Source organism: Pseudomonas fluorescens HK44 (assembly GCF_000217955.3).
Lineage (GTDB): Bacteria > Pseudomonadota > Gammaproteobacteria > Pseudomonadales > Pseudomonadaceae > Aquipseudomonas > Aquipseudomonas fluorescens_AQ.
Genome location: NZ_AFOY02000015.1, coordinates 1380758 through 1494489, shown reverse-complemented (window position 1 = coordinate 1494489; position 113732 = coordinate 1380758). Strand labels below are relative to the sequence as shown.

Here is a 113732-nt window from a genome sequence, read left to right as displayed (position 1 = left end):
TCAGCCCTAAAGGACTGGGTGAATGGTTTTGGGGCCGCTTCGCCCGAGCGCGGACCGACCCGCGGGAGCAAGCTCCCTTGCCACAGTGATTTTGATGAATTCGGTAACAGATCTTTGCCTTTTGAGGCGAGCATTGCGTAAGACTTCGGACTACTATCTGTATGAAGCGTCTATAGAACCCGGTCGCTCAGCACTACCCTGAAGGGGGGGCACCATGAAAGAGAAACTGCAAAACTGGCTCCATGACCTCGGTGTCGCGCTTGGTTTGATCGAACCACCTCTGCAACCCGTGCCAATCCGCACCGACGATGAGCAACGTCGCCGTCAGCAACGCCGCCGGTAAACGAGGTAAGGCGTGAATCGATCGCAGCCTTCGACCACCGCGTCGGAGGCGCGGCGGCGCTAGCGCATTCGCCTCAAGCGTGCTGTTGCAGCCACTGGTCAATCATCGTGTGCAACTTCTCCCCGGAAAAACTCCCGAAATGTCCGCCATGCACGGTGCGAATCGGCAACGAGCGCAAGCGTTGCAGGCTGCGGGCGTAATCCTCAAGGTTGGAATGATAGGCGTCTTCGACCAACGGTCCGTCGTAGATGATGTCGCCGCTGAACAGTGTGCCGGTGGCAACTTCAAAAAGGCTGATACCACCCGGTGAATGGCCGGGAGTGTGCAGCACCTGCAAGGTTCGATTACCCAGATCCAGCACGTCACCTTCTTCGATCAGTCCCGTGGCGGGTGCGGCTTTGACCCGGTATTCGGCGTAGCACAGCGGGCAATCGGGGTGGGCTTCGAACATCTCGTCGCCGACAAACGCTCTGGAAAGGGTGTTGTCGCCGTCGGGTTCGGCGAGGATCTGCGCTTCGGCCGGATGCACCAGCCGCTCGGGGAATTCGTGATGGCCGGCGATGTGGTCGAAATGGCAATGGCTCGCCACGGCCACCAGCGGCCGTTCGGTCAGCCATGGCAGTTGCTCGCGCAGGCTGACCAGGCCCGAGCCGCTATCGAGCAGCAGGTCTTTGTCGCGGCCCTGAATGTGCCACAGGTTGCAGCGGTAGAACGGTCGAATGTACGGCTCGTGAATCAGCCGAATGCCGTCGCTCAGGTGTTTGACTTCGAACCATTGGTCGCGACTGACGATTTTCATGGTGCTTTCCTCCAAGCGAAAAAAACGGGTGCAGCAACCGACGCTGCACCCGCCGAAGAAAAGTGTATGGCGTCTAACCTGAGGTTAGATCGCGTTCGCCACGGCAACCGGGCGAGGGGACAGCAGGCTGACCATGACGAAGCTCACCAGGCCGATCGCCAGGCTGTAGTAGATCGGGGTGTTGGCATCCAGGCCATCCTTGAACATGAATACCAGAGCCGTCACAAAGCCTAGGCCCATGCTGGCGATAGCGCCGGAGGTGGTTGCACGTTTCCAGAAAATGGCCCCGATCAGCGGAACCAGCATGCCGCCCACCAACAGGTTGTAGGCCAGGGTCAGGGCACTGATCACGTCACTCACCACCAGGGCGATGCCCAGCACGACAATACCGGTCAGCAGGGTGAACAGGCGGTTGATTTTCAGGCTCGACTGTTTGCCACCGCGCAGTTTTGGCAGCAGGTCTTCGGTCAGGGTAGTGGACGCGGCGAGCAGGCCGGCGCTGGCGGTGGACATCATGGCTGCCAGGGCAGCAGCGATGACCAGGCCACGAATACCATCCGGCAACGATGCTTTGACGATCGCGGCGAAGGCGTTGTTGACGTTGCCCAGGTCCGGGATCAACACATGAGCAGCCATGCCGATCAGGGCACAAGCCAGCCCGTAGAAAATGCAGTAGATGCCGGCGACGGTGCCTGCGTATTGAGCGACTTTTTCATTCTTGGCGGTGAACACCCGTTGCCAGATGTCCTGGCCGATCAGGATGCCGAAGAAGTAGATCATGAAGTAGGTGATGATGGTGTCCCAGCCAATGGTGGTGAAGCTGAAGCTGGACGCTGGCAGTTTCGACACCAGCTCATCCCAGCCGCCCACGCGGTACAGGCAGATCGGCAACAGGATGAACATCAGGCCAACGGTCTTGATCACGAACTGAACGATGTCGGTCAGGGTCAGCGACCACATGCCGCCGATGGTCGAATACACCACCACCACGCCTCCGCCGAGCATCACCGAGATCCAGAACGGCAGGCCGAACAGCACTTGCAGCACGGTACCGATCGCGAGGATCGAGGTCACGCCGATCATCAGTGCGTAGGCCAGCATGATCACCGCACTGGCCTGGCGGGCCATTGGGTTGTAACGCTTTTCGAGGATTTGGGTAACGGTGAAGATCTTCAGTTTGAGCAGCGGCTTGGCCAGGAACAGGTTCAGCGCAATGATCCCGCAACCCAGTGCGGCGCAGAGCCAGAAACCGGAAATACCGTGTACGTAGCCCAGGCGAACGGTGCCGACAGTCGATGCGCCGCCCAATACGGTCGCGGCCATGGTGCCCATGTACAGGGTTGGACCGAGGTTGCGACCGGCCACGAGGTAGTCCTCGTGGGTCTTGGCCTTGCGCATGCCGTAATAGCCCAGCACGAGCATGCCGGCGGCATAGATGAGTACAACGAATAAATCCAAAGCCATGAAGCGTGTCTCCGATTGTCTTTCTTATAAGAGTCTCGTAAGAGCAAGGCTTGCTGTGGCGAGGGAGCTTGCTCCCGCTGGGTTGCGTAGCGGCCCCAAAAATGCGACTGCTGCACAGTCGAGCGGGAGCGAGCTCCCTCGCCACAAACGTCCTGTCCCTACGAGTAATGCTTGAATCAGGCGGTTTTGCACATGACCGCTTTAGCGAGCGAATCCGTGCCCGTACTGCCCGAACACTGCCACTGGTGTGGGGATCAGGCTCGACAACGTCGGCTGTCGCACAACGCCTGATTGGCATTGCGCGATAGCTGCGGTTGTCCGAGGGTGCAGAAAGCGAAACCGTTAGCGGTGCTGAAGCAAGCTGGAGATCGCTGCCTCAGCGGTGAGCCACACCCGGCAGTACGCAGAGCATTTCGTACAGCAGGTTGGCGCCCAGTAGCGAGGTGTTGCCGGTGGTGTCGTACGGCGGCGAGACTTCTACCAGGTCGCAGCCCACCAGGTCGAGGCCTTGGCAGCCGCGAACGATTTCAATCGCCTGAATGGTCGTCAGACCGCCGATTTCCGGAGTGCCGGTGCCGGGTGCCCAGGCCGGGTCGATGCCGTCGATGTCGAAGCTCAGGTACACCGGACCACCGCCGACTTTTTCGCGGACTTCAGCCATCAGAGGTTCCAGCGACTTGTGCCAGCACTCTTCTGCCTGAACCACGCGGAAACCCTGTTTGCGGCTCCAGTTGAAGTCTTCAGCGGTGTAGCCCTGCGCGCGCAGACCAATTTGCACAACACGGTCGCAGTCCAGAAGGCCTTCTTCAACGGCGCGACGGAAGGTGGTGCCGTGGGCGATCTTCTCGCCGAACATGTGATCGTTCACATCGGCGTGGGCATCGATGTGGACCAGGCCGACCTTGCCGTGCTTTTTATGGATGGCACGCAGGATCGGCAGAGTGATGGTGTGGTCACCACCGAGGGTCAGCGGGATCGCGTCGTGTTCGAGGATCTCGTTGTAGGACTCTTCGATGATCCGGACGGCGTCCAGCAGGTTGAAGGTGTTGATCGCCACGTCACCGATGTCGGCAACCGACAGCGAGTCGAACGGCGCCGCGCCGGTGGCCATGTTGTACGGACGGATCATTACCGATTCAGCACGAATCTCGCGCGGTCCGAAGCGGGTGCCGGCGCGCAGCGAAGTGCCGATGTCCAGCGGGATGCCAATGAAGGCAGCGTCCAGGCCGGCGGCGGATTGCAAATGGGGAAGTCGCATCATGGTGGCGATGCCGCCGAAGCGCGGCATTTCATTGCCGCCCAGTGGTTGGTGAAGGATCTTGTCCACGGGTATGGCCTCATCATCATTGTTTTATTTATGGGGTTGCACCGCGCAAAGGGATCGCACAGGCACCTGTTGAGCCGATTCTGCGAAATGCGGTGCGAGAGAAGAATCGCTGCCGGCAAATACTTAGTTCAGATTTTTCTAAACTAATGGCTTCGACGACGATAGACTTCCGACAAGCCCCCTCGCCACAAGAGCATCGCGTTTCTTTGCAACTGGAGACCCCCCATGGCCAACGCTTTACCCGACCTGAAACTGTTGCGCATCTTCGTCAGCGTGGTGCGCCATCAGGGGTTTGCCAATGCGCAGCACGAGCTCAACCTTTCGACATCGGCCATCAGCACCTATATGAGCCAGCTCGAGGCGGCGTTGGGACTGGTGCTCTGCCATCGTGGGCGTGGCGGTTTCAGCCTGACCAGCAAGGGTGAGCTGTTCCATCAGGAGACGTTGCGCCTGTTCGGTGAACTTGAAGGTTTCGAGCAATACGCCGCGGCGCTCAAGGGCGAGTTGCGCGGTACGCTCAACCTCGGGGTGATCGACTCGACCGTCAGCGACAAGGCCTTGCCGTTCGCCGAAGCCATTGGTGCCTACAGCCAGGAGCACCCGGCGGTGCATTTGCATTTGTCGGTGATGAGCCCTTACGAGCTGCAGCTCGGCGTGCAGGACAACCGACTCGATCTGGCCATCGGTGCGTTCTCCACGCGCATGAGCGGGCTGGTCTACATGCCGCTGTACCGTGAGCAACATTGGCTGTATTGCAGCAATCGTCATCCCTTGTTCAGCGAGCGACGCATTCCCGAACAAGTCATCACCCAGCAGCGCATGGTCGGTCGCGGTTACTGGAGCCAGGCCGAACTGGCGCGCCACGGCTTCAAACACAGTGCGGCGACCGTGGAGAGTATGGAAGCGCAGCTGATTCTGGTGTTGTCCGGCGCCTACATTGGCTACCTGCCGGAGCACTACGCTCAAGCCTGGGCCGACAAGGGCGATTTGCGGGTGCTGCTGCCGGCCACTTTCGGCTACCAGGCACCATTTTCGATGATCGTGCGTCGTGGGCGCAGCCGTGAGCCGTTGATCCAGACATTCCGCGACTTGCTCAAAGCGCAGCTCAACCAGGTCTGATCGGGGGAAATCGTATGTCCAGAGTCCAATGCGCCCGTTGCCTGCGCCCGCAAACCCATTGCCTGTGTGCGTTGATTCCGAGCCTCGACAGTCGCACCCGAGTGCTGCTGTTGCAACATCCAGGCGAGGTGAACCATGCGTTGAACACCGCGCGGTTGGCGGCGTTGGGGCTGAACAATGCCGAGTTGATCGTCGGCGAAGTGTTCGAGGATTTACCGCGTCTGCTGAATCAACCGGGTTATCAGGCCCGCTTGTTGTTCCCGGCCGACGATGCGCAACCGTTGCAGGCCTATAGGCCCGCCGATCAGCCGTTGTTGCTGGTGGTGCCGGACGGCACCTGGCGCAAGGCGCGCAAGATGCTGCACCTCAATCCATTGCTGGCGGCGTTGCCCCGAGTGACGCTGGCCGAAGGCGCGGTCTCGCGTTATCGGTTGCGCAAGGCACCGGGGCCTGGGGCGTTGTCAACGGTGGAGGCGATCGTACAGGCGTTGCAGGTGCTTGAGGCACCGACGACCTTCGAGCCGTTATTGCGACCGTTTGAAGCGCTGATCGAAGGGCAGATCGCGGCGATGGGGGAGGAGACGTACCAGCGTAATCATGGTGGCAAAGTCTAGAGGCCACGACGCAAGCTGGCGTAGCCTGCCACTGGGCGGCCACACCTGCGTACTACATGGGTTCAGGTGGTCCGATCAGCCGGCCCATGACGCCGAACAGTCCCAGCGACCTGATTGCCTCCAGTTCCCCCTGCGTTTCTATCTGCTCGGCAATCAATGGCAAATCAATGCTGTTGGTTGCGCGGAAAATGGCTTCGATGAACAGGCGTTTGTCGCTTTGCTGGTCGATGGCGCGAATGTAGCTGCCATCGATTTTCAGGTAGGCCAAACCGAGTTGGGTGAGGTTGCCAATCTGGCTGAAGCTGCCACCGAAGTGCTGCAGGCCGATCCCGTAGCCAGTGCTGTGCAGGCTAAAGCACAGTTGACGCAACTCTTCGGGGGACGGCAGTTGGCGTTCGTCGAGCTCAAGGGTCAGCAAGGGGGCGAGGCTGGGCAGGCCGTCGAGCATATCGAGGATCAGGCGCTGCTGCGTGGCATCGCGCAGGGTGCTGCCGGACACGCTCAGGGCCAGCGGCCAGCGGTGTTCGGCAAGGTAGTCGAAGGTGTGTTCGAGCATTGCCACGTCGAATCGCGCTGACCAGCCCAGACGTTCTATCCAGGGTAGAAAATGTCCGGCGCAAATGGCTTTGCCCTGTGGATCGAGCAGTCGCGCCAGCACCTTGTGGTGCAGCACCTGGCGGGTGTCGGCGCATTGCACCACGGGTTGGAAGTACAGCTGCATTTTGCCGTGAGTCAGGGCGTCGTCGATCCAGGTACGCCAGTCGTGCTGCGTCTGGTGCGGTGTGTTATCGGACTGCTCCAGATGCACCCACGGCCGTTCTGGATGCTGCTGCGCTTGAGTCAGTGCCTGATCGAGGCGCAGCAGAATGTCGGTGGAGACTTCGCCAGGTGTGTAGGCGACGATTCCCAGATGCGCCACTGGCATGCAGTCGCTGGCGCCGGTCAGGCGCAGGTTTTCCAGGGCGGCGCTGATCTCTGCAGCCAGGCGCGCTGCGTCCTTGCTGTCCAGGCCTGGGGTCAGCAGGCTGAACTCACCACCACGATTACGTGCAGCCAGCCAGGCATGGCGATCCGGCTGTTGAACCAGGCGTTTGAGTAACTGACCGACGGCGGTAACCAGTGCGTCGGTGCGCTGGCCACCCAGTCGCTGGTTGAGCCCGGTCAGGTCATTGATCCGCAGCATCAGCAGGTGTCCGGCGCTGCTCTGCTCGGTCACCAGCAACTGATCGGTGAGCTGCTCGTTGAGCAATCGTCGGTTGGCCAGCCCCGTGAGACTGTCCTGAAACGACTCGGCGCGCAGTTGTTCGCTACGTGCAGCTTCTTTGGCAAACAGCCCTTTGAGCTTTTCGACCATTTGGTTCATCGCCAGCACCACGCGTTTGAGTTCCGGGGTTCGGGGCACCTTCGGCAGGCTGAGAAACTCGCGTTTGTTGATGGCTTCGGCCTGTTTGACCATGGCGTCCAGCGGGCGCAGTTGCCGACGCAGTAACCAGCCGCCGAACATCGCACTGAGCAACCCGCACAGCAATAACCAGATCAGACTGCCGAGGGCACTGTCCCACAGTTTGGCCAGGGCGAACTGTGGGCTGCTTACCACTTCAACGCGCGCGGCTTGCTCCCAACCACGCATCACCAAGGCATCCCCGCCTTGCGGATGCAGGTTCACCAGATCGACGAACCAACCCGGTACGCGTTCGGTGGCGGTGGCCGCGTTGCGCTCGACCAGGACGCGCTCGTCCTCGATATTGATGACCCGGATACTGGAAAAGTAGCCACTGTCGAAGACCGAGCCGACCATCAATTCAATCATCGCCAGGTCGTCGATCTGTGCGGTCAACGACAGCCCCAGTGCGGTGGCAGTGTCCTGGGCATGGGAGCGCAATTGGCTGAGCATCTGCGCACGCGAGCTTTCCAGGCTGACAAAGAAACTGCCGCTGAAGGCGACCAGCAAGAACAGGCAAATGGCCAAAAACAACTGTTTGAGTAGCGACATGAGACGCTCCGGAGCGTTGACCTTCCTGGACGACGGGATATGTCTGGCCGCAGACGTGCAGATGCCTGGAGTTTAGGCGCAGTTTTGCAGGAGGCAGGGCAGATTGTCGGGGGCGGGGGGATCGATGAGCTTATGTGGCGAGGCGTATTCAGGGTTTGATCAGGGTTTTCTGCCGCAGGATATACACCGTCACCAGCACTGCGCTGGTCAGCATGAAGCCACGTGCCCAGGGCAGTGGGACGAGGATGCAGGACAGGCCGATGCTCAGCCACATCAGGCCAATGGCGTAGACCTTGCCCTTGAGCGGGATGCCATTGCCGTCCAGATAGTCGCGAATCCATGGGCCGAGTCGTGGATGCTCGACCAGCCATTGATAAAAGCGCGGTGAACTGCGGGCGAAGCAGGCGGCCGCCAACAGCAGGAAAGGGGTGGTGGGCAGTACAGGCAGGAAGATCCCGATCACCCCCAACGCTACGCTCAGCCAGCCGATGGCCAGCAGCACGTAGCGCAAGATCAGGGGGCGATTGCCTATGGGGTCAGCCACAGGCAAGGACTTAGTGGTGACGAGGCTTGAGGATCGCCGGTTTTTCGTCTGGCGCGTTGCACAGCAGGTACAGCGCGGTCAGGGCTTCCGGGATCTGTACGATCATGTCGTCCATCAGGTTGGCGTCGGCCGCGATGTCGGAGAACTCGGGCTGTTCATCGAACAGGCCGGAACCGACCATGATCGGCAGCAGCATTTCGCTGACTTCGTCTTCGGCGGTTTCGAACCAGGCTTCTTCACGCAGGAATACGCCTTCCATGAAACCGATGCACCAGCCGCGCAGGTCGGAATCATCCGGCTCTTCGCCCAGGTCCAGGTCGCATGGCAGCTCGAACTCTTCATCGGACGCCAGTTGGCGAGCAATGTGAGCCTTGAGGGCCAACAGGGTCGATTCGATTTCCTGACGCTCGGCGTCGTCGCGATAATGCGGCTCTTCGGCGAACAGCGCGTCGATCCACTCACGATCAGGCACTGTCTCGGAACAGATTGACAGGGCCGTCAGGTAGCCGTGGGCGGCCACATAGTCCAGCGCCTCGTCATGCAGCTCGTCGGCGTCGAGGAAGGCTTGCAGGCGGGTTAGTTGCTCAGCGAAGGACATTGAAGGGCTACCTTGGGAATATACGATGCCCAATTCTAGGCGTTCTTGAGCGGTCCGGCCAGCCGCACGGCAGATTTGCCAGCATTGTGTGTTGTTGCGGCTATTCGTCAGTGACGCCCTTTGCCCGGTATCGCTCGGGTATACTCGCGCGTTTTGCAAAGCCCTGCAGGTGTCGCGACGGTCCAGGACAAATCCGCTTACGGATCTGTCCGTGAACAATGCGGTTTTTTGATCCAGCCTGCACACAGGGATATTCAGCACCATTTGGAGTTTTTCATGCTCGAACAGGCTCAGCGCGTCCTCAAGGACATCTTCGGCTACGACAGTTTTCGTGGCCGTCAGGGTGCCATCATTGAGCGCGTGGCCAGCGGCGGTGACGCTCTGGTGCTGATGCCGACCGGCGGCGGCAAATCATTGTGCTTCCAGGTCCCGGCACTGTTGCGCGATGGCCTGGCGGTGGTGGTTTCACCGCTGATCGCCTTGATGGACGATCAGGTCGCGACCCTCGAAGAGCTCGGTGTGGCCGCGGCGGCGCTCAATTCGACCTTGAGCGCCGAGCAACAGCGCGATCTGGCGGCGCGGATCAAACGAGGTGAAGTGAAGATGCTGTACCTGGCGCCTGAGCGTCTGGTCCAGCCACGGATGCTGGCGTTTCTGCAAAGTCTTGAAATCGCTCTGTTTGCCATCGACGAAGCTCACTGCGTGTCGCAATGGGGTCACGATTTCCGCCGGGAATACCTGCAACTGGGCCAGTTGGCGGAACTGTTTCCCAACGTCCCGCGCATCGCCCTGACCGCCACGGCCGACAAGCGCACCCGGGAAGAAATCGTCGAGCGCCTGCATCTGCAGAATGCCGAGCGCTTTCTGTCGAGTTTCGATCGGCCGAACATTTTCTACCGCATCGTGCCCAAGGAGCAGCCGCGCAAGCAGTTGCTGGCGTTCCTTGCGGAGCGGCGCAGCGATGCCGGCATTGTTTATTGCCTGTCGCGCAAGAAGGTCGACGAAGTAGCGGTGTTCCTCAGCGAGCAAGGTTTCCCGGCGTTGCCGTACCACGCTGGCCTGCCCAACGATACGCGGGCCCACCACCAGAAGCGCTTTCTCAACGAGGAAGGCCTGATCATGGTCGCCACCGTGGCGTTCGGTATGGGCATCGACAAGCCTAACGTGCGCTTCGTCGCGCATCTGGACTTGCCGAAATCCCTTGAGGCCTATTACCAGGAAACCGGTCGGGGTGGCCGTGATGGTCTGCCGGCGGATGCCTGGATGGCTTACGGCCTGCAAGACGTGGTGATGCTCAAGCAGATGCTGCAGAACTCCGAAGGCGATGAGCGCCACAAGCGTCTGGAGCAGCACAAACTCGACGCCATGCTCTCGCTGTGTGAAGAGACCCGCTGCCGCCGTCAGACGCTTCTGGCCTACTTTGACGAAGATATGCCGCAACCCTGCGGGCATTGCGACAACTGTGTCGACGGCGTGCAGACCTGGGACGCCACCGAACCGGCTCGTCAGGCTCTTTCGGCGATCTACCGCACTGGCCAGCGCTACGGCGTCGGGCATCTGGTGGACGTGTTGCTGGGCAAGGACAACGAAAAGGTCCGCAGCTTCGGCCATCAGCATCTGTCGGTGTACGGTGTCGGCAAGGCGCGGGCTGAAGGCGAATGGCGTTCATTGTTCCGACAACTGGTGGCGCGCGGTCTGGCGGACATTGATCTGGAAGGTTACGGCGGCTTGCGCTTGAGCGACAGCTGCCGGCCACTGCTCAAGGGGGAAGTGACCCTGGAGCTGCGCCGCGACCTCAAACCGCAAACCACCGCGAAAAGCAGCAGCACCAGCCAGGCCAGCCAGTTGGTGCGAGGCGAAGAGCGCGAGCAGTGGGAAGCCTTGCGCGCCCTGCGACGCAAGCTCGCCGGAGAGCATGGCGTGCCGCCGTACGTCATCTTCCCGGATTCGACCTTGCTCGAAATGCTCCGCAGCCAGCCAAGCTCCTTGCCGGAAATGGCCAAGGTCAGCGGCGTCGGTGCACGCAAGCTGGAGCGCTATGGCGAGGCCTTCCTCGAAGTGCTGGGCGGCCAGGCCGAGGCGCCGAAAGTGGTTGCCGATTTGCGCCACGAATTGATCACACTGGCGCGCGCCGGTATGACGCCGATGCAGATTGCCGGTCAGTTGCAGTGTTCGGAAAAGAACGTCTACACGATGCTCGCCGAAGCCATCGGCAAGCAGCAACTGTCGCTGGAGCAGGCACTGGACCTTCCGGAAGACCTGATGGGTGAAGTCCAGGACGCATTCCTGGATGGCGAGGGCGAGTTGCCGCCGGTGTCGGAGATTTCCGCGTTGTTTGCCGGCCGTGTTCCTGAGGGCGTTTTGTACTGTGTGAGAGCGGCATTGCAGTCGGAGTTTGAAATTTAAGTGCCGAAGATCAAGATGTAACGATTCAGTGCAGAGCGAGCCTTGCCTAGAGCTGAGGGTCATGCTTAGCTGACTAATAATTAGTATCAGCCTATTTCAGTCTAACCATGAGTTTTTTATGCCGTTAACCGATCAACACCGTTTTGGCATGCAGTTGGCGCAGATGTCTCGCGGCTGGCGCGCCGAACTGGATCGCCGACTCGCCGGCCTCGGCCTGTCCCAGGCCCGCTGGCTGGTGCTGTTGCACCTGGCGCGTTTCACAGAAGCCCCGACTCAGCGTGAGTTGGCACAAAGCGTCGGTGTTGAAGGACCGACGCTGGCACGCCTGCTCGATAGCCTGGAAACCCAAGGGCTGGTGCTGCGTCAGGCCGTGGTGGAAGACCGCCGGGCGAAAAAGATAGTGCTGTGTGCGTCCGCCCGTCCCTTGATCGAACAAATTGAAACCATTGCCACCGAGTTGCGCCACGAGCTGTTCGAGGGCGTCGACGAGGAAGATTTGCGGGTGTGCATGCGGGTTCATGGGCACATTCTGGCCAATCTGGAAAAATCTTGAGGCATAACCACACCGCAGACTTTTGAGAACTGGCGCAGAGCAGACTATAAGAACTGTAGGGTCTGTTGACGTTTGGTGACGAACCGCGTTTCTGGGCCAACGTGTGCGAGGCAAGGCGCGGGATGCCGCCAATGGTTGTTCCCTTGGCAAATCCCGCAACGCAGCCTCGCGCACGTTGGCACGCAACCCGAAGGGACGGGGCCCACTTGATGCAGGGCTGCGTTGCTCGGAACTTATTTGGAACAACCAAACTGCGTTCCTCGCGCCTTGCCCTGCATCAAGTGGGCATCCGTCGCGGCCGTCACCAAACGTCAACAGACCCTAGGCAATAACGTGTTCGTACTGGACGTGCGAATGCGCACAGGTTGATTCTGGTTAGCTAAGGGATGCTCATGCTCAAGAGTTTGCAGTCTGTGTTACGGCGCTCCGTCAGCCTGTTGTCGGTCGCTGGTGCCTTGAGTTACTCCGCCTTGGCACCCGCGCTGGGGTTGGGCGACATCACGTTGCACTCAGCCTTGAACCAGCCGTTGAATGCCGAAATCGCCTTGGTCGATCCCGGCGCCCTGAGTGACGGTGAGCTTTCGATCAGCCTGGCGACGGCGGACGAGTTCGCCCGCGCCGGTGTCGAGCGAGTATTTTTTCTCAACGACCTGCGTTTTACCGTCGTTCTGCAGGGTGATCGCAGCGTGATTCGGGTGGTGTCCAGCAAGCCGGTCAATGAACCGTTCCTGAATTTTCTGGTGCAGGCGAACCAGCCCAATGGGCATCTGCTGCGCGAATACACATTGCTGATCGATCCACCGGGTTCACCGGGGATCGTACCGGCGAGTGACGTCGAGCCGGTCCCGACGACCAGCCAGCAACCCACTGCCGCCGTACCCGCCAAAACGCCAGCAGCGACCCCGGTGAGCACGGCGCCTGCGGTTACCGACCGCACTTCCGAGTTGCTGGCAGCCAGCGTCCTGGAAAACCAGCAGCTGAAACAAACGGTCGATCAATTGAACGCCCGGCTACAAGCCCAGGATGAGCAGCTTGCCAGCCAGCGCAAGCAAGTCAGCGATCTGCAAACCGAGTTGGCCGAAGCCAAAAAAACCTTGCCCGCCCCCGCCATTGCTGCAGCGCCAATTCCGGTGCCCGTTGCCCCCGTGGATGAGGCGAGCAGTTGATGGGCGTTGTGGGTGATCGGCGGCCTGCTGGCGCTTGGCGTGCTGTTGCTGCTGGGCCTGTTTGCGCTCCGTCAGCGACGGGTACGGCCTGTGTCAGAGTCTGCGCCGCGGCATGAACCGATGGGCGTTCGGGGAGCGCCCGATGCTGCACAGAAACCATCGATTGAGCTCTCTACGACGCAGGCCGCCCCTGCGAACCGCGAAACCGTTCGTGGGGCAGAAGTGCTTGAGGGCGTCGGAATCTATCTGACCTATGACCGCTTCGCCGAGGCGGTCAGTCTATTGCGCGAAGCCTTGCTCAAAGAGCCGCAGCGCAGCGATTTGAACCTGAAGTTGTTGGAGGTACTGGGGCTGCAGGGCGACAGCGCAGCTTATTCGGACCACGAAAACAGCTTGCTTGAAGCGGGTTACAGTGCCGAAGTGCTGGAGCAGATTCGCGCACGGTCGCCGAAACTGGCCAGTGCACAATCGTTGGCGACTCTTGAGTCGACGGCTGAAACGACGGCTGAACCTGCTGCCTCGGTAGGGGATGAGTTCCAGTTGAATCTGGATGACTTGTCGATGGATTCGAGCTGGGATCTGGCCAGTCCGTCCGACACAACAGCGGCAATGGCTAAACCCGTGGATCAGCTGGAACCGCTGGACGATGGCTTTCTCGACCATTTCGCCGATGCATCACCGACCCTGGCACTTGAGCCGTTGTCGGGCGAATTCGCAGTGCCTGTGCACGAAGAGATCCACCCCGGCAAACTGGAAGAGGCGCAGAACTGCATTGACGACGGTGATCTGGACAGCGCCATTGCGCTATTGAACGAGTTGCTCAAGGACAGTGACGAATCCTTGAAGCAAACCGCCCGCAGCCTGTTAGCCAGCATACGCTGAGCTCCTGTAGGAGCATGGCTTGCCAGCGATGGCGTCCGTGAGATCGCTATCGCCAGCAAGCTGTGCTCCTACAGGTCTCGCGCAGCCATCAATTTTCGCAATACCTGCGATCAGTACGTCTGCCCAAGGCTCAGGAAAATCGAGCGGCAAAGGCGGCTATTATAGCGGCGCCATCTAGCTCAAGAGTCCAGAACGCCATGACCACACTCAAACCGGAAATTGTCATCACTTACTGCACGCAATGCCAGTGGCTGTTGCGCGCCGCCTGGCTGGCCCAGGAGCTGCTCAGTACCTTCAGTGACGACCTGGGCAAAGTTTCTCTGGTGCCGGGAACCGGCGGGGTGTTTTTCATTACCTGCGACGGGGTACAGATCTGGGAACGCAAGGCCGATGGCGGCTTCCCGGAAGCCAAGGTGCTCAAGCAGCGGGTCCGGGATCAGATCGATCCCGACCGCGATCTCGGACACAACGATAGAACTCAGTGAGAGGCGGCTTCGGCCGTCATGCTTTTCTTGCTTGAACCACCAGACAGGCTGCTGGACACCACGATCGCTATGATAATCAGCGCACCACCGATCAACATCCGCAGTGTCGGATTCTCACCGAACAGCAGCCAGGCGACGGTGATGCCGTAAACCGGCTCCAGGGCAAACACCACCGCGGCGGTGCGAGCCTTGATCACCGCCAGGCTGGCAACGAACAGGCTGTGGGCGACGCCGGTGCAGAACACCCCGAGCAGACCGATCCATAGCCAGTCGATGGCGCGCACCTCACTCAAGCCCGGTGCCGCCATAGGCAGCAGGCAGAGTGCGACGACTACGTTCTGACACAGCGCTGCCTGCACGGCGGGAATACGCCCGGAGCTGGCACGGTTGGTCAGTGACAGCAAGGCGAACAGCAGGCCCGAGCCTACCGCCCAGAGCAGGCCGCTGGTGGCTTCACTGGCGAGGTCGAAATCCGGGGTGACCAGCACCAGGCCGACGCTCACCAGCGTCACCAGTAGTATTTCATTGGCGCGGATTCGCTCGCGGAAGATCAGGCCTTCGAGGATCACCGTGAACGCCGGGAAACTGGCAAAGCCCAGGGTCGCAATCGCCACGCCGGCGACTTTCACCGCAATGAAAAAGCTCACCCAATGCCCGGCCAGCAACAGACCGCTGAGCAGCAGACGACGCCAGTCCACTGCCTCGAGTTTCTGCCAGCCAGTGTTGCTGGCGAAACGGGCAAAGAACGCCAGAGCGATCACCGCGAATGCCGCACGGCCAAAGACAATGATGGCAGGGGAGGCCGCGGCGAGTTTTCCGAACACACCCGTCAGGCCAAACATCAATGCGCCGATATGCAGGGCGCCAAGGGCGGTTCGCGGAGTCATTTCAATCCTTAATCCATAGAGGCAGTTACGACATTGAACCGCGTGACGGTCTGATCTGTCTGTCGCCAGACTCGCGTTTTTTATCGTCAGCCTAGCGCTTGCTCGCTGTACGACGCAGCGCGCCCGGCGAGGCGCCGAATTCGCGCATCACCGCTGCGGCGAAGGCACTCTGGGAGCCATAGCCGACGCGGCTGGCCACTTCGCCGATGGGCAGCGCGGAGTCACGCAGCAACTTCACCGCAATGTGCAGACGGCGACTGCGGATGTAATCCATCGGCGTCTGCCCGCATTCAGCGACAAAGCGTGCGTGCAGGCGCGCGCTGGACAGCCCGGCGATGCGCGCCAGATCGGCGACTTGCAGCGGATAGGCGGCGTATTGGTCGATGTGCGCGTTGAGCGCGGCGTAAGGCAAACGGCGCCCGGCGATGCTGTTCGGCGCGGCATTGTTGAGGCTGGCGAGCAACAACACGGCACCTTGCTGGGCGATCAGCGGGTCAGTGACCGGGCTGCTCGCCAGCCAGCTCACCAGTTGACTTTGCCCGGCATCCAGCGGCAAGCGCCCAGGGTTGTCGATCAAGCGCCGACTGGCATCGGCATGCTCGCCCAATGATTGCGAAATCCATTGATCGCTCGGCACATCGAGCACCAGGCAGCGGCTGCCATTCGGGCTGCCGCAGGCGTGATGAGCGCCTGACGGTACGACCACAAAACTCTGCTGCACCACCTGGCTGCCATGACCGCCGACCTCGAAGTCGAGCGCGCCCGACAGACCGAACACCAGTTGCGCGTGGTCATGGCTGTGGACGATCAGGTCGTGAGTGTATTGGCGTAGCGTGAGGATCGGTCTCATCGCAGTCTCCTGGGCAGACTCGCAGTCTACACCGGCCGCGCCTCGGTTCGGGTTGTCATCAGACTGCCGTATTTGTGTCATGGGCTATTAATCGCTGCGGTGCAAGCTTGCGAAAAATCCCGCAGAGGTTACCCATGACCAGCGCCGAACGTGCCAAGCCCAGCCGTAAACAACGCGTGCGCACCTTGTGGATTTCCGATGTGCACCTCGGTACCCGGGATTGCCAGGCTGAGCATTTGTCTCAGTTTCTCAAGGGCTATCAGGCTGACAAGATCTATCTGGTCGGCGACATCATCGATGGCTGGAAGCTGCGCAGCGGCATGTACTGGCCACAGGCTCACACCAACGTCATCCGCCGTCTGCTGACCATGAGCAAGCGCGGCACCGAGGTGATTTACGTCACCGGCAATCACGACGAGTTTCTGCGGCGTTATTCGAAGCTGATCCTGGGCAATATTCAGCTGGTGGACGAGGCGGTCCACATCACAGCGGATGGCCGGCACCTGTTGGTGATTCACGGCGACCAGTTCGACGTGATCACGCGTTATCACCGCTGGCTGGCGTTTCTCGGCGACTCGGCCTACGAGTTCACCCTGACCCTCAACCGCTGGCTCAATCACTGGCGTGCACGGTACGGCTACGGTTACTGGTCGTTGTCGGCGTACCTCAAGCACAAAGTCAAAACCGCGGTCAGCTTCATCAGCGATTTCGAAGAGGCCATCGCCCACGAGTGTGTCAAACGCGAGCTGCACGGGGTGGTTTGCGGGCACATCCACCATGCGGAAATTCGCAAGGTCGGTGAGGTGGACTACCTCAATTGCGGAGATTGGGTGGAGTCGTGCACGGCCTTGATCGAGCATTGGGATGGCACGATCGAGTTGTACCGGTTGGCGGATGCGCAGGCGCGTGAAGCTGAGTTGAAAGCCTTGAAGGTTGCAGAGCCTGCTTGATCCGACAGGTTTAACTTTTGTGGCGAGGGAGCTTGCTCCCGCTCGACCGCGAAGCGGTCGTAATCCGGCAATCGCGATCCATCCGAATACTCGCGGCGGCTGACATCAGGGTCGCTTTGCAACCCAGCGGGAGCAAGCTCCCTCGCCACAGGTCCGCGGAGTTTCAGACCGGCGCGTGTTCTTCCATTGCCGCCGTGTAGATCGAATTTTTCGGCTGGGCAAACAGGCGTTCCATCATCGGTTCGAAGAAACTCAGTGGCAGGCTCTCGTAGTCCGGATCAAAGGCTGCAGCGTCATACCTGGCGCAGAACTCGATGGTTTGCCGGTACTGCGGGTGTTCGCGAAATTGCTCGCACAGGTGCCGGTCCATACCCAGGTAATGGAAGAAGTAATAGCCCTGGAAAATCCCGTGTTTTTCCAGCATCCACAGGTTTTCAGCGCTGACGAATGGCTTGAGGATCGCCGTCGCAATGTCCGGGTGGTTGTAGGAGCCCAGGGTATCGCCAATGTCGTGGAGCAGCGCACACACCACATATTCCTCATCCCGGCCATCGTGCCAGGCGCGGGTGGCGGTTTGCAGTGAGTGGGTCAGTCGATCGACCGGGAAACCGCCAAAATCACCCTCCAGCAGTTTCAGGTGCGCCACAATCCGTGTCGGTAATTGTTTGGCGTAGGCACTGAAGTCCGCGGCGATGATCGCCCAGTCTTCCTGCGTACTATCCTTCATATGGGTGAAACGGGCGTGCGCATTCATCAGCTATCCTCTTATTGTTTTCAAAGGGACGTTGTGCAGTGTAGATCCTGGATCCAATGCTGCGCTGGCCATGTGGGACGGCTTGATGGCCCGACGAGCCTAGAAAGGCACTTTGCCGAGGATCATGTCGCGATACATGACGAAGTCGCCGAGCAGGCTGTAAAGCGGATGCTGGAATGTCGCCGGGCGATTCCTTTCGAAGAAGAAGTGGCCGACCCAGGCGAAGCTGTAGCCGGCCAGAGGCAGGGCCAGCAACAACATCCAGGTCCCTTTGCCGATAGCGAAGGCGAGGATGAAAATCACCAGGCTGGTGCCGACAAAGTGCAGGCGTCGGCAGGCACTGTTGCTGTGTTCGCCGAGGTAATACGGGTAAAACTCGGCGAAGCTGCTGAAACGTTTGATGTTTTCCACGACTGCGTTCTCTGTGGTTATTGTGCTGCCGAGCGGATGTTCTGCGGGTAGCTTATTTAAGTCTAGAGTCATCGGTGGCAACAGCCAGTGACCTTGGGCGCCACATTAGTATCCTTTTGAAATTGGCCGTGACACGCGGCTCATCAAGTAAGAAAACGCCATGAGCGAACGAACGACTTCTGCAAGCTGGGCGATGGGGATTGTCAAGGCACTGGAGATGGACGGCCTGGATTGCCGGGTGTTGTTCAAACAGTTGGGGCTCGACTACGCGGCGCTGGATGATCCGGATGCGCGCTTTCCTCAAGATTCGATGACGCGGCTCTGGCAGCGCGCGGTAGAGCTGTCCGGCAACCCGGCGATCGGTCTGAACATGGGCAAGCTGGTCCGCCCGGCATCGTTTAATGTGGTCGGTTATGCCTTGATGTCGAGCCAGACCCTGGCTGAAGGTTTTCAGCGCCTGGTGCGCTATCAGCGGATCATCGCCGAAAGCGCCGACCTGAGTTTTCGCCTGTTACCCGAAGGTTATGCACTGATTCTGACGGTGCATGGTGACCACCTGCCGCCCACCCGGCAAAGTGCCGAGGCGTCACTCGCCTGTGCGCTGGGCTTGTGTGGCTGGCTGACCGGGCGCACCTTGCAGCCACGCAAAGTGTTGATGCAGGGTGATCAACCCGAAGACCTCGCACCGTACAAATTTGCCTTTCATGCGCCGCTGGAATTCAACGCGCCCTATGACGCGCTGATTTTCGAACGGGCAGACATGGAAGCGCCGTTGCCGACTGCCAATGAGGCCATGGCGTTGTTGCATGACCGGTTTGCCGGCGAGTATCTGGCGCGGTTTGCTGAAAGCCGGGTCACCCACAAGGCACGGCAAGTGCTCTGTCGCCTGCTGCCGCAAGGCGAGCCCAAGCGCGATACGGTGGCGCAAACCCTGCACTTGTCCCAGCGCACCTTGCAGCGACGCTTGCAGGAAGAAGGCACGAGTTTTCAGACGCTGCTCGACGACACGCGCCGTGAGTTGGCCGAGCAGTACCTGGCGCAACCGAGCATGACCCTGCTGGAAATCGCTTACCTGTTGGGGTTCGCCGATCCGAGCAATTTCTTCCGGGCCTTTCGACGCTGGTTCGATACCACGCCCGGCGAATACCGGATGCGGTTGATGGACGCGCCCAAAGAACTCAGTGACGCCAGAACGCCGGGATACACAGCACAAACACGGTAATGATCTCCAGTCGGCCGAGCAGCATGCCGAGGGACAGAATCCACTTGGCGGCGTCGGGCAGGCTGGCGAAGTTACCGGCCGGGCCGATGGTTTCACCCAGCCCCGGACCCACGCCGGAAACCGTACTGGCGGCACCGGTCAGGGCGGTCATCCAGTCCACGCCCAGCAGTGATAGCGCCAGGGCGATGGCGCAGATGGTGATCGCAAAGAAGAACGAAAACGTCAGGATCGAGCGAACGATTTCTTCGTCGAGACGATGACCGTTGTACTTCTGCTTGATCACCGCACGCGGGTGGATCAGTTGGTTAAGGTTGGCCTTGAGCAGGATAAAGGCCACCTGGAAACGGAAGATCTTGATCCCGCCAGCGGTCGACCCCGAGCAACCACCGACAAAGCCCAGATAGAAGAACAGCATCAATGAGAAGTTGCCCCACAAGCTGTAGTCCCCCAGCGCAAAACCGGTGGTGGTGACCACCGAGGTGACGTTCAGCGCAACGTGGCGCAGTGCGTCCAGCCAATGCAGGTTGGTGGTCCACCAGTACCAGGTGCCGAGCACCAGCCAGGTCACCAGCAGCATGCCGAGCAATCCCTGCACTTGTTGATCCTTGATCAACGCCCGCCGATTGCCGCGCAAGGTCGCCACGTACAAGGTAAACGGCAGGCTGCCGAGAATCATGATCACCACCGCGACCCAGTGCACGGCCGGTTGCGTCCACTTGGCCAGGGACTGGTCGGAGGTGGAGAAACCGCCGGTGGATATTGCCGACATCGCATGGTTGACGGCGTCGAATGGGCTCATGCCCGCCCACCAGAACGCCAGGCTGCCAAGGATGGTGATGCCGACGTAGGCGGCGACGATCAGCCGGGCCACCATGTGCGAACGCGGCATGACTTTTTCGGAACGGTCCGACGACTCGGTCTGAAACAGCCGCATGCCGCCGATGCGTAGCAGTGGCAGAATCGCGACCGCCATGCCGATAAAGCCGATACCGCCCAGCCAGTGCAGCAACGAACGCCACATCAGGATGCCCGGAGACATGCTGTCCAGGCCGCTGAGCACAGTAGAGCCGGTGGCGGTGATACCCGACATGCTTTCGAAAAACGAGTCGGTGTAACTGATGCGCTGGGTCAGCAGAAACGGCAATGCCGCGAATATGCAGACCACCACCCAGCTCGAAACAGTCAGCAGGTACATGTCCCGCGGGCGCAGGTGTATATGCTCTGGTCGCCCGGGAATGACCAGCGCCAGACCGGCGACAAAGGTAATCATGCTGGCCCAGAGGAACGACGGCAGGTCGCTGGTGCGGTCGTAAATCAGCAGGGTTGCCATCGGCACAACCATGCTGATGGCCAGAGTGATCAGGAAGATGCCGATGATGAAACCAATAGTCCGTAAGGTCGGCAACGCCATGAAGTCCGCTCGGGCTGATAGGGAAGGGCGCCATTCTACCCGCGAGGCAGGGCATGTAAACCGGCACCCCGGCGGCAGTTGCCGCTAGAATAGCCAGACATTTTTTTCAGGAGGTGGCCGATGCAGGCTCTCGACGCTTTGCTCAACCGTGTATCCGTTCCGCGTTTGCTCGACCCGGCGCCCACCGCAGCACAACGGGAAGTGTTGTTTACCGCAGCCATGCGTGCACCGGATCACGGGCATTTGCAGCCGTGGCGTTTTTTGACAGTCGAAGGTGCGGCGCGTGAGCAATTGGGCGAGTTGCTGGCTGAGGCTGCACGCCTGCAAGACGCCGATGTGCCTCAGGCCCTGGTGGACAAGGCACGTAACGGCCCGCTGCGCGCGCCGTTGGTTGTCATTGTGGTCGCACGTCTGCAAGACCACATCAAAGTGCCGAAGTCCGAGCAGTTGCTGGCGGCAGGGTGTGCGGCCCACGGTATCTTGCTGGCGGCTTATGCTCAGGGTATCGGCGCGGTGTGGCGTACCGGCGAGTTGGTCTATTCGGCGCATGTGGCCCAAGGGTTGGGCCTGGCGGAAGGTGAAGAAGTCATTGCATTCCTTTACCTGGGCACACCGCAGAACGAACCGCGCGTGGCCGGTAAAGTCGATCTCGCCGAGTTTGTCAGCGCCTGGCCTGCCAAGCCCTGAATCATTGGCAGATTGATTTAATGTGGGAGCGAGCCGGCTCCCACAGGTTTTTAGGGTTGTACGGCTGCGCCGGGTTCCAACGGCAGATCCAGGCTGGCAATGAATCCACCCTCCGGGTGATTGGCCAGAATCAGGCTACCGCCGTGGCGCTCCGCTGCACGCCGGGCGATGGCCAGCCCCAGGCCATGTCCGGCGGCCGTCTGCCCGGGCGCCCGAAAAAACGGCTCCCCCAGTTGCTTCAAATGCTCGGCCTCTACACCAGGGCCATGGTCGTGCACGCTGATCACAATCCGATCCCCCTGACGCACTGCCAGCACTTCAATCGGTTGTCCGGCCGGATTGAAGCGTTGGGCGTTGCGCAACAGGTTGTCCAGCGCCCGCTCGATCATGGTCGGCCAGCCCTTGAGGGTTAATTGCTGTTCGGCTTCGATACGGATGCTTTGCTCTGGCGCGCCAAGCTGAGCGTCTTTTTGCACAGTATTGAGTAGTGCATTGAGGTCGACCTCTTCGGCACTCGCGTTGTCGGCGTCAACCCGTGCCAGCACCAGAATTTCACTGATCAGTGCTTCCAGGCGATCACATTCGCGGGTCAATCGTGGCCAGAGCTTTTCGCGTTCTTCGGGGCCGGCCCGTTCCGCAAGCGCCAGGGCGATACGCAACCGGGCCAACGGCGAACGCAGCTCGTGAGACACGTCGCGCAGCAGTTGCCGCTGGCTGCCGATCAGGCTTTGCAGGCGTGCGCCCATGCGGTTGAAGTCGTTGGCCAGCACGCCAAACTCGTCACGCCGATTGGCCAGCCGCGCCAGGCTGTTTTGCTGATAGGTCGTCTGACCGAGGTCGTGCACCGCGCCGCGCAAACGGCTCAACGGGCGGGTGATGGACAGCGTCACCAGCAGGCTGAACAGCGTCAGCACCACCAGGGCAATCGATAGCGCACTGAGGGGCCAAAGCAGGCTGTTACGGTGCCAGGCGTTGAGCTCTGGATGCGGAATACGGTAGATCAGCAAGTAAGTTTCGGCGGTTTTCGGGCTGGTGTACTCGACGGTCAGACGCCGCCAGGGCAGGTGGCGGCCGCTGTCGTCGGGGTTGTCGTTCTGCCGTGCTTCCAAGGCCGCCGCGCGGCGAGGGAAGGTCCCGCGCACCACCGGGTCACCACTTTCGTTCAGTACCTGAACATCGATGTGGTAACGCCGTTTGCGTTGTTCGAGCAAGGCTTGCGCCGCGTCCTCGCCTTTTTCTTCGTAGAGCTGCGTCCACTCTTGCGCCAGGGTATTGAGACCCGGGTGGCGACTGAGAATCCAGGCGTCCTGGTTCAGCATGTGCCCGAGCAGGATCGACAACCCTGCAACCAGAGCGATGGCCAGCCAAAAACTGGCCAGGATGCGCCAGAACAATGAACGCACGGGAAGTCCTCAAACAAAGAAAGCCCAATGGCGATTGACCATTGGGCTGGGAAGTAACGCTAGAACATTATTGCGTTTTTTTCGGTTGCTGGGCTTTCCACGCCTGAAACTCGGCCCATTCGGCTTTGCGTTCGGCCTGCTTCTTTTGGATAGCATCGAACTTCTGCTGTTGGTCCGGCTTGAGAAGGGCACGAATGTCCTTCTCGGTTTTCTGGCGGCCGGCCGCCATTTGGTCTTTCATGGCCTGCTGATCGGCTGGCGAGAGTTTTTGCAGGTACTGCTCTACCAACTGTTTACGCGCATGCATCTGTTCGCCAATCAGTTTGCGGATCTGCTCGCGTTGTTCATGGCTCAGATCCAGTTCTCTGTACATGCCTTTGCCGCCGTGCATGTGCTCGCTGTATCCGTGGCCATCCATTGGGCCCATCGGGCCTTGGCCTTCTGGTGCAGCCATGGCAATGGTTGGCAGTGCAGCGGCGAACATCAAAGCGATAAGGGTCTTGCGCATGGTGTGTCTCCTTGTCTCGTTCCCGGTGTGTTCCGGATGAGTACAGATTACGCAGATCAAGGTCAGCGGCGGTCAGCGGAGCGTAAAGCTTGAGTAAAGACGGTTTTGTGCTGCCCTGACAAAACAGAGCCCCCGTAGCAGCTGGCGAGCCCGCGAGCCTGCTGCTACGGGGGGCGCATCGGGTTCAGAGGCTGTAGTAATAACCGCGGCTGCGCAGGGCAACGATGCGCGGGCGGCCGTCGGGGTGTGGGCCGATCTTTTTGCGCAGGTTGCTGACGTGCATGTCCAGGCTTCGGTCGTACAGGGTCAGCTTGCGCCCGAGGGCGATCTGCGCCAGTTCCTGCTTGTCCAGCGGTTCGCCGGGTTGCTTGAGCAGGGCTTCGAGCAGGCGACTTTCAGAGACGGTCAGGGTGAATTCCTGTTCGTCGATGCTGACCACGCCACGGACCGGGCTGAAGCACAGGTCGCCGAGCTCCATCTGGCTGGACACCGCCGCCGGATGACTGCGCCGCAGCACCGCACGCAGGCGCGCGGTCAGCTCACGGGGATCACAAGGCTTGGCCAGGTAATCGTCGGCGCCCAGTTCCAGGCCGAGGATCCGGTCCAGCGGTTCGCCACGGGCCGAGAGCATCACCACCGGCAGGTCCGGGTGGTCATTGCGCAACTGCTTGAGCAGCTCCAGACCGCTGCCGTCGGGCAGCATCACATCCAGCACCACTGCTGCCGGCGCAGACTCCGCCAAGGCGCGGCGCGCACTCAGACCGTCGTGGCAAGCGCGCACGACAAAGCCTTCCTGGCTCAGCCAACTGCTCAGGAGCTCACACAGCTCCTGGTCATCATCAATTAGTAACAGCTCGCTCATGACTCACTCAATTTAGCCATTGCCGACGTTTTCTACGTCCACCACTGGCGAAGATACCGCAGAGCAGGGCCAATAGCGCTACTCCGGCGCCAGTGACGAACCACTGCTGTTGATCGGTCAGCAGGCGCGGCAGCGGGTTTGCCTGGGCTTCCTTGAGTTGCAGCTTGAGGCGCTGATTCTCTTGGCGTAACTGGCCCAGCAAGGCGCTTTCGCGTTCGTTGTCGGCATTTTGCAGTTGTTTGTTCAGCTCTTCCCGTTGCCGCTCGCTTTCTTTCAAGCGCTGCTGCAATTCGGTGATCTGGCTTGCGGCGCTTAACGACAGAGGCGTTGAATAGCCTGAGTCCGAGTGCTCTTCGGCGTGGGCGAAGGCCCCGATCGATAACGTGACCAACAGCAGACACAGCGGACCTTGGCGCATCGAAACTCCTGATTCCAATCGAGTGTTGGGCAGGTTGTCGGCCGTTGAACGCGAATAATGAGCAATTGAACACGCGATGAACCGAAGGTTCATCGCGCATAGGCTGGGTTATGGCAGGACTTGCTTGAACGGTTTGACCAGAACGTTGGCGTAGACGCCTGCGGCAATATACGGATCGGCGTCGGCCCAGGCCTTGGCGGCTTCCAGGGAGGCGAACTCGGCGACGATCAGGCTGCCAGTGAAACCTGCTGCGCCCGGATCATTGCTGTCGATGGCAGGGAGCGGGCCTGCCAGAATCACGCGGCCCTCGGCCTTGAGCTGTTGCAGCCGCTCAAGGTGGGCAGGACGCGCAGCCAGGCGGTTTTCCAGGGAGTTGGCGACGTCTGTAGCAATGATTGCGTAAAGCATGTCAGTCCTCGGTTTTTGGCGTAGAAGTGTCGGCGTCGTGCAGGTGGCGGGACAGGTAAATGCCCTGGCCGACCAGGAACAGCAGGGTCATGCCCAGGCTGCCGAAGACTTTGAAGTCGACCCAATAGTCCTGGAAGGTGAATGCAACGAACAGGTTGGCCGCGCCGCAAAACAGAAAAAAGCCGATCCAGGCGATGTTCAAACGGGTCCAGACCAGGTCCGGCAGGGTCAGCGCGTGGCCCATGATGCGTTTGATCAGCAACTGCTCGCCGATGAAGTGGCTGCCGATAAAGGCCAGGGCGAACAGCCAGTTGACCACCGGCGCTTTCCATTTAAGGAAGGTTTCGCTGTGGAAGGCCAGGGTCAGGCTACCGAAGACCAGGCAGGCGATCAGGGTCAGCCACTGGCTCTTCTCCAGCTTGCGCTGTTTGATGAAAAGCGTGCCGTAGACCACCAGGGAGCTGGTGATCAGCATTGCAGTGGCGCTGTAAATACCGCCTACCGTCAGTGGGTAACCGGCGATGTCGACGACCCGTGGATCGATTTTGAAGACGATGAAAAACAGCAGAAGCGGGATGAAGTCGATGAATTGTTTCACAGTGGCAGCCAGAAGCAGGATGTGGCGGCATAATAACAAACATATTGAGTCGCGAAAGCGCCAGCTGATTTGAGGTTACACAGTCCTGTGAATGTTGATTTGCACTGCCATAGCACAGCCTCCGATGGCGCCCTGGCGCCTGCGGTACTGGTTGCGCGTGCGTTCGAGAAAGGCGTGCGAGTCCTGGCCTTGACCGACCACGATACCCTCGAAGGCCTCGACGAGGCCCGCAGCGCTGCGGTAGGGCTGGGGATGCAACTGATCAACGGCGTCGAATTGTCCTGCACCTGGGGGGGCGCGACCATTCATGTGCTCGGTTACGGGTTCGACGTCAATGCCCCGACGCTGGTCGAGGCAATTGCCAAATTGCGTGACGGACGCTGGCTGAGGTCCGAAGAAATCAGCCGCAAGCTCGAACTCAAGGGCATGCCCGGCGCGCTGGAAGGCGCGCGGGCGATCCAGCAGGAGCTTGGTGACAGCGGCAATGCGCCGGCCCGACCGCACTTTGCCGACTATCTGGTCCGTGCAGGCTTCGTCAAGGACCGTGCCGAAGCCTTCCGCAAGTGGCTGGGCGCCGGCAAGCTGGGGGACGTCAAGCAACACTGGCCGACCCTCGAAGAAACCGTTGAAACCCTGCGCGCTGCCGGGGCCTGGGTCAGCCTGGCGCACCCTTGGCACTATGATTTCACTCGCAGCAAACGCCGTCGCCTGATTGCCGACTATATTCAAGCAGGCGGCCACGCAATTGAAGTGGTCAATGGCCATCAGCCAGCCGAGCAGGTTGGCAGCCTGGCTATTCTTGCGCGTGAGTTCGGTCTGCTGGTCAGTGCCGGCAGTGATTTCCATGGACCCGGAGGCTGGTCCGAGATCGGCGAGTACCGCCCACTCCCGGAGGACCTGCCACCGCTTTGGTGTCGGTTCAAACATGACCCAGCCGTTATTGCCGTCTGAACAGGTAGACAATGTGAGTCAATTTTTCCAGATTCATCCGGAAAACCCGCAAGCGCGCCTGATCAAACAGGCTGTCGAGATCATCCGCAATGGCGGGGTGGTGATTTATCCCACTGACTCGTCCTACGCCATTGGTTGCCAGATCGGTGACAAGACTGCCGTGGAGCGCGTGCGCCGGCTGCGTCAGCTGGATGAAAAGCACAATTTCGCGCTGATTTGCAGCGACCTGTCACAACTGGGGCTGTTTGCCAAGATCGACACCGGCACCTTCCGCTTGCTCAAGGCCCACTTGCCGGGGCCTTATACGTTTATTCTCAACGCCACCCGCGAAGTGCCGCGTCTGCTGCTGCACCCGAAGAAGCGCACCATCGGTCTGCGGGTGCCGAGCCATCCGATTGCCCTGGCGTTGCTCGAGGAACTGGGCGAGCCGCTGATGAGCGTGACCCTGATCATGCCCGGTGACACCGACCCGTTGAGCGACCCTTATGAAATGCGTCAGTTGCTTGAGCATCAGGTCGACCTGATCATCGATGGCGGTTTTGGTGGTATCAAAGCCTCCACGGTGATCAACCTGGCCGACGGCGAACCCGAAGTGATTCGCGTCGGTTGCGGTGACCCCGCGCCGTTTACGGTTGAGGCCTAGATGTCCGCAGTAGAGCCCGTCGATAGCCAGGCCGGGGCACAGCAAGAGCTGCCGTTCGCCATGGTCTATGGCCAGGCGGTCATGGAAATGCCGCTGGACCTGTACATTCCGCCGGACGCGCTGGAAGTTTTCCTTGAGGCCTTCGAAGGCCCGCTCGACTTGCTGCTGTACCTGATCCGCAAGCAGAACATCAATATCCTCGACATTCCGGTGGCGGAAATTACCCGGCAATACATGGGCTATGTCGAGTTGATGCAGTCGGTGCGGCTGGAGCTGGCCGCCGAGTATCTGGTGATGGCGGCGATGCTCGCCGAGATCAAGTCGCGCATGCTGCTGCCGCGCTCGGCCGAGATCGAGGAGGAAGAGGACGATCCGCGTGCCGAGCTGATCCGTCGCTTGCAGGAGTACGAACGCTTCAAGGCCGCGGCTGAAGGCATCGACGGCCTGAGCCGGGTTGGCCGCGATGTGGTAGTGCCCAAGCTCGATGCCCCGCAGGCCCGGGCGCGCAAGTTGCTGCCGGAGGTGAGTCTGGAAGAATTGCTGATGTCCATGGCCGAGGTGCTGCGCCGTGGCGATATGTTCGAAAGCCATCAGGTCAGCCGCGAGGCGTTGTCAACGCGCGAGCGTATGAGCGATGTGCTGGAACGGCTCAAGGGCGGCGGTTTTGTGCCTTTTGTCGAGCTGTTCACCGCTGAAGAAGGACGCTTGGGTGTGGTCGTGACCTTTATGGCGATCCTCGAACTGGTCAAGGAATCCTTGGTCGAGCTGGTGCAGAATGAGCCGTTTGCGGCTATCCATGTGCGGGCGCGAGCCGAATAACGAGCAAAATCAATGAATCTGAGTGAACCCCGCGAGCTGGCGCCACTGCTTGAAGCCTTTCTGTTGGCCTCGGGAAAGCCGCAGTCGATGGAGCGTCTGTTCGAGCTCTTCGAAGAGGGTGAGCGCCCGGAGCCGCCGGTCTTCAAGAAGGCCTTGGCAATTCTCGCGAAATCCTGCGACGGCCGGGCTTTTGAACTGAAGGAAGTCGCCTCGGGCTACCGTCTGCAAATTCGCGAGAAGTTCGCGCCCTGGGTCGGACGTCTGTGGGAAGAACGCCCGCAGCGCTATTCCCGGGCGATGCTGGAGACCATGGCGTTGATCGCCTACCGCCAGCCGATCACCCGTGGCGAGATCGAGGATGTGCGCGGTGTGGCGGTCAACAGCCACATCGTCAAGACCCTGCTGGAGCGTGAGTGGATCAGGATCGTCGGTTATCGCGACGTACCGGGCAAGCCGGCAATGTTCGCCACCACCAAGGCGTTTCTCGATCATTTCAACCTGAAGAACCTCGACGACCTGCCACCGCTGGCCGAACTGCGCGAGCTGGAGCCCGAGCCGATGCTCGAGTTCGACGACGCGCCGGTGCCGCTGAGCCTGCAAGAACTGGCCGATGCCAGCGCCGAGCCGGAAGAACCGAAAGACGAGACCAGTTTCCATACCTTGTTGCTCGAACTGGATTCGATGGAAGAGGGGATCAAGACCGATTTTGACGACTTGCTGCGTGATGGCGCGGTCAGCGACAGCGAGCCGCAGATGCCAGACGATGTGCCTGTCGAGGTTGCGGTAGAGGCCGGGCTTCAAGTCGAAGCCGAGGCCGAAACTGAAGAAGTTGAGGAGGCTGAAGACGACATTCTCGGCGTTGCCGAAGCTCGCGAGAAACTGCTGGCTGCCGTCGCCGCGCTGGAACAGCCCAAGCCAAAACCCGAGCTGAGCGAAGAAGAAGCCGAAGCCCAGGCCCTCGCCGAAGCAATCGAGAACGAACGCCGCTCGCTCGAAGATTGACGCAAACCCTGTGGGAGCGAGCCTGCTCGCGATAGCGGTATATCAGACAACATTGATGTCGACTGACACTCCCTCATCGCGAGCAGGCTCGCTCCCACACTGGTTCAGTGTTGTGATTGATCGAACTCTGTGTCACCGGTCGGCGGAAAAACAATTATCCGACCGTTTATCCGCTAGTCTCTGATGCGCGAGCGGCGTCATGCGCGTATGATTCGCGACCCTTCGGCGATCCTTTCGCCCAAAGACCAGATTTCAACTCTTCAGGCCAGGCCTGAACAGACCACACCGGGAGGTGCCCAGATGAGTATCAACGATCAGAAAGACGACCAGGAAATCGGCCCAGCAGGCGAAAAACTGCAGAAAGTCCTCGCCCGTATCGGCGTCGGCTCGCGCCGCGACGTAGAAGCCTGGATCAGTCATGGCCGGATCAAGGTCAACGGCAAAGATGCCACCCTTGGCCTGCGAGTCGACCTGCACGACGCCATCACCATCGATGGCAAGGTGATCAAGCGTGAAGAAGCGGCCGAATCGGTCCGCCGCGTGATCATGTACAACAAGCCCGACGGCGAAATCTGCACCCGTGACGACCCTGAAGGCCGTCCGACCGTATTCGACAAGATGCCGAAACCAAAAGAAGGCCGCTGGATCAACATCGGTCGTCTGGACATCAACACCACCGGTTTGCTGATGTTCACCACCGACGGTGAGCTGGCCAACCGCCTGATGCACCCTTCCTACGAAATGGACCGCGAGTATGCGGTACGTGTGCGTGGTGAAGTCGACGACGAAATGATCGAACGCCTGAAGGCCGGCGTTGTTCTCGAAGATGGCCCGGCGAAGTTTACCGACATCAAGCAGGCGCCAGGTGGCGAAGGTTTCAACCACTGGTACCACTGCGTGGTGATGGAAGGTCGTAACCGTGAAGTTCGACGTCTGTGGGAATCCCAGGGTCTGGTGGTCAGCCGTCTGAAGCGCGTGCGTTTCGGTCCGGTGTTCCTCAACTCTGACCTGCCGATGGGCCGCTGGCGCGAAATGAGCCAGTACGAAGTCGACGTACTGAGTGCTGAAGTCGGTTTGACCCCGGTGGCCATGCCGCAAATGAACGCCAAGAGCAAAGACAAGCTGGAGCGTATGCAGCGCAAGTCGTCCCGCCCGGTCGGCAAGAGCGAGCGCGTGCGGACCCTGCGTCCAGCGACCGGTGCTCCAGCGGCTGCTGGCCCGCGTCCAGTGCGCGAGCCGCAGATCGAAGGCGAACGTCCAGCCCGCAAACCTGCGCCACGCCAGGACGGCGAGCGCGGTCCACGCACTCCGCGTCCGGCCAACGGTCGCACTGAACGTGGCGAAGGCCGCGGTGCTCCGTCCGGTGGTCGCAGCGATCGCGGTGCGCCAGCAGGTCGCGGTGAGTCGGGTCGCGGTACGCCAGTGGCAGACCGTCCGTCCGACACCAAGCGCCCGGCCAAGCCGGCGCCGAAAAAGCGTCCGGGCATCGTCCTGGTCGACCGTGATGCGCCATCGGGCAAGCGTCGCGGCGCACCGGCAGGCTCCGGTCAGCGTCCTGGCTTTGGTCGTCGCAAGCCGGAATAATCGGTCAGCGCCCATAAAAACGCCAACCCGCGGGTTGGCGTTTTTTTTGCCCTGGCTTTAGTGATGCAGTGTTTTTGAGTCTGTCATCGCGAGCAAGCTCGCGAAGGCGTCAGCCGCATCACCCTGAAAAATCAGGCTAAAACACAAACCGCCCATCAAACACCGGCTTGTCATCCAGCGCCAACACGCCGCTGGCGAAGATCAGGTCCAGGCGCATGGTGTCGATTTTTTCAATTAAAAACAAAAAGCCAACTCGACCTTATCTCTAGGAATGGGACTACCGTCAATTTGCGCTCAGCTTACAAAAAGATCTGTGGTGGAAAAAATACGTTACGCCACGTAAAGGAGGTTTTACGAAAAGCCGCGTTCTGCACCATGGATTCGGGTTGACATGAGGACTGTAAGGAAATGCTTCCGGTTGGCGCTCGACCGTGCGGTTTACAGGGCTCTGGTCGGCTTGTTTCAAGACGGTTTCAGCGGTGAGATGCGCCCATGCCTGTCGTGCAGGTGCATAACAAGAAGGAGGCGCAATGAACGCCGTGAGTCATTTTTATCTCTCTTCGGGGGGCGATTTTTCCATCGCACCCGTCAACGACCCGCAAAGGTCTGAGCCTTTTTTTGCAGCCGCCCGAGCCACTCGAGGCGGACACAGGCAATCCCGGCAAACGACGCGCTGATTCGGCGGTGTCTGGCAGCAGGGGGTTACAGGTGTACAATGCGCCGCGTTTTAACTGTGACCTCCCTGCGTAACTGCACAAAACTCAAGGCTATCCGCCTTGTTAACTCCGCCGCGCCACAAGCGTGTCGGGTTCGATTTCGTCACAGATAAAAACAAACAGGTGACGCATGACCGGTAAAAAAATGCTGAACTCCTGGTGCCTGCGCTGGGGTTTGATCCGCGCTGCTTGATCCTGATCAGAGCGGCAACGTCTTAACGAACATTATCAAACCTTGCGTGAGACCCTTTTAATGAGTGGACAAAACTCGCATTCAGGTACGCTTCAACGCGGCCTGAAAAATCGCCATATTCAACTGATCGCCCTCGGCGGCGCGATCGGTACCGGATTGTTCCTGGGCTCTGCCGGTGTGCTGAAATCGGCCGGCCCGTCGATGATCCTCGGTTACGCAATCTGTGGCTTCATCGCTTTCATGATCATGCGCCAACTGGGCGAAATGATTGTTGAAGAGCCGGTGGCCGGCTCGTTCAGCCACTTTGCGCACAAGTACTGGGGTGGTTTCGCCGGCTTCCTGTCGGGCTGGAACTGCTGGATTCTGTACATCCTGGTGGGCATGTCGGAGCTGACGGCGGTCGGCAAATACGTGCACTACTGGTGGCCGGATGTTCCGACCTGGGCCTCGGCAGCGGTGTTCTTCGTGATGATCAACGCGATCAACCTGGCTAACGTCAAAGTCTTTGGCGAAGCAGAGTTCTGGTTCGCGATCATCAAGGTCGTGGCGATTGTCGGCATGATTGCCCTGGGCAGCTACCTGCTGGTCAGCGGCCATGGCGGCCCGCAAGCCTCGGTGACCAACCTGTGGGAACACGGAGGGTTCTTCCCGAACGGCGTCAGTGGTCTGGTGATGGCCATGGCGATCATCATGTTCTCCTTCGGCGGCCTGGAAATGCTCGGTTTCACCGCAGCAGAAGCCGACAAGCCGAAAACCGTGATTCCGAAAGCCATCAATCAGGTGATCTACCGGATCCTGATTTTCTACATCGGCGCACTGGTGGTTCTGCTGTCGCTGACTCCGTGGGACAGCTTGCTGGCAAGCCTGAACGCGTCCGGCGATGCCTATAGCGGCAGCCCGTTCGTTCAGGTGTTCTCGATGCTGGGCAGCAACACCGCGGCGCACATCCTCAACTTCGTGGTGCTGACGGCGGCATTGTCGGTGTACAACAGCGGCACCTACTGCAACAGCCGCATGTTGCTGGGCATGGCTGAACAGGGCGACGCCCCGAAAGGTCTGGCGAAGATCGACAAGCGCGGCGTGCCGGTGCGTTCGATCCTGGCCTCGGCCGCGGTAACCTTCGTCGCCGTGGTGATGAACTACCTGATGCCGCAGCATGCGCTGGAACTGCTGATGTCGCTGGTGGTTGCAACGCTGGTGATCAACTGGGCGATGATCAGCTTCTCGCACTTCAAGTTTCGTCAGCACATGAACCGTACCCGGCAAACCCCGCTGTTCAAGGCGCTGTGGTACCCGTACGGCAACTATATCTGCCTGGCGTTCGTGGTCTTCATCCTGTGCATCATGCTGATGATCCCGGGTATCCAGGTCTCGGTGTACGCGATTCCGGTGTGGGTCGTGTTCATGTGGGTCTGCTACAACATCAAGAACAAGCGCAGTGCTCAGCACGCGTTGAATGCTGCGGCTTCTGCAGTGAAGTAACGCAGAAAACAGAAACGACAAACCCGGCCATGTGCCGGGTTTGTTGTTTTCAGGGTTCATACAAAAACCTGTGGGAGCGAGCCTGCTCGCCATGACGACGGCACATGCAACATCAATGTGACTGGCAAACCGCTATCGTCGGATCGCCGCCCGGAGCCGGCTCGCTGCCACAATGGCCTGTAATCTCCTTCAGGCTATTCGGGTATCCTGATGCACCCCTAATGCGGACACGCTTTTCCATGCTGGTGATTTCCAACAACGTGCATCTGCCGGATGCCGAGATCGAATTGACCGCCATTCGCGCGCAAGGCGCGGGTGGGCAGAACGTCAACAAGGTCTCCAGCGCGGTGCACCTGCGCTTTGATATTCCAGCGTCATCCTTGCCAGAGTTCTACAAGGAACGCTTGCTGGCGCTGCGTGACAGTCGGATCACCAGCGACGGCGTGATCATCATCAAGGCCCAGCAATACCGCACTCAGGAAGCCAACCGCGCCGATGCGTTGGCGCGTCTGACCGAGTTGATCCTCAGCGCCACCAAGGTTGAAAAAAAGCGTCGTCCGACCAAGCCGACCCTGGGCTCGAAGAAGCGTCGGCTGGAGTCAAAAACCAAGCGCGGCTCGATCAAGGCCGGGCGTGGTAAAGTCGACTTCTAGCGCGCTTCGCGTTCCTCACGATACTTTGGTGACTGTCGGTACAGATAGAAGCTGAGCATCAAGCCGCTCAAGGCGGCGAGGGCGGCGAACAGGAAGATCGAGGCAAAGCCGAATCCGGCCGCGATGGCGCCCGCCAGCGGCCCGGTGATCCCCAGTGACAAGTCGATGAACAACGAGTAAGCCCCGACTGCTGCACCACGGCTGGAGGCGGGCACCAGATTCACCGCTTCCACACCCAGCGCCGGGAACACCAGCGAGAAGCCGAACCCGCTCAACGCCGCGCCCGCCAGTGCCCAGTGTGCGTCCGGGGCCATCCACAACAACAGCAGGCCGAGGGTTTCGACCGACAGGCAGGCAATCGCCACGCGAAAGCCACCGAGGCGATTGATCAGGTTGCCGAACAGCAGACGCGCGCCAATGAAACAGGCGCCGAACAGGCTCAGGCAGAGGACGGCGTTGTCCCAGTGTCGGGTGGCGTAATACAGGGTGATGAAAGTGGCGATGGTGCCGAAGCCGATCGAGCCCAGCGCCAGCCCACAGCCGTGGGGTAGCACCCGACCCAGGACATGCATGAACGGCAGGCGTTCACCGGCAACGATCGGCGCCGCGGTTTTCGGCCAGGCCAACAGCAGCCCCAGCGCTGCCAGCAACAGAATGCTCACGCCCATGCTCCAAAGCCCCAAGTGATGCACCAGCAGCACGCCGAGCGGCGCGCCGACAGCCAGTGCGCCGTAACTGGCGATGCCGTTCCAGGAGATGACCTTGGCGGTATTCGCTGCGCCGACCCGGCCGATGCCCCAACCAATCGATCCTGAACCGACCAGGCTTTCGGCGCTGCCCAGTACCAGTCTGCCGATCAGCAAGCTGATCAGGCTCAAGGTCGGCAAACTCTGCGTCCAGGCCGACAGCAGCATGAACACGCCGCTCAAGCCGCACCCAGCCAGGCCGATCATTACCGCGCGTTTGCTGCCCTGGTTGTCGATGATCCTTCCTGCGTACGGGCGGCTGAGCAGGGTGGCGAGGTATTGCACACTGATCACCAAGCCCGCAATCACCGCGCCAAAACCCAGGTCGCTGTGTACATAACCCGGCAAAACGGCCAAGGGGATGCCGATATTCAGATAGCCGATGAAGGTAAACAGGACGATGGAAACGACTTGCAGCGTGACCGCCATGGGGCGCTGAGGATCTGGCATGGGAATGGGTCCACGGGACAGCAGGATAGATAGGCTGCTTATGATACCGATGGTTGGATGCGCGGAGGGGAGAAATTGGCGCCAGGTGTCGGCCGTTGTGTTGCCTGGCCGGTATCAGGATTTGGCGGGTGCGACCAGTTGCGTGGTCACCAGTGCGGCGAGGGCGTTTTCCTGGCTGCCGAAGCGGGTCAGGAGCAGGGCTTGTTTCTCGGGTGTCAGGCGGTTCCAGACATCGATCATCTTTTCGGCAGTGCCGATCAGTACGCTGGCCTGGCTTTCGGTGAAGGTGTCGCTCATGTACGGGTCCTTGGTTCAGGCTGTGTGGAAAGCGCATGAATTAGCGCTTTCCACACGGTCTGGGTAGTGCTTTTTCAGTCTTCGCTGTCGGCCTTGCGGCTGCCAGTGGCTTCTTTCGGCTCGGGCTGATGGGCACCGGCTTGTTGCGGGGTTGTCTGCGCAGTTTCGTGCAGGCTTGGGAAGGGGAGATTAGGAATCTCGTGCATGTTGGTTGCTCCTCGCAAGGTCTGTTTTTAAATCGCTGTGTAGATCCGCGCTTTTAAAAAGCCTGGGCAGGATACAGCAGGGGAGATGACAGAGAGACTTTTATCTCCCTTTGTTGCGACGGATGGCCGCATGCGGTACTCGTGCTTTGAAGCAATTGTGGCGAGGGAGCTTGCTCCCGCTGGGCTGCGGAGCAGCCCCAAAAGTCAGGCAATGAGTTCGTTCAGTTAAAACTCGAATGCAGGCTTTGCGACCACTGCGTGCTCGAGCGGGAGCAAGCTCCCTCGCCACAAGGGGCCTGCCAGGAATTTACTTGCAGACGTCAGCGATAGCTTGCGCCAGCAAATCCAGGCGTGTGGCATCGATCCCGGCGACGTTGGCGCGACCGGAGCTGACCATGTACACGCTGTGGTGGTCGCGCAGGTTTTTCACCTGGGCCGGCGTTAAACCGGTGTAGGAAAACATCCCGCGTTGCACGCCGATATGCGCGAAGCGTTCACCCAAGCCGTGCGGCTCCAATGCGTCCACCAGGCCCGAGCGCAACTGCGCGATGCGCAAACGCATGGCTTCCACTTCATCGGCCCACAACTGCTTCAGCTCCGGGTCGCCGAGGATGGTAGCCACCACGGCCGCGCCGTGATCCGGTGGTGTCGACCACAGGTTGCGGGCGATGTTGGCCAATTGGCTGCGGATATCCACCAGCTTTTCGGCATCCTTCGCGCAGACGATCAACGCGCCGGTGCGGTCGCGGTACAGGCCGAAGTTTTTCGAGCAGGAACTGGTGATCAGCAGCTCAGGCAGTTCAGCGGCAAACAACCGCACGGCCCAGGCGTCTTGTTCCAGGCCATCGCCAAAACCCTGATAAGCGAAGTCGATCAGCGGCAGCAGTTCGCGGCTGCGAACCACCTCCAGCACGCGACGCCAGTCATCGTGAGACAGGTCGAAACCGGTCGGGTTGTGGCAGCAGGCGTGCAGCAGTACCACATCGCCCTTGGGAATCAGGTTCAGGGTCGCCAGCATGGCTTCGACGTCGAGGCGATTGTCGCTGCCCACGTACGGGTAGTGGCTGACCTTGAGGCCGGCGGTGGCGTAGATGGTTTCGTGAATCGGCCACGTCGGGTTGCTCAGCCAGATACCACGGCCCGGCAGGCATTGCGCGATGAAGTCGGCGCTCAAGCGCAAGGCGCCGGTGCCGCCCGGGGTTTGGGTTGCGCCGGCTCGCTGCTCGGCGATCAGCGCAGAATCGGCGCCGAGCACCAGCTCATTGATCACTTTGCCAAATGCCGCGTCACCGTGACCGCCGATGTAGGTCTTGGTGGTCTGACGATCGACCAGGCGCAGTTCGGCGAGTTTCACCGACTGCGGAATCGGGGTCAGGCCCTGGGCATCCTTGTAGACGCCCACGCCAAGGTCGAACTTGCACGGATTGCTGTCCTGCGCATAGGCCTCCATCAGGCCGAGAATCGGGTCGCCGGGTACTCGGCCGATGGCGTCGAAATGCATTATTTTCGGCCCTCGGCGTCTTTCGCCACTTCGTCAGTGCGCGCGGCCATGATGAAGTCGTTGCGGTGCAGGCCTTTGATCGAGTGGCTCCACCAGGTCACGGTGACTTTGCCCCACTCGGTGAGCAGGCCTGGGTGGTGACCTTCGGCCTCGGAGATTTCACCCACGGCGTTGGTAAAGGCCAGGGCGAATTTGAAATTCTTGAACAGGAAGACTTTTTCCAGCTGCATCACGCCGTCGCGAACTTCGATGTTCCAGTCAGGGATCTGCTTGATCAGTACCGGCAGTTCTTCGTCGCTGACTTGTGGGGCATCGGCACGGCAGGCTTCGCAATGGGCTTGGTTCAGAGCGTTCATGGTGGGTTCCCAAATCAATTCTTGTTAGACGTTACTATTTTTTGAGGGGCGCCGCGACTGCGGCGCTTTCAGGCTGCCTTGGGTTTAGGCGCAAACTTCGGTGCGTGCAGACCCAGCTGCATGCCTTGGTGGACCATGCCCATGATGTCCTCGTGGGCCAGATCGAACAGGCGCTTGAGGTTTGGCAGGACAAAGTACAGGGGTTGCAGGATGTCGATGCGATACGGCGTGCGCATCGCTTCCAGCGGATCAAAGGCTTGATGCTCCGGTTCGCCGGACAGGCTGTACACGGTTTCTTTCGGCGAGGAGAGGATGCCGCCGCCGTAGATGCGTTTGCCGTCCGGGGTGTCGACCAGGCCAAACTCGATGGTCATCCAGTACAGGCGCGCCAGATAGACGCGTTCTTCCTTGGAAGCCTGTAGGCCGAGTTTGCCGTAAGTGTGGGTGAACTCGGCGAACCACGGGTTGGTCAGCAGCGGACAGTGGCCAAAGATCTCGTGGAAAATGTCCGGCTCTTGCAGGTAATCCAGTTCTTCGCGAGTACGAATAAAGGTCGCGACCGGAAACTGCTTGTTGGCCAGCAATTCAAAGAAGGTCTGGAACGGAATCAGCGCCGGTACCCGGGCGACTTGCCAACCGGTGGTCTCGCCGAGGACTTTGTTGATTTCGTCGAGTTGCGGAATGCGGTCATGGGGCAAGCCGAGTTTTTCGATGCCGTCCATGTATTCCTGGCATGCACGACCCTCGAGCACTTTCAGCTGGCGAGTGATCAGCGTATTCCACACTGCATGTTCTTCAGCGGTGTAGTGGATAAAACCTTGCGCATCGGGCTCGCGAGCCACGTATTGCGTCTGCTTCATGCTGCTCTCCTGCAAAGGGATACATTCTTGTTATGTCGTGTTGCCTATGGACTTAGAGATACGCCTAAGTGTGCGACCTTGCAGCAGGGTTTGAGCGTTGCGGGTAGGAGAATTCCCTGTTTTTCGTAAAGTATTCGTTACGGATGGGCGGCTGTGGCGTAGGTACTGAGATTTTCGGGTTTGAAAAGGCCTTGAGCTGTCACATAATCTTGACGACAAACTTCGCGCCTTGGCAGAAAAATTCTTGCCATGCGCCTCATTTACCACCGTTCGGGCCTTTATATGCGTATCAAAGTCCACTGCCAGAACCGCATCGGTATCCTGCGCGACATTCTCAACTTGCTGGTGGAGTACGGGATCAACGTTGCCCGGGGGGAGGTCGGCGGCGAGCATGGCAATGCGATCTACCTGCATTGCCCGAACCTGATCAACCTTCAGTTTCAGGCACTGCGTCCGAAGTTCGAGGCGATTACCGGTGTGTTCGGCGTCAAGCGCGTTGGGCTGATGCCCAGCGAGCGTCGGCATATGGAGCTGAATGCCTTGCTCGGCGCGCTGGAGTTTCCGGTGCTGTCGATCGACATGGGCGGTTCTATCGTTGCGGCCAACCGCGCCGCCGCGCAATTGCTCGGTGTGCGGGTGGACGAGGTGCCGGGCATTCCCTTGTCGCGGTATGCCGAGGACTTCGATCTGCCGGAGCTGGTACGCGCCAACAAATCGCGGATCAATGGCTTGCGGGTCAAGGTCAAGGGCGATGTGTTCCTGGCCGATATCGCGCCGTTGCAATCGGAGCATGACGACAGCGAGGCCATGGCCGGTGCGGTGCTGACGCTGCACCGGGCGGACCGGGTCGGCGAACGCATCTATAACGTGCGCAAGCAGGAGTTGCGCGGTTTCGACAGCATTTTCCAAAGCTCCAAAGTCATGGCCGCGGTGGTGCGTGAAGCGCGGCGTATGGCGCCACTGGATGCGCCGCTGCTGATCGAAGGCGAGACCGGCACCGGTAAAGAGCTGTTGGCGCGCGCCTGCCACCTGGCCAGCCCACGTGGGCAGTCGCCGTTGATGGCGCTCAATTGCGCCGGGCTGCCGGAATCGATGGCCGAAACCGAGCTGTTCGGTTATGGCCCGGGGGCGTTCGAAGGGGCGCGGGCCGAAGGCAAGCTCGGGCTGCTGGAGCTGACGGCGGGCGGCACGCTGTTTCTCGACGGCGTCGGGGAAATGAGTCCGCGCTTGCAAGTGAAACTGCTGCGGTTTTTGCAAGACGGTTGCTTCCGCCGGGTGGGCAGTGATGAAGAGGTTTACCTGGATGTGCGGGTGATCTGCGCCACTCAGGTCGATCTGTCTGAGCTGTGTGCCCGCGGTGAATTCCGTCAGGATCTTTACCATCGCTTGAATGTGCTTTCACTGCACATCCCGCCGCTGCGCGAATGCCTCGACGGTCTGACGCCGCTGGTCGAGCACTTCCTTGATCAGGCCAGTCGGCAGATCGGTTGTCCGCTACCGAAGCTGGCGCCGGCGGCGATGGAGCGACTCAGTCATTACCACTGGCCGGGCAATGTCCGGCAGTTGGAAAACGTGTTGTTTCAGGCGGTTTCGTTATGTGACGGCGGCACGGTCAAGGCAGAGCATATTCGCCTGCCGGATTACGGCGTGCGCCAGCCTCTGGGGGATTTCTCGCTGGAAGGCGGGCTGGACGAGATTGTCGGGCGCTTCGAAAAGGCGGTGCTGGAGCGGCTGTATTCCGAGTACCCGAGCAGTCGCCTGCTGGGCAAGCGCCTTGGCGTGTCCCACACCACCATTGCCAACAAACTGCGTGAATACGAAGTTGGTAAAGAACCTAGCGCATAACCTGTGGCGGGCGGGCTCTTTGTGGCGAGGGAGCTTGCTCCCGCTCGGGCGCGAAGCGGTCGCAACTTCCGTCGGCTGGTAATGCCTGCTGGAACTTCATTGTTGTTTTTGGGGCTGCTTTGCAGCCCAGCGGGAGCAAGCTCCCTCGCCACGGTGAATGTGTCGCGTGTAAAAGGCCGACACTTGCCGTAAGCGGCATAACCGCGCCGGTTTTTCGTCTTTGACACCATTGCCCATTCCCCTCCAATTCCTCTCAAGTCCTTTGTTTATAGGGCTTCGAATCCCTGCGTGAAAGTTGGTCTGCAAATTGCTTGAGGCTCAGGCAGTACAGCGGTGGGCGGCAAACGTCCGACATGCAGAGGAAAGACTGTGGACAAGTACCTTTATGTGGCAATGACCGGTGCCAGCCAGAACGCACTGGCGCAAAAGGCTCATGCCAACAACCTGGCGAACATCTCCACCAACGGTTTTCAGAAAGACCTGGAGCAGGCGCGGTCGATGCCGGTGTTTGGCGACAGCTTTCCGGCACGAGCGTTTGCCCTGTCCGAACGTCCGGCCACCGACTTCTCTCCTGGCGCAATGATTGAAACCGGTCGCGATCTCGATGTAGCGGTCCAGGGTAATGGCTGGATTGCCGTACAGAATCCGAACGGTGGTGAAAGCTATGTGCGCACCGGCAGCCTGAATGTCGACGCCTTGGGCGTGCTGCGCGCCGGCAACGGTATGCCGGTCATGGGCAACGGTGGTCCGATTGCCGTGCCGCCCGAGCAGAAAATCGAAGTCGGCCAGGACGGCACCATCAGCATTCGGTCAATGGGTGAAGGCCCGCGCGTCATGGCCGTGGTTGACCGCATCAAGCTGGTCAACCCGGACATCAAGAACATGACCAAAGGTCTGGACGGTTCGATCCACACCGCAGACGGCAAGCCGGCACCGGCCGATGCCAACGTGCAGCTGGTGTCGGGCTTCCTTGAGTCGAGCAACGTCAACGCCGTTGAGGAGATGACCTCGGTATTGGCCCTGTCCAAGCAATTCGAGCTGCACGTCAAGATGATGAACACCGCCAAAGACGACGACCAGGCCATGGCTCGGGTCTTGCAGATCAGCTAATTATCAGAACGTCGCGCCGTAAAACAGGCGCACGAGGAGAATTGAATGCTTCCGGCTCTATGGGTTGCCAAAACAGGTCTGTCCGCCCAGGACACCAACCTGACGACTATTTCCAACAACCTGGCGAACGTATCGACCACGGGTTTCAAGCGTGATCGTGCCGAGTTCCAGGACTTGTTGTACCAGATCAAGCGTCAGCCAGGCGCCCAGTCGACCCAGGACAGCGCGCTGCCGTCGGGTCTGCAATTGGGTACCGGTGTGCGCATTGTCGGCACTCAGAAAAACTTCACCGCCGGTAGCCTGCAAACCACCGACCAACCGCTGGACATGGCGGTCGACGGTCGCGGTTTCTTCCAGATCCTGCAGCCGGACGGCACGACCGCCTACACCCGTGACGGTACGTTCCACCTGGACTCCAATGGCCAGATCGTCAACGCCAGCGGCTTTGCCCTGGAACCGGCCATCGTCATTCCGAACAACGCACAGACCTTCACGGTCGGTCGTGACGGCACCGTGTCGATCACCATTCCAGGCGCCGCCGCCGCGCAAGTGATCGGCAACCTGCAAACCGCCGACTTCATCAACCCGGCCGGTCTGCAGGCCATGGGTAACAACCTGTTCCAGGAAACCGCCGCCAGTGGTGCGCCGCAAATCGGTACGCCGGGCCTGAACGGTTTTGGTACCACGCTGCAGAACACCCTGGAAACCTCCAACGTCAGCACCGTTGAAGAGATGGTCAACATGATCACCACTCAACGCGCTTACGAGATGAACTCCAAGGTGATTTCCACCGCCGACCAGATGCTCTCGTTCGTAACGCAGAATCTGTAATCAAGTCTATGAGGCGGCGTGAAGCCGCCTGCAACACCGTGAGGTAGGGTCATGAATCGCTTTGTATCTGTTCTCGCATTGAGTGGGATCGCCGTGCTCGCGGGCTGCGTCGGCCCGACGCCGAAGCCCAATGACCCGTACTACGCGCCCGTGTTGCCTCGTACACCGCTGCCGGCAGCGGCGAACAACGGCTCGATCTATCAGGCCGGTTTCGAGCAGAACCTGTACAGCGACCGCAAGGCGTTCCGGGTCGGTGACATCATCACCATCACCCTGAACGAAAAGACCCAGGCCAGTAAAAACGCCAACTCCCAGGTGGACAAGACCAGCAAGGCCGGAATCGGTCTGACCTCACTGTTCGGTGGCACCCCGGCCGCCAACAGTCCTCTGAGTCTGGGTGCCAATTACAGCGGTGACCGCGCCACCAAGGGCGACAGCAAGGCAGGGCAGGGCAACAGCCTGGTCGGTTCGATCACCGTTACCGTTGCCGACGTGCTGCCCAACGGCATCATTGCCGTGCGTGGCGAGAAGTGGATGACCCTCAATACCGGTGATGAGCTGGTGCGTATTGCCGGTCTGGTCCGGGCGGACGATATCGCTACCGATAACACGGTGCCGTCGACTCGTATCGCTGATGCACGGATCACCTACTCGGGTACCGGTTCGTTTGCCGACGCGAGTCAGCCAGGCTGGTTCGACCGTTTCTTCTTAAGCCCGCTGTTCCCTTTCTAGGTGATGAAACGACTCATGTTTAATTTCAAGCACCTGATGGCGGCCATGTTGTTGCTGTCCACCTCCCTCGGCGTTCAGGCCGAGCGGTTGAAGGACATCGCCAGTATTTCGGGCGTGCGTTCCAACCAGTTGATCGGCTACGGCCTGGTCGTCGGGCTTAACGGCACGGGTGACCAGACCACGCAAACCCCGTTCACCCTGCAGACCTTCAACAACATGCTTTCGCAGTTCGGCATCAAGGTGCCGGCCGGCTCCGGCAACGTGCAGTTGAAGAACGTCGCGGCGGTGTCGGTCAGTGCCGACTTGCCGGCGTTCGCCAAGCCGGGTCAGCAGGTCGACATCACCGTGTCCTCGATCGGTAACTCCAAGAGCCTGCGCGGCGGCACCCTGCTGCTGACGCCGCTCAAGGGGATCGACGGTAACGTCTATGCGATCGCCCAGGGCAACCTGGTGGTCGGTGGTTTTGATGCTGAAGGTCGCGACGGTTCGAAGATCACCGTCAACGTTCCGTCGGCGGGCCGTATTCCGGGTGGTGCTTCGGTCGAGCGTTCGGTGCCGAGCGGTTTCAATCAGGGCAACAGCCTGACCCTGAACCTCAATCGCTCCGACTTCACCACCGCCAAGCGCGTGGTCGACAAGATCAACAACATGCTCGGCCCAGGTGTTGCACAGGCGATTGACGGCGGTTCGATCCGCGTCACCGCGCCGCTCGATCCGAGCCAGCGTGTCGACTACCTGTCGATCCTGGAAAACCTCGAAGTCGATCCGGGGCAGGCGGTGGCCAAGGTCATCATCAATTCGCGGACCGGCACCATCGTGATCGGTCAGAACGTCAAGGTTTCACCGGCCGCCGTGACTCACGGCAGCCTGACCGTGACCATCACCGAAGACCCGATCGTCAGTCAGCCAGGACCTTTGTCCAACGGTCAGACGGCAGTCGTGCCGCGTTCCCGGGTCAATGCTCAACAAGAAGCCAAGCCGATGTTCAAGTTTGGCCCTGGCACCACGCTGGACGAGATTGTCCGTGCGGTGAATCAGGTCGGCGCGGCGCCGGGTGACTTGATGGCGATCCTTGAAGCGTTGAAACAGGCTGGCGCACTGCAAGCCGACCTGATCGTGATTTGATATGGCAAACATGGATCTTCACAAGAGCGGGTTGGTCAGCAGCGGCGATTCGGGTTCGTACTCGGACCTGAACCGGCTTAACCAGCTCAAGGTCGGTGACAAGAACAGCGATGCGAACATGCGCAAGGTGGCGCAGGAGTTCGAGTCGCTGTTCCTCAGCGAGATGCTCAAGTCCATGCGCTCGGCCACCGAGACACTGGGCAAGGACAATCCGCTCAACACGCCTGCGGCCAAGCAGTACCAGGAAATGTACGACCAGCAACTGGCGGTTTCCATGTCCCGCCAGGGTCATGGTATCGGCCTGGCCGACGTGCTGATGCGCCAGATGTCGAAGAACAAACCGCTGGCGCCGGGTGAGGCGGCGGCGATGTCTGCAGCCAAGCAGGAAGCGGCGAAAGCGGCAGTATCAACGCCAGTGGCTGCCGGTACTGTGGGTACCGATGGGCCGTTGTCGCGGCTCAATGGCCAGCGGCCGTTGTGGGCTTCGCGTGCGGTCAACCCGCCGCAACAATCGCTCGATGGTCACCGCAATGACGTGGCGATGCTCAACCAGCGTCGTCTGGCGCTGCCGCCGAAACTTGCGGACCGCTTGCTCGCGGGCCTGGTGCCGTCGGCATCGACGACTGCCGCAACGGCGCTCAACAACATCCAATCGCCTCAAGGCACGAAGACCGGTTCCGGTCCTCTGTTCAATGGCGATTGGCTCGCCTCGCAAGCGGATTCGGGATCAAGCGGGCGGATGCAGATTTATGGTCGTGCCATGGCTCAAATACCGCTGGCACCGGCGAAGAAAGCCTTCGGTTCTGCCGACGAATTCGTCAATACGATGATGCCGATGGCCAAGGAAGCCGCCGACCGCATCGGCGTCGATCCGCGTTATCTGGTGGCCCAGGCGGCCCTGGAAACCGGATGGGGTAAATCGGTCATGCGCGCCCAGGATGGCAGCAGCAGTCACAACCTGTTCGGTATCAAGGCCGGCAGCAGCTGGAAGGGCGATTCGGCGCGGGCGATCACCAGCGAATTCAGGAATGGCGAGATGGTCAAGGAGACGGCCGAGTTCCGTTCCTACGGCTCTTACAAGGACAGCTTCCATGACCTTGTGACATTGCTGCAAACCAATGATCGCTATCAAGATGTTGTGAAGTCGGCCGATAACCCGGAACAGTTTGTACGCGAGTTGCAAAAGGCCGGGTATGCAACCGACCCTGGCTACGCCAGCAAGATTTCGCAGATTGCCAAACAGATGAAGAGTTACCAGAACTACGCTGCGGCGGGCTCTTCCACGACGCCTTTATAGGCATAAGGTATAAGGTCTGAATCATGAGTTTGCTCAATATCGGGATGTCGGGGTTGAATGCGGCCTCATCGTCTTTGGCGGTGACCGGCAACAACATTGCCAACGTTGACACAGCCGGCTATTCGCGTCAGCAAACCGTGCAGAACAGCAAATCCTCGATTCAGTACGGCAGCAACGTATTCATCGGCACGGGTACGACCCTGGCGGACGTGCGTCGGGTGTATAGCGCTTACCTCGACACCCAGTTGCAGACCACCACTTCGCTCAATAGCGATGCCCAGGCCTATTTGAGTCAGGTGACGCAGGTCGACAAGTTGTTGTCCGATAGCGGGACCGGCATCACCAAAGTGATGCAGTCGTTCTTTTCGTCCTTGCAGACACTGTCTTCGACGCCGAACGATGCCGCTGCGCGTCAGTCCCTGCTGACCAACTCCCAGAGTCTGAGCAGCCGCTTCAACGCCATGTCCGATCAGCTCAAGCAGCAGAGCTCCTACATCAATGCTCAGATGGGCTCGGTAGCGGATCAGGTCAATAAACTGGCTTCAACCATTGCGACCTACAACCAGAAGATCACTGAAGTCAGTGGTACTGGCAGCACACCAAACGACCTGATGGATCAGCGCAACGAAACGGTTCGCCAGCTCTCTCAGTTAGTGGGCACGCAAGTTGTCGAGCGCAATGGCAGCTACGATATCTATATGACGGGCGGTCAGCCGCTGGTCATAGGCAATACCGCCAACTCGCTTCAGGTTTCTACAGACAAGAGCGACCCGACCCGCAGTTCGATCATCATGAATCGCGGCTTCTCGACGCTGGATATCACTTCCGCCGTGACCGGCGGCGAGATGGGGGGGATGCTGCGTTACCGCGACGACGTGCTGGCGCCAGCGACCAATGAGCTGGGGCGTATCGCCATGGTCGTTTCCGACCAGGTGAACCAGCAGTTGGGGCAGGGGCTGGACCAGAACGGTGAGTTCGGTGCTGCCCTGTTCAATAATATCAACAGTGCAACGGCCATCAGTCAGCGCAGCATTGCCAGTGGCAACAACAATCCTGTGTCGGGCAACCTGAATGTCACGATTCAGGACACCAGCAAGTTAAGTACCAGCGATTACCAGGTGACCTTCGCCAGCGCCACGGGTTATAGCGTCAAGCGTCTGTCGGATAACACCGACATGGGCAGCTTTACCCTTGGGGCCTCTCCGGCACCGGTGATTGACGGCTTCTCCCTGAGCCTGAACAGTGCGGCCGGGGTGAGCGCCGGTGACAACTTCAAGATCACCCCGACCCGCAGCGGCGCCGGGGACCTTTTGACGGTGATGACCGACGCCAAACGTCTGTCGACTTCCGCGCCGTTGACCTCGACTCTTGCCCAGGGCAACAAAGGCACGGGCTCGGTCAGTCAGCCGACGTTGACCTCCACTCTGGATATCTACAACCCTGTCCAGAACCAGGATATGCAGAACGCTATCAAGACTGCGATGCCAGTGCGCATGCTCATGACGTCTGCCAACGCCTACCAGGTGCTGGACGCCAAGGGCAACAGTCTTGGGACGGGCAGTATCGTGCCTGGGCAAAGCAACAAGCTGAGCATTCAGGTGCCTTACACCGATTCGCTGGGGGCAGCCCAGAACTTCAATTTTGAAATGACGGTCAGCGGTACTCCGGTTTCGGGCGACAGTTTCAATGTCTCGATGACTGCGGCCAGCAGTACTGACAACCGTAACGCGCAGGCATTGCTTGGTCTTCAGTCGAAGGCCACTGTGGGCGCAACCACGACCAGTCCGGGGGTCAGCTTCTCGGATGCCTACGGCGGTCTGGTTTCCGGGGTCGGCGCGAAGGCCAAGCAAGGCCAGATGGATGGCACCGCCAACGACACGCTCCTCAAGGGGGCGGCGGCGGCCCGCGACTCCTTGTCCGGTGTCGACCTCGATGAGGAGACCGGCAGCCTGGTCAAATATCAGCAGTACTACAGCGCTTCTTCGCAGATCATCAAGGCTGCGCAGGAAACTTTCAGCACTCTGATCAACAGTCTTTAAGGAGCCGTAGATCATGCGTATTTCTACTGCACAGTTTTACCAAAATAGCGCGGCCAACTATCAACGAAACTTCTCCAACCTGATCAAGACCGGTGATCAGGCCAGCAGTGGCGTCAAACTCGAGACGGCGGGCGATGACCCGGTGGGGGCTGCGCGCTTGCTGCAGCTGGATCAGCAGAGCGCAATGCTGGGCCAGTACACCAACAACATCACCGCGCTGAAGACTGCTCAGGCTCAGGAAGAAAGCGTGCTCGACAGCGTCAACAACGTGCTGCAGAAAGTCAGTGAGCTGGCAGTGCGTGCCGGTGGCGGTTCGTTGAACGACGATGACCGCAAGTCCATCGCCGCAGAACTCGATCAGTCCGAGCAGCAGCTTCTGAGTCTGATGAACAGCAAGGATGCCAGCGGCAACTACCTGTTTTCCGGAGCCAGTAATGATACTGCCCCCTTTGCGCGCAACGCGGACGGCACCTATAGCTACAAGGGCGACCAGACTCAGCTCCAGCTGAAAGTCGGTGATTCGATGTCGTTGGGGCTCAATGATTCTGGCTGGAGTGTTTTCCAGCAGGCAGTCAACGCGAGCCGCAGCCAGACCACCATGACCGTGCCTGCTGTCGACGACGGGCGCGTGGCGTTGTCGCCCGGGTTGGTGAACTCCGGCCCGACCTTCAACTCCAGCTTCCGCAGTGGCGAGCCTTACACAATGTCGTTTCTGAGCAGCACCCAGTTTCAGATCAAGGACGTGGCAGGTAATGACGTCACGGCCGAGGCGACTCAGGGTGGCACCTTTGATCCGAACGCCAAAGGTGGTTCCAATATCAATTTTCGTGGCGTGACATTCGCCCTGAATGTCACCTTTCAAAGCACCGACACGGCCGTCAACGCGGACGCGGTGATCGCGGGCCACAGTTTTCAGCTGGCAACCAAGCCGGACACCATTACCAGTACACGCAATCCAGGCAACCCATCTACCGCGCTGGTCAGTCAGAGTAAGGTCACCAACCCGGCGGACTATGCGGGTTTCTTCCCGGACGGCGGTGCGGTACTCAAGTTCACCAGTGCAACCACGTTTGACCTGTACGCTCGTCCATTGACGAGCAGCAGTCAGGCGGTGTCGTCGGGTACGGTGACGGCGGGTGTCGCGACGGCGGCCGGCATCAGTTTCACCATGAGCGGTACGCCTGCGGCCAACGATCAGTTCGACGTATCGGTCAATGCTCACCAGACCCAGAATGTGCTCGATACCGTTAGCCAGTTGCGTCAGGCGCTCGAAACGCCAACGCAGGGCAACCCGGCGGCGCAACGTCATCTTGAGGAGTCGATAGCCTCGGCGATTGCCAACCTGGGCAACGCCAAGAATCAGGTCGACCTTACTCGGGGAGCCATCGGTGCCCGGGGTAATGTGATGGATCTGCAGAGCGAGCAGAATCAGAGTGCCGGCTTGATCAACGCCTCTACGCAATCGGATATCAAGAACACGGATCCGGCGGAAGTGCTGACCCGCCTGACCTTGCAGCAAACCATGTTGCAGGCGGCGCAACTGGCGTTCTCGAAAATTTCCCAGTTGGGCCTGTTCAACAAGCTTTGATCGGGCGTCAAGCCCTGGCGGTCAGTCCTTTCAATCGAGGGCTGGCCGTTTTTTTTTGCTCTGCTGTCAGGCCGAAAATGAATTTTCAGGGTGGCTTTAGTCGCAAAAATACATAAAGCTTCGCACTCTGAGTGACCCGTCAGTCAAAACGCGCATCTTCACTGTATCCTGACTGCGGGCGGTGAAGGTTGCGGGCTTGTACAATGGCGTCATCGACTCCTGCCATTGCCCCCGGTTTTTTTGGGCGGGGGGCAGCCCCCTGACTGTCGACACCCTCGACCCTCTGAGTGGTGATTTTTCAGCTGTTTATTATTGGGAAGCCATAATGATTGGCATAAAAAGTATAGCGAGTTACGTGCCTGCAGCCGGGGTTGACAACTACGCCCAGGGTGCAAAATTCGACAAGGATGAAACCTTCATTCTCGGCAAGATTGGCTCGGCCTTTTTGCCGCGCAAAGGCGCTGATCAGGAAACTTCCGATCTGTGCGTCGAAGCAGTCAATGCGCTGTTTGCAGCCAACCCTGCACTCAAGCGTGAATCCATTGATGCCTTGATCGTTGTCACCCAGAACGGTGATGAGGAAGGTCTGCCGCACACTGCGGCAATCGTTCAGGACAAGTTGGGTCTGCCGACCAGCGTTGCCGCCTTCGATATTTCCCTCGGTTGTTCCGGTTATGTCTACGGCATCTATGCGCTCAAGGGCTTTATGGAGGCGACAGGGCTGAAAAATGGCCTGTTGGTGACCGCCGATCCCTATTCGAAAATCGTTGACCCGCAAGACCGCAACACCACCATGCTGTTCGGTGATGCCGCGACGGCAACCTGGATGGGCGAAGACCCGACCTGGCGCCTCGGCAAGGCGAAGTTCGGCACAGACGGTTCGGGCGCTCCGCACCTGAAGGTCACGGATGGCGTGTTCTTCATGAACGGTCGTCAGGTGTTCAACTTCGCACTGCTGAAAGTCCCGGCGCATTTGCATGAGTTGCTCGATGAGTCTGACCTGCAAGCCAGCGATATCGATGCCTTCTGCATTCACCAGGGCAGTGCGGCCATCGTCGATGCCGTTGCGCGCCGCTTTGAAGAGGCTGAGCCGGAGAAGTTCATCAAGGACATGCTTGAAACCGGTAATACCGTTTCGTCGAGCATTCCGCTGCTGCTGCAGAACCATGTGTTCGATTCCAAGTGGAAACGCGTGGCGCTCAGCGGTTTTGGCGTGGGCTTGTCGTGGGGCTCGGCGATTATCTATCGTCCTTGATTACCCGCCCTTGCAGCGATCGTGAAAACGCCCGGGAACGAAAGTTCTCGGGCGTTTTGCGTTTCGCTGGTGCCATGTTTTTGGCTGCAAAGCCTTGAAAATAAAGGGCTGGCACGCTGCCACTAACAATTTTCAAAAAAACCCTCAAGCAAAGTGTTTTCACGACGATAACTATTACGAAGGTTCTCTAGGCCACACCCGACGGATGTCAGGGCCGGAAGCCGCAGTATCCATCCAACGAGGATTTCGTCATGTTAACCGTAAACACCAACCTTGCATCGCTGACCGTTCAGAACAACCTGAACAAGGCTTCCAATAGCCTGCAAGCTTCGATGCAACGCCTGTCTTCCGGCCTGCGTATCAACAGTGCAAAAGACGACGCGGCTGGCCTGCAGATCGCCAACCGTCTGACCAGCCAGATCAACGGCTTGGGTACTGCGATCAAGAACGCCGGTGACGGTATCTCCATCGCGCAAACCGCTGAAGGCGCCATGCAGGAATCCACCAACATCCTGCAGAAAATGCGTACCCTGGCCCTGGCTTCCGCGAACGGCTCGCCAAGCGCAGAAGACCGTAAATCGAACAACGCCGAGTACTCGGCTCTGACCTCCGAGCTGACCCGTATCGCTACCACCACGACCTTCGGTGGTCGTAACCTGCTGGATGGTACTTTCGGTACTACCGCTTTCCAGGTTGGTGCTAACGCCAACCAGACCATCAATATGACCCTGGGTGACGTTGGAGCTGGCAATATCGGTTCGCAGCAAGTGAAGAGCACAAGCGTCACACCAGCTGCAGCTCCTGTTGCCGCTGGTGCGATCACCATCAATGGTAGTGGTGGCACCGCTACCGTGAACACTGTCGCTACTGACTCGGCCAAAACCATTGCCGCCAAGATGGACGGTGCTGTAAGCGGTTTGTCTGCCACTGCCAGCACTGAAGCCACGTTCACTCTCCCCGGCGCTTCCATTGCCGCCAGTAACTTCGATTTAACGGTTGGGGGGCAGACGGTCAGCATGGTGGGCGTGACCACTCTCTCCGATATGGCCGATCAGCTGAAGTCCGGCGCTGCAAAATTGGGTATCAGCGTTAACTTTGATCCCAAAGCCAATACCCTGTCGGTGAAATCCGACACCGGCGAAAACTTGATATTCAATAACCTCGCCGGTGCTGCGAACACTATCTCGGTTGCAACCAAGAACGCTTCTGGTGTCCTTGGTGGTTCTGCTGTGCTTGCAGCTGGATTGACCGCCGTTGGCGCGATCTCACTGAACTCCACTAACAGCTACTCGATGACCGAGGCAGCCGCCGGTGCTTTGACCGGTTTGTTCGGCGCCGCTTCTGTAAGCTCCACCAAAACCACCGTTTCCAATACTGATGTGACCACTGCCGCCCACGCGCAGAACGCGATTGACGTGATCACCAAGGCGATTGGCAATATCGACTCCCAGCGTGCTGACCTCGGTGCGGTACAAAACCGTTTCGACAGCACCGTGTCCAACCTGCGCAGTATCTCGGACAACTCCACCGCTGCCCGTGGCGTGATCCAGGACGTTGACTTCGCATCTGAAAGTGCTCAGATGACCAAGCAAAACACCCTGCAACAGGCTTCGACCGCAATCCTGGCTCAAGCCAACCAGCAGCCAGCCGCTGTACTGAAGCTGCTTCAGTAATATCGGCGCTTGGTAACTGACGGAAGGGCGCGCTACGTGCCCTTTCGTCTTTTTCGTGATGAGGAGATCAGCATGGACATGAGCGTCAAGTTGAACCTGTCTTATCCAGCGGTTGCCCCTCAGGGCGCAACACCGCCAGTTGCTGGCTCCCCGGACAAGCCCAAGGCTGGCGCCAGCGTGTCTGCGGTATCGGAGCCCAAGCGCGCCGATTTGGAAAAGGCTGTCACCGATATTCGGGATTTCGTCCAGGCTACTCAGCGCAAACTGGATTTTTCCATTGATGATTCTACCCATCAGATCGTGGTCAAGGTCATTGCCACCGAAACCGGTGAAGTGATTCGCCAGATACCTTCGGAAACTGCTCTAAAGTTGGCACAAAGCCTACATGACGCCAGCAGCCTGCTATTTGACGGCAAGGCCTGAGCTGGCATGAATTTTGTTGCTGTCGATGCTTGAGGCGCTCTTCGTCAAAAAAGCGGCAGCCACTGGATAAGGAGAGAAACGATGGCGGGTACAACGGTTAGCGGTATTGGTTCGAACATCGATACCCAGGCGATTGTGAAGTCTTTGGTGGATGCTGAACGAGCACCCAAGCAGACACAGATCAACAGCCAGACGCTGAAAGCCACCACCTCGCTGTCGTCCATCGGCAAGATCCAGGCGGCGCTGGATGCCTTTCGTGGCGCCATGACAACGATGAGTACGACGGCCAGTTTCAGCGGGCTGGCCGGTTCTTCTTCAGACGAAAAGGTCGCCACGGTCACGACCGGCAATGGTGCTGCTGCCGGCAACTTCTCGCTGGTGGTCACTCAGTTGGCAGCGGCTTCGAAGATATCCACACCGGTTTTTGCCGGTGGTGCGTCCTCTGTTGTCAACAGCGGCGCAACCCCGACAACCCTGACCATCGTGCAGTCGGGCACCAACTATGATGTCAGCATTCCTGCAGGTGCCACGTTGCAGCAGGTGCGTGACTCGATCAACTCGCAATACACCAACCAAGGACTGAGCGCCAACATTTTGAGCGATGCCAACGGCTCTCGGTTGGTATTGACGTCGAGCACTACCGGGGTGGGAACGGATTTGACCCTGTCGGGCAATTCCGGGCTGGAAGTCGGCACTTCGGTCATCACTCCACCGGACAATGCGAAATACACCATCGATGGCATTTCGATGACGTCCAAGAGCAACACCGTTTCCGATGCGGTGAGTGGTGTCAGCATCAAACTGCTGTCGACCTCGACAGTGCCGACAGCGGCAAACGGTACCCCTCTGCCTCCTGTGCCGACCACCATTGCGGTGACTGCCAGCAGCACGAATCTGAAGTCCTCGGTCAAGGGGTTTGTCGATACCTACAACGCTTTGATCAAGGCGGTCAATACTGAAACCCAGGTGACCACAAACCCTGATGGTTCTCTCACCTCTGGCGCACTGACCGGCGATGCTTCGCTGCGTTCGCTACTGTCTTCGGTGCGTAACGAGTTGAACGCGATGTCGGGCACCGGCTCGTTGAAGGCGCTGGCACAGTTCGGTGTCACGACGGATCAGAAAACCGGCATGCTGTCGATCGATGACAAGAAGTGGGACGCGGCAGTGCTCACCAATGCCGCGGACATCAACGGTATTTTCACCGGTAGCAACGGTTTGCTGGCGCGGATGACTGCGGCAACCGATACCTTCGCGCAGAGCAAGACCGGGACCTTTGCGAGCCGTGCGGCGAGCCTGGCTGACAGCCTGACCGACTTGAAGAAACAACAGGATTCTTTGGACTCGCGCATGACGGATCTGCAGGCCAGTTTGAGCGCCAAGTACAATGCCATGGACGCTCTGGTGGCCAAGCTTAAGGCGCAGGGTGATAGCATCATGAGTACGCTCAATGCGCTCAATAATCCGAAATCCAGTAACTGATTCGGATTGAAATGCGAAGAACCCAAGCACGCTGCAAGGCGGTGCCTGGGTTTTTTCTTGATCTGCGAGAGGGTGTTAAAGTTTTTTACGCCGACGTCGACATAAAGATCAGAGCAAATCCTTTTTAGTTATTGCCCGATACGAGGTACAAGCATGAATCCCATGAGAGCCCTTCGTCAGTATCAGAAGGTCAATTCCCATGCGCAGGTCTCTGAAGCCAGCCCCCATCGTTTGGTGCAAATGCTGATGGAGGGCGGGTTGGACCGCATGGCTCAGGCCAAGGGCGCTATGGCTCGTGGCGATATCGCGCTCAAGGGGTTGATGATGGGCAAGGCGGTCGACATTATCATCGGCCTGCGTGATGGCCTGAATCCCGAAAGAACCGATGATCCGGCTTCGCTCCAGCAACTGGATAACTTGTACGCTTACATGATGACCCGGCTGATGGAGGCTAATCGCCTGAACAGCGCCGAGATGATCGATGAGGTGTCAGGTTTGCTAACCACCCTGAAAAGTGGCTGGGATGAAATTGCACCGCAATAGGCCTGCCGGTCTGAGGAAGACATCATGAACCATGCACTGCAACGGATTGAAGAAACTCGTGATGCTCTCGTTGATGCGTTGGCTGCGCGCAATTGGGACGCCATCGGCAAACTGGACGCTGCTTGCCGCGCCTGTGTTGACGATGTGCTCAGTGAGGTCCCGGTAGATGAACAGGCTCTGCGCGAGAACCTGGAGAGTCTGCTGGCGGTGTACAGGCAGTTGCTGGAAGTGACAACGGGCGAGCGTCAGGCGATAGTCGATGAGATGTCGCAGATCCATCAAGCGCAGAACGCGGCAAAGGTTTACCATCTGTTCGGTTAATCCCCAGTTAATCCGAACTTTGTGCGCCATAAATTTGACTATGCACGGTTTTTTGACTTAACTAGTGGCTGTTTGAAGATTTCAGACGTCTATCAGGCTCAACGTGTCTGCAGGCGTCTAGCTTGCCCACTCATTTCGGGCATCGAGTTGACTAGGGAAGTTGCTATTGCATGTGGCGTGAAACCAAAATTCTGCTGATTGATGACGATAGCGTCCGGCGCCGTGATTTGGCGGTGATTTTAAATTTTCTTGGCGAAGAAAATTTACCCTGTGGTAGCCATGACTGGCAGCAGGCAGTCGGCTCTTTGTCATCAAGTCGTGAAGTCATTTGCGTCCTTATCGGGACGGTAAATGCTCCTGGCTCACTTCCGGGCCTGTTAAAGACACTCGCTATCTGGGATGAGTTCCTTCCGGTGTTGTTAATGGGCGATAATTCTTCCATTGACCTGCAGGAAGACCAGCGTCGCCGGGTACTTTCCACTCTGGAAATGCCCCCCAGCTACAGCAAGTTGCTCGACTCCCTGCACCGCGCCCAGGTTTATCGCGAGATGTATGACCAGGCCCGTGAGCGCGGTCGTCACCGCGAACCCAATCTTTTCCGTAGCCTTGTCGGCACCAGTCGGGCGATTCAGCACGTTCGGCAGATGATGCAGCAAGTGGCCGACACCGATGCCAGCGTGCTGATCCTCGGTGAGTCCGGTACAGGCAAGGAAGTGGTCGCGCGCAACCTGCACTATCACTCCAAGCGGCGCGACGCGCCGTTCGTTCCGGTCAACTGTGGCGCGATCCCGGCCGAGCTGCTGGAAAGCGAACTGTTCGGCCATGAGAAAGGTGCGTTTACCGGGGCCATCACCAGCCGCGCCGGGCGTTTTGAACTGGCCAACGGCGGTACGTTGTTTCTCGACGAGATTGGCGACATGCCATTGCCGATGCAGGTCAAGCTGCTGCGGGTATTGCAGGAGCGTACTTTCGAGCGCGTGGGGAGCAACAAGACCCAGAGCGTCGACGTTCGGATCATCGCTGCGACCCACAAAAATCTCGAAAGCATGATCGAGGTCGGCAGCTTCCGTGAGGATCTGTACTACCGCCTCAATGTCTTCCCGATCGAGATGGCACCGCTGCGTGAGCGTGTCGAAGATATTCCGTTGCTGATGAATGAGTTGATCTCGCGCATGGAGCACGAAAAGCGCGGTTCCATTCGCTTCAACTCGGCAGCGATCATGTCGCTGTGTCGTCATGGCTGGCCGGGCAATGTCCGTGAGCTGGCCAACCTGGTCGAGCGCATGGCGATCATGCACCCGTACGGCGTGATCGGTGTGGTCGAATTGCCGAAGAAATTTCGTTATGTCGATGACGAAGACGAGCAATTGGTCGATAGCTTGCGCAGCGATCTTGAAGAACGGGTAGCCATCAATGGCCATACCCCGGACTTCACTGCTAACGCCATGCTGCCGCCAGAAGGGCTGGACCTCAAAGACTACCTCGGTGGCCTGGAGCAGGGCCTGATTCAGCAGGCGCTGGATGATGCCAATGGCATCGTGGCGCGTGCGGCCGAACGCCTGCGCATTCGCCGTACCACCCTGGTCGAGAAGATGCGCAAGTACGGCATGAGCCGTCGCGAGGGTGATGAGCAGGCGGATGATTGACGCCTGTTTTTCAACTTGCTGAATAATAGGTGGTTTTTTTAGGCACGGGTATTGCTACGTCCCTCGCAACGTTCCGTTTAACTGACGGTCAGCCTAGCGAGAGAGCACGATGCCCCACGCCGCCCCAATGTCTCCTGTCTCCGAAGCCTCGGGGCTATCGTTCTCTGTAGAGCAGGCAAGTCGGCTTGGCCTTGAGCAGGCATTCGCGCTGTTCAGTCAGATGTCGAGCCAACTGACCGACTCCTACAGCATGCTTGAAGCCCGGGTCACCGAGCTCAAAGGCGAACTGGCAGTGGTCAGTGCTCAGCGCATGCAAGAGCTGGCTGAAAAAGAGCGCCTGGCCAACCGTCTGCAAAACCTTCTCGACTTGTTGCCCGGTGGCGTCATCGTCATTGATGCTCAGGGTATGGTGCGCGAAGCCAATCCGGCGGCCAGCGAGCTGCTGAGTCTGCCGCTTGAAGGTGAGTTGTGGCGTCATGTCATTGCCCGCTGCTTTGCTCCACGTGAAGACGACGGTCATGAAATTTCCCTGAAGGATGGTCGGCGCCTGTCGATTGCCACGCGTTCGCTGGATGCCGAGCCGGGTCAGTTGGTGTTGCTCAACGACCTGACCGAAACCCGACACTTGCAGGATCAACTGGCTCGCCATGAGCGCTTGTCGTCCCTCGGACGGATGGTCGCTTCCCTGGCGCATCAGATTCGCACGCCGCTGTCTGCGGCATTGCTGTACGCCAGTCATTTGACTGAGCAAGCGCTTCCGGTCGCTACCCAGCAACGATTTGCCGGGCGTTTGAAGGAGCGTCTGCATGAGCTCGAACATCAGGTGCGGGACATGCTGGTGTTTGCTCGCGGCGAGCTGCCATTGACTGATCGTGTGACGCCCGCGGCGCTCCTGCAATCGCTGCAAGCGGCGGCATTGACGCATGTTCAGGATTATCCGGTGCGTTGGCAGTGCGACAGTCATGCCGGGGAGTTGCTGTGCAATCGTGACACGCTGGTCGGCGCACTGCTGAACCTGATTGAAAATGCGATTCAGGCCAGTGCCGGCGAAGTCCGTCTGAAAGTTCATCTGTACACCCGTGAAAACACCCTTCGGCTGTGCGTCAGCGACAACGGCGGCGGTATCGCCCCCACCGTGCTGGCGCGCCTGGGGGAGCCGTTTTTTACGACTAAAACCACCGGCACCGGCCTTGGCTTGACCGTAGTCAAGGCGGTGGCCCGTGCTCATCAGGGAGAATTGCAGCTGCGCTCGCGGCCGGGCCGCGGTACGTGTGCGGTGGTGGTCTTGCCGTTGTTTTCCAGCGCTCAAGGAGTGGAAAGAGGCTGATGGCAATCAAGGTTTTACTGGTCGAAGATGACCGCGCGCTGCGCGAAGCGTTGACGGATACGCTGCTGCTGGCCGGTCACGACTACACCGCGGTGGGCTCGGCCGAAGATGCGCTGCAAGCTGTGGCGAGTGAGTCATTCAATCTGGTGATCAGTGACGTCAACATGCCGGGCATGGATGGTCATCAGTTGTTGGGTTTGTTGCGAATTCGTCATCCGCAGTTGCCGGTGTTGCTGATGACCGCTCATGGCGCGGTTGAGCGTGCTGTCGATGCGATGCGTCAGGGGGCGGCAGACTATCTGGTCAAGCCGTTCGAGCCCAAGGCGTTGCTGGATCTGGTGGCGCGCCACGCCTAGGGTTGTCTCGGCGCCGCAGAGGGCGAAGGCCCGGTAGCGTTCGAGCCGGCCAGTGCGCAGTTGCTTGAGCTGGCAGCCCGTGTGGCGCGCAGTGATTCGACGGTGTTGATCTCGGGTGAGTCGGGTACCGGCAAAGAGGTGTTGGCGCGTTACATCCACCAGCACTCGCGTCGCGCCAGTCAGCCGTTCATTGCAATCAATTGCGCGGCGATCCCGGACAACATGCTCGAGGCGACCTTGTTCGGTCATGAGAAAGGCTCGTTCACTGGCGCTATTGCGGCTCAGGCCGGCAAGTTCGAGCAGGCCGATGGCGGGACCATTCTGCTCGACGAAATTTCCGAAATGCCCTTGGGGCTTCAGGCCAAGCTGCTGCGGGTGTTGCAGGAGCGTGAAGTCGAGCGTGTGGGCGCGCGCAAGCCGATCGCACTGGATATCCGGGTGGTGGCGACCACGAATCGCGATTTGGCGGGCGAAGTGGCGGCGGGGCGTTTTCGTGAAGACCTTTACTATCGCCTGTCAGTGTTTCCGTTGGCCTGGTGTCCGTTGCGTGAGCGCACTGCTGATATCTTGCCGTTGGCCGAGCGTCTGCTGGCCAAGCACGTCAATAAAATGAAGCATGCCGCGGCCAGGCTGTCGCCGGAAGCTCAGGCTTGCCTGATCGGTTATCCGTGGCCGGGCAACGTGCGTGAGCTGGACAACGCCATTCAGCGGGCGCTGATTTTGCAGCAGGGTGGTTTGATTCAGCCGCAGGACTTTTGCCTTGCGGGACCAGTGGCTTGCGCGCCACTGCCGGTATTGGCACCGGTTCCAATGTCGTCACGAATGCTCGAAGTCGATGCGCCGCAAGGCGATTCAGCGGGCGCGCTGGGTGATGACCTGAGGCGTCGCGAGTTTCAGATGATCATCGATACGTTGCGATCCGAGCGCGGGCGGCGCAAGGAAGCGGCCGAGCGCCTGGGTATCAGCCCGCGGACCTTGCGCTACAAGCTGGCGCAAATGCGTGATGCGGGAATGGATGTCGAGGCGCATCTGTTTTCCGCGTGAGGGTTTGCCACGTCAGTTATCTGCCTGCAAAACCTCGAATGGGCTTTTCTCAAGCGTCGCCATGGAGCTGGCACCCTTGTTGCTAACACCACTCTATCCGCCGAGTGAGTGTCAAAAAATTGCGGGTCGTCATAGAGAGTGGACCATGAGCCAAGGTATTGAATTTAATCGGTTGATGTTGGACATGCGGTCCATGCAAATGGACGCCATGGCTCAGCCGAAAGCAGCGGTCGCGGTGCCTGAAATGGGCGGTAGCAGCTTTTCCGACATGCTCGGTCAGGCCGTCAACAAGGTCAATGACACCCAGCAGGCTTCGAACCAGCTGGCCAATGCTTTCGAAATTGGCAAAAGCGGCGTCGACCTGACAGATGTAATGATTTCCTCGCAGAAGGCCAGCGTGTCTTTCCAGGCATTGACCCAAGTGCGTAACAAGCTGGTTCAGGCATACCAAGACATCATGCAGATGCCGGTATAAGGACGAGATTGAGTCATGGCAGAAGCAGCCGCCAATAACGTTCCGGCCAAGGTCACGCGAGCAGACGGCAAACCGCCGTTGTTTGGTCTGTCCTTTCTGGAAAACCTCTCCGAGATGACCATGCTGCGTCAGGTGGGCCTGTTGGTTGGCTTGGCGGCGAGCGTGGCGATTGGTTTTGCCGTGGTGCTGTGGTCGCAGCAACCCGACTATCGGCCGCTGTACGGCAGCCTTGCCGGTATGGACGCCAAGCAGGTCATGGAAACCCTGGCCGCCGCTGACATTGCTTACACCATTGAGCCCAATTCCGGTGCCTTGCTGGTCAAGGCCGATGATGTGTCGCGTGCGCGGCTCAAGCTCGCCGCTGCTGGTGTCACTCCCAGCGACGGCAACATCGGTTTTGAAATTCTCGACAAGGACCAGGGGCTGGGCACCAGTCAGTTCATGGAGGCGACCCGTTATCGTCGCGGCCTTGAGGGTGAACTGGCGCGGACCATTTCCAGCCTGAACAACGTCAAGGGTGCCCGTGTACACCTGGCAATTCCGAAAAGCTCGGTGTTCGTGCGTGATGAGCGCAAGCCAAGCGCATCGGTACTGGTCGAGCTCTATTCCGGCCGGTCGCTGGAGCCGGGCCAGGTCATGGCTATCATCAATCTGGTGGCGACCGCCGTTCCCGAGCTGAGCAAGTCGCAGATCACCGTCGTCGACCAGAAGGGCACCTTGCTCTCCGATCAGGCGGAAAACTCCGAACTGACCATGGCCGGCAAACAATTCGATTACAGCCGCCGTATGGAAAGCATGCTCACTCAGCGTGTGCACAATATTCTGCAGCCGGTGCTGGGCAACGATCGCTACAAGGCTGAAGTCTCCGCCGATGTGGATTTCAGTGCAGTCGAGTCGACTTCGGAACAGTTCAACCCGGATCAGCCAGCCCTGCGCAGCGAGCAATCGACTTCCGAGCAGCGCACCGCCAGCAACGGCCCGCAAGGCGTTCCCGGTGCGCTGAGCAATCAGCCGCCATCGCCGGCCTCGGCGCCACAAACCACCGGTGGCTCGAGCGCTTCCGCTGGCATGGTGCAGCCAGGTCAGCCGCTGCTGGATGCCAACGGCCAGCAAATCATGGACCCGGCAACCGGTCAGCCGATGCTGGCACCGTACCCGGCGGACAAGCGTCAACAATCCACCAAGAACTTCGAACTCGACCGCTCCATCAGCCACACCAAGCAACAGCAGGGCCGTTTGAATCGCCTGTCGGTTGCGGTCGTTGTGGATGATCAGGTCAAGGTCAACGCGGCCAACGGTGAAACCACCCGTGCCCCGTGGAGCGCCGATGAGTTGGCGCGCTTCACGCGTCTGGTGCAGGACGCCGTCGGTTTTGATGCCAGCCGTGGCGACAGCGTCAGCGTGATCAACGTACCGTTCTCGGCCGAGCGTGGCGAAGTCATCGCCGACATTCCGTTCTACTCGCAGCCCTGGTTCTGGGATGTAGTGAAACAGGTTCTCGGCGTGTTGTTCATCCTGGTGCTGGTGTTCGGCGTGCTGCGTCCGGTGCTCAACAACATCACCGGTGGCGGCAAAGGCAAGCAACTGGCGGGTCTTGGCAGCGATGTCGAGCTCGGTGGCATGGGCGGTCTGGACGGCGAACTGGCCAACGACCGCGTCAGCCTCGGTGGCCCGCAAAGTATTCTGCTGCCTAGCCCGAGCGAAGGCTATGACGCACAGTTGAACGCAATCAAGAGCCTGGTGGCCGAAGATCCGGGTCGTGTGGCTCAGGTCGTGAAAGAGTGGATTAACGCAGATGAGTGATAATCGAGCCGCTATCGCCAAACTCAGCCGGGTCGACAAAGCCGCGATTCTGCTGCTGTCCCTGGGTTCAACCGATGCTGCGCAAGTGCTGCGCCACATGGGGCCTAAAGAGGTCCAGCGTGTGGGTGTGGCCATGGCGCAAATGGGCAATGTGCACCGCGAGCAGGTCGAGCAGGTGATGAGCGAGTTCGTCGACATTGTCGGCGATCAAACCAGCCTCGGCGTCGGTTCGGATGACTATGTGCGCAAGATGCTCACCCAGGCGCTGGGCGAAGACAAGGCCAACGGCCTGATCGACCGAATTCTGCTGGGTGGCAACACCAGCGGCCTGGACAGCCTGAAGTGGATGGAGCCGCGTGCGGTGGCGGACGTGATCCGTTACGAGCACCCGCAGATCCAGGCGATCGTCGTGGCGTATCTCGATCCGGATCAGGCCGGCGAAGTGCTCGGCAACTTCGACCATAAAGTACGCCTCGATATTATTTTGCGCGTGTCTTCACTGAACACCGTGCAGCCCGCCGCGCTGAAAGAACTCAACCAGATTCTCGAGAAGCAATTCTCCGGCAACTCCAACGCCGCGCGCACCACCCTGGGCGGTATCAAGCGTGCAGCCGACATCATGAACTTCCTCGACAGCTCGATCGAAGGTCAGTTGATGGACTCGATCCGCGAAGTCGACGAAGACCTGTCCGGCCAGATCGAAGACCTCATGTTCGTGTTCAACAACCTCTCCGATGTCGATGACCGAGGAATTCAGGCATTGCTGCGCGAAGTCTCCTCGGACGTGCTGGTGCTGGCCCTCAAGGGCTCGGACGAGGGCGTCAAGGAAAAGATCTTCAAGAACATGTCCAAGCGGGCGGCCGAATTGCTCCGCGACGACCTGGAGGCCAAGGGCCCGGTACGCGTCAGCGACGTCGAAACTGCACAGAAAGAAATCCTCACCATTGCCCGCCGTATGGCCGAAGCCGGAGAAATCGTTCTCGGCGGGAAGGGCGGCGAGGAAATGATTTAACGCCATGGCATCCAAGAGTGATGAGTCGCCCACCGACCTGATCCGTGCGCGTGATGTCCGTGGTTTTGATATCTGGTCGTTGCCCAGCTTCGACCCGCACGTCCTGGAGCCTGAACCCGAGCCCGAGCCTGAACCGCCGGAGATGGAAGAAGTGCCGCTGGAGGAAGTCCAGCCACTGACCCTCGAAGAGCTCGAAAGCATCCGTCAGGAAGCCTACAACGAAGGCTTCGCCACTGGCGAGCGAGAAGGTTTTCACAGCACCACGCTAAAGGTTCGCCAGGAAGCTGACGTGGCCCTGAGCGCGAAACTCGTCTGCCTTGAATTACTGATGGGCAATCTGTTCGAACCGATTGCCGAACAGGATACGCAGATCGAGAAGTCCCTGGTCGGGCTGGTCCAGCACATTGCCAAACAGGTGATTCAGCGCGAACTGGCCATCGACTCGACGCAAATCGAGCACGTCATGCGCGAAGCCCTGAAATTGCTGCCGTTGGGTGTCGGGAATGTGCGTCTGTACATCAACCCGCAGGACTTCGAGCAGGTCAAGGCATTGCGTGAACGCCACGAGGAGACCTGGCGCATCGTCGAAGACGAAGCCATGTTGCCAGGCGGATGCCGGGTCGAGACCGAGCACAGCCGCATCGATGCGACCGTGGAAACCCGCATCACGCAAATCATGGCCAAGCTGTTAGATCAATTGCACGATCAGGCGCTGCATCCGGCCGAGGCAGATTTGAGGCTGGAACTTCCCGTCAGCGCAAAGCCGTCTGCCTTGGCACTTGAACCAGAGCCGGAAATCGCTGATGCGCCTTGATCGCACCAGCTTCGGCAAACGCCTGAGTACTTATGCGCAGGCCATCGAGTTGCCCGGTCAACCGATCCTCGAAGGGCGCTTGCTGCGCATGGTCGGCCTGACGCTCGAAGCCGAGGGCCTGCGCGCTGCCATGGGCAGCCGTTGCATGGTGATCAACGACGACAGTTATCACCCGGTACAGGTCGAAGCCGAAGTCATGGGCTTCTCTGGCAGCAAAGTGTTTTTGATGCCGGTCGGTGGTGTTGCGGGCATTGCCCCAGGCGCCAGAGTCGTACCCTTGGCCGATGCCGGACGCTTGCCAATGGGCATGAGCATGCTCGGGCGGGTGCTGGATGGCGCCGGCCGTGCGCTGGACGGCAAGGGCGCAATGAAAGCTGAAGACTGGGTGCCGATGGAGGGTCCGACCATCAACCCGCTTAAGCGTGACCCCATCAGCCAGCCGCTGGATGTGGGTATTCGTTCCATCAACGGATTATTGACAGTCGGTCGCGGTCAGCGCCTTGGCCTCTTCGCCGGCACCGGCGTCGGCAAGAGTGTGCTGCTGGGCATGATGACCCGCTTTACCGAGGCCGACATCATCGTCGTCGGGCTGATCGGCGAGCGGGGTCGTGAGGTCAAGGAATTCATCGAGCACATCCTCGGTGAAGAGGGGCTCAAGCGCTCCGTGGTGGTGGCGTCGCCTGCGGACGATGCGCCGCTGATGCGTCTGCGCGCCGCGATGTACTGCACGCGAATCGCCGAGTATTTCCGCGACAAGGGCAAGAACGTCCTGTTGCTGATGGATTCACTGACCCGTTTTGCTCAGGCGCAACGGGAAATCGCTCTGGCCATCGGCGAGCCGCCCGCGACCAAGGGTTATCCACCATCGGTGTTCGCCAAACTGCCGAAACTGGTGGAGCGTGCCGGTAATGCCGAGGCGGGTGGCGGTTCGATCACCGCATTTTATACCGTGTTGTCCGAAGGCGACGACCAGCAGGATCCGATCGCCGATGCCGCGCGGGGCGTGCTCGACGGACACATCGTCCTGTCGCGACGCCTGGCGGAAGAGGGGCATTACCCGGCGATCGACATCGAAGCATCCATCAGTCGGGTCATGCCGTCGGTGGTCAGCCCAGACCACATGACCCGTGCACAGTACTTCAAGCAGCTCTGGTCGCGTTATCAGCAAAGTCGCGACCTGATCAGCGTCGGCGCCTATGTGGCGGGCGGCGATCGGGAAACCGATCTGGCGATCTCGTTGCAGCCGCAATTGGCCAAGTACCTGCGTCAGGGCTTGAACGACAGCATCAGCCTGGGTGAGAGCGAGGCGTACCTTGCCTCGATCTTCGCCCCGGCGGCTGGCGGCTAACACCTCATGGCCCAGAGCCGGTCGGCGCGCCTGGCGCCCGTGGTCGATATGGCTGAAAAGGCCGAAAAGACCGCCGCCCAGCGCCTGGGACACTTTCAGGGCCAGGTGCGATTGGCCGAAAGCAAGCTCGCCGACCTCGAAAGCTTCCGTTTCGAGTACCAGGAACAATGGATCGTACGCGGCAGCCATGGCGTCTCGGGGCAATGGTTGCTGGGGTATCAGGGCTTTCTCGCGCAACTGGGCACCGCGATCGATCAGCAGCGCCAAAGCCTGGCCTGGCACCAGAACAACCTGAACAAGGCGCGTGACACCTGGCAGCAGGCGTTTGCCCGGGTTGAAGGGCTGCGCAAGCTGGTGCAGCGTTACATCGATGAAGCTCGCCAGCTCGAAGACCGGCGCGAGCAGAAGCTGCTCGACGAGCTTTCCCAGCGTTTGCCGCGCCACGATCCCTATTGATGAGGGTGGGGCGCGGAAAAGATCTTGATCCGTCGGGCTGTCCTGCCTTGCTCATGCCGCTCGCAAGTGCTAAACCTTCTACACGTTGCCAATGACAGGGAAGCCACAGCATGTCAGTCGTTACAGAAGTATCTCCGGATGGGCAAAAACTCACGATTTCGGTCAAGGGGCGATTCGATTTCGCCAAGCATCAGGAGTTTCGTGAGTCCTACGAGCGCCCCGACGGGCAGATGCCAAACTCGGTGGTGGTCGACTTGAAAGAGGCGACATACCTCGACAGCTCGGCGTTGGGCATGTTGCTGCTGTTGCGTGATCATGCTGGCGGAGACAACTCCGATATTCGCGTGGTCAACAGCAGTTCCGATGTGAAGAAAATCCTCGCCATCTCCAATTTCGACAAGCTGTTCGACATCAGTTGATCGTCATGTCGACGCTGCCCGAGCCGCTGACCGTGCTGATCGCAGAAGACAGCGCGGCCGACCGCTTGTTGCTGTCGAGTATCGTCCGTCGTCAGGGGCATGAGGTGTTGACCGCGGCCAACGGCGCCGAAGCGGTTGAGCTGTATCAGCAGCAGCGTCCGCAACTGGTGTTGATGGACGCGATGATGCCGGTGATGGACGGTTTCGAAGCGGCGCGACAGATCAAGCTGCTGGCCGGCGAAACGTTGGTGCCGATCATCTTCCTGACCTCGCTGACGGAAAGCGAAGCCTTGGCGCGTTGCCTGGAGGCGGGTGGCGACGACTTTCTGGCAAAACCCTATAACCAGGTGATCCTCAGCGCCAAGATCAAGGCGATGGATCGTTTGCGGCGCTTGCAGGCGACGGTCCTGGAGCAGCGCGATCTGATCGCCAGGCACCATGAGTACCTGCTCAATGAGCAGCGGGTGGCCAAGGCGGTATTCGACAAGGTCGCTCACTCCGGTTGCCTGAGCGCTCCCAATATCCGTTATTCACAATCGCCCTATGCCTTGTTCAACGGCGACCTGTTGCTGGCGGCATTTACGCCGGCCGGTGACATGCATGTGTTGCTGGGGGATTTCACCGGTCATGGCCTGCCGGCAGCAGTCGGCGCCATGCCGCTGGCGGAGGTGTTCTACGGCATGACTGCCAAGGGTTACGGCCTGGCGGAAATGCTGTGCGAGATGAACGCCAAGCTCAAGCGTATCCTGCCGGTGGATATGTTCTGTTGCGCGACCCTGTTGTGCCTCAGTTTTCAGCGTCGTTCAGTGGAGGTCTGGAACGGCGGTATGCCGGATGGTTATCTGCATGATATCGCCAGCGGAAAGCGCACCACGTTGCTGGCGCGGCATCTGCCCCTGGGTGTGTTGAGCCCGCAAGCCTTTGACGATCGCACCGAGGTGTTCCCGATGGCCCTCGGCGACCGGGTATTCCTGTTGTCGGACGGCGTGATCGATACCTGTGATGCCAATGAGCAGCTGTTTGGAGTCGAGCGATTAGAGCGGGTATTTGCCAACAACCGCCATCCAGAACGGTTGTTCGAGGAGATTGAACAGGCGCTGCGGGATTTCCGTGGCGAGGCGCGTGACGATGTCAGCATGGTTGAGGTCAGCCTGCTCGAAGCCACGCAACTCACTCCTCCCGCCATAGTGTATTCCGACAGCGGTGAGTCCTGCCCGCTGGACTGGTCGGCGAGTTTCGAGTTTCGCGCAGACACGCTCAAGCGCTTCAATCCGCTGCCTTATCTGTTGCAGCTGTTGCTTGAGGTGCATGGGCTGCGGGCGCAAAGCGGGGCGCTTTACAGTGTGCTGGCCGAGCTCTATTCCAATGCGTTGGAGCATGGTGTGCTGGGACTCGATTCGAGTCTCAAGCGCGATGCATCCGGGTTCGCGCGGTATTATGAGCAGCGCAATGCGCGCCTGGAAGCGCTTGAGGATGGCTACCTGCGGGTGCATATGCAGGTGTCGCCGCAAGGGGCGGGTGGTTGTCTGGTGGTGGAAGTTGAAGACAGTGGCGCGGGGTTCGACGTGCAGCGGGTCATGACGCGACCTGTCGACGCTGGTCGCTTATCGGGTCGCGGTGTGTGTCTGATTCGTCAGTTGAGCCACAACGCCAGTTGGTCGGACAATGGCCGACGTGCCCGCGTGGAGTTTTCCTGGGAGGCTCAGGCATAATCCGCATATTCTTGATCAGGGAGCGAACAAGTGACTGACATTCATCTGGATCACGACGTGCTGAATACGTTGAAGGAAGTCATGGAGGATCAGTACCCGATACTTCTGGATACTTTCCTTCAGGATTGCGAAACACGTTTGACCCAACTTCGCGGAACTCAGGATCCCGATCAACTGCTCAGTGCAGCCCACAGCTTCAAGGGCAGTAGCAGCAACATGGGCGCCAAACGCCTGGCTGAGTTGTGCGGTGAGCTGGAGCTGCGAGCCAAGCAAGAGAGCTTCGCGGGAATCGAAAAACTGGTCGGCGAAATCGACGGCGAATTTGCCATCGTCAGGCGACTGTACCGTGAAGAGCGCCAGCGTTTTCATTGTTGAAAACGCCTTCGTAGCAGATTTTTTCGGTGCCTGATCAAACCTGGCTCGACCCTTGCAGTTTTGTTTCTCAACTGTACCTACGATCCCAGTGCAGCGGAGACCGTTATGCCCCTCGCCCCGAACTCGCTTCTTCAGACCGCCTCGCAGGCCAAGACTCAGTCTGTGTCTGCCAGCGTGCCTGTCAATGCGCCGGCAGCGCCAGCAGAGCCCCGGGATAAGGCCGCAAGCTTTTCTCAGGTCTATGCCAGGCAGTCGCAAGCTACCCCGGCGTCAAGGACCGATGGGGCCGGTAAAAACGTGCGTGACAAAGTCGCTGACAGCTCCGGCAAAAAAGTGGCGACTGGCGACAAATCTGCCGCCCCGCAGGCGACCGTTGCCGATAGCGGCAAATCCTTGCCCGCCGACAAACCGGCGGATACCCACGATAAGGCCGCAAGCGATGCAAGCGGCGCAAGCGATTCTGCAGCGGCCACGGATGCCCCGGTGGCTGATAGCACTGCGCTCGACCCAACTCTCGATCCGGCATTGGCGCAGGCGGTGCAGCCGATGCCGGTGTCAGTGCCGGTGCCCGATCCACAAACACCGCCGGTGGTTGCTCAGGCTCAGGCTTCGCCTCAGGTTGATGCGGCGCTTGCGGCGACGGTGACGCCTGCGCCGGCTCAACCTGCGGTGACGACGGATCCCTCGTTCGATCCTGCATCCGATCCTTTGGACGCGATGCCGGCCGTGCGCCTGGCACTGGAGCAAAGTGGTCACGTGTCGGCCTCCAGCCAGTCCCCGACAGAAGCGATACCGGATCAGGCCGATAGCGAGCCCACCGCGGCGCAGAACTTTGCCAATGGCATGGCGAGCATGCTTGACGTGCAAACCAGCAAGGACAGCACCAGCCAGGGGGGCGAAAAGTCCTTCGGCGGGTTGATCGAAGACGGACTCAAGGATCTGAAGTCGGCGACCAGTGACACGCGCGTTGACGATTTCGCCAATCGCCTGGCAGCGCTGACCCAGGCCGCCACGCCAAAGACCGCGAATGCGTTGCCGGTGAATCAACCGATCGCCATGCATCAGAGCGGCTGGACCGAGGAAGTGGTCAATCGGGTCATGTACCTGTCGAGTGCCAACCTCAAGGCGGCGGATATTCAGCTTCAGCCGGCGGAACTGGGTCGTCTGGATATTCGGGTGAACATGGTTCCCGATCAGCAGACTCAAGTGACCTTCATGAGTGCTCATGTTGGCGTGCGTGAGGCGTTGGACAGTCAGATGCATCGTCTGCGCGACATGTTTGCCCAGCAAGGCATGGGGCAGGTCGATGTCAATGTGTCCGACCAGTCTCGCGGCTGGCAAGGACAGGGGCAGCAGCAGGCTCAGCAAGGGCAGGGCTCAAACGCGACGGCCAGTGGCGGTGGTCGCCTGGGCTCGGCGGATGAAGAACTGCCGGTGAGCGTGGCGGAAGCAGCCGCCAACACGACCAGCGTCATCGGCTCCAGTGCAGTCGATTACTACGCCTGACCGACACTGATCTCTGTGGGAGCGAGCCTGCTCGCGATGAGGCCATTACAGTCGATATCTTTGTGGACTGTTACACCGCTATCGTCGGAACGCCGCCCGGAGCCGGCTCGCTCCCACATGGGGCTTGTGGTGTTTTGCAGGTTGTGCTCAGTCCCCACCATGCCCCTCCCGACACTTCTGGCATAACACTTGCTCTTGCCTTGCCGTGCACCTGTGAAAACTCGAATAGTGACGGATTATTGGCATGGCGAAGAGCGAAGCAGCAGTGAAAGACCCAGCCGGGAAAGGCAAACTCAAGCTTATTCTCGTAATTGTGCTGGCCGTGCTGCTGGCGATCGGTCTGTCCGTGGGGGCGACCTGGTACTTCATGCACAGCGCTCAGAGCAAGCCTGCGCCTGCAGCCGAAACTGCCAGTAATGCCAAGCCTGCGGCGATTTATGAAGCCATGGCCCCTGCCTTCGTGGCCAATTACAACCAGAATGGCCGTCAGCGCTACATGCAGGTGAGCATTACCCTGCAGGCGCGTAACCAGACCGATCTGGACGCGCTAAAAGTGCATATGCCGGTGATTCGCAACAACCTGGTCATGCTGTTCTCCGGACAGAATTTCGACACCCTGGCGACTCCGGTCGGTCAGGAAATGCTGCGCCAGAAAGCCACTGCCAGTGTGCAGGAAGTCGCGCAGAAAGAAGTCGGCAAAGTCGTTATCGACCAGTTGCTGTTTACCAATTTCGTACTGCAGTAGGAACACGACATGGCCGTGCAGGACCTGCTGTCCCAGGATGAGATCGATGCGCTGCTGCATGGTGTCGACGATGGTCTGGTACAGACCGACAACGCTTCTGAACCGGGCAGTGTCAAAAGCTATGACCTGACCAGTCAGGATCGCATCGTCCGCGGACGCATGCCGACCCTGGAAATGATCAATGAACGGTTTGCCCGCTACACGCGCATCAGCATGTTCAACATGCTGCGGCGTTCGGCGGACGTCGCTGTCGGTGGCGTACAGGTGATGAAGTTCGGCGAGTACGTGCACTCGCTGTACGTCCCGACCAGCCTCAACCTGGTCAAGATCAAGCCGTTGCGCGGTACTGCATTGTTCATCCTCGACGCCAAGCTTGTCTTCAAGCTGGTGGACAACTTCTTCGGCGGTGATGGTCGTCATGCCAAGATCGAAGGCCGTGAATTTACTCCGACCGAATTGCGCGTCGTGCGCATGGTGCTGGAGCAGGCCTTCGTTGATTTGAAAGAAGCCTGGCAAGCGATCATGGAAGTCAATTTCGAGTACATCAACTCGGAAGTGAACCCGGCCATGGCCAACATCGTCGGGCCGAGCGAAGCGGTGGTGGTCTCGACCTTCCACATCGAACTCGACGGCGGCGGCGGTGACCTGCACGTGACCATGCCGTACTCGATGATCGAACCGGTCCGCGAAATGCTCGATGCGGGCTTTCAGTCGGACCTCGACGATCAGGATGAGCGTTGGGTCAACGCCCTGCGTCAGGACGTGCTGGATGTCGACGTGCCGATCGGTGCCACGGTTGCCCGTCGCCAGTTACGCCTGCGAGACATCCTGCACATGCAGCCCGGGGATGTGATCCCGGTCGAGATGCCGGAAGAAATGATCATGCGCGCCAACGGCGTGCCGACCTTCAAGGTCAAGATGGGCTCCCACAAGGGCAACCTGGCCTTGCAAGTGATCGAGCCGATCGGGCGACGCTGATCTGCGTTCGCACACATTCGCTTTTAATTGACGGCTTCCAATTGATTGGTTGCCCGCTGAGGACAAATGATGGCTGACGAAATGAATACCCAGGACGACCAGGCACTGGCCGATGAGTGGGCCGCGGCGCTCGAAGAAACGGGTGATGCCGGGCAGGACGATATTGACGCCTTGCTGGCCGCCGATGCGGCAAGTTCGTCATCCTCCGGTCGTCTGGCAATGGAAGAGTTCGGCAGCGTGCCGAAGAACAACGAGCCAGTGACCCTCGACGGTCCTAACCTGGACGTGATTCTGGACATCCCGGTGTCGATTTCCATGGAAGTCGGCAGCACCGATATCAACATTCGTAACTTGCTGCAGCTCAACCAGGGCTCGGTGATCGAACTTGACCGCCTGGCCGGCGAACCCCTGGACGTACTGGTCAATGGCACGCTCATCGCTCACGGCGAAGTGGTGGTGGTCAACGAGAAGTTCGGCATCCGCCTGACCGACGTGATCAGCCCAAGCGAACGCATCAAGAAGCTGCGCTGAGTGAAGGCGTTTCTCGGCGTATTGCTGGCCTTGCCGCTCGGTGCATGGGCGGCGGAACCGGTAGCGGCGGTTGCGACACCGGCGGTCGGCAGCGGCGTGGCCGGTCAGTTGACTCAACTGGTGCTGGGTTTGCTGCTGGTGCTGGGCCTGATCTTCTTCCTCGCCTGGTTGTTGCGCCGCGTCCAGCAGGCGGGTCCTGCCGGCAAAGGGCAGGTGATCGAGCTGATCGGCTCGCGCGCCCTCGGGCCGCGTGATCGCCTGGTGCTGGTGCAAGTCGGTAACGAGCAGATTCTGCTTGGGCTGACCCCGGGCACCATTACCCCGTTGCATGTGCTCAAGGAGCCGGTGCAAGTGCCGAGCACCGAGCAGGCGACCCCCGAGTTTGCCCAGCGCCTGATGGAGCTATTGGGTAAAGATAAGGATAAGAAGTAATGCCGTTGCGCACCCTGTTGACGCTGGTCCTGATGCTGGCCGCGCCGTTGGCGTTCGCTGCCGACCCGCTGTCGATCCCGGCGATCACCCTGGGCACGAACGCCAATGGCGCTCAGGAGTACTCGGTCAGCCTGCAAATCCTGCTGATCATGACCGCGCTGAGTTTCATTCCGGCGTTCGTCATGCTGATGACCAGTTTCACCCGGATCATCATCGTGTTCTCGATCCTGCGTCAGGCCCTGGGTTTGCAGCAAACGCCGTCGAACCAGATTCTTACCGGCATGGCGCTGTTTCTGACGATGTTCATCATGGCGCCGGTCTTTGATCGGGTGAATCATGATGCCTTGCAGCCTTATCTGGCCGAGAAGCTCACGGCTCAGGATGCGGTGGCCAAGGCGCAAGTACCGATCAAGGACTTCATGCTGGCGCAGACTCGCAGCAGCGACCTCGAGCTGTTCATGCGCCTGTCCAAGCGCACCGACATCGCGACGCCGGATCAGGCGCCGCTGACCATTCTGGTGCCGGCCTTCGTGACTTCGGAACTGAAAACCGCGTTCCAGATCGGCTTCATGATCTTCATTCCGTTCCTGATCATCGACCTGGTCGTTGCCAGCGTGCTGATGGCTATGGGCATGATGATGCTCTCGCCGCTGATCATTTCGCTGCCGTTCAAGATCATGCTGTTTGTGCTGGTGGATGGCTGGGCGTTGATCATCGGTACGCTGGCGAGCAGTTTCGGCGGTGTTTAGACATAAGTGGGCGGGTAGGGCGATATGACTCCTGAAGTGGCGGTAGACCTGTTCCGTGAAGCGCTCTGGCTGACCACCATGATGGTCGCCATATTGGTCGTTCCGAGTTTGCTGGTGGGTCTGGTGGTGGCGATGTTTCAGGCGGCCACGCAGATCAACGAACAGACCCTGAGCTTCCTCCCGCGTTTGCTGGTGATGCTGATCACGCTGATCGTTGCCGGTCCGTGGCTGATACAAACGTTCATGGAATACATACTGCGCTTGTACACCAGTATTCCGCAGTTGATCGGCTAAACCATGTCGTTGCTGGCGCTGACCGATGTGCAAATCAGTACCTGGGTGGCCAGCTTCATGCTGCCGCTATTTCGGGTGGGCGCGGTGCTGACGACCATGCCGATCTTCGGTACGACCCTGGTGCCCAGGCGTATCCGACTGTATTTCGCAGTGGCGATAACGGTGGTCATCGCACCGGGCCTGCCGCCGATGCCGCAGGTCAATCCGCTGGACTTGAGCGGTCTGCTGCTGATTGCCGAACAGATACTGATTGGCGCGCTGCTGGGGTTCTCCTTGCAACTGTTCTTTCAGGCGTTCGTGGTGGCCGGGCAGATCATTTCGATCCAGATGGGCATGGGCTTCGCGTCCATGGTCGACCCCACTAACGGTGTGTCGGCGGCCGTCATCGGGCAGTTTTTGACGATGCTGGTGACGCTGCTGTTTCTGGGGATGAATGGCCATCTGGTGGTGTTTGAAGTCCTCACGGAAAGCTTCACGACCCTGCCGGTGGGCAGTGGCATGCTGATCAATCATTTCTGGGAAATGGCCGGCAAGATGGGCTGGGTACTGGGCGCGGCACTGCTGCTGGTATTGCCGGCAATCACCGCGCTGCTGGTGGTCAACATTGCCTTCGGGATCATGACCCGCGCGGCGCCGCAACTGAACATCTTCTCTGTCGGTTTTCCGCTGACCCTGGTGCTGGGCCTGGTGATTTTCTGGGTCAGTCTGGGGGACATTCTCAACCAGTACCAACCGCTGGCCACCGAGGCCTTGCAGTTGTTGCGTGATATGGCACAGGCGCGCTGAGTCATGGCTGAAAGCGAGAGCGGTCAGGACAAGACAGAAGACCCCACGGACAAGCGCAAGAAGGATTCCCGCGAAAAGGGCGAGATCGCTCGCTCCAAAGAGCTCAACACCTTGGCGGTGATGCTGGCCGGTGCGGGCGGGTTGCTGATCTACGGCGGCGGTCTGGCGCTGGACCTGCTGGAAATCATGCGGCTGAACTTCTCCTTGCCGCGTGAAGTGCTGCTGACCCCGGACGCCATGGGCCTGTATTTGCTGAAGTCGGGCAAGATCGCGATTATCGCGGTACAACCGGTGTTGCTCACCTTGCTGCTGGCGGCGATCATCGGCCCGATTTCCCTGGGCGGCTGGTTGTTCGCCGGCAGTAGCCTGGCGCCCAAGTTCAGTCGAATGAACCCGGCCAGCGGCCTCAAGCGGATGTTTTCGTCCACGGCGCTGATCGAGCTGCTCAAGGCCCTGGCAAAATTCCTGCTGGTGCTGTTCGTCGCGCTGAGCGTGCTGCGCTCGGACATCGACGACTTGCTGCGAATCGCCCATGAGCCGCTGGAGCAGGCGATTATCCACAGTGTGCAACTGGTGGGTTGGAGCACCTTGTGGATGGCCTGCGGGTTGATCCTGATCGCGGCAGTCGATGTGCCGGTTCAGCTTTACCAGAGTCACAAGAAACTGCTGATGACCAAGCAGGAAGTACGCGACGAGCACAAGGATCAGGAAGGTCGCCCCGAGGTCAAACAACGGATTCGCCAGTTGCAGCGCGAGATGTCCCAGCGGCGGATGATGGCGGCCATTCCTGAGGCCGATGTGGTCATTACCAACCCGACCCACTACGCGGTGGCGCTCAAGTACGATCCGGAGAAGGGTGGGGCGCCGATGCTGGTCGCCAAGGGCAGCGACTTCCTGGCGTTGAAGATTCGCGAAATTGCGGTGGCTAATGAAGTCTTGCTGCTTGAGTCGCCGGCCCTGGCGCGTTCGATCTATTACTCCACCGAGCTCGATCAGGAAATTCCTGGTGGGCTTTATCTGGCGGTTGCTCAGGTGCTGGCTTACGTTTATCAGATCCGCCAGTACCGTGCCGGCAAGGGCAAGCGCCCGGATCCGCTCAAGGATGAACTGCCGATTCCACCGGATCTGCGCCGCGATTCCTGACCGGCTTACGCTGATCAAAACTGTGGGAGCTGGCTTGCCTGCGATGGCGGCCTGACAGCCGACCTATCTCTTGCGGATATACATAGATCTACTGTGGGAGCGGGCTTGCTCGCGAAGACGGCCTGACAGCCGACCAACCTCTTGCAGATGTACACCAATCAAAACTGTGGGAGCGGGCTTGCTCGCGAAGACAGCCTGACAGCCGACCAACCTCTTGCAGATGTACACCAATCAAAACTGTGGGAGCGGGCTTGCTCGCGAAGACGGCCTGACAGCCGACCAACCTCTTGCAGATGTACACCAATCAAAACGTGCGTAATAACTTCGTATAGCATACATTATACGAGTTATACGACGCACCATTACCCGTTGCATGTGCTCAAGGAGCCGGTGCAAGTGCGAGCACCGAGNATCAAAACTGTGGGAGCGGGCTTGCTCGCGAAGACGGCCTGACAGCCGACCAACCTCTTGCAGATGTACACCAATCAAAACTGTGGGAGCGGGCTTGCTCGCGAAGGCGGCCTGACAGCCGGCCAATCTCCCGCAGGTGTACATATCCATTTCTGCGGTAACGGCCACTTACGGTTTCGCCTGACGGCGACTCACTTTTTTTACAAGCGCCTAAAAAAAGTAAGCAAAAAAACGCTCGCCCCAAGCGTACGGCACCTCGCCTAGGCTCGGCGTCCCCTCGTTCCGGCATTCATCAGGGGGCATCGCCTACGGTCTGCTTCGCGACGACCTCCTCTCGATGTGTTCGACTTCGTCGAACGGCGCTGCGCGCCCACCCCCTGATGAACACCTCCACTCGGCCTCCCGAAGGGGCGGGTGGATCAAGATCAACAGCGGCAGGCGAGCTAACGCTCGGCCTGTTGATGGTTGTTCGATGCGGCTATGACTTTCACCACATCATCGATGACGGCTTTGCTCATCTCCTGCAAGTAGTGGGAGGCCCAGGCATAGCGGTCGGTTTTGCGCTCCATCGCTGCGTCTTCGGCCAGCATCCTGGAGAGGTGGAGCAGGTCGGAGACGTGGGACAAGGCAGTGAGCAGAGGGACGCCACTGTTGACTCGGAACAGGGCCTGATCGTTGTGGATGGAGAAGGGGGTGAGGCCGGCGGTTTTCAAATCGTGGAGGTGCGAAGATTTGTTCATGGTGAGGTTCTCGTTTACTGGTTAGAGCTGCCTCATTCGTTTCCACGCGAATGGGTGGCAGCTGTACGCAGGTTGGAAAACCGGGGTAAACGAGCCCGGCAGACCCCGAAGGTCTCCCGCGCACAGCCGCCATAAAGCATGGGCGTAAAAAAGCGCCAGCATACGTTATGAAGGGCGCTTTTGCGCCGTTTACTCACCGGGTTTCCACGCCCGGTCGCTGATTTGGCAGCGACCACCGAAGACTAGTGATGCGATTTCCGAGGGGCAACCTTGAAAACCTGTCGGACGTTTCCCGCTGTTTTTCAGGTTTGTGGTCGCATTCTTAGGATGGGCGTTGAATATTCCGGCCTCTTCGCGGGCAAGCCCGCTCCCACAGGTTCTGTGCCGAACACTCATTTCGCGGTCAGCCCCGATTACTGTGGGAGCCGGGCTTGCCCGCGAAGAGGCCCGCACAAGCAGCACAAATCTTCCTGTAAACCCCTCTATTTCAAACCCGCGCAAAAGTTGGAAGGCTTCTTGCAATAGCCGGCTTGCGCCCGCTTCAGGCGTCAAAAGTTTGCTTCAAGGAACGGGGAATACCGGTGGATCGCTCTCAGTTAATCAACAGTGCCCGCAGCAACCTGGCAGACCTCAGTCGAGGCAATCTGGGTGTGCCGCTGTTGCTGTTGGTCATGCTGGCCATGATGATGTTGCCGGTCCCGCCGTTCCTGCTCGACGTGTTCTTCACCTTCAACATTGCGCTGTCGATCGTCGTGCTGCTGGTCTGCGTCTACGCCTTGCGGCCACTGGATTTTGCGGTGTTTCCGACCATTCTGCTGGTCGCCACGTTGCTGCGACTGGCATTGAACGTGGCCTCGACCCGAGTGGTGATGCTCCACGGTCAGGACGGCCATGCCGCCGCCGGCAAGGTGATTCAGGCTTTTGGTGAGGTGGTGATCGGCGGTAACTACGTGGTCGGTATCGTGGTCTTCGCGATTTTGATGATCATCAACTTCGTCGTGGTGACCAAAGGTGCCGGGCGGATTTCCGAGGTCAGCGCGCGTTTTACCCTCGATGCGATGCCGGGCAAGCAGATGGCCATCGACGCCGACCTGAACGCCGGCCTGATCGACCAGCCCCAGGCCAAACTGCGTCGTATGGAAGTGGCCCAGGAAGCCGAGTTCTACGGTTCGATGGACGGTGCCAGCAAGTTCGTGCGCGGTGACGCCATCGCCGGTCTGCTGATTCTGTTCATCAACCTGATTGGCGGCATGGCGGTCGGGATCTTCCAGCACGGCATGAGCTTCGGCGATGCCGGCAAGGTCTACGCATTGTTGACCATCGGTGACGGTTTGGTGGCGCAATTGCCATCACTGCTGCTGTCCACCGCGGCGGCGATCATGGTGACCCGTGCTTCCGGTTCGGAAGATATGGGCAAGCAGATCAATCGGCAGATGTTCGCGTCCCCCAAAGCGCTGGCGGTAGCAGCCGGTTTGATGGCGGTCATGGGCCTGGTGCCAGGCATGCCGCACTTCTCCTTTCTCAGCATGGCAGCCGTGGCGGCGGGCGCTGCGTATCTGTTCTGGAAAAAGCAGAACATCGTCAAGGTTCAGGCTCTGGAAGAGGTCAAGCGCCAGCAGGAGTTGCTGCCGTCGCCGGCGCGGGCCATGGAAACCAAAGAGCTGGGCTGGGATGACGTGACCCCGATCGACATGATCGGCCTGGAAGTCGGTTACCGGCTGATTCCGCTGGTGGATCGCAATCAGGGTGGTCAGTTGCTGGCGCGGATCAAGGGCGTGCGCAAGAAGCTTTCCCAGGATCTGGGCTTCCTGATGCCGACCGTGCACATTCGCGACAACCTCGATCTGGCGCCAAGTGCCTACCGCCTGACCCTGATGGGGGTGATTCTCGCCGAGGCGGAGATTTATCCGGATCGCGAACTGGCGATCAACCCCGGGCAGGTCTACGGCACGCTCAATGGCATCACCGCCAAAGATCCGGCCTTTGGTCTGGAGGCGGTCTGGATCGAAATCAGTCAGCGTCCGCAGGCACAGTCCCTGGGGTACACCGTGGTCGATGCCAGTACGGTGGTGGCGACTCACCTTAATCAGATTTTGTACAAGCACTCCAGCGAGCTGATCGGCCACGAAGAAGTTCAGCAACTGATGCAATTGCTGGCCAAAAGCTCGCCAAAACTGGCCGAGGAGCTGGTGCCGGGTGTTGTTTCGCTGTCGCAGCTGCTCAAAGTGCTGCAAGCCTTGTTGGCCGAACAGGTGCCGGTTCGCGACATTCGCAGCATTGCCGAGGCCATCGCGAACAATGCCTCCAAGAGTCAAGATACTGCCGCTCTGGTGGCCGCTGTCCGCGTTGGCGTATCGCGCGCTATCGTCCAAAGCATTGTAGGGACTGAGTCCGAGCTGCCTGTGATCACCTTGGAGCCAAGGTTGGAACAGATATTGCTCAATAGTCTTCAGAAGGCAGGGCAAGGCTCGGAAGAGGGCGTTTTGCTGGAGCCGAGCATGGCTGAGAAGCTGCAACGTTCGTTGATCGACGCCGCGCAGCGTCAGGAAATGCAAGGTCAACCGGTGATTCTGCTGGTAGCAGGTCCGGTACGCGCGATGCTCTCGCGGTTCGGACGTCTGGCAGTGCCGGGGTTGCATGTGTTGGCGTATCAGGAAATCCCTGACAACAAGCAAGTGACCATCGTTGCGACAGTAGGGCCCAACGGCTGAGGTAATGGTTTATGCAAGTTAAGCGTTTTTTCGCCGCCGATATGCGTCAGGCCATGAAGCTGGTTCGCGATGAGCTGGGCGCTGATGCTGCCATTATCGGTAATCGCCGGATCGCCGGTGGTGTTGAGCTGACGGCTGCCCTGGATTACAAGCTGTCGGCGCTGGCCCCGCGTGTGCCGAACATCGAACTTGAAGACGAGTTGCGCAAGACCCAGTCGCGGATCGTCACGGCTCAGGCTGAATTGAGCCTGCGTGGCGACGGTGAGGGTGACGCGAGCGCCGGTACCAATCGCCAGCTGTTCGCCGGCTTGCCGCTGACCGCTGCGGAACCGTTGATCGAGCCGACCTTTGCTGAACGGCCGCGTCCTGCTCCAGCGCCTGCACCGTCTGCGGGGGTCGATCCGCGCGCTTTCGACTCGATGCGCTTCGAACTCAATGGCCTGCGTGAATTACTCGAAGTGCAGTTGGGTTCGCTGGCCTGGAACCAGCTGCAAGGCAGTCGCCCGCAGCAAGCCAACCTGTGGCGTCGCCTGCAACGCATTGGCCTGTCCGGTCCGCTGTCGCGCGATCTGCTGGAACTGATTACTGAAATTGAAGAGCCCCGTCAGGCCTGGCGCATGCTGTTGGCGCACCTGGCGCGGATGATCGTGACTCCCGAGATCGAGCCACTGGAAGAGGGTGGCGTGATCGCCATGGTCGGCCCTGCCGGCATGGGCAAAACCACGACGCTGGCCAAGCTGGCCGCACGTTACGTGCTCAAGTACGGCGCGCAGAACATTGCGCTGGTGAGCATGGACAGCTTCCGCATTGGTGCTCAGGAACAGCTCAAGACCCTGGGGCGTATCCTCAATGTCCCGGTGACTCACGTCGACCCGGGCCAGTCCCTGGCGCAAGCCCTTGATCCTCTGTTGCGCAAGCGCGTGGTGTTGATCGACACCGCCGGCCTGCAGGCCAGTGATCCGGCGTTGCGCATGCAGCTGGAAAGCCTGGCCGGTCGCGGGATCAGGTCGAAGAATTATCTGGTGCTGGCCACTACCAGCCAGAAACAGGTGCTGACTGCCGCTTATCACAGTTACAAGCGGTGCGGGCTGGCAGGCTGCATCCTGACTAAACTGGATGAAACAGCGAGTTTGGGCGAGGTGTTGAGCCTGGCAATCAGCCACGAATTACCTGTCGCTTATCTGACCGACGGGCCACGGATCCCGGATGATCTACATTTACCGCGCCGGCATCAGTTGGTCAGTCGCGCCGTAAGCGTGCAGATGCAGGAAGAACCCAGCGAAGAAGCCATGGCTGATATGTTCGCTGACCTCTACCACAGCCCGACCAAGCGTGTCGGCTGAGGTAATAATGAATAGATTTGTATCTACATCGATGGCCTGCCATGCATTGTTCCGAAGTGAACGCGCAGCCAGTCATGTAGCCCGCGTCTAAGCAAGACAAGGTAAAGAACGAACATGGGCAGCATGCATCCCGTACAGGTGATCGCGGTGACCGGCGGCAAAGGTGGCGTCGGGAAGACTAATGTGTCAGTGAACTTGTCCCTGGCTCTTGCTGAGCTCGGCCGGCGCGTCATGCTGCTGGACGCCGATCTGGGGCTGGCGAACGTCGACGTCCTGCTGGGGCTCACGCCCAAGCGTACGCTGGCCGACGTCATTGAAGGCCGCTGTGAACTGCGCGATGTTTTACTTCAGGGGCCGGGCGGCATTCGTATTGTTCCAGCAGCGTCCGGTACCCAGAGCATGGTTCATCTGAGCCCGGCCCAGCATGCAGGCCTGATTCAGGCATTCAGCGACATTGGCGATAACCTCGACGTATTGGTGATCGACACGGCGGCGGGTATCGGTGAGTCGGTCGTCAGTTTTGTTCGCGCAGCCCAGGAAGTGTTGCTGGTGGTGTGCGACGAGCCAACGTCGATCACTGACGCCTACGCGCTGATCAAGCTGCTCAACCGCGATTACGGCATGAACCGCTTCCGCGTGTTGGCCAACATGGCGCAAAGCCCGCAGGAAGGGCGAAATCTGTTCGCCAAGTTGACCAAGGTCACGGATCGCTTCCTCGACGTCGCCTTACAATATGTCGGTGCGGTGCCTTACGACGAATGCGTGCGCAAGGCCGTGCAGAAGCAGCGCGCCGTGTACGAAGCGTTTCCTCGCTCCAAGTGTGCGCTGGCGTTCAAGGCCATTGCGCAGAAAGTCGATACCTGGCCGTTGCCTGCCAACCCGCGTGGGCACCTGGAGTTTTTCGTCGAGCGTCTGGTGCAGCAAACTGCGGGTCCGGTTCTATGACAGCCAGCGGTTACAACCTGTACAAGCAGTCGGCGCGTGACGCGCAGTACGAACTGATCGAGCGTTACGCGCCACTGGTAAAACGTATTGCCTATCACCTGTTGGCGCGCTTGCCGGCCAGTGTTCAGGTCGAGGACCTGATCCAGGCAGGCATGATCGGTTTGCTGGAAGTGTCGACCAAATATGACGCGAGCAAAGGTGCGAGTTTCGAGACGTACGCGGGGATCCGTATCCGTGGTGCGATGCTCGATGAAGTCCGCAAGGGGGACTGGGCGCCACGCTCGGTACACCGCAATACCCGGATGGTGAGTGACGCGATTCGCTCAATTGAAGCTAAAACCGGGCGTGACGCTAAAGATCACGAGGTTGCGGCCGAACTCCAATTGAGTCTCGACGATTATTACGGGATTTTGAACGACACCTTGGGCAGTCGCCTGTTCAGCTTCGACGATCTGTTGCAGGACGGCGAGCATGAAGGACTGCACGAGGATGGCGCGAGTGTTCATCTCGAACCGTCGCGCGACCTGGAAGATGAGCGTTTCCAGGCTGCACTGGCGGATGCGATTGCCAATTTGCCGGAGCGTGAGCGACTGGTGTTGGCGCTGTACTACGACGAAGAGCTGAACCTCAAGGAAATCGGTGAGGTCCTGGGGGTCAGTGAATCGCGGGTCAGTCAGTTACACAGCCAGTGCGCGGCCCGTTTGCGGGGGCGTTTGGGGGAGTGGCGAGCGCGCTGACAGCAGTGTGGGGACACTGCGAACGAAACAGGCAAGGCGTAAAGCTCTGCAGGTCTCAATCCGTTGTGCTCCAGACAGTCGTCGAGTGCTCTGCCTGATTGATTGAATGGCGTGTTCAGGTGCTGAACGCGTTTAAGACTGCTTGGAGGTCGAATTGGACAAGAACATGAAAATCCTCATCGTTGATGACTTCTCAACGATGCGGCGGATCATAAAAAACCTGTTGCGTGACCTTGGGTTCACCAACACGGTCGAGGCGGACGATGGTATTACCGCCATTCCCGTCCTTAACAGCGGGAGCATCGACTTTCTGGTAACGGACTGGAACATGCCTGGCATGACCGGTATCGATTTGCTGCGCCACGTGCGCGCCGATGAAAAGCTCAAGCACCTGCCGGTGCTGATGGTCACTGCCGAAGCCAAGCGCGAGCAGATCATCGAAGCCGCTCAAGCCGGTGTAAACGGCTATGTGGTCAAACCCTTCACGGCCCAGGCGTTGAAAGAGAAGATCGAAAAAATATTCGAACGCATCGGTTGATGTGCGGAGCCACTGCGCCACGGGGGGAGCTATGGAGCAAAGAGAATCTTCACAGGGCGATTTCGAATCGACCCTGAAAAAAAACGCTCACGAACTGGTCGAAAGCCTTGAAAAGGGCAGGTTCGGTGACGCTGTGCAACTGATCCATGAGCTCAATCAGACCCGTGACCGCGGCCTGTACCAGGAGGTGGGCAAGCTCACTCGCGAGCTGCATAGCGCGATCGTCAATTTTCAGATTGACCCGAACATGCCGCAAGCCGAGGAAGTCTCACAGATCACGGATGCCACCGAGCGCCTGTCCTATGTGGTCAAGCTGACCGAGGCGGCCGCGAACCGCACCATGGACCTGGTTGAGAACAGCACTCCGCTGGTCAATGGCCTGAGCACTGACGCCCAGGCCTTGAGTGCGGACTGGGGGCGTTTCATGCGCCGCGAAGTCGGTGCCGAAGAGTTCCGCGAACTGGCCCGGCGTGTCGACGGTTTCCTGACGCGTAGCGTCGAGCAGAGCCGGGTCGTCTCGGGCAACCTCAACGATATTCTGCTGGCTCAGGATTACCAGGATCTAACCGGTCAGGTGATCAAGCGCGTGACTCAATTGGTCACCGAAGTCGAAAGCAACCTGCTCAAGCTCGTGCTCATGGCCAGTCAGGTAGACCGCTTTGCGGGCATCGAACATGACCATGAAGCGATGCTGGCTGAAAAAGATCCGCAAAAACATCTCTCTCAGGGTGAAGGTCCGCAGATTCATGCCGATAAAAGAGAAGACGTTGTGTCCGGTCAGGACGATGTGGACGATTTGTTATCCAGCCTAGGATTTTAGAGTTTTAGCATTTTAGGTTTTTTAGGTTTTTAGACCTCAGGAGCACCCCCTTAATGAGCTTCGGCGCCGATGAAGAGATCCTTCAGGATTTCCTGGTTGAGGCCGGCGAGATTCTAGAGCAACTGTCCGAACAGCTGGTCGAGCTGGAAAGCCGACCCGATGATGCGGATTTGCTCAATGCAATTTTTCGCGGTTTTCACACTGTAAAAGGGGGCGCCGGCTTCCTCCAGCTCAACGAACTGGTGGAGTGCTGTCACATCGCCGAGAACGTGTTCGACATCCTGCGCAAGGGTGAGCGTCGCGTCGACTCGGAACTGATGGACGTAGTTCTCGAGGCGCTGGACGCTGTGAACAGCATGTTCAGCGAAGTCCGTGAGCGTGCACCGATCACTGCGGCTACACCGGAACTGCTGGCGGCTCTGGCCCGTCTGGCCGAGCCTCAAACAGCCGATGAGGCGCAACCGGTTGCCGAAGTGGTCGAAGCACCTGCCGCTGAAAGCGAGTCGGGCGACATCACCGACAATGAATTCGAACTGCTGCTGGACTCGCTGAACGCGGTCAAGGCGCAAGCCGAAGCGGGGGCGCCTGTAGTCTCGGCACCTGCAGCGGCTACAGGCAGCGATGAAATCACCGATGCCGAGTTCGAGTCGTTGCTCGATCAATTGCACGGCAAAGGTCAGTTCGCCCCTGATGCAGTGGCGGTAGCACCCGCCGCACCGGCTGCCCCGAAAGCGGCAGGCGACAGCTCCGACATTACCGATGACGAGTTCGAAGCATTGCTCGATCAGTTGCACGGCAAAGGCAACTTTGCGGTCGATGCGCTGGAATCGGCAATTGCTGCCGTTCCGGCACCAGCGGCACCTCTGGCTGCAGCCGCTGGTAGCGATCTGATCTCCGACCACGAATTTGAATCGCTGCTCGACGAATTGCATGGCAAAGGCAAGTTCACTGAGATCGGCACAGGTTATGTTGCTTCGGTGGCGGCGCCAGTTGCCAAGGCCGCAGCGCTCAAGCCGGTCGCCGCAGCACCCGAGCCAAAAGCTGAAGCGCCGAAACCTGCCGCTGCTGCATCGGCTCCAGCTCGCGCACCGGCTTCACCGCCAGCGGAAAAGCCGGCCAGCGAAGCCGAGACCACCGTACGGGTGGATACCGCGCGTCTCGACGAAATCATGAACATGGTCGGCGAGCTGGTACTGGTGCGTAACCGCCTGGTCCGTCTGGGCCTCAACAGCGGCGACGAAGCCATGTCCAAGGCCGTGTCGAACCTCGACGTGGTCACGGCCGACTTGCAGACCGCGGTGATGAAGACCCGGATGCAGCCGATCAAGAAAGTCTTCGGGCGCTTCCCGCGCCTGGTTCGCGACCTGGCTCGCCAGCTCAAGAAAGAGATCAACCTGGAGCTGGTCGGCGAAGAAACCGACCTCGACAAGAACCTCGTCGAGGCCCTGGCCGACCCGCTGGTCCACTTGGTGCGTAACTCGGTCGATCACGGTATCGAAGAACCGGCCGATCGTGAGGCGATGGGCAAACCGCGCAGCGGTAAAGTGATTCTGTCCGCAGAACAGGAAGGCGATCACATCCTGCTGTCCATCTCTGATGACGGCAAGGGGATGGACGCTGATGTTTTGCGCGGTATCGCCGTGAAGAAAGGGTTGATGGACAAGGATGCGGCGGACCGTCTCAGCGAGACCGACTGCTTCAACCTGATCTTCGCGCCAGGCTTCTCGACCAAAACCGAGATCTCCGACGTGTCCGGTCGTGGCGTGGGCATGGACGTGGTGAAAACCAAGATCGCCCAGCTCAACGGCACCATCAATATCTACTCGACCAAGGGCAAGGGCTCGAAGATCGTCATCAAGGTCCCGTTGACCCTGGCGATCATGCCGACGCTGATGGTCATGCTCGGCAACCAGGCCTTTGCTTTCCCGCTGGTCAACGTCAACGAGATTTTCCATCTCGACCTGTCGCGCACCAACGTGGTTGACGGTCAGGAAGTGGTGATCGTGCGGGACAAGGCGCTGCCATTGTTCTACCTCAAACGCTGGCTGGTCAGCTCCGCCGCTCACGAAGAGCAGCGCGAAGGCCATGTGGTGATCCTTTCGGTGGGCACTCAGCGGATCGGCTTCGTCGTCGATCAGTTGGTGGGCCAGGAAGAAGTGGTCATCAAGCCATTGGGCAAAATGCTCCAGGGAACCCCGGGCATGTCCGGCGCCACCATTACCGGTGACGGCCGCATCGCCTTGATTCTCGATGTTCCGAGCATGCTCAAGCGTTACGCCGCAAGGCGTATTTGAATCTGGTGGAGCGGGGCGACCGAGCCTCGCTCCGTCTAACGGAGTGTTTATGGCAGTCAAAGTCCTGGTGGTGGATGATTCCGGTTTTTTCCGCCGCCGCGTCTCGGAAATTCTTTCAGCAGATCCGAGTATCCAGGTTGTCGGTACGGCGACCAACGGTAAAGAGGCGATCGATCAGGCCCTGGCCCTCAAGCCAGACGTGATCACCATGGACTACGAGATGCCGATGATGGATGGCATCACGGCGGTGCGGCACATCATGCAGCGCTGTCCTACCCCGGTGTTGATGTTCTCCTCGCTGACGCACGAAGGCGCTCGGGTCACTCTCGATGCACTGGATGCCGGCGCGGTGGACTTCCTGCCGAAGAATTTCGAAGACATCTCGCGCAATCCCGAGAAGGTCAAGCAACTGCTGTGCGAAAAGGTTCACAGCATTTCGCGCAGTAACCGGCGTTTCAGCGCCTACAGCGCCCCGGCTCCAGCGGCCGCGCCAGCCCCGACACCGGCCCCGTCGAGTTTCGGCAGCAGCGCAGCGGTGGCTGTGCGTCCGGCCCCGACGCCGATTCCTGCGCGTGCGCCGGTTGCCGGCACATCGTCGCCGGCACCGAAACGCAAAGCCTACAAACTGGTTGCCATTGGTACGTCAACCGGCGGCCCGGTTGCATTGCAGCGGGTGCTGACACAACTGCCGGCAAACTTCCCGGCGCCGATCGTGCTGATCCAGCACATGCCGGCGGCCTTCACCAAAGCTTTCGCCGAACGTTTGGACAAGCTCTGCCGGATCAGCGTCAAGGAAGCCGAGGATGGCGACATCCTGCGTCCTGGCCTGGCCTTGCTGGCACCGGGTGGCAAGCAAATGATGGTCGACGGCCGTGGCGCGGTGAAAATCCTCCCGGGCGACGAGCGTCTGAACTACAAACCGTGCGTGGACATCACCTTCGGTTCGGCAGCCAAATCCTACGGTGACAAAGTTCTGGCGGTGGTCCTTACCGGCATGGGCGCCGACGGTCGCGAAGGCGCGCGACTGCTCAAGCAGGGCGGCAGCGCGGTCTGGGCCCAGGATGAAGCCAGTTGCGTGATCTACGGCATGCCGATGGCGATCGTCAAAGCTGATCTGGCAGACGCGATTTACGGCCTCGACGATATCGGCAAGCACCTGGCCGAGGCGTGCATCTGATGGATGTTTTAAGCCTCATCGGGATCATCATGGCGTTCGTCGCCATTATCGGCGGCAACTTTCTGGAAGGGGGGCATCTCGGTGCCTTGGCCAATGGCCCGGCGGCGTTGATCGTGCTGGGCGGGACCATTGGCGCTGCGTTGTTGCAGTCGCCGATGAGTGCCTTCAAGCGCGCCCTGCAGATTCTTCGCTGGATCCTCTTTCCGCCTCGCGTCGACCTGGCTGGCGGCATCGACCGCGTGGTCAACTGGAGCCTCACCGCACGCAAGGAAGGTTTGCTCGGGCTTGAAGGGGTAGCGGACAGCGAACCTGACAGCTACTCGCGTAAAGGCTTGCAATTGCTGGTTGATGGCGCAGAGCCCGAGTCGATTCGCAGCATCCTGGAAGTGGATTTCTACACCCAGGAAAGCCGTGACATCGAAGCCGCCAAAGTCTTTGAAAGCATGGGCGGCTATGCGCCGACCATCGGTATCATCGGCGCGGTCATGGGCCTGATTCACGTCATGGGCAACCTGGGTGATCCGTCGCAACTGGGCAGCGGCATTGCCGTGGCGTTCGTCGCGACCATCTACGGCGTGGCCAGCGCCAACCTGGTGCTGTTGCCGATTGCCAGCAAGCTCAAGTCCATCGCGTTGCGGCAGTCGCGTTATCGCGAAATGCTGCTGGAAGGCATTCTGTCGATCGCCGAAGGTGAAAACCCTCGCTCCATCGAGTTGAAGCTTCAGGGCTTCATGGACTGATGGGGGTAATGGACTATGGCTCGTCGCCGTCAGCACGATGAACACGTCAACCACGAACGCTGGCTGGTGTCCTACGCGGATTTCATCACGCTGCTGTTCGCCTTTTTCGTAGTGATGTACTCCATCTCGTCGATCAACGAAGGCAAGTACAAGGAAATTTCCGAAGCGCTGGTCGGGGTCTTTACCAATTCTGACCGCGCCCTCAAGCCGATCCCCATCGGTGACGAACGTCCGAAGACGGTCACTCCGGCCAAACCGCTGGTCAAGGACAGCGAGCAGATCGACGCCGGCATCGCCCAGGCCAGCAAGGATCCGCTCAAGAGCATTGCCGATGACATCAGTGCGGCGTTTGGCGATTTGATCAGCTCCAATCAGATGACCGTGCGTGGCAACGAGTTGTGGGTCGAGATCGAACTCAACTCGAGCCTGCTGTTCGGCAGCGGCGATGCCATGCCCAGCGATATCGCGTTCAACATCATCGACAGGGTCGCGACCATTCTGAAACCGTTCGACAACCCGATTCACGTTGAAGGCTTCACCGACGATCAACCGATCCGCACTGCGCAGTATCCGACCAACTGGGAACTGTCCTCGGCCCGCTCGGCGAGTATCGTGCGCATGCTTGCCATGCAGGGTGTCAACCCCGGGCGTCTGGCTTCGGTGGGTTACGGCGAGTTCCAGCCGGTGGCCAATAACGCGACCGCCGAGGGGCGTGCACGTAACCGGCGAGTGGTGCTGGTGGTGTCGCGCAATCTCGATGTCCGCCGCAGCCTGACCGGTACCGGAACCGCTAATGCAAAACCGGATGCCGCGTTGAAGCGTGCTGGCACACAAACTGCACCGACGACTGTCAAGTCGCCGGGACGCGCGAGTGCCGTCAATTCTCCGTCACCCGGCTTATAACGTTGAGCTATTTCTCGGTTGTATTGAATCGACCGGGAGGAACAATCCGAATGAGAGTCTGGGCAGTCGCCAATCAAAAGGGTGGTGTCGGTAAAACCACTTCCTCCATCGCTTTAGCCGGTTTGCTGGCTGAGGCGGGCAAGCGCGTGGTTGTGGTCGATCTCGACCCGCACGGCTCCATGACCAGCTACTTCGGTTACGACCCCGACAGCCTGGAACACAGCAGCTACGACCTGTTTCTGCACAAGGGCAGCGTGCCGCAGGGCTTGCCCGGGCAACTGTTGCTGCCGACCAGTGACGAACGTATTTCCCTGTTGCCGTCGAGTACTGCGCTCGCCACCCTCGAGCGCCAGTCGCCGGGGCAGAGTGGCCTGGGGCTGGTGATCGCCAAGAGCCTGGCGCAATTGTGGCAGGACTTCGATTACGCGTTGATCGACAGCCCGCCGTTGCTCGGTGTGCTGATGGTCAATGCCTTGGCGGCCAGCCAGCAGTTGGTGATCCCGGTGCAGACCGAGCACCTGGCAGTGAAAGGTCTGGAGCGCATGGTCAACACCTTGGCGATGATCAACCGTTCGCGTAAACAAGCGCTGCCGTTCAGCATCGTGCCGACCCTGTTCGACCGTCGCACCCAAGCCTCGCTGGGAACCCTGCGGGTGCTGCGCGACAGGTATCCGGAAGAAATCTGGCAAGGCTACATCCCGGTCGATACCCGACTGCGTGATGCCAGCCGCGCCGGCCTGACCCCTTCGCAGTTCGACGGCAAGAGCCGTGGAGTGCTGGCGTACCGCGCACTGCTCAAGCATTTGCTGGCGCAGCAACTTGTTCCGCAGGTGGCTTGAGGTGAATCTTTATTCTGCCGGGGTGGTGTGCCAATGAACCGGCCAGTAAAAATTACCAGCCGCCCGCAACTGGCGTTGCAGTCGTATCTGGATGCGTTGTTGCAAGACGCGACCGAGGAGTGGCCGTCAGAAGTCGAGGTATTGCCCGAGGTTGTAGAAGTCGTCGAGGTCGTCGAAGCCATTGAGGCGCAAGGCGCACTGGACGAGTTCCAGGCTGCGGTGCTCGAAGAGCAGGCTCGCGATGCACAAAAGCCAGTGATTGCGTCTTCCGTTGTAGCGCCGGTTGCCGAGGCGCCCGTTGTCGTGCCGGGACTGGAAGCGCCCGCACCGATTCTGGCGCCGGTTTCAACGGTCGCTCCATTGCTCAAAGCGCTGGTCGAACCGGTGGTTGAAGTCCATCTGCCGCCGAGCAACACGCCACCGCCGGTGGTCGGCGATGACCGGCCAGGCTGGGCTGCCGAACCGTTCGAATGCCTGTTGTTCGATGTCGCCGGTTTGACCCTCGCCGTGCCACTGGTGTGCCTCGGCTCTATTTACTCGTTGGCCGGTCATGAGCTGACGCCGTTGTTCGGTCAGCCGGAATGGTTCCTCGGAATTCTGCCAAGCCAGGCCGGCAACCTGAAGGTGCTGGATACCGCGCGCTGGGTCATGCCCGATCGTTATCGCGAAGACTTCCGCCAGGGCCTGCAGTACGTGATCTCGGTTCAGGGCTACGAGTGGGGGCTGGCGGTGCATCAGGTCAGCCGCTCGCTGCGCCTGGACCCCAACGAAATCAAATGGCGCAGCCATCGGGGTCAGCGGCCATGGCTGGCCGGGACGGTGATCGAGCACATGTGTGCGTTGCTGGATGTTTCGGAGCTGGCGGAGTTGATCGCCAGCGGTGGTGCCAGGCACATGGGCGGCGGCAAGCCGGCCCGCAAACCTACATAACAAACAGCTGGCCGCATACACGGTACGGCCGGACAGAACACACACCGCCACAGGCGGTTTTTCGAGGGGTCAGGGTATGAATGATAAGGCGTCGTCTGCAAAGGGTTCCGAAGATCCGATCCTGCAATGGGTAACCTTCAAGCTGGACAATGAAACCTACGGCATCAACGTGATGCGCGTTCAGGAAGTCCTGCGCTACACCGAAATCGCTCCGGTTCCGGGTGCACCCAGCTACGTGCTGGGCATCATCAACCTGCGCGGCAATGTGGTGACCGTGATCGACACCCGCCAGCGCTTCGGCCTGGGCACTGTCGAAGTCAGCGACAACACCCGTATCGTGATCATCGAAGCCGACAAGCAAGTGGTCGGGATCATGGTCGACAGTGTGGCCGAAGTGGTTTACCTGCGTCAGTCCGAGATCGAAACCGCGCCTAACGTCGGTAACGAAGAGTCGGCCAAGTTCATCCAGGGCGTCTGCAACAAGAACAACGAGTTGCTGATCCTGGTCGAGCTGGACAAGATGATGAGCGAAGAAGAGTGGTCGGAACTGGAGAGTATCTGATTGATTCTCGAGGTGGCTGTCATTGTACTGGGGCTCCTGTGGGTCGGGACCCTGGCGATGTTCCTGGCTTACACGCGCAAGCAGCGAGAGCTGGCAGCACTGCAAGCCCAGGGCAATGCGTTGCGTGATCAGCGCATCAAGGATCTGGCCAAGCGCGTCGGCGATTACCAGAACGGTAACGTGCGCATGGGTGAAGACCTGCACGAACTGCGTGCAGTGGTCGGCCCCTTGCCGGACAAGCTGGCCCAGCTTGAGCAGCGCGACCCGTCGAGCCTGTCATTCGCCCAGGCAGCCCGCCTGGTGGGGATGGGCGCCAGCGTCGACGAATTGACCCAGTCCTGCGGCCTGACCCAGGCAGAGGCCGAGTTGATGAGCAAGATGCACAAGAACTAATAGCGACTGCGCGAGTCTGGCGACGGGTGAACAATTGTGGCGAGGGAGCTTGCTCCCGCTGGGCTGCGAAGCAGCCCTGAAACCCACAATTAAATTCTTCCAGATAGATTCCGTCAGCTTTTTTTGCGACTGCTGCGCCCGAGCGCGAACCGGTCGGCGGGAGCAAGCTCCCTCGCCACAGTGAGCTTGCAACACTTGCTTGATCAGTAATCATCCCCGCGTTCTGTCACATCCCGCTCCACTATCGTCTCCTCAGAACCATGCCCTTGTGGAAACTTGCCCTTGAGTTTCCAGGCAAACGCTATGATCTCGGCAATCGTGCGATAGAGCTCTTCAGGGATGCTTTCACCCAGCTCCATCCTCGCCAGCAGTTTCACCAGTTCGGCGTTCTCATATATCGGCACTTCATAGTCACGGGCAATTTTCAGAATGGCTTCGGCCAGTTCGTCATCGCCTTTGGCGGTGAGCGTCGGGGCGTGGCTGCCGTCGTATTTGAGGGCGATGGCCTGGCGCGGTGGCGTGTGGTTGTTCATGCGGTTTCGTCGACCCAGCGTTGTTCGAGGCGGGTTTGATTGCCTTGGGGCGGTGTGCCGAGGTGGCAATTCAGGTCGCCAACATTCAGGCCCGATGCCAGCAGTTGCGCGCGCAAGCCATGCAGGTTGCTTTCGATCAGGCTGGCGGTATAAGGCCGCTCGGCCCAGAGCTGACTGGAGAGTTTGCCCTGGGCTAGCTGTGCCTGGATTTGCAGGGGCCCAAGCGGCTCCATGTCGAACGCCAGTTCGACTCGCCAGAGCCGTTGTTTCGATTGGCGCTCGACGGATTTTTCGTGCTGTTCTGTTTCCGGTGTGTCCTCGCGCTGAAACTTGACCTGCAGCGGCACGATGTCCTGCATATTGCGCATCGGGATTTCCAACTGCCAGGTGGTTTGCAGCTTGCCATCCTCGGTCATGCCGGTCTGTTCCAGGCTCGACAGTTGATGGCTTTGCAGGCGCGAAACGGCCGCTGCAGCCAGGCGCAGCAAGTGTTCCAGGTCACCTTCACCTTCCAGGCTTTGCAGCAGCCGCGAGGGTAGGGGGAAGTTGCTTGGTTGCGGTTTGGCGCTGACCTGACCGAGGGTGCCGAGGGCGCTGCGGACAAAGCTTGGCAGCGCCTGGGCCAGGGTGTTGGCGGCGATGACCGCGTTGAAACTGGTGTTGGCCGGAAGGCCGGGGGCCAATTGCGCGATCAATCGCAGCAAGTTGCCTTTCAGGTCCGGGGTCAGGGCCGGGTTCTGTCCGGCGAGCAATTTGGTTTCCAGAAACAACCCGCTGTTGACCAGCGCCTGCGCCAAACCTTTGGGCGTGCTCAGTTGCTGAACGTCTGGCAGGTCGGCAAGCAGTTTGTCGACGGTGGCGCGCAGGTCGTCGGACGTGGTGTCGGAGTCTGGCAGATTTTGCAAGGCATCGATCAGCCCGCTCAACGAACCTTGGCGACTTTGCTGGGCCAGCAACTGCTGGCTCACCGCCAATTGCTCCTGACGGCTGGCCAGTGGCACAAAAGTCAAACTTTGCGCGCCCTGGACCAAGGCGCTGAGCAGGCTCCCGATGCGCAGCGGCTGCGGGCTGTCGATGCTCAAGGTGCTGCCACTGAGTGCGGTATTAAGCAAGCTCACCAGCGAGCGATAGACCGCCGGCTGTCCCGGTGTTTGCGGCATCAACTGGGTGGTCAGCACTTTACCTTGCAGTAACGTGCCAGCCGGCAATTGCGACGTATCTAGGCGGGTGAGGGTGGCGACGTTTGCGGCGATGGCCTGTTGCACGGTAATCGCCAGACTACTGGCTGAAGGCTGGCTGACCGTCAGGTTGGAGCCCAGAGGCAACGGTTGGTTGCTGGTGACTTGCACGGTGGTTTGACGGCCACTGTCCAGGGTGACCTTGAGCAGCAGCTGGAAAGTCTGGTCGTTCTGTTTGAGCGACAGCACTTCAGCGCTTGCGCTCTGGCCTGCAGCGATCAAGCCATCAATCGGGGTCTGCAGCTTGAGCAATTCACCACTGACCACCAGCGGGCGCGAGATAGCCGGCGTAGTAGGGGGCAGTGGGAGGATGTTCATGTCGCCGGTCATCAAGTCACACCCTGTCGAAATTGCCCTCTTGGGAGTAGGACATGACATGTATAATGCCGCCCGTCTCCAGGAGGCGTGTCAAAAACATCGCAAATGTTTGACGCAGCTCTCTAGAACAGGCCGTCAATGCATCTATGCTGCATCACTTTAACGGCCGCTCAATTGCCGACTTGAACCGTAAAGGCCCGCGATCTCTTGACCATCCCTCTACTAGAAGCCGTAGCGCTCGCCTGTGAGCGAGACTGGCGGATGCTCTTCGAAAACCTCGAATTGCGTCTGGGCCGCGGTGACATGTTGCAGATCAGCGGCCCCAACGGCAGCGGCAAGACCAGCCTGCTGCGCCTGCTCGCCGGTTTGATGCAGCCGACCAGTGGCCAGGTATTGCTCAACGGCCAGCCCTTGAGCTCGCAACGTCTGGAACTGGCCCACAACCTGTTGTGGATCGGCCATGCCGCCGGAATCAAGGACCTGCTGACCCCTGAAGAGAACCTCAGCTGGCTGTGCGCGTTGCATCGGCCCGCCAGCCATGAGGCGATCTGGCAGGCGCTGGCAGCGGTAGGACTGCGCGGTTTTGAAGATGTTCCTTGCCACACCCTGTCCGCCGGCCAGCAACGCCGCGTGGCCTTGGCCCGCTTGTATCTCGACAGTCCGGCGCTGTGGATCCTTGACGAGCCGTTTACCGCACTGGATAAACAAGGCGTCGCCCAGTTGGAAGAACACCTGGCCGCACATTGCGAGCGAGGCGGCATGGTGATTCTGACCACTCACCACACATTGACCCGGATGCCGGCCGGTTACCGCGACATCGATTTGGGGCAGTGGGCCGTATGAGTGTTTTCGCACTGTTGGTCGCCCGTGAGGCGCGTTTGTTGTGTCGTCGTCCTGCCGAGCTTGCCAACCCTCTCGTATTCTTCGCCATTGTTGTCTCATTGTTTCCATTGGCGGTCGGACCTGAGACACAATTGTTGCAAACCTTGTCACCGGGGCTGGTCTGGGTAGCGGCCCTTTTATCGGTTTTGCTCTCGCTGGACGGGCTTTTCCGCAGTGATTTCGAGGACGGATCCCTTGAGCAGTGGGTCCTTTCGTCGCACCCCCTGCCTCTTCTGGTTTTGGCAAAGGTGCTGGCACACTGGGCGTTTTCCGGCTTGGCACTGGTGTTGCTTGCCCCGTTATTGGCGTTGATGCTCGGTTTGCCTGCCGCTTGTCTGCCGGTTTTGCTCTTATCGCTGTTGCTCGGTACACCGGTACTGAGCGTGCTCGGTGCGGTGGGCGCGGCCTTGACGGTCGGATTGAAGCGCGGCGGTTTGCTGCTGGCCTTGCTGATTCTGCCGCTGTACATCCCGGTGTTGATTCTTGGCAGTGGCGCCTTGCAGGCTGCCTTGCAGGGCATGCCGGCAACCGGTTATTTGCTGTGGCTTGGTAGCCTGACCGCCCTGGCGATAACCCTGACACCCTTTGCAATAGCTGCTGGCCTGAAGATCAGCGTCGGCGAATAATAATGAGGTCTGGTTAAAATTTAACCGCTTTTTTTTGAAAAAAAGGCAGACCCTGGTTTTTCGTGACAACGAAAAGCCACCGTGATGGAAACAGCAATGAACTGGACCTGGTTTCATAAGCTCGGCTCGCCCAAATGGTTTTACGGCATCAGCGGCAAACTGCTGCCCTGGCTGAGCGTCGCGGCGTTGCTGCTGATCGGCGTCGGCGTGGTCTGGGGCCTGGCCTTCGCGCCACCGGACTACCAGCAAGGCAACAGCTTTCGAATCATCTACATTCACGTGCCGGCCGCCATGCTGGCGCAGTCCTGCTACGTGATGCTGGCGGTCTGCGGCATTGTCGGGCTGGTATGGAAGATGAAACTGGCGGACGTCGCCCTGCAATGCGCAGCGCCGATCGGTGCCTGGATGACCGCCGTGGCGCTGGTTACCGGGGCCATCTGGGGCAAACCGACCTGGGGCTCGTGGTGGGTCTGGGATGCACGACTTACGTCCATGCTGATTCTGCTGTTTCTGTACTTCGGTCTCATTGCGCTGGGCAACGCCATCAGCAATCGTGACAGTGCCGCCAAAGCGTGTGCAGTGCTGGCGATTGTCGGCGTGATCAACATCCCGATCATCAAGTACTCGGTAGAGTGGTGGAACACCCTGCACCAGGGCGCAACCTTCAGCCTCACCGAAAAACCGGCAATGCCGGCCGAGATGTGGCTGCCGTTGCTGCTGACGGTATTGGGTTTCTACTGTTTCTTCGGTGCCGTGCTGTTGCTGCGCATGCGCCTTGAAGTGCTCAAGCGCGAAGCCCGTGCCAGCTGGGTCAAGGCCGAAGTGCAAAACAGCCTGGAGGCCGTGTAATGAGTTTTGCTTCATTCGGCGACTTCCTCGCCATGGGCCATCACGGTCTTTATGTCTGGTCGGCTTATGGCATCTGCCTGGCGGTACTGGCTCTCAACGTGGCTGCGCCGATTCTGGCCCGCAAGCGTTACCTGCAACAAGAGGCGCGCCGTCTGCGCCGGGAGAACAGCAAGTGAATCCGCTGCGTAAAAAGCGTCTTATCATTATTTTCGCGATCCTGGTCGGTGTCGGTGCAGCTGTCGGCCTGGCCCTCAGTGCCCTTCAGCAGAACATCAACCTCTTTTACACTCCGACCCAAATCGCCAATGGCGAAGCCCCGCAAGACACGCGCATCCGTGCTGGCGGCATGGTCGAGAAGGGCTCGCTGCAACGCTCCGGCGATTCGCTGGATGTGAAATTCATCGTCACCGACTTCAACAAATCCGTGACCATCACCTACCGTGGCATCCTCCCGGACCTGTTCCGCGAAGGGCAGGGCATCGTTGCGCTGGGCAAACTGAATGCAGACGGTGTGGTGGTGGCTGACGAAGTGCTGGCCAAGCACGACGAGAAATACATGCCACCGGAAGTGACCAAGGCGCTCAAAGACAGCGGTCAATCTGCTCCAACACCCGCGAAGGAGGGTTGATCCATGACCTCAGGCATCTTCATTCCCGAGTTGGGCCATCTGGCGATGATTCTCGCCCTGTGCTTTGCCATCGTTCAGGCCACCGTGCCGTTGCTCGGTGCCTGGCGCGGTGAGCGCATGTGGATGGGCCTGGCCCAGCCAGCGGCGTGGGGTCAGTTCACCTTTCTGCTGTTCGCTTTCGGCTGCCTGACCTACGCCTTCATGACCGATGACTTTTCGGTGGGTTATGTCGCCAACAACTCCAACAGCGCCTTGCCGTGGTACTACAAGTTCAGTGCGGTGTGGGGGGCCCACGAAGGTTCCTTGCTGCTCTGGGCGTTGATTCTCGGTGGCTGGACCTTCGCCGTATCGATCTTCTCCCGGCAGTTGCCGCAGGTCATGCTGGCTCGCGTGCTGGCGGTGATGGGCATGATCAGCACCGGTTTCCTGCTGTTTCTGATTCTCACCTCAAACCCGTTCGCGCGGATCCTGCCGCAGATTCCCACTGACGGTCATGACCTCAATCCGTTGCTGCAAGACATTGGCCTGATCGTTCACCCACCGATGCTCTACATGGGCTACGTCGGTTTTTCGGTGGCGTTCGCCTTCGCGATTGCGGCCTTGCTCGGCGGTCGTCTGGATGCGGCGTGGGCCCGTTGGTCGCGACCTTGGACCATCGTCGCCTGGGCGTTCCTTGGTATCGGCATCACCCTCGGCTCCTGGTGGGCCTACTACGAACTCGGCTGGGGCGGCTGGTGGTTCTGGGACCCGGTGGAAAACGCCTCGTTCATGCCTTGGCTGGTCGGTACGGCGCTGATTCACTCGTTGGCGGTAACTGAAAAACGTGGTGTGTTCAAAAGCTGGACCGTGTTGCTGGCCATTGCCGCGTTCTCGCTGAGCCTGCTGGGAACCTTCCTGGTGCGTTCCGGCGTGCTGACCTCGGTGCACGCATTTGCCTCGGACCCTGCGCGGGGCGTGTTCATCCTGATCTTCCTGCTGTTTGTGGTCGGCGGTTCGCTGACGCTGTTCGCCCTGCGCGCGCCGGTGGTCAAGAGTCATGTCGGCTTCAACCTGTGGTCGCGTGAAACCCTGCTGCTGGGCAATAACCTGGTGCTGGTGGTCGCGGCTTCGATGATTCTGCTCGGCACCTTGTATCCGTTGGTGCTCGATGCCCTGACCGGCGCCAAGATGTCGGTCGGCCCGCCGTATTTCAACGCATTGTTCATTCCGTTGATGGCACTGCTGATGGTGGTGATGGCCGTCGGCGTGCTGGTGCGCTGGAAAGACACCCCGGTGAAATGGCTGATGAGCATGCTGACCCCGGTGTTGCTCGGCAGCGCTGCTTTGGCGGTCGTCGCCGGGATCGCTTATGGCGACTTCAACTGGGCCGTGCTGGCGACCTTCATGCTCGCGGCCTGGGTGTTGCTGGCCGGTGTGCGTGACATTTTCGACAAGACGCGCAACAAGGGCCTGATCAAAGGCCTGCCGAGTCTGACCCGCAGCTATTGGGGCATGCAGGTTGCGCACCTGGGGATCGCCGTGTGCGCCTTGGGCGTGGTGCTTTCGAGCCAGAGCAGCGCCGAGCGCGATCTGCGTCTGGCGCCGGGCGAGTCGATGGATCTTGCCGGTTATCACTTCATCTTCGAGGGCGCCAAGCACTTCGAAGGACCGAACTTCACCTCCGACAAAGGCACCATTCGGGTGATCCGATCGGGCAAGGAAGTCGCGGTGCTGCACCCGGAAAAACGTTTGTACACCGTACAGAACTCAATGATGACCGAAGCCGGCATCGACGCCGGGTTCACCCGTGACCTGTACGTGGCACTCGGCGAGCCGCTGGAGAATGGCGCCTGGGCCGTGCGCGTGCACGTCAAACCGTTCGTGCGCTGGATCTGGTTCGGCGGTTTGCTGACAGGTTTCGGTGGGTTGCTGGCGGCGCTGGATCGTCGTTATCGGGTCAAGGTGAAAAGTCGCGTGCGTGAAGCGCTGGGCATGACGGGAGCCACTGCATGAGACGTTGGTTAATGGTGTTGCCACTGGCGCTGTTTCTGGTGGTGGCGGTGTTTCTTTACCGGGGTCTCTATCTGGACCCGGCCGAGCTGCCCTCGGCGATGATCGGCAAGCCGTTCCCCGAGTTTTCCCTGCCGGCCGTGCAAGGCGACAAGACCTTGACCCGCGCTGATCTGCTGGGCAAACCGGCCCTGGTCAACGTCTGGGGCACCTGGTGCATTTCCTGCCGGGTCGAGCACCCGGTGCTGAACAAGCTGGCCCAGCAGGGCGTGGTGATTTATGGCGTCAACTACAAGGACATCAACACCGATGCCTTGAAGTGGCTGGTCGAATTCCACAACCCGTACCTGCTGGATATCCGTGACGAGGCAGGCTCCCTGGGCTTGAACCTCGGCGTTTACGGCGCTCCGGAAACCTTCTTCATCGACGCCAAAGGCATCATCCGCGACAAGTACGTCGGGGTGATCGACGAAGTGGTCTGGCGCGAAAAACTGGCGGCCAAGTATCAGGCGCTGGTCGATGAGGCCAAGCCATGAAGCGCTGGATTGCTGCCGCCGTACTCGGCCTGAGTATCGCTGGCGTCGCTCACGCGGCCATCGACACCTACGTGTTCGCCAATGACGCCGAGCGCGAGCGTTTTCACGAACTGACCAAAGAACTGCGTTGCCCCAAGTGCCAGAATCAGGACATTGCCGATTCCAATGCACCGATTGCCGCTGACCTGCGCAAAGAGATTTTCCGCATGCTTGGCGAGGGCAAGGACAACCAGCAGATCATCGACTTCATGGTTGATCGCTATGGTGACTTCGTTCGCTACAAGCCAGCCCTGAACAGCAAGACGGCATTGCTGTGGTTTGGCCCGGCCGGGTTGTTGCTCGGTGGCGTGCTGGTGATCGCCGTAATCGTCCGTCGCCGTCGTGCCGAGCGCACGGCCGGTACAGACACGCTTTCTGTTGATGAGCGCAAGCGCCTCGACCAACTGTTGGATAACACCAAGAATGATTGATTTCTGGCTTGCTGCAGGTCTGCTTCTATTGGTTGCCCTGAGTTTTCTGTTGATCCCGGTTCTGCGTGGCCGTCGCGCCCAGCGTGAAGAGGATCGTACCGCGCTGAACGTGGCGCTTTACCAGGAGCGCGTGGCTGAGTTGCAGGCTCAGCAGGCCGAAGGCGTACTGGATTCGACGCAAATGAGCGCCGGGCGTGACGAAGCGGCTCGTGAACTGCTGGCCGATACCGAGGGTGCCGACACGGGTCGGGTTTCCCGTCTGGGCAAACCGTTGCCACTGCTGGCAGCGATTCTGGTACCGGTGTTGGGTCTGGGGCTGTACATGCATTTCGGCGCCAGCGACAAGGTCGAACTGACCCGCGAATTCGCCCAGGCACCGCAATCGATGGAAGAGATGACCCGTCGTCTCGAACGCGCTGTGGCGGCTCAACCGGACTCCGCCGAAGGTCTGTATTTCCTTGGTCGTACCTACATGGCTCAGGACCGTCCTGGCGACGCTGCGAAGATCTTCGAGCGCACCGTGGCATTGGCTGGCCGTCAGCCTGAATTGCTCGGCCAGTGGGCCCAGGCGCAGTATTTTGCCGACAACAAAAAGTGGTCGGACAAGATCCAGGCGCTGACCGACGAAGCACTCAAGACCGATCCCAAAGAAGTCACCAGCCTTGGGTTGTTGGGCATTGCGGCTTTCGAAAGCGAGCGTTATCAGGAGGCCATCGATTACTGGAGTCGTCTGTTGGCGCAACTGCCACCCGAAGATAATTCGCGCAGCGCGCTGGAAGGTGGCATTGCACGGGCAACCGAAAAACTGCAGGCGAGCGGCGCTACTGTTGCCAAGGCGCCCGTCGTAGCGGCTAAACCTTCGGCATTGCTGAAAGTGACGGTTGATCTGGCGGCAGAGTTGAAAGCCAAGGTTCAGCCGGGTGACAGCGTGTTCATTTTTGCCCGTGCCACTTCAGGCCCTCCGGCGCCATTGGCAGCCAAGCGCCTGACCGTTGCCGACCTGCCAGCGACCGTCGAGCTGGGCGATGCCGACGCAATGATGCCGCAATTGAAACTGTCGAACTTTCCTGAAGTCCAACTGGTCGCGCGCGTTTCCCGTGCCGGCCAACCGACTGCCGGCGAGTGGGTCGGTCGCAGCAAGCCTTTGGCCAGCAGCACTACCGCGCCGCAACAATTGACCATCGACAGCCCAGATAAATAACCAGGAAATCCGCTATGACCGCCATCGCTCGTATCACCCTGCTCAGTCTGGTTTTGGGGTTAAGTGCATGTGCGGTCCAGCCGCCGTCACATGAAGAGCGGTTGCCGCCCATTCCGTCATCGTACCCAGGCAACAAACCGACGACTGCCCCCGGCAAACCGATGACCCCAAACAAAGCTGGCAAACCACAGCCGCGTACCTCGGCGAGCTTCGCTCCACCACCGGGCGGCAACAGCCACTGGGATGCGAAACTCGGCGTCTACGTCCTCGACAATCAGACTGACACCTTCTACCGCCAGCGCACCTACTACCGCTGGAACAACGGCTGGAGCCGCAGCATCAGCCCGAACGGGCCGTGGGAAGAGATCGACATCCATGGCGTGCCGCCAGGGTTGGGCAAGCAATACAGCCAGTAACGAAAACGGCGACCTCAGGGTCGCCGTTTTTGCAGGTGCGTTCAGCGAAATACCGGCTCCCTCTCTACGCAAATCGCTGCTCCATTCAACACCCTGTAAAACAACCGTACGTCATGCATCGGCTTTTTGTGCTTGAGTAAATATAACTCTAGAGTTATTTTTATTGGGCCGGTGCAAGGAGGCGCGTGGTGCAGAGCAGGTTATTGATCAGAGAGCTTGAGGCGGCGGGTTGGAGGCTCGATCGGGTCACCGGCAGTCATCACATCTTCACCCATCCTTACAGCCCATACACGATACCCGTACCCCATCCCAGGAAAGACCTGCCGACTGGAACGGTTAAAAGCATCAGGAGGCGAGCCGGGCTCCACTACCCGGTGGCCAGTTACGCAGGAGATCCGTAATGCAATATCCAATCTGTATCGAGTGGGGCGACGAGAACACCGCCATCGGTATTCAGATCCCCGATATTCCGGGCGCCGTCACCGCAGGCGACACGTTTGAAGAGGCTTACAACGCAGCGGTTGAAGTGGCCCACATCATGCTGCAGGAGATCGCAGCCGGCGGGGATGATATTCCGATGCCGACCTCGGCAGCAGCGCACCGAAGTAACCCGGATTTTGCCGACATGGGCTGGGGCATGCTGGAGCTCGACATTGCGCCTTACCTCGGCAAAACCGAGAAGGTCAACGTGACGTTGCCCGGCTACGTTATCCAGCGCATTGACCGTTATGTGCGTGAGCACAACGTCAAAAGCCGCTCTTCCTTTTTGGCGGATGCGGCGATGGAGAAGCTGGTACGGCATTGAGGGCTGTTCGCAGGTGGCGCTTCGATGCCCGCGAAGCTTTCATCCTGTTCCATAGCGCATATGATTTATCTGGGCGGTCGAGCCCTCTTGTATCAGTCATTTTTCAACGTTTCATCAGTGGAAACCGGTCCCATGAAAACGATGTTTGGTAGCCTGATACACAACATTGGCGCGATTTTCCTGGGGTGCGCGCTGATCGCCACTTCTGTTCTGGCCGAGGATGCACCGGGAATGCGTATCGGCGTGCGCGGTGAAATCACCGGGGTGTCCGAAGAAGTCTTGAAAGTGCGCGCCAACACGGGCGAGAACGTGGTCATCCAGTTGACCAAGGACACCCAGGTTCGCGCCGTAACCCCGGCCAACATCGAAGACATCAAGCCCGGCAGCTACATTGGCTCAGCGGCGATACCGCAAGACGATGGCACGCTCAAGGCACTGGAAGTGCATGTGTTCCCACCCGAAATGGCTGGCACCGGCGACGGCCACCGTCCGTTCGATCTGGTCAAGGGCAGCAGCATGACCAATGGCATTGTCGCTGATCTGGTGGTCAACAATGGCCGAGTCCTGACCGTCAATTACAAGGGCGGCCAGCAGACCATCCTGGTGCCGGAAGACGTGCCGATCGTCAACCTGACACCGGCTGATCGCAGCCTGCTCAAAGTCGGGGTCAAGGTCGTGTTGTTCGCCACCCAAAGCGCTGACGGCACGCTGACGGCGCAATCGATTTCGGCCGGCAAGGATGGTGCGGCACCGCCGATGTGAGTCACCTGCGGGTATGAAAAAGGCGACTACTGAGGTTAATGCCTTAACTGACTGGCATTGACTACTGAGGTCGCCTTTTTTCACTGCTGGTCCAGCACTTACTGCCCGTTGTAAATCTGGTCGAAAACCCCGCCGTCGTTGAAGTGGGTTTTCTGCACGGTACGCCAGTCACCGAAGGTTTTCTCCACCGACAGGAAGTCGACTTTCGGGAAGCGGTCGGTGTGCTTGGCCAGTACCGCTGGGTCACGCGGACGCAGGTAGTTGGCGGCGGCGATTTCCTGGCCTTCTGGGGACCACAGGTACTTCAGGTATTCCTCGGCGGCAGCGCGGGTGCCTTTCTTGTCGACGACTTTGTCGACCACGCTGACTGGCGGCTCGGCCTCGGCGGAGACGCTTGGGTAGATGACTTCGAATTGGTCGCGACCGAACTCGCGGGCGATCATTTCCGCTTCGTTCTCGAAGGTCACCAGTACGTCGCCGATCTGGTTGGTCATGAAGGTGGTGGTGGCGGCGCGGCCACCGGTGTCGAGTACCGGGGCTTGTTTGAACAGCTTGCCGACGAAGGCCTTGGCCTTGTTTTCGTCACCGCCGTTTTTCAGCACGTAACCCCAGGCCGACAAATACGTGTAGCGGCCGTTGCCCGAGGTTTTCGGGTTGGGCACGATCACTTGCACGCCGTCCTTGAGCAAGTCGGGCCAGTCTTTCAGGGCTTTTGGGTTGCCCTTGCGCACGATAAACACGGTGGCCGAGGTGAACGGCGCGCTGTGGTCCGGCAGGCGAGTCACCCAGTTGTCCGGGACCAGTTTGCCGTCGTCGACCAGGGCGTTGATGTCGGTGGCCATGTTCATGGTAATGACGTCAGCCGGCAGGCCGTCGATCACTGAACGGGCCTGTTTGCTGGAGCCGCCGAAGGACATCTGCAAGGTGATGTTTTCGTTGTGCTCGGCTTGCCAGTGTTTCTGGAAGGCAGTGTTGTAGTCCTTGTAGAAATCGCGCATCACGTCGTAGGACACGTTGAGCAGGGTCGGTGCGGCCTGGGCCACGCTGGCGAGGGTCAGGCCAGCGGCCAGAAGTGAGGCGCCAAAGATCTTTTTCACTGCACATTCCTTTTGTTCGAGATGAAGGCAATTCGCCGTCGACTATAGCCGGGGCTACATATCCCTTTAAAGATTAAAAAGTACTGTGCTTATTCTATTTTTTTGAACAGTGCATTGCCGCAGCGGGAGCAAAATGCCGCGCTGTGTTCATGCTGGTTTTTGCGGCACACCGGGCAGTCATGTTGCAGCTGTTCGCCGCGCATGGCGTTGGCCAGTTCGGCGGTAAAAATCCCGGTGGGGACGGCGATGATCGAGTAACCGGTGATCATCACCATTGAGGAGATAACCTGCCCAAGCGCAGTCCTGGGCACGATGTCGCCGTAGCCGACGGTGGTCAGGGTGACGATCGCCCAATAGATCCCTTTGGGAATGCTGGTAAAGCCATGCTCCGGGCCTTCGACCACATACATCAGTGTGCCGAACACTGTTACCAGCGTGCAGACGCTGAGCAGGAATACGATGATTTTCTGTTTGCTGCCGCGCAGGGCGTCGAGCAGGTAATGAGCCTGCTTCAGGTAGGGGAGCAATTTGAGCACGCGAAAGATCCGCAGCATACGGATGATTCGGATGATCAACAGGTACTGCGCGTCACTGTAATACAGCGCAAGGATGCCTGGAACAATCGCCAGCAAATCCACAAGCCCGTAAAAACTGAAGGCGTAACGCAGCGGCCTGGGCGAGCAGTACAAGCGCAACATGTACTCGACCAGGAAGATCAGGGTAAAACCCCACTCGATGTACGCCAGGGTGTTGGCGAAGTTCTGATGAACGTCATCGATGCTGTCGAGGATCACCACCACCAGGCTGGCGAGGATGATCAGCAGCAGCGTTTTATCGAAGCGTCGCCCGGCCACCGTGTCGGTCTGGAAAATCATCACGTACAGGCGATTACGCCACGTCTCATTGCTGTCCATTCAAATCGCCTTGGCCATAAATCAGCGCAGCCTAGGTTGATTCTCCGAGGTTTGGCAAGGCGCACTGTCTGTGGTCGCTTGGCGCAGCAGGTGAATACCCGAACGCAGCAACCAGCAGGCGAGGATGAACGGCGCGGTCAGGGTCGCCAGCCCCACGGCAGCGAACGCCGGTGTGAGGAGGATCGCCAATGCGATACCCAGCAGTGGCAGCCAGGGTTGGCGGCGTTGCTGGCTGAAGGCGAGGGCGGCCAGTGCCGGGTTGTAGCCATAAAGGCCGAGCAATGCGCCGGGAGTCTCGTTCAGCCACAAGGCGCAGAGCAAACCCGCGGCGGAACCCGTCAGCGCCCAGAGCGCGGCGCGGCGGTTGGCAAGCAGCAAACCGGCGGCGATCAACACACCTGCCAGGGGATGATCGAGGAAGATGACTTGGCCCAGGCCTTTGAACTCGGCACCGAGCAGGCTCAGGGCATCGAGTTCTGTCAGTGGCGCAGGTGCCGAGTGGGCCGGGGCAGCAACGCTCAGCAGTATCCAGCCCAATCCCACGAAAGGTGCGGTGTAGGCGGGCAGAGAATGCTGGTCGCGAGTGCGCTTGAGCCATTGCTGGGTGACGATCGCACTCAGGCCACCGCTGGCGAGGATCAGTGGCGGTAGCATGGCCGACCAACTGAGTTGCAGGCTCAGCAAGAGGCCGAGCAAGACGCCGTTGTAGCTGAAGATCCCGGCTTGACGATCAGCCTTGGCGTAGCCGCGACGTTGTGCAGTGAGCAAACCGGCCACGCCACCCAACAGGGCACCGCCGAGCAACGTCGGAGCGGTAAACAGGATGGCCAACAGGCACAGCAAACCGCACAGCGGATGGCGCTGGAGGAAAATCTGACTGAAGCCGTTGAGCAGGGCAGTGGCCCAGTCGGGGCAGTGGGTGTTGAAGTGGTTGGCAGGCATGATGGGGTCTAAGGGCAGAGGAAGCACCAAGGTGTTGCATCAAGCCCGTGGCGAGGGAGCTTGCTCCCGCTGGGTCGCGGAGCGGCCCCAAAACGTATCCCGGGTTTTTATAGGGGGAATCGGGATTACGTATCACGACTGCTGCGCAGTCGAGCGGGAGCAAGCTCCCTCGCCACAAGGGCAGTTCGCTAAATCAACGTCTCGATGCGCAACGAGTTAGTGGATCCCGGCTGACCGAAAGGCACGCCCGCAGTGATCAACAACGTGTCGCCACGCTGGGCCATGCCTTGTGCCTGGGCGATTTCCAGTGCGGTGGAGCATACCTCATCGACCTGCCGCAATCGATCATTGACCACCGAGTGCACACCCCACGCCACGCTCAAGCGCCGAGCGGTTTGCAGGTTCGGCGTCAGGTTGAGGATCGGTACTGCTGGCCGCTCCCGCGCCGCACGCAAACTCGAACTGCCGGACTCGCTGTAGTTCACCAGCACCGCCACCGGCAGGATGTAGCTGATTCGGCGGATCGCGCAGCTGATAGCGTCCGAGGTAGTGGCTTCGGCTTTTGGCCGGCTGACATCCAGTTGCGCCTGATAATCAGGGCCGCTTTCGACCTGACGGATGATCTTGCTCATCATCTGCACCGCTTCGAGCGGGTAATCGCCAGAAGCGGTCTCCGCCGAGAGCATTACCGCATCCGCACCTTCTGCAACCGCGTTGGCGACATCGGTTACCTCGGCCCGTGTCGGCGCCGGAGAGAAGCGCATCGACTCAAGCATCTGCGTCGCCACCACCACCGGCTTACCGAGCTGACGGCAGGTGCTGATGATGTCTTTCTGGATCTGCGGCACGCTCTCGGCCGGTACTTCCACGCCCAGATCGCCACGAGCAACCATGATCGCGTCGCTCAGTTTGGCGATTTCGCGCAGTTGTTCAACGGCCGACGGCTTCTCGATTTTCGCCATCAAAAAGGCTTTGTTGCCGATCAGCGCGCGCGCTTCACGAATGTCTTCAGGACGCTGCACAAATGACAGCGCGACCCAATCGACACCCAGCTCCAGACCGAAACTCAGGTCGCGACGATCCTTGGCGGTCAGCGGACTGAGGTCGAGCACCGCTTGCGGCACGTTGACGCCTTTGCGGTCCGACAACTCGCCGCCATTGAGCACCGTGGTGTCGATGGCATCGGCGTACTTGGTCACCACCCGCAAACGCAGTTTGCCGTCGTCCAGCAGCAGGTCCATGCCGGGCTCCAGCGCGGCGATGATTTCCGGGTGCGGCAGGTTGACCCGACGTTCGTCACCTGGCGTGGCGTCGAGGTCCAGGCGCAGGGCCTGACCGCGCACCAGTTGTACCTTGCCCTCGGCAAACTGGCCGACCCGCAGCTTCGGACCTTGCAGGTCCATCAGAATGCCGAGCGGGTAATTGAGCTGGCGCTCGACTTCACGGATCCATTGGTAACGCTGGGCGTGGTCAGCGTGATCGCCATGGCTGAAGTTCAGGCGAAAGATGTTCACCCCGGCTTCGACCAACTCGCGGATGTCATCAATACCCTCGGTGGCTGGGCCGAGGGTGGCGAGGATTTTGACCTTTTTATCAGGCGTCATGTTCAGGGCTCTCGAGGATCAGGATGGCGCGGAAGTCGTTGACGTTGGTACGTGTTGGCTCGGTGACGATCAGCCCGTCGAGCGCTGCGAAATAGCCATAGCCATTGTTGTTGTCCAACTCGTCGCTGGCGCTCAAACCGAGAGCCGTGGCGCGGGTGTAGCTGTCCGGGGTCATGATGGCGCCGGCGTTGTCTTCGGAGCCGTCGATGCCATCGGTATCACCGGCCAGCGCGTAAACGCCGGGCAGGCCTTTGAGGCTGTCGGTCAGGCTCAGCAGGAACTCGGCGTTGCGTCCGCCACGACCATTGCCGCGCACGGTGACGGTGGTTTCGCCGCCGGAGAGAATCACGCAGGGCGCCGCCAACGGCTGACCGTGCAGCACCACCTGGCGCGCGATCCCGGCGTGGACTTTCGCCACTTCGCGGGATTCGCCTTCCAGATCGCCGAGGATCAACGGGCTGAAACCGGCCTGGCGGGCTTTCACCGCTGCCGCTTCCAGGGATTGCTGTGGGCGGGCGATCAACTGGAAATGACTGCGGGCAAGGCTCGGATCACCCGGTTTTACGGTTTCCGATTCAGGGCTTTGCAACCAGCTGCGCACCGACGCCGGAACCTCGATGGCGTAGCGCTTGAGGATCGTCAGGGCTTCGGCCGAGGTACTCGGATCGGCGACGGTCGGGCCGGAAGCGATTACGGTAGCGAGGTCGCCCGGGACATCGGAAATCGCGTAGGTATAAACCGTCGCTGGCCAGCAGGCTTTACCGAGGCGGCCGCCCTTGATCGCCGAGAGGTGTTTGCGCACGCAGTTCATCTCGCCGATGGTTGCGCCGGATTTGAGCAGGGCTTTGTTGATCGCCTGTTTGTCGGCCAGAGTGATGCCGGCTGCGGGCAGGGCGAGCAGGGCCGAACCACCGCCCGAGAGCAGGAAGATTACCCGGTCGTCTTCGGTCAGATTGCTGACCCGTTCCAGCACCCGTTTGGCCACGGCCAGACCGGCCGCATCAGGCACCGGGTGGGCGGCTTCGACCACTTCGATTTGTTCACAAGGGGCGCCGTGACCGTAGCGGGTGACTACCAGGCCAGACACTTCACCCTGCCAGCAGCGCTCGACCACCTGGGCCATGGCTGCGGCGGCTTTGCCGGCACCAATCACGATCACCCGACCGCTGCGATCTTTCGGTAAATGGGCTTCGAGGACATGCTGCGGATGGGCCGCGTCGATGGCTGTGGCAAACAGCTCGCGCAGGAATTGTTGCGGATCGACCGACATGGCGGGCTCCCGGAATTCTTGTTATTTGGAGGGCAACTCGGTTCCCTGTGGGAGCGAGCCTGCTCGCGATTCAGGCACCACGGTGTTTCAGGTACATCGCGGTGATTCCATCGCGAGCAGGCTCGCTCCCACAGGTTTTGGGGCTGGGCTTACTTATCGCGAATCGAGAAATTCGCCATGTGTTCCAGACCCTTGATCAGCGCCGAGTGGTCCCAGTTGCTGCCACCGATGGCCGCGCAGGTGCTGAACACTTGCTGGGTGCCTGCGGTGTTGGGCAGGTTGATACCCAGCTCGCGCGCACCGGCCAGCGCCAGGTTGAGGTCCTTCTGATGCAGGCTGATGCGGAAGCCTGGATCGAAGGTGCCCTTGATCATGCGCTCGCCGTGTACTTCAAGGATCTTCGAGGAGGCGAAACCGCCCATCAGCGCCTCACGCACCTTGGCGGGATCAGCACCGTTTTTCGAGGCGAACAGCAGGGCTTCGGCCACGGCCTGGATGTTCAGGGCCACGATGATCTGGTTCGCCACTTTGGCGGTTTGACCGTCGCCATTGCCGCCGACCAGGGTGATGTTCTTGCCCATGCTCTGGAACAATGGCAGCGCGCGTTCGAAAGCATCGCTGTCGCCACCGACCATGATGCTCAGGGTCGCGGCTTTAGCGCCGACTTCACCCCCGGACACCGGAGCGTCGAGGTATTGCGCGCTTTTCTCGTTGATCTTCGCCGCGAAGGCTTTGGTCGCGGTCGGCGAGATCGAGCTCATGTCGATGACCACTTTGCCTTTGCCAACACCGGCGGCAACGCCATCGGCACGGAACAGCACGTCGTCGACTTGTGGGGTATCCGGCACCATGATGATGATGAATTCGGCTTCCTGAGCGACTTCTTTCGGGCTCGCCAGAGCGACCGCGCCAGCGGCGACCAGGTCAGCCGGAGCAGGGTCGTGGTGCGCCGACAGGAACAGGCTGTGACCGGCTTTCTGCAGGTTCAACGCCATTGGGTGGCCCATGATGCCGGTGCCGATAAATCCGATTTTAGCCATGAGAAAATCCTCTTGTTTTTATGTTGCTCAAGCAAATAGGGGAGCGCTGCTTTTGTGGGAGCAAGCTTGCTCCGGGCGTCGTTCCGACGATGAGGCCATAACATTCGACATCTCTGTTGCCTGTTACACCGCTATCGCGAGCAGGCTCGCTCCCACAGGTTTCGCTTTAGATTGCGTTATGGGTTTTCAGCCAGCCAAGGCCCGCTTCAGTGGTGGTCAGCGGTTTGTATTCACAACCGACCCAGCCCTGGTAACCGATGCGGTCCAGGTGTTCGAACAGGAAGCGGTAGTTGATTTCACCGGTGCCCGGTTCGTTGCGGCCCGGGTTGTCGGCCAGTTGAATGTGATTGATCTCAGCCAGGTGCGTGGCCATGGTGCGGGCCAGGTCGCCCTCCATGATTTGCATGTGGTAGATGTCGTATTGCAGGAACAGGTTGGCGCTGCCTACTTGTTCGCGAATCGACAGTGCCTGAGCGGTGTTGTTCAGGTAGAAGCCCGGGATGTCGCGGGTATTGATGGCTTCCATCACCAGTTTGATGCCCACCGCTTGGAGCTTGTCAGCAGCATATTTGAGGTTGGCGACAAAGGTCTTTTCCACGGTGGCATCGTCGACGCCTTGTGGGCGGATACCGGCCAGGCAGTTGACTTGGGTGTTGCCCAGAACCTGCGCATAAGCGATCGCCAGATCGACGCCAGCGCGGAACCCTTCCACGCGATCCGGATGGCAGGCGATCCCGCGTTCACCTTTGGCCCAGTCACCGGCCGGCAGGTTGAACAGCACTTGGGTCAGACCGTTGGCATCCAGTTGAGCCTTGATCTCGGCGGAGCTGAAATCGTAAGGGAACAGGTATTCGACACCGCTGAAGCCGGCTTTGGCGGCCGCCTCAAAGCGGGCAAGAAAATCCTGCTCGGTAAACAGCATGGACAGGTTGGCTGCGAAACGCGGCATGGTGGTCTCCTGTAAATGTGAGGCCCCTGTGGGAGCGAGCTTGCTCGCGAAAGCGCTGTACCGGCCAACATCTTTGTTGGATGTGAAGCAGTCATCGCGAGCAGGCTCGCTCCCACAAGGGGAACGATCATCAGTCGAGCAACGAAATCGCCGTCGGTGCGTCGCTGCCGACCAGCGCCAGGTCTTCGAATTCGTTGACGGCGTTGATCTCGGTGCCCATGGATATGTTGGTCACGCGCTCCAGGATGATCTCGACGATCACCGGAACCTTGAACTCCTCGATCAGCTCCTCGGCCTTGCGCAGGGCCGGGGCGATGCCCGCCGGTTCGAACACGCGCAACGCCTTGCAACCCAAACCTTCGGCAACCGCGACGTGGTCAACCCCGTAACCGTTGAGCTCCGGTGCGTTGAGGTTGTCGAAGGACAGCTGCACGCAGTAATCCATGTCGAAACCGCGCTGCGCCTGACGGATCAGCCCCAGGTATGAGTTGTTCACCACGACGTGGATGTACGGCAGTTTGAACTGCGCGCCCACCGCCAGTTCTTCGATCATGAACTGGAAGTCGTAGTCGCCCGAGAGTGCCACGACCTTGCGGCTCGGGTCAGCCTTGACCACGCCCAGTGCTGCCGGAATGGTCCAGCCCAAAGGACCAGCCTGACCGCAGTTGATCCAGTGACGCGGTTTGTAGACGTGCAGGAACTGCGCGCCGGCAATCTGCGACAAGCCGATGGTGCTGACGTAGCAGGTGTCTTTGCCGAACACCTGGTTCATCTCTTCATATACGCGCTGCGGTTTGACCGGCACGTTGTCGAAGTGAGTCTTGCGGTGCAGGCTCGCCTTGCGTTGCTGGCAGTCTTGCAGCCAGGCGCTGCGGTCCTTCAGTTTGCCGGCGGCTTTCCACTCGCGGGCCACTTCGATGAACATTTTCAGCGCCAGACCGGCGTCGGAAACGATGCCCTGATCCGGAGTGAACACGCGGCCGATCTGGGTCGGCTCGATGTCGACGTGAATGAACTTGCGGCCTTCGGTGTACACCTCGACCGAACCGGTGTGACGGTTGGCCCAGCGGTTACCCACGCCCAGCACCACATCGGACTTGAGCATTGTCGCGTTGCCGTAACGGTGCGAAGTCTGCAGGCCAACCATGCCGACCATCAGCGGGTGATCGTCGGGGATCGTGCCCCAGCCCATCAGGGTCGGGATAACCGGAATACCGGTCAGCTCGGCGAATTCCACCAGCAGGTCGCTGGCATCGGCGTTGATGATGCCGCCGCCGGCTACCAGCAATGGACGTTCAGCCTGATCGAGCATGGCCAGGGCTTTCTCGACTTGCTTGCGGGTTGCCGCTGGCTTGGCCAGTGGCAGTGGTTCGTAAGCGTCGATGTCGAATTCGATTTCGGCCATCTGCACGTCGAACGGCAGGTCGATCAGTACCGGGCCTGGACGGCCGGAGCGCATTTCATAGAAGGCTTTCTGGAACGCGTAAGGCACCTGGCCCGGCTCCAGAACGGTGGTCGCCCACTTGGTTACGGGCTTGACGATGCTGGTGATGTCGACGGCCTGGAAGTCTTCCTTGTGCATACGGGCACGGGGGGCTTGCCCGGTGATGCAAAGAATCGGGATCGAGTCGGCCGAGGCGCTGTAGAGCCCGGTGACCATGTCGGTACCGGCAGGGCCCGAAGTGCCGATGCACACGCCGATGTTGCCGGCCTTGGTGCGGGTGTAACCCTCGGCCATGTGCGAGGCGCCTTCAACGTGGCGAGCGAGGACGTGATCGATGCCGCCGACCTTTTGCAGGGCGGAGTACAGCGGGTTGATTGCAGCGCCGGGAATGCCAAAAGCGGTATCAACCCCTTCACGGCGCATCACCAGAACGGCGGCTTCGATTGCTCTCATTTTGCTCATGGTTTTGTGCCTCTTTACGTTTTGTAATTGTATACAAGTGGCTTTGCGCAGAGTGTATTCATGGCGGACGGCGCAGGTCAATCCATTTTCTCAAGCGGCTGTTTCATTCGTCGGAGGGCCATAAACACTGTGGCGTTTCGTCGCATGAGCCGCATTTAGAGAATTATTGTATACAAAAAATAATTCATTGTGTTCTATTTGTTGCATCGGGCTTCGGAGCAAAAAGAACCCCAAAGGCTTTCCCATAACAAGATAAGGACGGCACCCATGAGCGCTTTAACCTTGAAAGTCGCAGTCAGCCTGACCGGTCAGGCCATCGCCTTCGGGCGCAAGATCGCCGCGGCACCGCTGACCATTGCAGTACTCGATGCGGGCGGGCATTTGTTGAGCTTGCAACGCGAAGACGGCGCCAGCCTGCTTCGTCCACAGATCGCCATCGGCAAAGCCTGGGGCGCGATCGCGCTGGGCAAGGGCTCGCGGCTATTGGCACTGGATGCGCAACAGCGTCCGGCGTTTATCGCCGCGCTTAACAGCCTGGGGCAGGGCAGCGTGGTACCCGCGCCGGGCGGGGTGCTGATTCGTGATCAGGATGGGGTTGTGCTGGGGGCCATCGGCATCAGCGGCGACACCTCGGACATCGACGAGCAATGCGCAATCAGCGCCATCGAGGAACAGGGGTTGCGGGCGGATGCTGGGGTGACTGCCTGATTTTTGGTGAATGAACTACCGCCATCGCGAGCAGGCTCGCTCCCACACTGAATCTCCTGTGTTCACAAATCCCTTGTGGGAGCGAGCCTGCTCGCGATGGGCGCGCCGCGGTCTAACGATCCGGCTCGCAGCCCTTGAGCACCAACCGGATAATGGTCTGCGCCGCCGCTTCGTAGTCGCTTTCATCCAGCTTGGCCTTGCCGGTGACGGCGGAGATCTGCCAGTCGAAGTCGGCGTAGGTCTGGGTCGCGGCCCAGATGCTGAACATCAGGTGGTTGGGGTCGATCGGGGCGATCTGGCCGCGATCGATCCAGGTCTGGATGCAGTCGATGTTGTGCTTGGCCTGGGCGTTGAGCTGTTCGACCAGGTCGGCGCTCAGGTGCGGCGCACCGTGCATGATCTCGCTGGCAAACACCTTGGACGCGAACGGCAGGTCGCGGGAAATATGGATCTTCGAGCGAATGTAGCCGCTGAGCACGTCGCTCGGCACACCGTCAGCGTTGAACGGCGTCGAGGCCTGGAGAATCGGCTCGATGATGCTTTCAAGGACCTCGCGGTAGAGGTTTTCCTTGGATTTGAAGTAGTAATAGACGTTGGGCTTGGGCAACCCCGCCTTGGCCGCGATGTCACTGGTTTTGGTCGCAGCGAAGCCTTTGTCGGCAAACTCTTCACTGGCGGCACGCAGGATCAGTTCTTTATTGCGCTCGCGGATAGTGCTCATAAACCAGGTGATTCCTTGCCGATACTGGCGGTTGCGCATGGTAGCACCGGCCTCGCGCAGCGCTCAAGAACGCCCTTGAGCGCCGCGACACGCTATGCTGCGCACCATTCATTCCCGAAGGAAACCATAATCCATGGCTGGAAGCAGTTTGCTGGTGCTGATCGACGATATCGCCGCCGTACTCGACGACGTCGCGTTGATGACCAAGATGGCCGCGAAGAAGACCGCCGGGGTGCTCGGCGACGACTTGGCGCTCAACGCCCAGCAGGTATCCGGTGTCCGCGCTGAGCGGGAAATTCCGGTGGTCTGGGCCGTGGCCAAGGGTTCGTTTCGCAACAAACTGATTCTGGTGCCGTCAGCGCTGGCGATCAGTGCATTCATCCCTTGGCTGGTGACACCCTTGTTGATGGTCGGCGGCGCCTACTTGTGTTTTGAAGGCTTCGAAAAACTTGCCCACACGGTCCTTCACAGCAAGGCTGAGGATCAGGCGGAACACGCGCAATGGGTCGAAGCCGTTGCTGATCCGGCGACAGATCTGGTGGCGTACGAGCAGGACAAGATCAAAGGTGCGGTGCGCACCGACTTCATTCTTTCGGCTGAAATCATCGCCATCACGCTTGGCACCGTGGCCGGTGCAACGCTGATGCAGCAGGTGATCGTGGTCTCAGGCATCGCTATCGTCATGACAGTCGGCGTTTACGGTCTGGTGGCAGGCATCGTCAAGCTCGACGACCTCGGCCTGTGGCTGACCCGCAAGCCCGGGCAAATGGCCAAAAGCATCGGCGGCGCCATCCTGCGCGCCGCGCCATACATGATGAAAAGCCTCTCGGTGATCGGCACGGCGGCGATGTTCCTGGTCGGCGGCGGGATCCTGACCCATGGCGTGCCGGCGGTGCATCACTGGATTGA

At 59.7% G+C, this 113732-nt stretch carries 116 protein-coding genes and 1 pseudogene (1 of these 117 cut by a window edge); 82 read left to right on the top strand and 35 right to left on the bottom strand.

The genetic code is table 11. The features are described from left to right. Positions 1-214 precede the first annotated feature (214 nt). Positions 215-343 (top strand): PA1414 family protein, encoded by a 129-nt coding sequence (locus tag HK44_RS30195; RefSeq protein WP_009042667.1) that lies wholly within the window; start codon positions 215-217, stop codon positions 341-343. Positions 344-416: 73 nt separating this feature from the next. Here the strand turns inward: HK44_RS30195 and HK44_RS19655 are convergent, their stop codons facing one another. From HK44_RS19655 to speB, 3 genes are all read right to left on the bottom strand, one after another. Beyond that, a complete protein-coding gene (locus HK44_RS19655; protein ID WP_019692449.1) occupies positions 417-1142 on the bottom strand; it encodes an MBL fold metallo-hydrolase in 726 nt (241 codons plus the stop codon). An 84-nt stretch (positions 1143-1226) separates the two neighbouring features. After that, positions 1227-2606: a sodium:solute symporter gene (locus tag HK44_RS19650; RefSeq protein ID WP_019692448.1), complete on the bottom strand. Its 1380-nt coding sequence runs from the start codon at positions 2604-2606 to the stop codon at positions 1227-1229. Positions 2607-2982: 376 nt separating this feature from the next. Then, positions 2983-3933: an agmatinase gene (gene speB, locus HK44_RS19645; RefSeq protein ID WP_019692447.1), complete on the bottom strand. Its 951-nt coding sequence runs from the start codon at positions 3931-3933 to the stop codon at positions 2983-2985. Between the two features lie 225 nt (positions 3934-4158). Between speB and HK44_RS19640 the strand changes: the two genes are divergently transcribed. Both HK44_RS19640 and HK44_RS19635 read left to right on the top strand, forming a co-directional pair. Beyond that, entirely contained in the window at positions 4159-5052 is an 894-nt protein-coding gene (locus tag HK44_RS19640; RefSeq protein ID WP_019692446.1) for a LysR family transcriptional regulator, read from the top strand. A gap of 14 nt (positions 5053-5066) precedes the next feature. After that, complete coding sequence (locus HK44_RS19635; RefSeq protein ID WP_019692445.1) at positions 5067-5666, top strand: tRNA-uridine aminocarboxypropyltransferase; 600 nt, start codon at positions 5067-5069, stop codon at positions 5664-5666. Between the two features lie 52 nt (positions 5667-5718). Here the strand turns inward: HK44_RS19635 and lapD are convergent, their stop codons facing one another. The 3 genes from lapD to HK44_RS19620 all read right to left on the bottom strand — a co-directional run bounded on the left by lapD (position 5719) and on the right by HK44_RS19620 (position 8801). Next, positions 5719-7659, bottom strand: coding sequence for a cyclic di-GMP receptor LapD (lapD, locus tag HK44_RS19630; protein ID WP_019692444.1), 1941 nt, complete (start codon positions 7657-7659; stop codon positions 5719-5721). Positions 7660-7807: 148 nt separating this feature from the next. Next, a complete protein-coding gene (locus HK44_RS19625) occupies positions 7808-8203 on the bottom strand; it encodes a YbaN family protein (protein WP_019692443.1) in 396 nt (131 codons plus the stop codon). Between the two features lie 10 nt (positions 8204-8213). Further along, positions 8214-8801, bottom strand: coding sequence for a YecA family protein (locus HK44_RS19620; RefSeq protein WP_019692442.1), 588 nt, complete (start codon positions 8799-8801; stop codon positions 8214-8216). A 276-nt stretch (positions 8802-9077) separates the two neighbouring features. Between HK44_RS19620 and recQ the strand changes: the two genes are divergently transcribed. The 5 genes from recQ (at position 9078) to HK44_RS19600 (ending at position 14293) form a co-directional block, all read left to right on the top strand. After that, on the top strand, positions 9078-11207 hold the full coding sequence (recQ, locus tag HK44_RS19615; protein WP_019692441.1) for a DNA helicase RecQ: 2130 nt from the start codon (positions 9078-9080) through the stop codon (positions 11205-11207). 118 nt (positions 11208-11325) lie between these two features. After that, positions 11326-11760: a MarR family transcriptional regulator gene (locus HK44_RS19610; protein WP_019692440.1), complete on the top strand. Its 435-nt coding sequence runs from the start codon at positions 11326-11328 to the stop codon at positions 11758-11760. A gap of 392 nt (positions 11761-12152) precedes the next feature. Beyond that, positions 12153-12926 carry a hypothetical protein gene (locus tag HK44_RS30315; RefSeq protein WP_020723539.1) on the top strand — a complete coding sequence of 258 codons (774 nt, stop codon included), beginning with the start codon at positions 12153-12155 and terminating at the stop codon, positions 12924-12926. Positions 12927-12938: 12 nt separating this feature from the next. After that, on the top strand, positions 12939-13808 hold the full coding sequence (locus HK44_RS30310; protein ID WP_020723538.1) for a FimV/HubP family polar landmark protein: 870 nt from the start codon (positions 12939-12941) through the stop codon (positions 13806-13808). Positions 13809-14005: 197 nt separating this feature from the next. Then, a complete protein-coding gene (locus tag HK44_RS19600; RefSeq protein WP_019692437.1) occupies positions 14006-14293 on the top strand; it encodes a SelT/SelW/SelH family protein in 288 nt (95 codons plus the stop codon). Here HK44_RS19600 and HK44_RS19595 read toward each other — a convergent pair. Then, the gene (locus HK44_RS19595) at positions 14287-15180 is read right to left on the bottom strand and encodes a DMT family transporter (protein WP_019692436.1); all 894 of its coding nucleotides are present in this window, start codon (positions 15178-15180) and stop codon (positions 14287-14289) included. The genes HK44_RS19600 and HK44_RS19595 overlap by 7 nt on opposite strands. A gap of 91 nt (positions 15181-15271) precedes the next feature. Beyond that, on the bottom strand, positions 15272-16030 hold the full coding sequence (locus tag HK44_RS19590) for a helix-turn-helix transcriptional regulator (protein ID WP_019692435.1): 759 nt from the start codon (positions 16028-16030) through the stop codon (positions 15272-15274). Positions 16031-16164: 134 nt separating this feature from the next. Here HK44_RS19590 and HK44_RS19585 point away from each other — a divergent pair, with 134 nt between their 5' ends. Further along, positions 16165-16980, top strand: a complete 816-nt coding sequence (locus HK44_RS19585; RefSeq protein ID WP_019692434.1) for a UDP-2,3-diacylglucosamine diphosphatase — start codon at positions 16165-16167, stop codon at positions 16978-16980. 163 nt (positions 16981-17143) lie between these two features. Here HK44_RS19585 and HK44_RS19580 read toward each other — a convergent pair whose 3' ends face one another. Both HK44_RS19580 and HK44_RS19575 read right to left on the bottom strand, forming a co-directional pair. Continuing rightward, the gene (locus tag HK44_RS19580; RefSeq protein ID WP_019692433.1) at positions 17144-17734 is read right to left on the bottom strand and encodes an HD domain-containing protein; all 591 of its coding nucleotides are present in this window, start codon (positions 17732-17734) and stop codon (positions 17144-17146) included. Between the two features lie 99 nt (positions 17735-17833). Continuing rightward, entirely contained in the window at positions 17834-18145 is a 312-nt protein-coding gene (locus HK44_RS19575) for an Mpo1-like protein (RefSeq protein WP_019692432.1), read from the bottom strand. A gap of 160 nt (positions 18146-18305) precedes the next feature. Here HK44_RS19575 and HK44_RS19570 point away from each other — a divergent pair, with 160 nt between their 5' ends. Next, positions 18306-19367 carry an AraC family transcriptional regulator gene (locus HK44_RS19570; protein ID WP_019692431.1) on the top strand — a complete coding sequence of 354 codons (1062 nt, stop codon included), beginning with the start codon at positions 18306-18308 and terminating at the stop codon, positions 19365-19367. Here the strand turns inward: HK44_RS19570 and HK44_RS19565 are convergent. After that, complete coding sequence (locus HK44_RS19565; RefSeq protein ID WP_019692430.1) at positions 19324-20778, bottom strand: TrkH family potassium uptake protein; 1455 nt, start codon at positions 20776-20778, stop codon at positions 19324-19326. The two genes, HK44_RS19570 and HK44_RS19565, sit on opposite strands and share 44 nt — an antisense overlap. Positions 20779-20898: 120 nt before the next feature. Between HK44_RS19565 and HK44_RS19560 the strand changes: the two genes are divergently transcribed. After that, on the top strand, positions 20899-21465 hold the full coding sequence (locus HK44_RS19560) for a nitroreductase family protein (RefSeq protein ID WP_019692429.1): 567 nt from the start codon (positions 20899-20901) through the stop codon (positions 21463-21465). A 50-nt stretch (positions 21466-21515) separates the two neighbouring features. On the opposite strand, the gene HK44_RS19555 is transcribed toward HK44_RS19560, so the two are convergent. From HK44_RS19555 to HK44_RS19530, 6 genes are all read right to left on the bottom strand, one after another. Next, the gene (locus HK44_RS19555; protein WP_019692428.1) at positions 21516-22868 is read right to left on the bottom strand and encodes a sensor histidine kinase; all 1353 of its coding nucleotides are present in this window, start codon (positions 22866-22868) and stop codon (positions 21516-21518) included. Positions 22869-22935: 67 nt separating this feature from the next. Further along, on the bottom strand, positions 22936-23376 hold the full coding sequence (locus tag HK44_RS19550) for a Spy/CpxP family protein refolding chaperone (RefSeq protein WP_019692427.1): 441 nt from the start codon (positions 23374-23376) through the stop codon (positions 22936-22938). 184 nt (positions 23377-23560) lie between these two features. Continuing rightward, a complete protein-coding gene (locus HK44_RS19545) occupies positions 23561-24238 on the bottom strand; it encodes a response regulator transcription factor (protein ID WP_019692426.1) in 678 nt (225 codons plus the stop codon). Positions 24239-24245: 7 nt separating this feature from the next. Next, complete coding sequence (locus HK44_RS19540) at positions 24246-24656, bottom strand: translation initiation factor 2 (RefSeq protein WP_019692425.1); 411 nt, start codon at positions 24654-24656, stop codon at positions 24246-24248. A 108-nt stretch (positions 24657-24764) separates the two neighbouring features. Then, positions 24765-25064 carry a YciI family protein gene (locus HK44_RS19535; protein WP_019692424.1) on the bottom strand — a complete coding sequence of 100 codons (300 nt, stop codon included), beginning with the start codon at positions 25062-25064 and terminating at the stop codon, positions 24765-24767. Between the two features lies 1 nt (position 25065). After that, on the bottom strand, positions 25066-25662 hold the full coding sequence (locus tag HK44_RS19530) for a septation protein A (protein WP_019692423.1): 597 nt from the start codon (positions 25660-25662) through the stop codon (positions 25066-25068). Positions 25663-25749: 87 nt separating this feature from the next. Here HK44_RS19530 and HK44_RS19525 point away from each other — a divergent pair, with 87 nt between their 5' ends. From HK44_RS19525 to arfB, 7 genes are all read left to right on the top strand, one after another. Further along, on the top strand, positions 25750-26613 hold the full coding sequence (locus tag HK44_RS19525; RefSeq protein WP_019692422.1) for a PHP domain-containing protein: 864 nt from the start codon (positions 25750-25752) through the stop codon (positions 26611-26613). 13 nt (positions 26614-26626) lie between these two features. Then, the gene (locus tag HK44_RS19520) at positions 26627-27256 is read left to right on the top strand and encodes an L-threonylcarbamoyladenylate synthase (protein WP_024265084.1); all 630 of its coding nucleotides are present in this window, start codon (positions 26627-26629) and stop codon (positions 27254-27256) included. 120 nt (positions 27257-27376) lie between these two features. Then, positions 27377-28075: a segregation and condensation protein A gene (locus HK44_RS19515; protein ID WP_187682502.1), complete on the top strand. Its 699-nt coding sequence runs from the start codon at positions 27377-27379 to the stop codon at positions 28073-28075. Positions 28076-28087: 12 nt separating this feature from the next. After that, entirely contained in the window at positions 28088-29077 is a 990-nt protein-coding gene (scpB, locus tag HK44_RS19510; protein WP_019692419.1) for an SMC-Scp complex subunit ScpB, read from the top strand. Positions 29078-29377: 300 nt separating this feature from the next. Then, a complete protein-coding gene (gene rluB / locus HK44_RS19505; protein WP_019692418.1) occupies positions 29378-30661 on the top strand; it encodes a 23S rRNA pseudouridine(2605) synthase RluB in 1284 nt (427 codons plus the stop codon). Between the two features lie 969 nt (positions 30662-31630). Beyond that, the gene (locus HK44_RS19500) at positions 31631-33052 is read left to right on the top strand and encodes an amino acid permease (RefSeq protein ID WP_019692416.1); all 1422 of its coding nucleotides are present in this window, start codon (positions 31631-31633) and stop codon (positions 33050-33052) included. A 239-nt stretch (positions 33053-33291) separates the two neighbouring features. Further along, positions 33292-33705, top strand: coding sequence for an alternative ribosome rescue aminoacyl-tRNA hydrolase ArfB (gene arfB, locus HK44_RS19495; protein ID WP_019692415.1), 414 nt, complete (start codon positions 33292-33294; stop codon positions 33703-33705). Here arfB and HK44_RS19490 read toward each other — a convergent pair. From HK44_RS19490 to phhA, 6 genes are all read right to left on the bottom strand, one after another. Next, a complete protein-coding gene (locus HK44_RS19490; protein ID WP_019692414.1) occupies positions 33702-34901 on the bottom strand; it encodes an MFS transporter in 1200 nt (399 codons plus the stop codon). The two genes, arfB and HK44_RS19490, sit on opposite strands and share 4 nt — an antisense overlap. Positions 34902-35015: 114 nt before the next feature. Continuing rightward, the gene (locus HK44_RS19485; protein ID WP_019692413.1) at positions 35016-35198 is read right to left on the bottom strand and encodes a hypothetical protein; all 183 of its coding nucleotides are present in this window, start codon (positions 35196-35198) and stop codon (positions 35016-35018) included. A gap of 74 nt (positions 35199-35272) precedes the next feature. After that, entirely contained in the window at positions 35273-35404 is a 132-nt protein-coding gene (locus HK44_RS30190; RefSeq protein WP_019692412.1) for a hypothetical protein, read from the bottom strand. Between the two features lie 307 nt (positions 35405-35711). After that, a complete protein-coding gene (locus HK44_RS19480) occupies positions 35712-36905 on the bottom strand; it encodes an amino acid aminotransferase (RefSeq protein WP_019692411.1) in 1194 nt (397 codons plus the stop codon). Next, entirely contained in the window at positions 36905-37261 is a 357-nt protein-coding gene (locus HK44_RS19475; RefSeq protein ID WP_019692410.1) for a 4a-hydroxytetrahydrobiopterin dehydratase, read from the bottom strand. The genes HK44_RS19480 and HK44_RS19475 overlap by 1 nt, the downstream gene beginning before the upstream one ends. Positions 37262-37329: 68 nt before the next feature. Further along, the gene (gene phhA / locus HK44_RS19470) at positions 37330-38121 is read right to left on the bottom strand and encodes a phenylalanine 4-monooxygenase (protein ID WP_019692409.1); all 792 of its coding nucleotides are present in this window, start codon (positions 38119-38121) and stop codon (positions 37330-37332) included. Between the two features lie 282 nt (positions 38122-38403). On the opposite strand from phhA, the gene HK44_RS19465 reads away from it, so the two are divergent. From HK44_RS19465 to flhB, 35 genes and pseudogenes are all read left to right on the top strand, one after another. Beyond that, positions 38404-39966 carry a sigma-54-dependent phenylalanine hydroxylase transcriptional regulator PhhR gene (locus tag HK44_RS19465; RefSeq protein WP_024265083.1) on the top strand — a complete coding sequence of 521 codons (1563 nt, stop codon included), beginning with the start codon at positions 38404-38406 and terminating at the stop codon, positions 39964-39966. Between the two features lie 369 nt (positions 39967-40335). After that, positions 40336-41076, top strand: coding sequence for a flagellar basal body rod protein FlgF (locus HK44_RS19460; RefSeq protein ID WP_019692407.1), 741 nt, complete (start codon positions 40336-40338; stop codon positions 41074-41076). 45 nt (positions 41077-41121) lie between these two features. Continuing rightward, positions 41122-41907, top strand: a complete 786-nt coding sequence (gene flgG / locus HK44_RS19455; protein WP_019692406.1) for a flagellar basal-body rod protein FlgG — start codon at positions 41122-41124, stop codon at positions 41905-41907. Positions 41908-41958: 51 nt separating this feature from the next. Then, positions 41959-42639 carry a flagellar basal body L-ring protein FlgH gene (flgH, locus tag HK44_RS19450; protein WP_019692405.1) on the top strand — a complete coding sequence of 227 codons (681 nt, stop codon included), beginning with the start codon at positions 41959-41961 and terminating at the stop codon, positions 42637-42639. Positions 42640-42654: 15 nt separating this feature from the next. After that, on the top strand, positions 42655-43764 hold the full coding sequence (locus HK44_RS19445) for a flagellar basal body P-ring protein FlgI (protein WP_019692404.1): 1110 nt from the start codon (positions 42655-42657) through the stop codon (positions 43762-43764). A 10-nt stretch (positions 43765-43774) separates the two neighbouring features. After that, positions 43775-45061 carry a flagellar assembly peptidoglycan hydrolase FlgJ gene (gene flgJ / locus HK44_RS19440; protein WP_019692403.1) on the top strand — a complete coding sequence of 429 codons (1287 nt, stop codon included), beginning with the start codon at positions 43775-43777 and terminating at the stop codon, positions 45059-45061. A gap of 23 nt (positions 45062-45084) precedes the next feature. Next, positions 45085-47100: a flagellar hook-associated protein FlgK gene (gene flgK / locus HK44_RS19435; protein WP_019692402.1), complete on the top strand. Its 2016-nt coding sequence runs from the start codon at positions 45085-45087 to the stop codon at positions 47098-47100. 13 nt (positions 47101-47113) lie between these two features. Then, complete coding sequence (locus tag HK44_RS19430; RefSeq protein ID WP_019692401.1) at positions 47114-48688, top strand: flagellar hook-associated protein 3; 1575 nt, start codon at positions 47114-47116, stop codon at positions 48686-48688. Between the two features lie 325 nt (positions 48689-49013). After that, positions 49014-49943 carry a ketoacyl-ACP synthase III gene (locus HK44_RS19425; protein ID WP_019692400.1) on the top strand — a complete coding sequence of 310 codons (930 nt, stop codon included), beginning with the start codon at positions 49014-49016 and terminating at the stop codon, positions 49941-49943. A gap of 251 nt (positions 49944-50194) precedes the next feature. Continuing rightward, entirely contained in the window at positions 50195-51616 is a 1422-nt protein-coding gene (locus tag HK44_RS19420) for a flagellin (RefSeq protein ID WP_019692399.1), read from the top strand. Between the two features lie 72 nt (positions 51617-51688). After that, on the top strand, positions 51689-52039 hold the full coding sequence (locus tag HK44_RS19415; protein WP_019692398.1) for a flagellar protein FlaG: 351 nt from the start codon (positions 51689-51691) through the stop codon (positions 52037-52039). A gap of 81 nt (positions 52040-52120) precedes the next feature. Further along, positions 52121-53521, top strand: coding sequence for a flagellar filament capping protein FliD (gene fliD / locus HK44_RS19410; RefSeq protein ID WP_019692397.1), 1401 nt, complete (start codon positions 52121-52123; stop codon positions 53519-53521). Between the two features lie 153 nt (positions 53522-53674). Further along, positions 53675-54064, top strand: a complete 390-nt coding sequence (gene fliS / locus HK44_RS19405) for a flagellar export chaperone FliS (protein WP_019692396.1) — start codon at positions 53675-53677, stop codon at positions 54062-54064. Between the two features lie 24 nt (positions 54065-54088). Beyond that, positions 54089-54385 carry a flagellar protein FliT gene (gene fliT / locus HK44_RS19400; protein WP_019692395.1) on the top strand — a complete coding sequence of 99 codons (297 nt, stop codon included), beginning with the start codon at positions 54089-54091 and terminating at the stop codon, positions 54383-54385. A 170-nt stretch (positions 54386-54555) separates the two neighbouring features. Continuing rightward, positions 54556-56031: a sigma-54 dependent transcriptional regulator gene (locus HK44_RS19395; RefSeq protein WP_019692394.1), complete on the top strand. Its 1476-nt coding sequence runs from the start codon at positions 54556-54558 to the stop codon at positions 56029-56031. Between the two features lie 127 nt (positions 56032-56158). Beyond that, positions 56159-57358, top strand: a complete 1200-nt coding sequence (locus HK44_RS19390; protein ID WP_019692393.1) for a sensor histidine kinase — start codon at positions 56159-56161, stop codon at positions 57356-57358. Continuing rightward, positions 57358-58758 (top strand): annotated as a pseudogene (locus HK44_RS19385) (sigma-54-dependent transcriptional regulator). Before HK44_RS19390 ends, HK44_RS19385 begins: the two are co-directional and overlap by 1 nt. A gap of 145 nt (positions 58759-58903) precedes the next feature. Further along, complete coding sequence (gene fliE, locus HK44_RS19380; RefSeq protein WP_019692392.1) at positions 58904-59233, top strand: flagellar hook-basal body complex protein FliE; 330 nt, start codon at positions 58904-58906, stop codon at positions 59231-59233. 15 nt (positions 59234-59248) lie between these two features. Then, on the top strand, positions 59249-61036 hold the full coding sequence (gene fliF / locus HK44_RS19375; protein ID WP_019692391.1) for a flagellar basal-body MS-ring/collar protein FliF: 1788 nt from the start codon (positions 59249-59251) through the stop codon (positions 61034-61036). Next, positions 61029-62048: a flagellar motor switch protein FliG gene (fliG, locus tag HK44_RS19370; protein ID WP_019692390.1), complete on the top strand. Its 1020-nt coding sequence runs from the start codon at positions 61029-61031 to the stop codon at positions 62046-62048. The genes fliF and fliG overlap by 8 nt, the downstream gene beginning before the upstream one ends. A 4-nt stretch (positions 62049-62052) precedes the next feature. Beyond that, positions 62053-62862 (top strand): flagellar assembly protein FliH, encoded by an 810-nt coding sequence (gene fliH, locus HK44_RS19365; protein WP_019692389.1) that lies wholly within the window; start codon positions 62053-62055, stop codon positions 62860-62862. After that, complete coding sequence (gene fliI / locus HK44_RS19360; RefSeq protein WP_019692388.1) at positions 62852-64210, top strand: flagellar protein export ATPase FliI; 1359 nt, start codon at positions 62852-62854, stop codon at positions 64208-64210. Before fliH ends, fliI begins: the two co-directional genes overlap by 11 nt. A gap of 6 nt (positions 64211-64216) precedes the next feature. Continuing rightward, on the top strand, positions 64217-64666 hold the full coding sequence (gene fliJ, locus HK44_RS19355) for a flagellar export protein FliJ (protein WP_019692387.1): 450 nt from the start codon (positions 64217-64219) through the stop codon (positions 64664-64666). A gap of 110 nt (positions 64667-64776) precedes the next feature. After that, on the top strand, positions 64777-65085 hold the full coding sequence (locus HK44_RS19350; RefSeq protein WP_019692386.1) for an STAS domain-containing protein: 309 nt from the start codon (positions 64777-64779) through the stop codon (positions 65083-65085). Positions 65086-65090: 5 nt separating this feature from the next. After that, on the top strand, positions 65091-66797 hold the full coding sequence (locus tag HK44_RS19345; RefSeq protein ID WP_019692385.1) for a fused response regulator/phosphatase: 1707 nt from the start codon (positions 65091-65093) through the stop codon (positions 66795-66797). 30 nt (positions 66798-66827) lie between these two features. Continuing rightward, positions 66828-67172: an Hpt domain-containing protein gene (locus tag HK44_RS19340; protein ID WP_019692384.1), complete on the top strand. Its 345-nt coding sequence runs from the start codon at positions 66828-66830 to the stop codon at positions 67170-67172. A gap of 105 nt (positions 67173-67277) precedes the next feature. Then, entirely contained in the window at positions 67278-68678 is a 1401-nt protein-coding gene (locus HK44_RS19335; protein ID WP_019692383.1) for a flagellar hook-length control protein FliK, read from the top strand. A gap of 244 nt (positions 68679-68922) precedes the next feature. Beyond that, positions 68923-69423 (top strand): flagellar basal body-associated protein FliL, encoded by a 501-nt coding sequence (gene fliL / locus HK44_RS19330; protein WP_019692381.1) that lies wholly within the window; start codon positions 68923-68925, stop codon positions 69421-69423. A gap of 9 nt (positions 69424-69432) precedes the next feature. Next, entirely contained in the window at positions 69433-70401 is a 969-nt protein-coding gene (fliM, locus tag HK44_RS19325; RefSeq protein WP_019692380.1) for a flagellar motor switch protein FliM, read from the top strand. A 69-nt stretch (positions 70402-70470) separates the two neighbouring features. Further along, a complete protein-coding gene (fliN, locus tag HK44_RS19320; RefSeq protein ID WP_019692379.1) occupies positions 70471-70932 on the top strand; it encodes a flagellar motor switch protein FliN in 462 nt (153 codons plus the stop codon). Continuing rightward, entirely contained in the window at positions 70933-71364 is a 432-nt protein-coding gene (gene fliO / locus HK44_RS19315; protein WP_019692378.1) for a flagellar biosynthetic protein FliO, read from the top strand. It begins immediately after the preceding gene. After that, positions 71364-72113 carry a flagellar type III secretion system pore protein FliP gene (gene fliP / locus HK44_RS19310; protein ID WP_019692377.1) on the top strand — a complete coding sequence of 250 codons (750 nt, stop codon included), beginning with the start codon at positions 71364-71366 and terminating at the stop codon, positions 72111-72113. The genes fliO and fliP overlap by 1 nt, the downstream gene beginning before the upstream one ends. Before the next feature lie 24 nt (positions 72114-72137). Then, positions 72138-72407, top strand: coding sequence for a flagellar biosynthesis protein FliQ (gene fliQ / locus HK44_RS19305; RefSeq protein WP_019692376.1), 270 nt, complete (start codon positions 72138-72140; stop codon positions 72405-72407). A gap of 3 nt (positions 72408-72410) precedes the next feature. Further along, positions 72411-73193, top strand: a complete 783-nt coding sequence (fliR, locus tag HK44_RS19300; protein WP_019692375.1) for a flagellar biosynthetic protein FliR — start codon at positions 72411-72413, stop codon at positions 73191-73193. A gap of 3 nt (positions 73194-73196) precedes the next feature. Beyond that, entirely contained in the window at positions 73197-74336 is a 1140-nt protein-coding gene (gene flhB, locus HK44_RS19295) for a flagellar biosynthesis protein FlhB (protein ID WP_019692374.1), read from the top strand. A gap of 854 nt (positions 74337-75190) precedes the next feature. On the opposite strand, the gene HK44_RS19290 is transcribed toward flhB, so the two are convergent. After that, positions 75191-75487, bottom strand: coding sequence for a DUF3077 domain-containing protein (locus tag HK44_RS19290; protein WP_019692373.1), 297 nt, complete (start codon positions 75485-75487; stop codon positions 75191-75193). A 581-nt stretch (positions 75488-76068) separates the two neighbouring features. Between HK44_RS19290 and flhA the strand changes: the two genes are divergently transcribed. The 14 genes from flhA (at position 76069) to HK44_RS19220 (ending at position 90419) form a co-directional block, all read left to right on the top strand. Next, on the top strand, positions 76069-78198 hold the full coding sequence (gene flhA, locus HK44_RS19285) for a flagellar biosynthesis protein FlhA (protein ID WP_019692372.1): 2130 nt from the start codon (positions 76069-76071) through the stop codon (positions 78196-78198). Between the two features lie 11 nt (positions 78199-78209). Continuing rightward, entirely contained in the window at positions 78210-79541 is a 1332-nt protein-coding gene (gene flhF / locus HK44_RS19280) for a flagellar biosynthesis protein FlhF (RefSeq protein ID WP_019692371.1), read from the top strand. Positions 79542-79655: 114 nt separating this feature from the next. Further along, entirely contained in the window at positions 79656-80486 is an 831-nt protein-coding gene (gene fleN, locus HK44_RS19275; RefSeq protein WP_019692370.1) for a flagellar synthesis regulator FleN, read from the top strand. Then, positions 80483-81223 carry an RNA polymerase sigma factor FliA gene (gene fliA / locus HK44_RS19270; protein WP_019692369.1) on the top strand — a complete coding sequence of 247 codons (741 nt, stop codon included), beginning with the start codon at positions 80483-80485 and terminating at the stop codon, positions 81221-81223. Before fleN ends, fliA begins: the two co-directional genes overlap by 4 nt. A 166-nt stretch (positions 81224-81389) precedes the next feature. Beyond that, complete coding sequence (locus HK44_RS19265; protein ID WP_008006721.1) at positions 81390-81761, top strand: chemotaxis response regulator CheY; 372 nt, start codon at positions 81390-81392, stop codon at positions 81759-81761. A gap of 31 nt (positions 81762-81792) precedes the next feature. Further along, complete coding sequence (locus HK44_RS19260) at positions 81793-82581, top strand: protein phosphatase CheZ (protein WP_019692368.1); 789 nt, start codon at positions 81793-81795, stop codon at positions 82579-82581. A gap of 53 nt (positions 82582-82634) precedes the next feature. Beyond that, positions 82635-84875, top strand: coding sequence for a chemotaxis protein CheA (locus HK44_RS19255; RefSeq protein ID WP_019692367.1), 2241 nt, complete (start codon positions 82635-82637; stop codon positions 84873-84875). A 49-nt stretch (positions 84876-84924) separates the two neighbouring features. After that, on the top strand, positions 84925-86052 hold the full coding sequence (locus HK44_RS19250; protein WP_019692366.1) for a protein-glutamate methylesterase/protein-glutamine glutaminase: 1128 nt from the start codon (positions 84925-84927) through the stop codon (positions 86050-86052). Then, positions 86052-86792, top strand: a complete 741-nt coding sequence (locus HK44_RS19245; RefSeq protein ID WP_019692365.1) for a flagellar motor protein — start codon at positions 86052-86054, stop codon at positions 86790-86792. Before HK44_RS19250 ends, HK44_RS19245 begins: the two co-directional genes overlap by 1 nt. Positions 86793-86807: 15 nt before the next feature. Beyond that, the gene (motD, locus tag HK44_RS19240) at positions 86808-87695 is read left to right on the top strand and encodes a flagellar motor protein MotD (RefSeq protein WP_019692364.1); all 888 of its coding nucleotides are present in this window, start codon (positions 86808-86810) and stop codon (positions 87693-87695) included. A gap of 50 nt (positions 87696-87745) precedes the next feature. Beyond that, on the top strand, positions 87746-88534 hold the full coding sequence (locus HK44_RS19235) for a ParA family protein (RefSeq protein WP_019692363.1): 789 nt from the start codon (positions 87746-87748) through the stop codon (positions 88532-88534). Positions 88535-88567: 33 nt separating this feature from the next. Continuing rightward, positions 88568-89464: a CheW domain-containing protein gene (locus HK44_RS19230; protein WP_019692362.1), complete on the top strand. Its 897-nt coding sequence runs from the start codon at positions 88568-88570 to the stop codon at positions 89462-89464. Positions 89465-89540: 76 nt separating this feature from the next. Continuing rightward, a complete protein-coding gene (locus HK44_RS19225) occupies positions 89541-90026 on the top strand; it encodes a chemotaxis protein CheW (protein WP_019692361.1) in 486 nt (161 codons plus the stop codon). Then, positions 90027-90419 carry a DUF2802 domain-containing protein gene (locus tag HK44_RS19220; RefSeq protein WP_019692360.1) on the top strand — a complete coding sequence of 131 codons (393 nt, stop codon included), beginning with the start codon at positions 90027-90029 and terminating at the stop codon, positions 90417-90419. A 203-nt stretch (positions 90420-90622) separates the two neighbouring features. Here HK44_RS19220 and HK44_RS19215 read toward each other — a convergent pair whose 3' ends face one another. Continuing rightward, positions 90623-90952 carry an EscU/YscU/HrcU family type III secretion system export apparatus switch protein gene (locus HK44_RS19215; protein WP_019692359.1) on the bottom strand — a complete coding sequence of 110 codons (330 nt, stop codon included), beginning with the start codon at positions 90950-90952 and terminating at the stop codon, positions 90623-90625. Next, positions 90949-92520, bottom strand: a complete 1572-nt coding sequence (locus HK44_RS19210) for a flagellar hook-length control protein FliK (protein WP_019692358.1) — start codon at positions 92518-92520, stop codon at positions 90949-90951. Before HK44_RS19210 ends, HK44_RS19215 begins: the two co-directional genes overlap by 4 nt. 249 nt (positions 92521-92769) lie before the next feature. On the opposite strand from HK44_RS19210, the gene ccmA reads away from it, so the two are divergent. The 13 genes from ccmA to HK44_RS19145 all read left to right on the top strand — a co-directional run bounded on the left by ccmA (position 92770) and on the right by HK44_RS19145 (position 101672). Next, positions 92770-93351 (top strand): cytochrome c biogenesis heme-transporting ATPase CcmA, encoded by a 582-nt coding sequence (gene ccmA / locus HK44_RS19205; RefSeq protein ID WP_020723537.1) that lies wholly within the window; start codon positions 92770-92772, stop codon positions 93349-93351. Further along, the gene (gene ccmB / locus HK44_RS19200) at positions 93348-94016 is read left to right on the top strand and encodes a heme exporter protein CcmB (protein ID WP_024265080.1); all 669 of its coding nucleotides are present in this window, start codon (positions 93348-93350) and stop codon (positions 94014-94016) included. Before ccmA ends, ccmB begins: the two co-directional genes overlap by 4 nt. Positions 94017-94112: 96 nt before the next feature. Then, positions 94113-94865 (top strand): heme ABC transporter permease, encoded by a 753-nt coding sequence (locus HK44_RS19195; RefSeq protein ID WP_019692355.1) that lies wholly within the window; start codon positions 94113-94115, stop codon positions 94863-94865. Further along, on the top strand, positions 94865-95041 hold the full coding sequence (ccmD, locus tag HK44_RS19190; protein ID WP_019692354.1) for a heme exporter protein CcmD: 177 nt from the start codon (positions 94865-94867) through the stop codon (positions 95039-95041). Before HK44_RS19195 ends, ccmD begins: the two co-directional genes overlap by 1 nt. Continuing rightward, the gene (gene ccmE, locus HK44_RS19185) at positions 95038-95493 is read left to right on the top strand and encodes a cytochrome c maturation protein CcmE (RefSeq protein ID WP_019692353.1); all 456 of its coding nucleotides are present in this window, start codon (positions 95038-95040) and stop codon (positions 95491-95493) included. Before ccmD ends, ccmE begins: the two co-directional genes overlap by 4 nt. Positions 95494-95496: 3 nt before the next feature. After that, on the top strand, positions 95497-97485 hold the full coding sequence (locus HK44_RS19180; RefSeq protein ID WP_019692352.1) for a heme lyase CcmF/NrfE family subunit: 1989 nt from the start codon (positions 95497-95499) through the stop codon (positions 97483-97485). Then, positions 97482-98018 (top strand): DsbE family thiol:disulfide interchange protein, encoded by a 537-nt coding sequence (locus HK44_RS19175; RefSeq protein ID WP_019692351.1) that lies wholly within the window; start codon positions 97482-97484, stop codon positions 98016-98018. Before HK44_RS19180 ends, HK44_RS19175 begins: the two co-directional genes overlap by 4 nt. Continuing rightward, positions 98015-98488 carry a cytochrome c-type biogenesis protein gene (locus tag HK44_RS19170; RefSeq protein ID WP_019692350.1) on the top strand — a complete coding sequence of 158 codons (474 nt, stop codon included), beginning with the start codon at positions 98015-98017 and terminating at the stop codon, positions 98486-98488. Before HK44_RS19175 ends, HK44_RS19170 begins: the two co-directional genes overlap by 4 nt. After that, a complete protein-coding gene (ccmI, locus tag HK44_RS19165; RefSeq protein ID WP_019692349.1) occupies positions 98481-99689 on the top strand; it encodes a c-type cytochrome biogenesis protein CcmI in 1209 nt (402 codons plus the stop codon). The genes HK44_RS19170 and ccmI overlap by 8 nt, the downstream gene beginning before the upstream one ends. 14 nt (positions 99690-99703) lie before the next feature. Beyond that, positions 99704-100105 (top strand): hypothetical protein, encoded by a 402-nt coding sequence (locus tag HK44_RS19160; RefSeq protein ID WP_019692348.1) that lies wholly within the window; start codon positions 99704-99706, stop codon positions 100103-100105. Positions 100106-100293: 188 nt separating this feature from the next. After that, positions 100294-100506 carry a type II toxin-antitoxin system HicA family toxin gene (locus HK44_RS19155; RefSeq protein ID WP_019692347.1) on the top strand — a complete coding sequence of 71 codons (213 nt, stop codon included), beginning with the start codon at positions 100294-100296 and terminating at the stop codon, positions 100504-100506. After that, the gene (locus HK44_RS19150; RefSeq protein ID WP_019692346.1) at positions 100506-100910 is read left to right on the top strand and encodes a type II toxin-antitoxin system HicB family antitoxin; all 405 of its coding nucleotides are present in this window, start codon (positions 100506-100508) and stop codon (positions 100908-100910) included. Before HK44_RS19155 ends, HK44_RS19150 begins: the two co-directional genes overlap by 1 nt. Before the next feature lie 132 nt (positions 100911-101042). Next, on the top strand, positions 101043-101672 hold the full coding sequence (locus HK44_RS19145) for a DUF5666 domain-containing protein (protein ID WP_019692345.1): 630 nt from the start codon (positions 101043-101045) through the stop codon (positions 101670-101672). A 98-nt stretch (positions 101673-101770) separates the two neighbouring features. Here the strand turns inward: HK44_RS19145 and HK44_RS19140 are convergent, their stop codons facing one another. The 8 genes from HK44_RS19140 to gcl form a co-directional block, all read right to left on the bottom strand. Continuing rightward, complete coding sequence (locus HK44_RS19140; RefSeq protein ID WP_019692344.1) at positions 101771-102769, bottom strand: sulfate ABC transporter substrate-binding protein; 999 nt, start codon at positions 102767-102769, stop codon at positions 101771-101773. A gap of 89 nt (positions 102770-102858) precedes the next feature. Beyond that, entirely contained in the window at positions 102859-103683 is an 825-nt protein-coding gene (locus HK44_RS19135; RefSeq protein ID WP_019692343.1) for an ion transporter, read from the bottom strand. A 21-nt stretch (positions 103684-103704) separates the two neighbouring features. Then, positions 103705-104625 carry an urea transporter gene (locus HK44_RS19130; RefSeq protein ID WP_019692342.1) on the bottom strand — a complete coding sequence of 307 codons (921 nt, stop codon included), beginning with the start codon at positions 104623-104625 and terminating at the stop codon, positions 103705-103707. A 188-nt stretch (positions 104626-104813) separates the two neighbouring features. Next, positions 104814-106229 carry a pyruvate kinase gene (pyk, locus tag HK44_RS19125; protein WP_019692341.1) on the bottom strand — a complete coding sequence of 472 codons (1416 nt, stop codon included), beginning with the start codon at positions 106227-106229 and terminating at the stop codon, positions 104814-104816. Then, positions 106219-107499, bottom strand: coding sequence for a glycerate kinase type-2 family protein (locus HK44_RS19120; protein WP_019692340.1), 1281 nt, complete (start codon positions 107497-107499; stop codon positions 106219-106221). The genes pyk and HK44_RS19120 overlap by 11 nt, the downstream gene beginning before the upstream one ends. A gap of 149 nt (positions 107500-107648) precedes the next feature. Continuing rightward, positions 107649-108539: a 2-hydroxy-3-oxopropionate reductase gene (locus HK44_RS19115; protein WP_019692339.1), complete on the bottom strand. Its 891-nt coding sequence runs from the start codon at positions 108537-108539 to the stop codon at positions 107649-107651. 166 nt (positions 108540-108705) lie between these two features. Further along, positions 108706-109488 carry a hydroxypyruvate isomerase gene (gene hyi, locus HK44_RS19110; RefSeq protein ID WP_019692338.1) on the bottom strand — a complete coding sequence of 261 codons (783 nt, stop codon included), beginning with the start codon at positions 109486-109488 and terminating at the stop codon, positions 108706-108708. A gap of 130 nt (positions 109489-109618) precedes the next feature. After that, positions 109619-111394, bottom strand: a complete 1776-nt coding sequence (gene gcl / locus HK44_RS19105) for a glyoxylate carboligase (RefSeq protein ID WP_019692337.1) — start codon at positions 111392-111394, stop codon at positions 109619-109621. Positions 111395-111661: 267 nt separating this feature from the next. On the opposite strand from gcl, the gene HK44_RS19100 reads away from it, so the two are divergent. After that, on the top strand, positions 111662-112102 hold the full coding sequence (locus HK44_RS19100) for a GlcG/HbpS family heme-binding protein (protein ID WP_019692336.1): 441 nt from the start codon (positions 111662-111664) through the stop codon (positions 112100-112102). A gap of 112 nt (positions 112103-112214) precedes the next feature. On the opposite strand, the gene HK44_RS19095 is transcribed toward HK44_RS19100, so the two are convergent. Continuing rightward, positions 112215-112823 carry a TetR/AcrR family transcriptional regulator gene (locus tag HK44_RS19095; RefSeq protein WP_019692335.1) on the bottom strand — a complete coding sequence of 203 codons (609 nt, stop codon included), beginning with the start codon at positions 112821-112823 and terminating at the stop codon, positions 112215-112217. A 133-nt stretch (positions 112824-112956) separates the two neighbouring features. Here HK44_RS19095 and HK44_RS19090 point away from each other — a divergent pair, with 133 nt between their 5' ends. Next, positions 112957-113732 carry the 5' portion of a DUF808 domain-containing protein gene (locus HK44_RS19090; protein ID WP_019692334.1) on the top strand. The gene runs 139 nt beyond the window's last position, so 776 of the gene's 915 nt are visible here — the first part of the coding sequence; it begins with the start codon at positions 112957-112959; its stop codon lies off the right edge, out of view.

What these genes read in the sequence shown, in the direction of transcription:
- HK44_RS30195 (WP_009042667.1), top strand. Translation starts at nt 215, where the DNA reads ATGAAAGAGAAACTGCAAAACTGGCTCCATGACCTCGGTGTCGCGCTT.
- HK44_RS19655 (WP_019692449.1), bottom strand. Translation starts at nt 1,142, where the DNA reads ATGAAAATCGTCAGTCGCGACCAATGGTTCGAAGTCAAACACCTGAGC.
- HK44_RS19650 (WP_019692448.1), bottom strand. Translation starts at nt 2,606, where the DNA reads ATGGCTTTGGATTTATTCGTTGTACTCATCTATGCCGCCGGCATGCTC.
- HK44_RS19640 (WP_019692446.1), top strand. Translation starts at nt 4,159, where the DNA reads ATGGCCAACGCTTTACCCGACCTGAAACTGTTGCGCATCTTCGTCAGC.
- HK44_RS19635 (WP_019692445.1), top strand. Translation starts at nt 5,067, where the DNA reads ATGTCCAGAGTCCAATGCGCCCGTTGCCTGCGCCCGCAAACCCATTGC.
- lapD (WP_019692444.1), bottom strand. Translation starts at nt 7,659, where the DNA reads ATGTCGCTACTCAAACAGTTGTTTTTGGCCATTTGCCTGTTCTTGCTG.
- HK44_RS19620 (WP_019692442.1), bottom strand. Translation starts at nt 8,801, where the DNA reads ATGTCCTTCGCTGAGCAACTAACCCGCCTGCAAGCCTTCCTCGACGCC.
- recQ (WP_019692441.1), top strand. Translation starts at nt 9,078, where the DNA reads ATGCTCGAACAGGCTCAGCGCGTCCTCAAGGACATCTTCGGCTACGAC.
- HK44_RS19610 (WP_019692440.1), top strand. Translation starts at nt 11,326, where the DNA reads ATGCCGTTAACCGATCAACACCGTTTTGGCATGCAGTTGGCGCAGATG.
- HK44_RS30315 (WP_020723539.1), top strand. Translation starts at nt 12,153, where the DNA reads ATGCTCAAGAGTTTGCAGTCTGTGTTACGGCGCTCCGTCAGCCTGTTG.
- HK44_RS19600 (WP_019692437.1), top strand. Translation starts at nt 14,006, where the DNA reads ATGACCACACTCAAACCGGAAATTGTCATCACTTACTGCACGCAATGC.
- HK44_RS19595 (WP_019692436.1), bottom strand. Translation starts at nt 15,180, where the DNA reads ATGACTCCGCGAACCGCCCTTGGCGCCCTGCATATCGGCGCATTGATG.
- HK44_RS19590 (WP_019692435.1), bottom strand. Translation starts at nt 16,030, where the DNA reads ATGAGACCGATCCTCACGCTACGCCAATACACTCACGACCTGATCGTC.
- HK44_RS19585 (WP_019692434.1), top strand. Translation starts at nt 16,165, where the DNA reads ATGACCAGCGCCGAACGTGCCAAGCCCAGCCGTAAACAACGCGTGCGC.
- HK44_RS19580 (WP_019692433.1), bottom strand. Translation starts at nt 17,734, where the DNA reads ATGAATGCGCACGCCCGTTTCACCCATATGAAGGATAGTACGCAGGAA.
- HK44_RS19570 (WP_019692431.1), top strand. Translation starts at nt 18,306, where the DNA reads ATGAGCGAACGAACGACTTCTGCAAGCTGGGCGATGGGGATTGTCAAG.
- HK44_RS19565 (WP_019692430.1), bottom strand. Translation starts at nt 20,778, where the DNA reads ATGGCGTTGCCGACCTTACGGACTATTGGTTTCATCATCGGCATCTTC.
- HK44_RS19560 (WP_019692429.1), top strand. Translation starts at nt 20,899, where the DNA reads ATGCAGGCTCTCGACGCTTTGCTCAACCGTGTATCCGTTCCGCGTTTG.
- HK44_RS19550 (WP_019692427.1), bottom strand. Translation starts at nt 23,376, where the DNA reads ATGCGCAAGACCCTTATCGCTTTGATGTTCGCCGCTGCACTGCCAACC.
- HK44_RS19545 (WP_019692426.1), bottom strand. Translation starts at nt 24,238, where the DNA reads ATGAGCGAGCTGTTACTAATTGATGATGACCAGGAGCTGTGTGAGCTC.
- HK44_RS19540 (WP_019692425.1), bottom strand. Translation starts at nt 24,656, where the DNA reads ATGCGCCAAGGTCCGCTGTGTCTGCTGTTGGTCACGTTATCGATCGGG.
- HK44_RS19535 (WP_019692424.1), bottom strand. Translation starts at nt 25,064, where the DNA reads ATGCTTTACGCAATCATTGCTACAGACGTCGCCAACTCCCTGGAAAAC.
- scpB (WP_019692419.1), top strand. Translation starts at nt 28,088, where the DNA reads ATGAATCTGAGTGAACCCCGCGAGCTGGCGCCACTGCTTGAAGCCTTT.
- rluB (WP_019692418.1), top strand. Translation starts at nt 29,378, where the DNA reads ATGAGTATCAACGATCAGAAAGACGACCAGGAAATCGGCCCAGCAGGC.
- HK44_RS19500 (WP_019692416.1), top strand. Translation starts at nt 31,631, where the DNA reads ATGAGTGGACAAAACTCGCATTCAGGTACGCTTCAACGCGGCCTGAAA.
- arfB (WP_019692415.1), top strand. Translation starts at nt 33,292, where the DNA reads ATGCTGGTGATTTCCAACAACGTGCATCTGCCGGATGCCGAGATCGAA.
- HK44_RS19490 (WP_019692414.1), bottom strand. Translation starts at nt 34,901, where the DNA reads ATGCCAGATCCTCAGCGCCCCATGGCGGTCACGCTGCAAGTCGTTTCC.
- HK44_RS19485 (WP_019692413.1), bottom strand. Translation starts at nt 35,198, where the DNA reads ATGAGCGACACCTTCACCGAAAGCCAGGCCAGCGTACTGATCGGCACT.
- HK44_RS30190 (WP_019692412.1), bottom strand. Translation starts at nt 35,404, where the DNA reads ATGCACGAGATTCCTAATCTCCCCTTCCCAAGCCTGCACGAAACTGCG.
- HK44_RS19480 (WP_019692411.1), bottom strand. Translation starts at nt 36,905, where the DNA reads ATGCATTTCGACGCCATCGGCCGAGTACCCGGCGACCCGATTCTCGGC.
- HK44_RS19475 (WP_019692410.1), bottom strand. Translation starts at nt 37,261, where the DNA reads ATGAACGCTCTGAACCAAGCCCATTGCGAAGCCTGCCGTGCCGATGCC.
- phhA (WP_019692409.1), bottom strand. Translation starts at nt 38,121, where the DNA reads ATGAAGCAGACGCAATACGTGGCTCGCGAGCCCGATGCGCAAGGTTTT.
- HK44_RS19465 (WP_024265083.1), top strand. Translation starts at nt 38,404, where the DNA reads ATGCGTATCAAAGTCCACTGCCAGAACCGCATCGGTATCCTGCGCGAC.
- flgG (WP_019692406.1), top strand. Translation starts at nt 41,122, where the DNA reads ATGCTTCCGGCTCTATGGGTTGCCAAAACAGGTCTGTCCGCCCAGGAC.
- flgH (WP_019692405.1), top strand. Translation starts at nt 41,959, where the DNA reads ATGAATCGCTTTGTATCTGTTCTCGCATTGAGTGGGATCGCCGTGCTC.
- HK44_RS19445 (WP_019692404.1), top strand. Translation starts at nt 42,655, where the DNA reads ATGTTTAATTTCAAGCACCTGATGGCGGCCATGTTGTTGCTGTCCACC.
- flgJ (WP_019692403.1), top strand. Translation starts at nt 43,775, where the DNA reads ATGGATCTTCACAAGAGCGGGTTGGTCAGCAGCGGCGATTCGGGTTCG.
- flgK (WP_019692402.1), top strand. Translation starts at nt 45,085, where the DNA reads ATGAGTTTGCTCAATATCGGGATGTCGGGGTTGAATGCGGCCTCATCG.
- HK44_RS19430 (WP_019692401.1), top strand. Translation starts at nt 47,114, where the DNA reads ATGCGTATTTCTACTGCACAGTTTTACCAAAATAGCGCGGCCAACTAT.
- HK44_RS19425 (WP_019692400.1), top strand. Translation starts at nt 49,014, where the DNA reads ATGATTGGCATAAAAAGTATAGCGAGTTACGTGCCTGCAGCCGGGGTT.
- HK44_RS19420 (WP_019692399.1), top strand. Translation starts at nt 50,195, where the DNA reads ATGTTAACCGTAAACACCAACCTTGCATCGCTGACCGTTCAGAACAAC.
- HK44_RS19415 (WP_019692398.1), top strand. Translation starts at nt 51,689, where the DNA reads ATGGACATGAGCGTCAAGTTGAACCTGTCTTATCCAGCGGTTGCCCCT.
- fliD (WP_019692397.1), top strand. Translation starts at nt 52,121, where the DNA reads ATGGCGGGTACAACGGTTAGCGGTATTGGTTCGAACATCGATACCCAG.
- fliS (WP_019692396.1), top strand. Translation starts at nt 53,675, where the DNA reads ATGAATCCCATGAGAGCCCTTCGTCAGTATCAGAAGGTCAATTCCCAT.
- fliT (WP_019692395.1), top strand. Translation starts at nt 54,089, where the DNA reads ATGAACCATGCACTGCAACGGATTGAAGAAACTCGTGATGCTCTCGTT.
- HK44_RS19395 (WP_019692394.1), top strand. Translation starts at nt 54,556, where the DNA reads ATGTGGCGTGAAACCAAAATTCTGCTGATTGATGACGATAGCGTCCGG.
- HK44_RS19390 (WP_019692393.1), top strand. Translation starts at nt 56,159, where the DNA reads ATGTCTCCTGTCTCCGAAGCCTCGGGGCTATCGTTCTCTGTAGAGCAG.
- fliE (WP_019692392.1), top strand. Translation starts at nt 58,904, where the DNA reads ATGAGCCAAGGTATTGAATTTAATCGGTTGATGTTGGACATGCGGTCC.
- fliF (WP_019692391.1), top strand. Translation starts at nt 59,249, where the DNA reads ATGGCAGAAGCAGCCGCCAATAACGTTCCGGCCAAGGTCACGCGAGCA.
- fliG (WP_019692390.1), top strand. Translation starts at nt 61,029, where the DNA reads ATGAGTGATAATCGAGCCGCTATCGCCAAACTCAGCCGGGTCGACAAA.
- fliH (WP_019692389.1), top strand. Translation starts at nt 62,053, where the DNA reads ATGGCATCCAAGAGTGATGAGTCGCCCACCGACCTGATCCGTGCGCGT.
- fliI (WP_019692388.1), top strand. Translation starts at nt 62,852, where the DNA reads ATGCGCCTTGATCGCACCAGCTTCGGCAAACGCCTGAGTACTTATGCG.
- fliJ (WP_019692387.1), top strand. Translation starts at nt 64,217, where the DNA reads ATGGCCCAGAGCCGGTCGGCGCGCCTGGCGCCCGTGGTCGATATGGCT.
- HK44_RS19350 (WP_019692386.1), top strand. Translation starts at nt 64,777, where the DNA reads ATGTCAGTCGTTACAGAAGTATCTCCGGATGGGCAAAAACTCACGATT.
- HK44_RS19345 (WP_019692385.1), top strand. Translation starts at nt 65,091, where the DNA reads ATGTCGACGCTGCCCGAGCCGCTGACCGTGCTGATCGCAGAAGACAGC.
- HK44_RS19335 (WP_019692383.1), top strand. Translation starts at nt 67,278, where the DNA reads ATGCCCCTCGCCCCGAACTCGCTTCTTCAGACCGCCTCGCAGGCCAAG.
- fliL (WP_019692381.1), top strand. Translation starts at nt 68,923, where the DNA reads ATGGCGAAGAGCGAAGCAGCAGTGAAAGACCCAGCCGGGAAAGGCAAA.
- fliM (WP_019692380.1), top strand. Translation starts at nt 69,433, where the DNA reads ATGGCCGTGCAGGACCTGCTGTCCCAGGATGAGATCGATGCGCTGCTG.
- fliN (WP_019692379.1), top strand. Translation starts at nt 70,471, where the DNA reads ATGGCTGACGAAATGAATACCCAGGACGACCAGGCACTGGCCGATGAG.
- fliP (WP_019692377.1), top strand. Translation starts at nt 71,364, where the DNA reads ATGCCGTTGCGCACCCTGTTGACGCTGGTCCTGATGCTGGCCGCGCCG.
- fliQ (WP_019692376.1), top strand. Translation starts at nt 72,138, where the DNA reads ATGACTCCTGAAGTGGCGGTAGACCTGTTCCGTGAAGCGCTCTGGCTG.
- fliR (WP_019692375.1), top strand. Translation starts at nt 72,411, where the DNA reads ATGTCGTTGCTGGCGCTGACCGATGTGCAAATCAGTACCTGGGTGGCC.
- flhB (WP_019692374.1), top strand. Translation starts at nt 73,197, where the DNA reads ATGGCTGAAAGCGAGAGCGGTCAGGACAAGACAGAAGACCCCACGGAC.
- HK44_RS19290 (WP_019692373.1), bottom strand. Translation starts at nt 75,487, where the DNA reads ATGAACAAATCTTCGCACCTCCACGATTTGAAAACCGCCGGCCTCACC.
- flhF (WP_019692371.1), top strand. Translation starts at nt 78,210, where the DNA reads ATGCAAGTTAAGCGTTTTTTCGCCGCCGATATGCGTCAGGCCATGAAG.
- fleN (WP_019692370.1), top strand. Translation starts at nt 79,656, where the DNA reads ATGGGCAGCATGCATCCCGTACAGGTGATCGCGGTGACCGGCGGCAAA.
- fliA (WP_019692369.1), top strand. Translation starts at nt 80,483, where the DNA reads ATGACAGCCAGCGGTTACAACCTGTACAAGCAGTCGGCGCGTGACGCG.
- HK44_RS19265 (WP_008006721.1), top strand. Translation starts at nt 81,390, where the DNA reads ATGAAAATCCTCATCGTTGATGACTTCTCAACGATGCGGCGGATCATA.
- HK44_RS19260 (WP_019692368.1), top strand. Translation starts at nt 81,793, where the DNA reads ATGGAGCAAAGAGAATCTTCACAGGGCGATTTCGAATCGACCCTGAAA.
- HK44_RS19255 (WP_019692367.1), top strand. Translation starts at nt 82,635, where the DNA reads ATGAGCTTCGGCGCCGATGAAGAGATCCTTCAGGATTTCCTGGTTGAG.
- HK44_RS19250 (WP_019692366.1), top strand. Translation starts at nt 84,925, where the DNA reads ATGGCAGTCAAAGTCCTGGTGGTGGATGATTCCGGTTTTTTCCGCCGC.
- HK44_RS19245 (WP_019692365.1), top strand. Translation starts at nt 86,052, where the DNA reads ATGGATGTTTTAAGCCTCATCGGGATCATCATGGCGTTCGTCGCCATT.
- motD (WP_019692364.1), top strand. Translation starts at nt 86,808, where the DNA reads ATGGCTCGTCGCCGTCAGCACGATGAACACGTCAACCACGAACGCTGG.
- HK44_RS19235 (WP_019692363.1), top strand. Translation starts at nt 87,746, where the DNA reads ATGAGAGTCTGGGCAGTCGCCAATCAAAAGGGTGGTGTCGGTAAAACC.
- HK44_RS19230 (WP_019692362.1), top strand. Translation starts at nt 88,568, where the DNA reads ATGAACCGGCCAGTAAAAATTACCAGCCGCCCGCAACTGGCGTTGCAG.
- HK44_RS19225 (WP_019692361.1), top strand. Translation starts at nt 89,541, where the DNA reads ATGAATGATAAGGCGTCGTCTGCAAAGGGTTCCGAAGATCCGATCCTG.
- HK44_RS19215 (WP_019692359.1), bottom strand. Translation starts at nt 90,952, where the DNA reads ATGAACAACCACACGCCACCGCGCCAGGCCATCGCCCTCAAATACGAC.
- HK44_RS19210 (WP_019692358.1), bottom strand. Translation starts at nt 92,520, where the DNA reads ATGACCGGCGACATGAACATCCTCCCACTGCCCCCTACTACGCCGGCT.
- ccmA (WP_020723537.1), top strand. Translation starts at nt 92,770, where the DNA reads ATGCTCTTCGAAAACCTCGAATTGCGTCTGGGCCGCGGTGACATGTTG.
- ccmB (WP_024265080.1), top strand. Translation starts at nt 93,348, where the DNA reads ATGAGTGTTTTCGCACTGTTGGTCGCCCGTGAGGCGCGTTTGTTGTGT.
- HK44_RS19195 (WP_019692355.1), top strand. Translation starts at nt 94,113, where the DNA reads ATGAACTGGACCTGGTTTCATAAGCTCGGCTCGCCCAAATGGTTTTAC.
- ccmD (WP_019692354.1), top strand. Translation starts at nt 94,865, where the DNA reads ATGAGTTTTGCTTCATTCGGCGACTTCCTCGCCATGGGCCATCACGGT.
- HK44_RS19180 (WP_019692352.1), top strand. Translation starts at nt 95,497, where the DNA reads ATGACCTCAGGCATCTTCATTCCCGAGTTGGGCCATCTGGCGATGATT.
- HK44_RS19175 (WP_019692351.1), top strand. Translation starts at nt 97,482, where the DNA reads ATGAGACGTTGGTTAATGGTGTTGCCACTGGCGCTGTTTCTGGTGGTG.
- HK44_RS19170 (WP_019692350.1), top strand. Translation starts at nt 98,015, where the DNA reads ATGAAGCGCTGGATTGCTGCCGCCGTACTCGGCCTGAGTATCGCTGGC.
- ccmI (WP_019692349.1), top strand. Translation starts at nt 98,481, where the DNA reads ATGATTGATTTCTGGCTTGCTGCAGGTCTGCTTCTATTGGTTGCCCTG.
- HK44_RS19160 (WP_019692348.1), top strand. Translation starts at nt 99,704, where the DNA reads ATGACCGCCATCGCTCGTATCACCCTGCTCAGTCTGGTTTTGGGGTTA.
- HK44_RS19150 (WP_019692346.1), top strand. Translation starts at nt 100,506, where the DNA reads ATGCAATATCCAATCTGTATCGAGTGGGGCGACGAGAACACCGCCATC.
- HK44_RS19145 (WP_019692345.1), top strand. Translation starts at nt 101,043, where the DNA reads ATGAAAACGATGTTTGGTAGCCTGATACACAACATTGGCGCGATTTTC.
- HK44_RS19135 (WP_019692343.1), bottom strand. Translation starts at nt 103,683, where the DNA reads ATGGACAGCAATGAGACGTGGCGTAATCGCCTGTACGTGATGATTTTC.
- HK44_RS19130 (WP_019692342.1), bottom strand. Translation starts at nt 104,625, where the DNA reads ATGCCTGCCAACCACTTCAACACCCACTGCCCCGACTGGGCCACTGCC.
- pyk (WP_019692341.1), bottom strand. Translation starts at nt 106,229, where the DNA reads ATGACGCCTGATAAAAAGGTCAAAATCCTCGCCACCCTCGGCCCAGCC.
- HK44_RS19120 (WP_019692340.1), bottom strand. Translation starts at nt 107,499, where the DNA reads ATGTCGGTCGATCCGCAACAATTCCTGCGCGAGCTGTTTGCCACAGCC.
- HK44_RS19115 (WP_019692339.1), bottom strand. Translation starts at nt 108,539, where the DNA reads ATGGCTAAAATCGGATTTATCGGCACCGGCATCATGGGCCACCCAATG.
- hyi (WP_019692338.1), bottom strand. Translation starts at nt 109,488, where the DNA reads ATGCCGCGTTTCGCAGCCAACCTGTCCATGCTGTTTACCGAGCAGGAT.
- gcl (WP_019692337.1), bottom strand. Translation starts at nt 111,394, where the DNA reads ATGAGCAAAATGAGAGCAATCGAAGCCGCCGTTCTGGTGATGCGCCGT.
- HK44_RS19100 (WP_019692336.1), top strand. Translation starts at nt 111,662, where the DNA reads ATGAGCGCTTTAACCTTGAAAGTCGCAGTCAGCCTGACCGGTCAGGCC.
- HK44_RS19095 (WP_019692335.1), bottom strand. Translation starts at nt 112,823, where the DNA reads ATGAGCACTATCCGCGAGCGCAATAAAGAACTGATCCTGCGTGCCGCC.